This is a genomic window from Streptomyces sp. NPDC079141 (assembly GCF_040686775.1).
In the GTDB taxonomy this organism is placed as follows: domain Bacteria; phylum Actinomycetota; class Actinomycetes; order Streptomycetales; family Streptomycetaceae; genus Streptomyces.
On sequence record NZ_JBFBLP010000010.1, the window covers coordinates 57315 to 170883 of the forward strand.

Here is a 113569-nt window from a genome sequence, read left to right on the forward strand (position 1 = left end):
GCCTCGATGGACTCACGCAGCTCGCGCTTGCTCAGTGGCCGCCGCGTCCCGAGCAGACACAGCGCCAGATTCATGAGCCGCTCGGCCTTGGCAATGGCCATCGATGCCCTTCGCCTTCCTATGGTGCTTACGACCGATGACCGTACCGCCCCGAAGTGGCGCGGCAAAAGCCGAGGGCCCATGCCCGGACAGGCATGGGCCCCAGGTGATCGGGTCCGGTCGTACGACGATCAGACCCCAAGTGATCAGACTCCGAGGAGGTCGACCACGAAGATCAGGGTCTCGCCCGGCTGGATCGCCGGCGTCGGGCTCTGGTTGCCGTAGGCAAGGTGCGCCGGGATGGTCAGCTGGCGGCGGCCGCCGACCTTCATGCCCTGCACGCCCTGGTCCCAGCCCTTGATGACCCGGCCGCCGCCCAGCGGGAAGCGGAACGGCGTACCGCGGTTCCAGCTGGCGTCGAACTCCTCGCCGGTGCTGAAGGCGACACCGACGTAGTGCACGGTGACGGTCTGGCCCGCACGGGCCTCTTCGCCGTCGCCCTCCCAGATGTCCTTGATCTCCAGGTCGGCCGGGGGCTCGCCGTCGGGGAAGTCGATCTCGGGCTTGTCGATGCTCACGTCTCTAGCTCCATGCTCGGTGTCGAAAGGCAACGGACACAGTCTTACATCTCCTACCAGGTCACATCTTCGCCAGGATGTCGACCGAGAAGACCAGCGTGGAGTCCTTCTCGATGCCGCTGCCCTGCGGGGGGTTGTCGCCGTAGCCCAGGTCCGGCGGGATGACGATGAGGACCCGGCTGCCGACCTTCTTGCCGGTCAGACCCTGCGACCAGCCCTTGACGACCTGCTGCAGGGAGAAGGACGCCAGCTGCTTGTTCGCGTACGTGGAGTCGAACTCCTTCCCCCCGTCCCACACCACGCCCTTGTACTGCACCAGCACGCTGTCCTCGGCGCCGACCTTGTCGCCGTCGCCCTCCAGCACGTAGTTCGCCACCAGCTTGGTGGGCGCGTCACTGTCGGGGATCTCGATGGAGGGCGCCTTGCCGTCGGTGTTGGTACCGACCTTGGGCAGGTCCACATTGTCCTGGGCGACCTCGGAGCCCTTCGCGGAGCTCTTGGCGTTGAACGTGCCCTGCACATCCACCACGAACACCAGCGTGTCGGTGCCCTTGATGCCCGCCTGGCTGTTGCCCTGCGTGCCGTACCCCCAGGTCGGCGGCACGGCCATCTGCACCCGGCTGCCGACCTTCTTGCCCGCCAGCGCATAGCGCCAGCCGTCGATGATGCTGCCCTGGGCGAGCTGGATCACCAGCGGCGTCTTACGGTCGTAGGAATTGTCGAAGACCTTCGCCGTCGCCCACACCTGACCCAGATAGTGCGCCTGGATGTAGTCGTTCTCCGCGACGGTCTGGCCGCCGCCCGCGATGACCGTCTTCACCGCAAGGTCCTTCGACGGATCGCCGCTGCCCTTGGCCACGGTCGGCTTCTCACCGAACTTGGTGCCCGCGGTGATCGCCGGCAGCGGACCGTCCACGATCTTCGGCGACGGCGCGGCCGAGGTGCCCGAGGCCGACGGCGACGCGCTGTCGCTGGCCTCGCTGGAGTCGGCATCCTCGTCACCGCATGCGGCGAGCGTGGCCAGTCCTGCGGGTACGGCAATGAGAAGTGAGCGTCGGCGCACAGTGGGGGCCTCGTAATCGGTCGATCTTGCAGATGGCGTGCGCGCAACTCTACGGCGTGAGAAGGGCGCCGTACGGGAAACGTACGGCGCCCGTGTTGCGTTCCGGCGATCGGGCCGAAACACATCGCTCACATACCGGCGATCAGTTTCTCCACCCGGTCGTCCACGGAACGGAACGGGTCCTTGCACAACACAGTGCGCTGTGCCTGGTCGTTGAGCTTGAGATGCACCCAGTCGACGGTGAAGTCCCGGCGCTGCTCCTGGGCCCTGCGGATGAAGTCGCCGCGCAGCCGCGCCCGAGTCGTCTGCGGCGGAACCGACTTGCCCTCGAAGATCTTCAAGTCATTGCAGATCCGCGCTGCTTGACCCTTCCGCTCCAGCAAGTAGTACAGACCACGACGGCGGTGGATGTCGTGATAGGCGAGGTCTATCTGCGCGACCCGCGGATGCGACATGGTCATGTTGTGCTTGGCACGGTAGCGCTCGATGAGCTTGTACTTCATGACCCAGTCGATCTCGGTGCCGATCCGGTCGAGATCCTCCGCCTCGATCGCGTCCAGCGTGCGACCCCACAGCTCCAGCACCTGCTCCACCGTGCCGGTGCGGATCCCGCGCCGCTCGCAGAAGTCCACGGCCTTCTCGTAGTACTCGCGCTGCACCTCCAGCGCCGAGGCCTCCCGGCCGCTGGCCAGACGCACCTTGCGCCGGCCCGTGATGTCATGGCTGACCTCACGGATCGCCCGGATCGGGTTCTCCAGGGTCAGATCACGCATCACCGTGCCCGCCTCGATCATGCGCAGCACCAGATCCGTCGCGCCGACCTTGAGCAGCATCGTCGTCTCGGACATGTTCGAATCGCCCACGATGACATGCAGCCGGCGGTAGCGCTCGGCGTCCGCGTGCGGCTCGTCGCGCGTGTTGATGATGGGCCGGGACCGGGTCGTCGCCGAGGAGACGCCCTCCCAGATGTGCTCGGCCCGCTGACTCACGCAGTACACGGCACCGCGCGGCGTCTGCAGGACCTTGCCCGCGCCGCACAGCAGCTGACGGGTGACAAGGAACGGAATGAGGATGTCCGCGAGCCGGGAGAACTCCCCGTGCCGCGCCACCAGATAGTTCTCGTGGCAGCCGTAGGAGTTGCCCGCCGAGTCGGTGTTGTTCTTGAAGAGGTAGACGTCGCCCGCGATTCCTTCCTCGTGCAGGCGTCGTTCGGCGTCTACCAGGAGTCCTTCCAGAATGCGTTCGCCGGCCTTGTCGTGGGTGACCAGTTCGATCACGTTGTCACATTCGGGTGTCGCGTATTCCGGATGTGACCCCACGTCGAGATAGAGGCGGGCGCCGTTCCGCAGAAAGACATTGCTGCTGCGGCCCCATGACACGACACGGCGGAAGAGGTACCGCGCCACCTCGTCAGGCGACAGGCGGCGCTGTCCCCTGAACGTGCACGTGACGCCGTACTCGTTCTCCAGCCCGAAAATGCGGCGGTCCATGACTGAACATTACGCCCGATCCCCTGCGCTGAAACGGGGTTCGACGGCACGGTTTGGATCATTTTCCGATGAGGCCGCAACGACCGCTCCCCTGGCGGACGCTGCGAGAACCCGCCCCGTGGCCAGCAGGACCAGCAGCGACACGCCCCCCGCAACACCCGGAACGGCGAACCCCCACACGGCCCCGCCCGCCTCGACGACCGGGCCCGTGAGCCCCGTTCCCACCGACGCACCCACGGTGAACGTCGTCACAAGCCAGGAGAACGCCTCGGTGACCGTGCCCCGCGGCGCATGCCGGTCGACGAGCACGAACGCACAGGCGATGACCGGCGCGAGGAACACGCCCGACAGCACCGACAGCAGCACCATCGCCACCGCGCCCGGCATCAGCGTCAGCGGCAGGTAACACACCGCCAGAAGAGCCACCAGCACGGTCAGTCGACGCGCCGGCTCACCCGCCCACTGCCGCGCCCCGTACACCATGCCGCCGATCAGCGCCCCGAGCCCGAGGCCCGCCATCAGCCAGCCGTACACCGCCTCCCCGCCGTGATCGTCCGCGTACGACACCGAGGCCACCGTGATGGAGCCGAGCGCGATCCCCACGAACAGGAACGCGCCCAGCAGCGCGAGCAGCCCCGGCGAGCGCAGCGCGCCCAGCCAGTGGGCCTCGCGCGGCGCCGAACGCCACGCGCGCGAGGGCGGCGACACGACCACGGACAGAGCACCGAGCACACCTATGACGTTCAGGACGAGCAGCGCCGCCTGCGCCGACCACAGCGCCGTGCACAGCGTCACCAGCAGCGGCCCGACCGTGAACATGACCTCCTGCGCCACGGCGTCCATCGCGTACGCAGTGTGCACCTGGTCCTCCCGGTGCAGCACCGAGGACCACAGCGCCCGCAGACCGCCCTCCAGCGGCGGAGCGAAGAGGCCGGACGCCGCCACGGCCGCGTACGCCAGCGGGAGCGCCCCGATGCCCCCGAGGGCGAACACGGCCATCGCGAGCGCCGACAGGACCGCGGAGGGCAGCTGCACACGCGGCTGACCGTGCAGATCCACCAGGCGGCCCAGCACCGGCTGACCGACGGCGTTGGCGACGCCGTACACGGCCGCCAGCGCCCCGGCGAGGCTGTAGGTGCCGCCCTCCGCGCGCACGAACAGCACGATCGCGATCGCCGCGGTGGCGTTCGGCAGCCTGCCCACCAGCGTGCCGACCAGAAGGCGCGTGGCATGCCTCGCCCTGAGGATCTCCAGGTATCCCGCGGCCATGATCCGCCCTCTCCAACGCCGTGACACAGCAAGTTTTACGTATAACGTCCTCCGTCATACGTACCATGTGCGCTGTTCACGAGTCCAGACGAAAGCGCAGGCACACGGTGGCACGAGGCAGCACCCGCCCCACGAGCCGCGACGTCGCCCAGGCCGCAGGCGTCTCCCAGGCCGCCGTCTCCCTCGTCCTCGGCGACAAATGGCGCGGCCGCGTCTCCGAGACCACCGCCGAACGCGTACGACAAGCAGCCCGCGAACTCGGCTACCGGCCCAACCTCGCCGCCCGCAACCTACGCCTCGGCCGCACCCGCACCGTCCTCCTCGTCGTCCCCGCCCTCACCACCGAGTTCTTCGCCGGCGTCTACACCGGCGCCGCCCGCATCGCCGCCACCCACGGCTTCGGCGTCGTCCTCTACCCCTCCCCCGAAGGCATCGGCCCCGCCCGCGACCCCTTCGCCTCCGCCCAGGCCGCCCTCGACGGCGTCATCGCCTCCTCCATGGCCGCAGACGCCCTCACCGCCATCCGCGGCGACCAGCTCCCCCTCGTCATGCTCGACAGCGACCCCACCGGCAGCCTCGGCGCAGCAACCGTCAACCTCGACATCGCCGACGGCGTACGACAGATCACCGAACACCTCCTGGGCCTCGGCCACCGCCGCTTCCTGCACCTGGCAGCCGACGTGCCCTCCTGGACCTTCGAAGTCCGCGCCCACGAACTCCACGCGCGCGTGAACGCCGTCCCCGGCACCACCCTGCGCACCGCACGCGCACCCATCTCCATCGAAGGCGCCCAGCGCGCCGCCGAAACCGCCCTCTCCACGCCGGACCCCCGCCCCACCGCCCTCATCTGCGACGACGACAAACTCGCCGCCGGCGCCTACAAAGCCGCCAGACGCCTGGGCCTGCGCATCCCCGAGGACCTCTCCGTCACCGGCCTCGACGACCTCGCCCTCGCCACCGCCATCGACCCCGAACTGACCACCGTCCGCCTCGACGCCGAGCTCTTCGGAGAACGCGGCATGCAAGCCCTGCTGGCGGTCCTGGAAGGCCGCGAACCCGAAAGGGGCAGCATCCCCGTCCAACTCGTCGTACGCGGCTCCACAGCCCCGCCCAGCACCCCCTGAACGCCCTGCGCCCCGGCCGAGTCATCGGCCGGGGCGCAAAAACGGGGTGAAGGGCAGCTCGCTACTCCTCGTCGGCCCCCTCGGCACTCTCCGCCTCGGTCGCCGCACCATCGCTCTCCAACAGCCGACCCAGCTGCCGGCCGACAATGCGCTTGAACTTCCGCTGCTGCGGACGCGTACGATCCAGCACCGCAACCTCCAGCCGCTCGGCCGGAATCTCCCGCTGCGTACCGTTCGTGTCCCGGGACAACGCCTGCACGGCCAGCTTCAGAGCCTCCGCAAGACTCATACCGTCCTGATGACGCTGATCGAGATAACTACTGATCTGCTCGGCATTACCACCGACCGCAACCGAACCGTGCTCATCCACGATCGACCCGTCGTGCGGCAGCCGATAGATCTGATCACCCTCCGGCGTCTCACCCACCTCGGCAACGACCAGCTCCACCTCGTACGGCTTCTCCGCCGCGGAAGAGAAGATCGTGCCCAGCGTCTGGGCATACACGTTCGCCAGACCACGGGCGGTCACATCATCACGGTCATAGGTGTAACCACGAAGATCCGCATACCGGACACCACCGATCCGCAGATTCTCGTACTCGTTGTACTTACCGGCCGCCGCGAAACCGATCCGGTCATAGATCTCGCTGAACTTGTGCAGCGCGCGGGACGGGTTCTCGCCGACGAAGACAATGCCGTCGGCGTACTGCAGCACAACCAGGCTGCGACCACGGGCAATGCCCTTACGGGCATACTCCGCCCGGTCGGCCATCGCCTGCTGGGGTGAGACATAGAACGGCGTCGACACCGGCTATCCATCCCTTTCTGTGGAAGTCACTCGATCACCTTCACAAGACAGGCAGCGCAGCCGACTACAGCAACGCGGCCCGCGGCCCGTCGGGCTGCTGCAGACGCCGCTCCAGGATCGAACGGGCGATCTCGGAGGACTCCTCATCAGTGAGCCGACGGAAACCGTCATCGGTGATCACAGTGACGATCGGGTAGATCCGGCGGGCGACATCGGGACCACCGGTCGCCGAGTCGTCGTCAGCCGCGTCATACAGAGCCTGAACCACCAACGTCGTGGCCTCGGCCTCACTCAGATCATCACGGAAAAGCTTCTTCATGGCGCCACGCGCGAAGATCGAACCGGAGCCGGTGGCGGCGTACCCCTGCTCCTCCGAACGACCACCGGTCACGTCGTACGAGAAGATCCGACCCTTGTCCCGGTCGACGTCGAACCCCGCGAACAGCGGCACCACGGCCAACCCCTGCATGGCCATGCCCAGATTCGACCGGATCATGGTCGACAGCCGGTTCGCCTTGCCCTCCAGGGACAACTGCGCACCCTCGACCTTCTCGAAGTGCTCCAGCTCCAGCTGGAACAGCTTCACCATCTCCACGGCCAGACCGGCGGTGCCGGCGATACCGACGGCCGAGTACTCGTCCGCCGGGAAGACCTTCTCGATGTCCCGCTGCGCGATGACATTGCCCATGGTGGCCCGGCGGTCACCGGCGAGGACGACACCGCCCGGGAACGTCACCGCCACGATCGTGGTGCCGTGCGGCGCCTCGATCACACCCTGCGTGGGCGGCAGTTGACGCTTGCCCGGCAACAGCTCCGGCTGGTGCTCGGAGAGAAAGTCCATGAAGGAGGAGGACCCAGGCGTCAGGAAGGCAGCTGGTAGACGCCCGGTGCTACGAGTGTTGGCTTCCACGCGATTCCTTCCACGTAAGCAGCAGCCCGCCTTATGACGTCGGGCCGATCCTTGAACTGCCCCAGCGCGGCATTGCAGCTGAAGCACAGTACGCCACGGACCCTACCCGTCTCGTGACAGTGATCCACATGCTCGGGCACAGCCGCCAAACATATGCAGCAGACGCCCCCTTGAGACGCGACCAATTCGTCGCGCTGGGCTTCGGTGATGCCGTACTGGCGCTTCAGGTGATCTTGACGACCCTGGATCGCTCGACACGCCTTGCAACGCGTGGACAGACCGTCTGACGCGGCTGCATTGCGATGCCACTCGCTGTGCGGCTTGACCTCGCCACATGTCCGGCAGAGCTTGTGCCCGACCGGGACCTCCACCTTGTCCCGAACCGGCTTACCGATGGCTTCCCGGCGCCGCCGGTAGTGCGCAGCGCTGTACGCCGCCACGCACTCCCGGCAGTGCACCTGGAGGCCGTCTCGCCGATTCCTGTCCCGCGCGAATGCAGCAACCGTCAGCTCTCGCCGACACTTTCTGCACTCCTTCGCGTTCGGCTCGCCAACCACCTGAACCCCCGCCACTTTCAATCCGAAGGCAAAGCGGCCAGATGACCTTTACTCGCCACCTTTCTGCACGAAGGAGCGAACGAAATCCTCGGCATTTTCCTCAAGTACATCATCGATTTCGTCGAGGACCGAGTCCACGTCATCGCTCAGCTTCTCGTGCCGCTCCTTGAGGTCTTCCGAAGCCTGCGCCTCTGTCGCCTGCTCCTCGACCTCCTCGGTGGAGCGCGTGGCCTTCTGCTGTCCGCCGCCGGTGTCCTTGGTTGCCATAACCCTCACCCCGCTCAGTTCGCCCGACATGGTCGCCAGGTCGACATTCCTGCCGATCGGTGATGATCAGACCCTACAAGCCCGGTCTGACATCGGCCCCGCACTTTCCACAACGTGCGGGGGCCACCTCGATGATTCCCGGACGGCGGGATTTCCACCCTGTCCGGCCCCCTTGTTCGGTGTACCCGGTCAGCCGCCGGACAGGACCCTGACCAGGTCTTCCGCGGTGCGGCAGCGGTCCAGGAGCTCCTTGACGTGATTACGCGTTCCGCGAAGCGGTTCGAGGGTTGGGACGCGCTGGAGGGAGTCCCGTCCCGGCAGGTCGAAGATCACGGAGTCCCAGGAGGCGGCGGCGACGTCGTCGGCGTACTGCTCCAGGCAGCGGCCGCGGAAGTACGCGCGGGTGTCCTCCGGTGGCTTCGTGCAGGCCCGCTCGACCTCGGTCTCGGTCAGGAGGCGCTTGATGCGGCCGCGGGCGGCCAGACGGTTGTACAGGCCCTTTTCGGCGCGTACGTCGGCGTACTGGAGGTCGAGGAGGTGGAGCTTGGCGGCGTCCCAGTCGAGGCCGTCGCGGCGCCGGTAGCCCTCCATGAGTTCGCGTTTGGCGACCCAGTCGAGTTCGCCGGCGAGGCTCATGGGGTCGTTTTCGAGGCGGTTGAGGGTGTCCTCCCAGCGTGCGAGGACGTCCTTGGTCTGTTCGTCGGCGTCGGCGCCGAAGCGTTCCTCGACGTATTTGCGGGAGAGCTCGTAGTACTCCATCTGGAGTTGGACGGCGGTGAGTGTCCGGCCGCTGCGCAGCGTGACCAGGCGCTGGAGGGTCGGGTCGTGGGAGACCTGGTGGAGGGTGCGGACGGGCTGGTCCACGGCCAGGTCGACGGCGATGAAGCCGTCTTCGATCATGGAGAGCACGAGGGCGGTGGTGCCCAGTTTCAGGTATGTCGAGATCTCGGAGAGGTTGGCGTCGCCGATGATCACGTGGAGGCGGCGGTACTTTTCCGCGTCGGCGTGCGGTTCGTCTCGCGTGTTGATGATCGGGCGCTTGAGCGTCGTCTCCAGGCCGACCTCGACTTCGAAGTAGTCGGCGCGCTGGCTGAGCTGGAAGCCGTGTTCGTGGCCGTCCTGGCCGATGCCGACGCGGCCTGCTCCGGCGAAGACCTGGCGGGAGACGAAGAAGGGGGTGAGGTGGCGCACGATGTCCGAGAAGGGGGTTTCCCGCTTCATCAGGTAGTTCTCGTGGGTGCCGTAGGAGGCGCCTTTGTTGTCGGTGTTGTTCTTGTAGAGGTGGATGGGCTGGGCGCCGGGGAGCTGGGCTGCGCGTTCGGCGGCTTCTGCCATGATCCGTTCGCCGGCCTTGTCCCAGAGGACGGCGTCGCGGGGGTTGGTGACCTCGGGGGCGCTGTATTCGGGGTGTGCGTGGTCGACGTAGAGGCGCGCTCCGTTGGTGAGGATGACGTTGGCCAGGCCGATGTCCTCGTCGGTGAGCTGGCTGGCGTCGGCGGCCTCGCGGGCGAGGTCGAAGCCTCGGGCGTCCCGCAGCGGGTTCTCTTCCTCGAAGTCCCAGCGGGCCCGGCGGGCCCGGTGCATCGCCGCCGCGTAGGCGTTGACGATCTGGGACGAGGTGAGCATGGCATTGGCGTTGGGGTGGCCGGGGACGGAGATCCCGTACTCCGTCTCGATGCCCATTACTCGCCGTACGGTCATGCGGCCCTCCTTGCCCGGCGGCGCCCTCGGTCGGGGGCGGCGCTCAAGTACCGCTGGCGCTCCGGTGCGTGTGCGGTGCCCGTCCCCGCACTGCGCGACTCGGCGGTACCGAAGAGCCTAGAACGCCTTTGCGCTGGTGGGGAGATCATTTGCGTCATTGCCTTGCTCCGGTCGTGGCCGGAAAAGCAGTCGGCTGCGGGTACCCGGTGAGGGCACCCGCAGCCGCCCTGGTTTTTACAGGTACTGACCGGTGTTCGCCACTGTGTCGATGGAGCGTCCGGTGTCTGCGCCCTGCTTTCCGGTGATGAGGGTGCGGATGTAGACGATCCGTTCGCCCTTCTTTCCGGAGATGCGGGCCCAGTCGTCGGGGTTGGTGGTGTTGGGCAGGTCTTCGTTCTCCTTGAACTCGTCCACGCATGCCTGGAGGAGGTGGGAGACGCGGAGGCCCTTCTGGTTGTGTTCCAGGAAGTCCTTGATCGCCATTTTCTTGGCGCGTCCGACGATGTTTTCGATCATGGCGCCGGAGTTGAAGTCCTTGAAGTAGAGGACTTCCTTGTCTCCGTTGGCGTAGGTGACTTCCAGGAAGCGGTTTTCCTCGGATTCGGCGTACATCTGTTCCACGGCGGTCTGGATCATGCCCTGGACCGTGGATCCCTTGTCGCCGCCGTGCTCGCCCACGTCTTCGGGGTGGAGGGGGAGGCGTTCGGTGAGGTACTTGCCGAAGATGTCCTTGGCGGCTTCGGCGTCCGGGCGCTCGATCTTGATCTTCACGTCGAGGCGGCCGGGGCGCAGGATGGCCGGGTCGATCATGTCCTCACGGTTGGAGGCGCCGATGACGACCACGTTCTGCAGGCCCTCCACGCCGTCGATCTCGGCGAGCAGCTGCGGGACGATGGTGTTCTCCACGTCCGAGCTGACACCGGAGCCGCGGGTGCGGAACAGGGACTCCATCTCGTCGAAGAAGACGATGACGGGCGTGCCCTCGGATGCCTTCTCACGTGCACGCTGGAAGACGAGGCGGATCTGTCGCTCGGTCTCGCCGACGTACTTGTTGAGGAGCTCGGGGCCCTTGATGTTGAGGAAGAAGCTCTTGCCCTGGGCCTGGCCGGTGACTTCGGCGACCTTTTTGGCCAGCGAGTTGGCGACGGCCTTGGCGATGAGTGTCTTGCCGCATCCGGGGGGCCCGTAGAGCAGGACGCCCTTGGGCGGGCGGAGTTCGTGCTCCTTGAACAGGTCGGGGTAGAGGTAGGGGAGCTCGACGGCGTCGCGGATCATTTCGATCTGGTTGCCCAGGCCGCCGATCTGCTCGTAGCCGATGTCCGGTACTTCTTCGAGGACGAGTTCTTCGACCTCGCTCTTGGGCACGATCTCGTAGACGTAGCCGGAGCGGGGTTCGAGCAGGAGGGCGTCGCCGGGTCGGATGGTGACGTCCAGCAGTGGCTCGGCGAGCCGTACCACCCGTTCCTCGTCGGTGTGCCCGAGCACCAGGGCGCGTTCGCCGTCCTCCAGGATTTCCTTGAGGGTGACGATGTCGCCGACGCGCTCGAATGCCATGGCCTCGACCACGTTGAGCGCTTCGTTGAGCATTACTTCCTGGCCGCGCCGCATGTCGTCGAGTTCGACGCTTGGGCTGACGTTCACGCGGAGTTTGCGTCCTCCGGTGAAGATGTCGGCGGTGCCGTCCTCGTTGGCTTGCAGGAAGACGCCGAAGCCGGCCGGGGGCTGTGCGAGCCGGTCGACCTCTTCCTTGAGGGCCACGATCTGGTCGCGGGCCTCACGGAGTGTGTTGGCGAGTCGTTCGTTCTGGGCGGACACGCCGGCCAGGTTGGTCTGCAGCTCGACGATCCGCTCTTCGAGAATCCTCGTGTGTCGCGGAGAGTCGGCGAGCTTGCGTCGCAGGACGGCGATCTCCTGCTCAAGGTAGGCGATCTGTCCGGCGGGGTCTTCGGACCCTCGTCCCGGGCGGATGCCGCGGTTCATGTCGTCGTCGTGGGCTGCCACGGTCCTCACCTCCTCCAAGGGGAGCTGGACGCTTCCAGACCCTACCTGGGTGGGTATCGATTGAAACCCCTAGATCACAAAGACTGTCAAGGTGTGTCGTCAGCCACACCCCGAGTCCTTCCTCACGCCGAGTGGATACCCACTCAACGCGATTCAGAAGCGGCGTGTTCCAGGCCGGAGTGGTCAAACACCGTCACGATTGGCCGGAGTTGCTGCTGCCGGGAGGGGCGTTGACCGGTCGTGAGGGGGTGTGGGGGCGTTGGCGGGCGGGGTGTGCGGCGGTCGGTTCGGGGGCGGCTGGGCGGCCGTCCGGACCGGTGGGGTCGTGACGCTGGGGTGTCGGTGGCGCACGCTGTGTAATCGACGGTCGGGCCGCTCTGGTGTCCTGGGCGAGTACCCGCCGACCTGGGGTGGAGTGGGGGCGGAGGTAGGGTCGAGGCGTTATCGCTCGGCAGTGGAGACGGCAGGAGACATGAGCGTGCAGCAGGAGGCCGGGGTCGGCGGCGAGGCTCTGGAGGTCTGGATCGATCAGGATCTCTGTACCGGCGACGGCATCTGTGCGCAGTACGCGCCGGAGGTGTTCGAGCTGGACATCGACGGGCTGGCGTATGTGAAGGGTTCGGGCGACGAGCTGCTTCAGGACAAGGGCGCGACGACGCCCGTGCCGCTGCCGTTGCTGACCGATGTGGTGGACTCGGCCAAGGAGTGTCCCGGCGAGTGCATTCATGTGCGCCGGGTCTCGGACCGGGTCGAGGTGTTCGGGCCCGACGCGGAGTGACGGCCCGGATGCGGGGTCCGGTCAGACGCTGTGGGCTCCGGCGGGGGTGGAGCGGACGAACGCGCCGTCCTTCCACTGCCACTTCACGTTGTCGGTGACGTCCGGGCAGCAGCTGGGGACGTCGGCGGACGAGTAGCCGAGGAGGGTGGCGAGGACGGCTCCGTCGCGCAGGTCGAACTTGTCGACGGTGAGGCGGTCCTTGGGGTCGACGAGGGTTGCCACGACGCGGGGGCGTTCGGTGGCGCTCGCGCGCGTGAGGACGTAGACGCCGTCGGGTGGTGTGCCCATGGGGGCGTCGCAGTGGACGACGGCCACTGTTTCGGGCTGTCCGTCGCCGTCGAGGTCTCCGGATGCCTTTTTGACGACCACGGCTTTGACCGGTCCGCATTCCAGGGGGAACTCGGCGTCCGCCGGGTTGGGCGGGGCGAGGGTCGCCTGTGCGGTCTGTGGTTCGGGGCCCGAGCCCTGGGCGGCGGTCGCCGAGTCGGGTTGCAGCAGGGAGGAGAGCGCCACGACGCCGGCGAGGGCGGTGGCGGTCGCGACCCAGTGGATGGGTCGGGTGTTTGTGTGTGCCAGTTCCGGGACGGCGGAGTGCTGCACTAGGAGTGTCTCCCGTGAGGGCTGTGCCGGTGGGGGTGCCAGGCATGGTGCCACACGTCACAGTGCGGGGGAACGGCGGGGTGTGCAGTTCTGGTGCCGAAGTGTGCGCGGTGGTGGCGTGCCGTCAGGGGGAAGGCGCTGTGGCCGAGTTCCCTTGTGTGTGTCGGGAACTCGGCCACTGTGTTCTTGCGTTGAGGGGGGCGGGGAGCCGCGTCAGCGGCCGGTGCCTCCGTCGGCGTTGGGGCCGGCGTAGTCCTCGCCGTAGGCGCCCTTGGCGGGGCGGCGGCGGCGCATGGGGGGCTCGACGCCGTCGGCGAGGCGGCGGGCGGTGAGCAGGAAGCCGGTGTGGCCGATCATGCGGTGGTCCGGGCGGACGGCGAGGCCCTCGATGTGCCAGTTGCGGATCATCGTCTCCCAGGCGGTCGGCTCGTTGAAGCAGCCGATCTCGCGGATGGACTCGACGGTCCGGGCGAGCTGGGTGGTGGTGGCGACGTAGCAGCACAGGATGCCGCCGGGGACGAGCGCCTTGGAGACGGCCTCCAGGCATTCCCAGGGGGCGAGCATGTCGAGGATGACGCGGTCGACGTCGGTGTCGGAGAGGTTGTCCTGGAGGTCGCCTACGGTGAGCTGCCAGGCGGGGTGGGGGCCGCCGAAGTAGCGTTCCACGTTCTGCTGGGCGATCTCGGCGAAGTCCTCGCGGCGCTCGTAGGAGTGCAGCATGCCCTGGTCGCCGATGGCGCGCAGCAGGAAGCTGCTGAGCGAGCCGGAGCCGACGCCGGCTTCGACGACGCGTGCGCCGGGGAAGATGTCGGCGAAGGCGAGGATCTGCCCCGCGTCCTTCGGGTAGACGACGGCTGCCCCTCGGGGCATGGACAGGACGTAGTCGGGGAGCAGGGGGCGCAGCGCGAGGTAGGCGACGTTTCCGGTGGTGCGGACAACGCTGCCCTCGGGAGCGCCGATCAGCTCGTCGTGCGGGAAGGAACCCTTGTGGGTGTGGAAGTTCTTCCCCGCTTCGAGCGTGAACGTGTAGTGGCGGCCCTTGGGGTCGGTCAGCTGAACCTGGTCCCCGACCTTGAAGGGCCCGCGCCTGCGGGCGGCACCGGTCGGTTCGGACATGTGAACAGACTACCGGGGTTTGCGGGGGTCGCCGACCATCAGGAGGGCCGGGCCATTGCCTTCACGAAGGCCCGCTCGACGTCTGCTGCCGACAGGACGCCGTAGATCTCGCCGGTCTCCTCGACGACGAGGTATTCGGTGGCGGGGGTGGCCCTGAGGGCGTCGAGGAGGTCTTCGCCGGCGAGTTCCGCGGAGACGCGCATGCCTTCGGTGAGGTCCTGGGCGAGGCCGCTGACGGCGACCCAGGGGCGGCGGTGTTCGGGGACTCCGACGATGGCGGCCTCGCGGACGAGGGAGAGGGGGGCGCCGTCGGCGTCCACGACGACCAGGGCGCGGGCGCCGGCGGCGTTGGCGCGGCGCAGGGCTTCGGAGAGCGGGGTGTCGGTCTCGACGGGGACGGCGCGGCGGGTGAGGGTGCGGGCGCGCAGTTCGGGCAGGTGTTCGCGCAGTCGGGCCATGCGGAGGCTGTTGCCGGCGCCGGTCCAGATGATCGCGGCGAGGATGGCGGCCAGCAGGGCGTCCATGACGGTGTCCATGCCGACGTTGTCCTCGGCGTTGGAGCCGAGGGCTCCGGACTGGGTGAGCAGGGGGAGGCCGATGAGGACGGAGACGGCGAGGGCGCGGCCGACCCAGGCGGCGGCGATGGTGCCGCTCATGGGCTTGCCGGTGATCTTCCAGACGACGGCGCGGAGCATGCGGCCGCCGTCGAGGGGCAGGCCGGGCAGCAGGTTGAAGGCGGCGACGATGAGGTTGGAGATCATCAGGCCGGCCAGCAGGACGCCGGGGACGGTGCCGGGTTCGACGGTCTGCATGGCGGCGTAGAAGACGCCGGCGAGGACGAGGGAGAGCAGCGGGCCGACGAAGGCGAGCACGAATTCGCGGCCGGGGGTGTCGGACTCCTTCTCGATCTCGGAGACGCCGCCGAAGAACTGGAGCTGGATGCGGCGGACGGGGAGTTTGAAGCGGAGGGCGGCGACGGTGTGGGCGAGTTCGTGGACGAGGACGGAGGCGTAGAAGGCGACCGCGAAGAAGAGGGAGACGAGGTAGCGGGCGGCGCCGAGTTCGGGCAGTACGCGGTCGAGCTGGCCGCCGAACACCCAGGTGATGAGGGCGGCGACGAGGAACCAGCTGGGGGCCACGTAGACGGGTACGCCGAAGGGGCGGCCCATGAGGAGTCCGCCGCGGGTCTCCGGGGGTCGCTGGGGCGGGCGTCCCTTGGCCAGGCCGGAGTGGGCGAGGGTGCGGTCGCCTGCGGTGGGGGCGGGGTGGTCCGCGGCCGGCTTGCGGTCGGTGTCGGGGGCGTCCGGGGTGGTTTTTTCGGGGGTGTGCGGGGCGTCGTCGTTGGTGTCGTCGGCTTGCGGCCGGGGCTCGTGTTCTTCCGGGCCGTCCGTGGTGTCGGCGGCCGCCCCGTCGGTGAACTGCCCCTGGTCCGTGGGCTGTTGCGCGGGGGCGTCGTCGGTCGGTTGGGGGCGGGGCCGGTCCGCGTCGGTGCGCACGGGGTCGGCGGCCGGGGCCGCAGGCCCTGTGTGACGCCGGTCCGATTCCTCGTTGCCGGACCGCGGCTGCCCGCTCGCGCCGCTCTCGTCCACGGTGTCCCCTCGTTCGAAGCGTCTTCCGCGCCTGCCGGGCGGAAGGGTCTCGGGTCGATGGTATGCGTCCGTCGCTATGCGTTCCGCCCCGGCACCCCCTGTGTTCGCCTGCCGTGGGGCCGTTGCGGACCGGTCGGGGGTCACTGTCAGTGGCGGGCCGTAAGGTCTGTGGGCATGGAGACGAGCACGGAGGGCGCGGCGGCGGCCCGCAGCGGTGGTGTCGTGGACGCGGAGCAGGTGGTGGCTGCCGGGGCGGCGGAGCAGGCGGTGCCGGTGGCGGGTGCCGTGGCCGTGGCCGTGGCGCCGGCCTCGCTGTCGCCTTCGCGTGCCGGTGACTTCATGCAGTGCCCGTTGCTGTACCGGTTCCGGGTGATCGACCGGCTGCCCGAGAAGCCGAGCGAGGCGGCGACGCGGGGCACCTTGGTGCATGCGGTGCTGGAGCGGCTGTTCGACGCCCCGGCGGCCGAGCGGACCGCGCCCCGGGCCAGGGCGCTGGTGCCCGGTCAGTGGGAGCGGCTGCGGGAGAGCAGGCCGGAGGTCGTGGAGCTGTTCGCCGACGATCCCGAGGGCGAGCGGCTGGCGCGCTGGCTGGGTGAGGCCGAGCAGCTGGTGGAGCGGTGGTTCACGCTGGAGGATCCGACCCGGCTGGAGCCGGCCGAGCGGGAGCTGTTCGTGGAGGCGGAGCTGGAGTCGGGGCTGCGGCTGCGCGGGATCATCGACCGGGTGGATGTCGCGCCGACGGGTGAGGTGCGGATCGTCGACTACAAGACGGGCAAGGCTCCGCGGCCCGAGTACGCCGAGGGTGCGCTGTTCCAGATGAAGTTCTACGCGCTGGTCGTGTGGCGGCTGAAGCAGGTGGTCCCCCGGCGTCTGCAGCTGGTGTATCTGGGCAGCGGTGACGTGCTCACGTACGACCCGGTCCTGGCCGACCTGGAGCGGGTGGAGCGCAAGCTGCTGGCGCTGTGGGAGGCGATCCGGCTGGCGACGGAGACGGGTGACTGGCGACCGCGGCCGACGAAGCTGTGCGGGTGGTGCGATCACCAGGCGCACTGTCCGGAGTTCGGCGGTACTCCCCCGCCGTATCCGCTGCCGGTGCGGGCGGCCGGGGAGACTGCGGCCGAGGGTGGGGAGGGCGGCCGAGTCGGGTGAGGGCGCGCAGGGCAGAATGGGGCCGGACTAGCGAAGGAGACTTACGTGGCCATCCGCGTCCTACTGGTCGACGACCAGCCGCTGCTGCGTACCGGCTTCCGGATGATCCTGGAGGCGGAGCAGGATCTTGCGGTCGTGGGCGAGGCCGGAGACGGCCTTCAGGCTCTCGACCAGGTGCGGGCGCTGCAGCCCGATGTGGTTCTGATGGACATCCGCATGCCGCGGATGGACGGCGTGGAGGCGACCCGGCAGATCACCGGGCCCGGGCGGGACGGCCCGGCGAAGGTGCTGGTGCTGACGACCTTCGATCTCGACGAGTATGTGGTGGAGGCGCTGAGGGCGGGGGCCAGCGGGTTCCTGCTGAAGGACGCCCCGGCCAACGAGCTGGTGCAGGCGATCCGGGTGGTGGCCGCGGGTGAGGCGATGCTCGCGCCGAGCATCACCCGTCGGCTGCTGGACAAGTACGCGACGCATCTGCCCTCCGGTGACGAGCCGGTCCCGGACACGCTGCACACGCTCACCGAGCGTGAGGTGGAGGTGCTGAAGCTGGTGGCGCGGGGGCTGTCCAACGCGGAGATCGCGGCGGATCTGTTCGTCAGCGAGACGACCGTGAAGACGCATGTGGGGCATGTGCTGACGAAGCTGGGGCTGCGGGACCGGGTGCAGGCCGCGGTGTACGCCTACGAGAGCGGGCTGGTGCGTCCCGGCGCGCAGTAGGCGGCAGCAGTAGCAGCGCGAGGGCGCCCGCTTCCTTGAGGGAAGCGGGCGCCCTTTGCTGTGTGCGGCGGCTCAGCCCTTGCTGAGCTCCCAGAACCGGAACACGGTGGAGGCGTCGAGGCAGTACTCCAGGCCGTAGACGTTGTCGCGGACGACCGCGTACTGCTTGGCCTGCCAGACGGGCAGTACGGGGAGTTCCTTGGCGACGATGTCCTGGAGCTGGGCGTAGTCGTCGTCCGTGGCGGTGCGGTCGCTCTGGGCGGCGGTGCGCGGGATCAGCGTGCCGGTGATGGAGTCGTTGCTGTAGTTGTTGTCCAGCACGTTGCCTTCGCCGAAGAAGGGCGCGGTGAAGTTGTCGGCGTCCGGGTAGTCCGGCACCCAGCCCTTGACGTAGACGCCGTACTTGCCGGCGGCGACGTCCTTCTCGTACTGGTCGAAGGCGACGGACTTGACCTCGGCGGCGAACAGGCCGCTGGCGTTGAGCTGTCCGGCGATGGCCTTGAGTGCCTGGTCGGTGGCGGGGCCGTAGCGCGAGGGCGTGGACCACAGGGTCAGCTCGACCTTGCCGGTGATGCCGTCGGCGTTCAGCGCTGCGGCGGCCTTGGCCTTGGAGGGGCGGGCGCCGTAGGTGTCGAAGAAGGCCGTGTTGTGGCCGCCGATACCGGCCGGGATGATCGAGTACAGGGGGGTGGCGGTGCCCTGGTAGACGTCCTTGATGAGGGCGTCGCGGTCGATCAGGTAGGCCATCGCCTTGCGGACGCCGAGCTGTCCGGCGACCGGGTCGTTCATGTTGAAGACCAGGTGCTGGACCTCGGCGCTGGTGCCCTCGACGATCTCGACGCCGGAGTCGGGGTCGGCCTGCTCGATCTCGGCGATGTCGGCGGCGCTGAGACCGCGGTAGGCGATGTCGATCCTGCCGTCGGTCAGGGCGGTCTTCAGGGCGGCGCGGTCGTCGTGGAAGAACTTCAGGGTGACGCCGTTGTTGACGACCTCGGCGGTGCCCTTGTAGTTCTCGTTGACCGAGAAGACGGCCTCGTCGTCGCTGAACGAGTCCAGCTTGTAGGGGCCGGAGCCGACGGCCTTGCCGTCCTCGCGCAGGCCGTCCGCGTCGTACTGCTTGTGGTCGACGATGGAGCCGGCACCGGAGGCGATCTTGCTGGGGAAGGTGGCGTCCGGGGTGTTGAGCTTGAAGACGACCGTCTTGTCGTCCGGAGTCTCGACCTTGTCGAGCATCGGGAACATGATGGCCGGGCCGGCCTCGTCGTCGATCTTCAGCGTGCGGTCGAAGGAGAACTTGACGTCCTCCGAGGTGAGCGCGTCACCGTTGCTGAACTTCAGGCCGTCCTTCAGCGTGCACTTGTAGACCGTGGTCCGGGTGTCGGTGAAGGCGCATTCCTCGGCGGCGTCCGGCTCGGGCTCGGTGCCGCCCTTGGGGAAGGCGAGGAGTGACTGGAAGACGTTGTTGAACAACAGCCATGAGCCCGGGTCGTAGCCGGAGGCCGGGTCGGTGGCCAGGACGTCGTCGGACATCCCCATGACCACGGAGGAGCCGTTGCTCCCGGATTCGCCGGTCTCGGTGCCGCAGCCGGTCAACAGGCCGGAGGCCAGTCCTGCCACGACGGGCAGGACCGGCCACTGGTAGCGCATGTTCACGTGCAGGTGCCTTGTCTCGGGTTTCGGAAATCGCGGGGCCGCCGTCCCGGGGCCCCGGCACGGGAGACGTCAGCCGCTCACGCCACGGCTGAGCTCCCACAGCTGAAGAGTGGAGGAGGAGTTGAGGGCGTACGCGGTGCCCGTGACGTCGTCGCGGGCGGCGACGTACTGCTTGCCCTGCCACAGCGGCAGCACGGGGACGTCCTCGGCGACGATGTCCTGCATTTCCGTCAGGCTGGTGACGGCGGACTGCCGGTCGGCCTCGCGGCGGGACTCCGGGATGAGGGAGTTGCGGATCTCGCTGTTGGCGTACGGCGAGCCGAGGAAGTTGTCCTTGTCGAGGAAGGGGGCGAGGTAGTTATCGGCGTCGGGGAAGTCCGGGAACCAGCCCATGCCGTAGACCTCGTACTCGCCCTTCTGCTCGGCGGGGCGGAAGACCGACCACTCGGTGCCCTTGATGCTGACGTCGAACAGGCCGCTGTCGTTGAGCTGCCGCTGAAGGATTTCGAACTCCTTCTTGGTGGCGGAGCCGTAGTGGTCGGTCGTGTAGTGCAGCGTCATCTTCACCGGGGTGGTGATGTTCGCCCGCGTCAGCAGCGCCCGGGCCTTGGCGACGCTGGGGTCGCCGTACTTGTTGAAGAAGGCGTTGGAGTGGCCGGTCAGGCTGGCCGGCACCAGCGAGTACAGGGGCTCGGCCTGGGTGCCGTACACCTTGGAGACGAGCTCGCTGCGGTCGACGACCTGGGCCATGGCCTGGCGCACGGCCGTGCTCTCGACGGCCGGGGCGTCGGTGTTGAAGGCCAGGTAGCGGATCTCCAGGCCGGACATCTCGACGAGGTCGACGCTGCCGTCGGTTGCGGTGTCGAGGTCCTGGATCTGCTCCGGCGACATGGTGCGGGTCATCAGGTCGATGTCGCCGTCTTCGAGGGCGGCGCCCATGGCGTCGGCGTCGGCGAAGGAGCGCAGCTCGACCTTGCTGTTGTTGACCTTCAAGGAGCCCTTGTACGAGGGGTTCTTGGTGAAGACGGCCTTGACGAGCTTGCCGCCCTTCTCCTCCGCCTCGAAGGTGTAGGGGCCGGAGCCGTCGACCTGGAAGCCCTCGCGCAGCTTGTCCTTGGCGTAGTCGTCCTGGTCGACGATGCCGGCGACGGGCGTGGACAGCTTGTACGGGAAGGTGGCGTCGGCCGTCTTGAGGTGGAAGATGACCTCGCGGTCGCCCTTGGTCTCGACGGTGTCGACGGTGGACAGCAGGGCGAAGACGCCGCTGTCGGCCTCCAGCTTGAGGGCGCGGTCGATGGAGTACTTCACGTCCTCCGCGGTGACGGCGTCGCCGTCGGCGAAGGTCAGGCCCTCGCGCAGGGTGCAGACGTAGCGCTCGTTGCCGGTGTCGGTGAAGCCGCACTTCTCGGCCGCCTCGGGCACCGGGTCGCCCTCGCCGCGCGGCTGGATCATCAGCGTCTGCACGGTCTGGCGCAGGATGTTCCAGGTGCCGACGTCGTAGGCGAACGCGGGGTCCAGCGGCGCGGGGCCTTCGCTGGAGACGGCGAATGCGTCCGTGGTACCGACGACGATCGCGTCACCTGAGCCGCCGCCGCTGTCCGATCCGCCACAGGCAGCGAGGATCGGGGCGAGCAGACCGAGGACGGCCGGCAGCACCAAAGTCTTGCGGTTCATGCGCGGGTTTCTCCAGCTGTCACGTCCGTGTACCCGGCATGCATGGGTGTTGCGGCGAGCCACGGGGGTAAGGGGGATGTTCTCGCGACGAGATTAGTCCGCGCCCGCAGGACGGTTCGCGGCCACCGGAGTTGAGCCCTCATCACGCAGCGAAACCGGGTGTGGACACTACGAAAAACCGACAGCGGAAGGATTCGTGCAGCGGCGGCCCAATCGGGACACAAGGGCACGTGGACGCCGCTCGAAACGGGGTGAACAGCACACGCCGGAGCGCCTGTCGAGCCCGCGCAAGGTGGGGAACGTCACATCTGCGATCGACTCGGGCACTGCCGGAATTCGGCCATCCGCCGGGGAGTGAATTACTCCCGGCGGTGGAACCGGAATTCGGCGTTATCGCGGTTGCGACGCTGGGTGAACGGCTAGCGCATTTCCGTCATCAGGCCGCGCAGAAATGCCAGGTCGACCTCTTCCAGGGAGCCGACGACCGTGCGCCGGTGGGCCGGGGAGATGGGGGCCACCGAGGGCACCGCCACGACATGGCAGCCCGCCGCCTCGGCCGCCGCGACACCGGTTGCGGTGTCCTCGACGACCGCGCATCTGGCCGGATCCACGCCGAGCCCGGCCGCCGCGAACAGATACGGGTCGGGGTGCGGCTTGGTGCGCGGCACCTCGTCGCCGGCCACCGTCAGCGCGAAGTGCTGCGGGCCCAGCGAGGTCAGGACGCGGTCGATGATGCGCCGGTGCGAGGCGGAGACCAGGGCGGTGGGGATCTCGAACGCGGCCAGCTCGGCCAGCAGCCGGGCGGCGCCCGGCATCAGCGGCAGGGCGCGTCCGATGCGGTCCTCGAAGCCCTCGTTGAGCAGCACCGTGAGTTCGGCGAGGGTGATGTCGGCGCCGGTGGCCTCGATCAGGAACCCCGCGCTGCGGCTCATCGGGCCGCCGACCACGACATGGCGCCAGGAGTCGTCGAGGGCATGTCCGAGACCGGCGAAGATCTCGACCTCGACGTCCCACCAGAAGCCCTCGGTGTCCACGAGGGTTCCGTCCATGTCGAGGAGCACGGCCTGGAGGGCTGAGCCTTCTGCCGTACGGGTTACTGGCGCGGGGACCGTGCTGGTCATCCGGGCGCACCTCCTTGAGGGACGGTCAGGCCGGTTCCCATGAAGGGAACCGGCCTGCGGTGGACCGACAAGTGTACGTCGTGCGGCGATGCAATGCCCTGTTTAACCGATGCCGCCCGGGGCACACGGGAGTCACGGTCGACCTGCGGTCGTACCGCGCCTCAGCGCGCGTTGAAGTACTTCGCCTCCGGGTGGTGGATCACGATCGCGTCCGTGGACTGCTCGGGGTGCAGCTGGAACTCCTCCGAGAGGTGGACGCCGATGCGCTCGGGCTGGAGCAGCTCGGCGATCTTGGCGCGGTCCTCCAGGTCGGGGCAGGCTCCGTAGCCGAGGGAGAAGCGGGCGCCCCGGTACTTCAGGGCGAACATGTCCTCGATGTCGCTCGGGTCCTCACCGGCGAAGCCCAGTTCCGAACGCACGCGCGCGTGCCAGTACTCGGCGAGCGCCTCGGCCAACTGCACGGACAGTCCGTGCAGTTCGAGGTAGTCGCGGTAGGCGTTGGCCTCGAACATGCGGGCCGTCTCCTCGCCGATGCGCGAGCCGACGGTGACGACCTGGAGGCCGACGACGTCCGTCTCGCCCGACTCCTCCGGGCGGAAGAAGTCGGCCAGGCACAGCCGGCGGCCGCGGCGCTGGCGGGGGAAGGTGAAGCGGGTGCGCTCGTTGCCCTGCTCGTCCAGGATGATCAGGTCGTCGTCCTTGGACACGCACGGGAAGTAGCCGTAGACGACCGCCGCTTCCAGCAGGTTCTCGGTCTGCAGACGGTCCAGCAGGCCGCGCAGCCGCGGGCGGCCCTCGGAGTCGACGAGCTGCTCGTAGGTCGGGCCCTCACCGGTGCGGGCCTGCTTCAGACCCCACTGGCCCTTGAACAGCGCGCCCTCGTCCAGCCAGCTGGCGTACTCCTTGAGCTGGATGCCCTTGATGACGCGGGTGCCCCAGAACGGCGGGGTGGGCAGGGGGTTGTCGGTGGCGACGTCGGAGCGGACGTGGCCCTCCTCCGGGCGCTCCTCGACCGCCACGGTCGCGGCCCGCACCCGGCGCTGCCTGAGCTCGGGCAGCGAGGCGCCGGGCACGCCGCGCTTGACGCCGATGAGGGCGTCCATCAGGCGCAGGCCCTCGAACGCGTCGCGGGCGTAGCGGACTTCGCCCTCGTACAGCTCGTGCAGGTCCTGTTCGACGTAGGCCCGGGTCAGGGCGGCGCCGCCGAGGATGACGGGGTAATTCGCCGCCAGGCCGCGCTGGTTGAGCTCCTCCAGGTTCTCCTTCATGATCACCGTGGACTTGACCAGGAGCCCGGACATGCCGATGACGTCGGCCCGGTGCTCCTCGGCGGCGTCCAGGATCGCGGAGACCGGCTGCTTGATGCCGAGGTTGACCACGTTGTAGCCGTTGTTGGACAGGATGATGTCGACGAGGTTCTTGCCGATGTCGTGGACGTCGCCGCGGACGGTGGCCAGCACGATGGTGCCCTTGCCCTCGGCGTCCGACTTCTCCATGTGCGGTTCGAGGTAGGCGACGGCGGTCTTCATGACCTCGGCGGACTGCAGGACGAACGGCAGCTGCATCTGGCCGGAGCCGAAGAGTTCGCCGACGACCTTCATGCCGTCCAGGAGGGTCTCGTTGACGATGTCGAGGGCGGGGCGGTCCTTCAGGGCGTCGTCGAGGTCGGCTTCGAGGCCGTTCTTCTCGCCGTCGATGATGCGGCGCTTGAGGCGCTCCTCCAGCGGCAGGGCGGCCAGTTCCTCGGCCTTGCCCGCCTTGAGCGACTTGGCGGTGGCGCCCTCGAACAGGGCCATCAGCTTCTGCAGCGGGTCGTAGCCCTCGGCGCGGCGGTCGTAGACGAGGTCGAGGGCGGTTTGGACCTCTTCCTCGGTGAAGCGGGCGATCGGCAGGATCTTGGAGGCGTGCACGATCGCCGAGTCCAGGCCCGCCTTGACGCACTCGTCGAGGAAGACGGAGTTGAGCAGGATGCGGGCGGCCGGGTTGAGGCCGAAGGAGATGTTGGACAGACCGAGGGTGGTCTGCACGTCCGGGTGGCGGCGCTTGAGCTCGCGGATCGCCTCGATGGTGGCGATGCCGTCGCCCCGGGACTCCTCCTGGCCGGTGCAGATGGTGAAGGTCAGGGCGTCGATGAGGATGTCGGACTCGTGGATGCCCCAGTTGCCGGTCAGGTCGTCGATGAGCCGTTCGGCGATCTCGACCTTCTTCTCGGGGGTGCGGGCCTGGCCCTCCTCGTCGATGGTCAGCGCGATGAGCGCGGCGCCGTGCTCCTGGGCGAGCTTGGTGACCTTGGCGAAGCGGGACTCGGGGCCGTCGCCGTCCTCGTAGTTGACGGAGTTGATGACCGCGCGGCCGCCGAGCTTCTCCAGGCCGGCCTGGATGACGTCGACCTCGGTGGAGTCCAGGACGATCGGCAGGGTGGAGGCGGTGGCGAAGCGGCCGGCGAGTTCCTCCATGTCGGCGACGCCGTCGCGGCCGACGTAGTCCACGCACAGGTCGAGCATGTGCGCGCCCTCGCGGATCTGCTCGCGGGCCATCTCGACGCAGTCGTCCCAGCGGCCCTCCAGCATGGCCTCGCGGAACTTCTTGGAGCCGTTGGCGTTGGTGCGCTCGCCGATCGCGAGGTAGGAGGTGTCCTGGCGGAACGGGACGGTCTGGTAGAGGGAGGCGGCGCCGGGCTCGGGGCGCGGGTTGCGCTCGCCGGGGGTGAGGGCGCGGGCGCGCTCGACGACCTGGCGCAGATGCTCGGGGGTGGTGCCGCAGCAGCCGCCGATCAGCGACAGGCCGTAGTCGAGGACGAAGTTCTCCTGCGCGTCCGCCAAGCCCTCGGGGCCGAGCGGGAAGTGGGCGCCGTCCTTGGTGAGGATGGGCAGGCCCGCGTTCGGCATGCACAGCAGTGGGATGCGGGAGTGCCGGGTGAGGTAGCGCAGGTGCTCGCTCATCTCGGCGGGGCCGGTGGAGCAGTTCAGGCCGATCATGTCGATGCCGAGCGGCTCCAGGGCGGTGAGCGCGGCGCCGATCTCGGAGCCGAGCAGCATGGTGCCGGTGGTCTCGAAGGCCATGGAGACCAGCAGGGGCACCTCGACGCCGGTGGCCTCCATGGCGCGGCGGGCGCCGAGGACGGAGGCCTTGGTCTGCAGGAGGTCCTGGGTGGTCTCGACGATCAGGGCGTCGGAGCCGCCGGCCAGCAGGCCCTCGGCGTTGGCCTGGTAGCCGTCGCGGATCGTGCCGTAGCCGACGTGGCCGAGGGTGGGCAGCTTGGTGCCGGGGCCGACGGAGCCCAGTACCCAGCGCTGCCGGCCGTCGCGGGCGGCGTACTCGTCGGCCACCTCGCGGGCGATGCGGGCGCCGGCCTCGGACAGCTCGTGCACCCGGTCGGCGATCTCGTACTCCGCCGCGGCCGTGTGGTTGGCTCCGAAGGTGTTGGTCTCGACGCAGTCGACGCCCACCGCGAAGTACGCGTCGTGGACGGAGCGGACGATGTCGGGCCGGGTCAGGTTCAGGATCTCGTTGCAGCCCTCAAGGTTCTCGAAGTCCTCAAGAGTGGGGTCCTGGGCCTGGAGCATGGTGCCCATGGCTCCGTCGGCGACCACCACACGGGTGGCGAGCGCCTCGCGGAGGGCGGACACACGGGTCCGGCTGTCGGCGGAAGGGGTCTGTGGCAACGAGGCCATGAATGGGCTCCCTGAGGTGCGACGGCTGTCGGCTTTGCACCCTTGCGGTCCGTTCCGCGGTGGGCGCACGCCGCCAGCGTAGCCGGGACCGGGACCTGATGTTCAGGGCGTCCACGGGGCGGACGAGGATGACGGGCAGGTCACCCGCGGGATACGAGTGACGCAAGGGATCGCTGCCCACCCTGCGCGGTGGGTCGGTGTGATGCAACGGATCGCCGCCAACCATTGGCGGTTGGTCGGCATCGACCGGTAGTGTTCGACATTGCCGAACAACGGCAGCGACGTCGAGTTCGGCGGTCGATGGGGACGGAGGCAGGACGGCGATGGCACGGAACATCCAGTCGCTCGAACGGGCGGCCGCGATGCTGCGGCTCCTCGCGGGCGGCGAGCGACGGCTCGGCCTGTCGGACATCGCCTCGGCCCTGGGCCTGGCCAAGGGCACCGCGCACGGCATTCTGCGCACCCTCCAGCAGGAGGGCTTCGTCGAGCAGGACGACACCTCGGGCCGCTATCAGCTGGGCGCCGAGCTGCTGCGACTTGGCACCACCTATCTGGACGTGCACGAGCTGCGGGCGCGGGCACTGGTCTGGACGGACGATCTGGCCCGCTCCAGCGGCGAGAGCGTCTATCTGGGTGTCCTGCACCAGCAGGGTGTGCTGATCGTGCACCACGTCTTCCGCCCCGACGACAGCCGGCAGGTCCTGGAGATAGGGGCCATGCAGCCCTTGCACTCCACGGCGCTGGGCAAGGTGCTGTCGGCCTACGACCCGGTCGCGCACAGCGAGGTGATCGAGGCCGACCGCAAGCCGTTCACCGACCGCACGGTGTTCGAGCTGGAGGAGTTCGAGCATCTCCTCGACATCACGCGCGCGCGTGGCTACGCGGCGGACGTGGAGGAGACCTGGGAGGGCGTCGCCTCCCTGGCCGCCCCGATCCACGACCGGCGGCGGATGCCGGTGGGCGCGGTGGGGGTCACGGGCGCCGTGGAACGGCTGTGCCGGGACGGCGAGGTGCGGCCCGAGCTGATCGCGGCGGTGCGGGACTGCGCCCGCGCGGTGTCACGGGATCTGGGCGCCGGCCGGTTCTAGAAAAGGGTGAGAGAAGGCCGGGACGTCGTACGACGTTCCGGCCCTCGGCATACCCTGAGGTGGACATAAGGGACCAGTTCGACAAATCCACCGACCGAAGATCGATAACTCACAGCGATCAATAACGATCGTGCTTTCGATAACAGAACCCTTGACGCACCCGTAACGCCGGAGCAAGACTCCCGTCCATCGGTCGGCATTGTCGAACACCTACCGGCAATACGCGCTAGAGTGTGGCAACGCCAAGGGCCGGCATCGCTCTCACCCCCTGAGGGCGCTCGAACTCCCGGAGGGACCCGGGGTTCGCGCTTCCCTGGACGAAGGACAAAGGAGTCGCGGGTGTCCAGCTCCGACATCTTCATCGGCGAGACCATCGGTACCGCCATACTCATCCTGCTCGGCGGCGGCGTCTGCGCCGCTGTCACCCTGAAGGCCTCCAAGGCCCGCAACGCCGGTTGGCTCGCCATCACCTTCGGGTGGGGTTTTGCCGTACTCACGGCCGTCTACACCTCCGCGCCGCTCTCCGGCGCCCACCTCAACCCGGCCGTGACGCTCGCGCTCGCGATCAAGGACAACGGCATCGAGTGGGGCGACGTCCCCACCTACTTCGCCGGACAGCTGCTCGGCGCCATGATCGGCGCGGCCCTGGTCTGGATCACCTACTACGGCCAGTTCCACGCCCACCTCACCGACAAGGAAATCGTCGGCGGTCCGGGCGCGCAGGCCACCTCGGCCAAGGCCGTGGAGGCCCAGGAGAAGGGTGCGGGCCCGGTCCTCGGCATCTTCTCCACCGGCCCGGAGATCCGGGTCGCCTGGCAGAACGTGGCCACGGAGGTCATCGGCACGATCGTGCTGGTGCTCGCCGTCCTCACGCAGGGCCTGAACGCGGGCGGCGACGGCCTCGGCATCCTCGGCGGGCTCATCACCGCGCTCGTCGTGGTCGGCATCGGTCTGTCCCTCGGCGGCCCGACCGGTTACGCGATCAACCCGGCCCGTGACCTCGGTCCGCGCATCGTGCACGCCCTGCTGCCCCTGCCCAACAAGGGTGGCTCCGACTGGGGCTACGCCTGGGTCCCGGTGGTCGGCCCGCTGCTCGGCGCGGCGATCGCTGCAGGCATCTACAACGTCGCATTTGCTTAAGAAGCGTCGAAGTGCTGCCGGAGCGCTTCCGGCAGCCGCTTGAAAAAGCATCGAACCGCACAGCACGCGCCGTACGTATCGCCTCTTATCCACGGAACTTCAGGAGCACACAGTGACCGACGCCCACACCGCCGGCCCGTTCATCGCAGCCATCGACCAGGGCACCACCTCTTCCCGCTGCATCGTCTTCGACCGCGACGGCCGTATCGTCTCCGTCGACCAGAAGGAGCACGAGCAGATCTTCCCCAAGCCGGGCTGGGTCGAGCACGACGCCACCGAGATCTGGACCAACGTCCAGGAGGTCGTCGCCGGGGCCATCGAGAAGGCCGGCATCACCCGCGACGACATCAAGGCCATCGGTATCACCAACCAGCGCGAGACCACCGTGCTGTGGGACAAGAACACCGGTGAACCCGTCCACAACGCCCTCGTCTGGCAGGACACCCGCACCGACTCGCTCTGCAAGGAGCTCGGCCGCAACGTCGGCCAGGACCGTTTCCGCCGGGAGACGGGCCTGCCGCTCGCGTCCTACTTCTCCGGTCCGAAGGCCCGCTGGCTGCTCGACAACGTCGAGGGCCTGCGGGAGCGCGCCGAGGCGGGCGACATCCTCTTCGGCACCATGGACACCTGGGTCATCTGGAACCTGACCGGCGGCGTCAACGGCGGCAAGCACGTCACCGACGTCACCAACGCCTCCCGCACCATGCTGATGAACCTCCACACCATGGAGTGGGACGACAAGATCGCCGAGTCCATCGGCGTCCCGCTGGCGATCCTCCCGGAGATCCGCTCCTCCGCCGAGGTCTACGGCGAGGTCACCGGCGGCAAGCTGGGCGAGCTGCTCGGCGGCATCCCGGTCGCCTCGGCGCTCGGCGACCAGCAGGCGGCCCTGTTCGGCCAGACCTGCTTCTCCGAGGGCGAGACCAAGTCCACGTACGGCACCGGCACCTTCATGGTGATGAACACCGGTGACAAGATCATCAACTCCTACGCGGGCCTGCTGACCACGGTCGGCTACAAGATCGGCGACCAGCCGACCGTGTACGCGCTGGAGGGCTCGATCGCCGTCACCGGCTCGCTGGTGCAGTGGATGCGCGACCAGATGGGCCTGATCTCCACCGCGGCCGAGATCGAAACGCTCGCGCTCTCGGTCGAGGACAACGGCGGCGCCTACTTCGTGCCGGCCTTCTCCGGCCTGTTCGCCCCGCACTGGCGCTCCGACGCCCGCGGTGTGATCGCCGGCCTGACCCGGTACGTCACCAAGGCGCACCTCGCGCGCGCTGTCCTGGAGGCGACCGCCTGGCAGACCCGGGAGATCGCCGACGCCATGGTCAAGGACTCCGGCGACGAGCTGGTGACACTGAAGGTCGACGGCGGCATGACCTCCAACAACCTGCTGATGCAGACGCTCTCGGACGTCCTGGACGCCCCCGTGGTGCGCCCGATGGTCGCCGAGACCACCTGCCTCGGTGCCGCCTACGCCGCCGGCCTCGCCGTCGGCTTCTGGTCCAGCACGGACGAACTGCGCGCCAACTGGCGCCGGGCTGCCGAGTGGACCCCCCACATGGACGCGGAGACCCGCGACCGCGAGTACAAGAACTGGCTCAAGGCCGTCGACCGGACCATGGGCTGGATCGACGACGAAGACGAGCACTGACGAGAGCCACGGGGAGCTCGACGGCGAGCTCCCCGGCGAGCTCTGCCACACGCTCTGATGAGGAGTAAGAACCCGAAATGACCAGTCAGTCCACCCTGAAGTCCGTGCCTGCCCTGGGGACGCGCCCGGCCTCCGGCTCCAACCCGAGCCGCGCCGAGACCAGGGAGCAGCTCTCCAAGGCGTCGTACGACCTCCTCGTCATCGGCGGCGGCATCCTGGGCATCTCCACCGCCTGGCACGCCGCGCAGTCCGGCCTCAGGGTGGCCCTGGTCGACGCCGGCGACTTCGCCGGTGCCACCTCCTCCGCCTCCTCCAAGCTGCTCCACGGCGGTCTGCGCTACCTGCAGACCGGCGCGGTGAAGCTGGTGGCGGAGAACCACTTCGAGCGCCGTGCGGTCTCCCGCCAGGTGGCCCCCCACCTGGCGAACCCGCTCACCTTCTACCTCCCCGTGTACAAGGGCGGGCCGCACGGCGCGGCGAAGCTCGGAGCGGGTGTCTTCGCCTACTCCGCGCTCTCCGCGTTCGGTGACGGCGTCGGTCACCTCCTGTCCCCCGCGAAGGCGGCGCAGGACGTGCCCGAGCTGCGCACCGAGAACCTCAAGGCCGTGGCCGTCTACGGCGACGACCAGATGAACGACGCGCGCATGGCGCTGATGACGGTCCGCGCGGCCGTCGAGGCGGGCGCGGTCGTCCTCAACCACGCCGAGGTGAGCGGCCTGCGCTTCACCAAGGGCCGGGTGACCGGCGCGGAGCTGCGCGACCGGCTCTCCGGTGACGAGTTCGGCGTGAACGCCCGCCTCGTGCTCAACGCGACCGGTCCGTGGGTGGACCACCTGCGTCGAATGGAGGACCCCGATGCGGCGCCGTCGATCCGGCTGTCGAAGGGCGCGCATCTGGTCCTGAAGCGGACCTCGCCGTGGAAGGCGGCGCTCGCCACCCCGATCGACAAGTACCGCATCACCTTCGCCCTGCCCTGGGAGGACATGCTCCTGCTGGGCACCACGGACGAGGAGTTCGAGGGCGACCCGGCGGATGTCGCGGTCAACGACAAGGACATAGCCCAGATCCTGGACGAGGCCGCCTTCTCCATCCGCGACCAGCAGCTGGACCGGGATCTGATCACCTACGCCTTCGCGGGTCTGCGGGTGCTGCCGGGCGGCCCCGGTGACACGGCCAAGGCCAAGCGCGAGACGGTGGTGACCGAGGGCAAGGGCGGGATGCTGTCCGTCGCGGGCGGCAAGTGGACCACCTTCCGGCACATCGGCCGTACGGTGATGCAGAAGCTGGAGGCGCTGCCGGGCCACCCGCTGGGCGACGACTTCGAGCCGATCTCCTCGCTGCCGAAGAAGCTGCCGCTGCCGGGTGTCGCCAACCCGCGCGCGGTCGCGCACCGGCTGCTCGTCGACCACCCGGCGCCGGGCCCGCGCATGGCGGCGGACACCGCGAAGCACCTGGCGACCCACTACGGGTCCCTGGCCTTCGACATCGCCCGGCTGGCCAACGACAACCCCGAACTCGCCCAGCGCGTCCACCCCGACGCCCCCGAGATCTGGGCGCAGGTCGTCTACGCCCGCGACAACGAGTGGGCCGAGACGGCGGACGACGTGCTGCGCCGCCGTACGACGCTGACGATCCGCGGCCTGGCCACGGACGAGGTCCGCGGGAAGGTTCAGGACCTCCTGGACAAGAAGTAGGTCTGTACGCGAAAGGGGCGGCTCCCTGCCGACGGAGCCGCCCCTTTCGGGTGCCGTGTGGCTCCATAATGTGCTGATACATCGGATGTCTGAGCACACGGGAGGCACCACCATGGCAGTCACCGACGAGGCGATCGAGAAGATCAAGGGGATGATCGTCTCCGGTGCGTTGCGGCCCGGGGACCGGCTGCCGAAGGAGAGCGAGCTCGCCGCGGAGCTGGGGTTGTCGCGGAACTCGCTGCGGGAGGCCGTGCGTGCGCTGTCGCTGATCCGGATCCTGGACGTACGGCAGGGCGACGGCACCTATGTAACCAGCCTCGATCCGCAGCTGCTGCTGGAGGCGATGAGCTTCGTCGTGGACTTCCACCGCGACGACACGGTGCTGGAGTTCCTGGCGGTGCGCCGCATCCTGGAGCCGGCCGCCACCGCGCTGGCGGCCGCCCGGATCAGCGAGCGGCAGCTGGACGCGCTGTCGGACCGGTTGGACGCGCTGGGCGCCGCGCCTTCGGCGGAGGAACTCGTCGCCTGCGATCTGGAGTTCCACCGGGGCATCGTGCAGAGCTCCGGGAACTCGGTGCTGTGCTCCCTGCTCGACGGCCTGTCGGGGCCGACCACCCGGGCCCGGATCTGGCGCGGACTCACCCAGGAGGACGCGGTCGAACGCACGTTGCGCGAGCACCGGGCGATCCTCGCCGCGCTGCGCGACCGGGATGCGGAGGCGGCCCGTTCCTGGGCGACCGTGCACATCGCGAGCGTGGAACAGTGGCTGAGGGCCGCGTTGTGAGCAGCACCGCACGGGGGGTGTTCCGGGGTGGCGATCGGGGCAGTGATCCGTTCACTCCCCCGTGCAAGGGGGCTGCGGGCGCCCCCGTCGCACGCCGTAAGGTTGGTTCGTCAGGCGAGGGCACGTCGGAAGGAGGCGCTGGGTGATCGAGCTGGAGGGAGTTCCCGAGCTGATCGACCCAGTCATGGTGGCCGCGTTCGAGGGCTGGAACGATGCCGGCGACGCCGCCTCCGCCGCGGTCGCACATCTGGACAGGGAGTGGAAGGGCGAGGTGTTCGCGGCGCTGGACGCCGAGGACTACTACGACTTCCAGGTCAACCGGCCCACGGTGTGGATGGACGCGGGTGTGCGGAAGATCACGTGGCCGACGACAAGGTTGTCGGTGGTCCGGGTCGGCGGTGAGAAGCCGCGCGATCTGGTGCTGGTCCGCGGTATCGAACCGTCCATGCGCTGGCGCTCGTTCTGCAACGAGCTGCTCGGTTTTGCACACGAACTCGGCGTGGAGCTGGTGGTCATCCTGGGCGCCCTGCTCGGTGACACCCCGCACACACGTCCGGTGCCGATCAGCGGGACCACGTCGGACGCGGACCTGGCCCGCCGGATGGACCTGGAGGAGACCAAGTACGAGGGCCCCACGGGCATCGTCGGTGTTCTCCAGGAGGCGTGCACGCACGCGGGCGTGCCGGCCGTCAGCCTGTGGGCGGCCGTGCCGCACTACGTCTCGCAGCCGCCCAACCCGAAGGCGACGCTGGCCCTGCTGAACCGTCTTGAGGACCTGATCGACGTGCGCATCCCGCTGGGCGAACTGCCCGAGGACGCGCGCGCCTGGCAGGTCGGCGTGGACCAACTGGCCGCCGAGGACAGCGAGGTCGCCGAGTACGTGCAGACGCTGGAGGAGGCCCGGGACACCGCCGAGCTGCCCGAGGCGTCGGGCGAGGCCATCGCCCGCGAGTTCGAGCGCTATCTGCGGCGCCGGGACGGCGGCAGCCCGTCGCCCGGCGGCCATGCGACGGACGGCGGGGACGGCACCTATCTGCGGGACAACCCCAGCGGTCTGACCCGCCCGCCGAAGCCGCCGAAGCCGGGTCCGGAGGACGAGGATTCGTCGGAGGACTGACCCCGAGTGAGGCAAGGGTGAGGGCGGTGCGCGGGTGCGCACCGCCCTCGGCCGTCACCGGGGCACCGAGACGATGTCGTACGACGTCTGTGGCGTCGGTGTCGTGGTGAACCGCGCGTTGGGCAGGTAGAGCCGGCCCCGGTACGCGGCCACCGTCGTCGGCACGTCGAAGGCCGGGTCGGTGATGCGGCGCCGGAAGACTCCGCTGCGGCCGCCGGCGGCCAGGGCGAAGACGTCGATGGCGTTCTGCCGGTTCTGCACGACGTACAGGGTCCGCCCGATCAGCAGCAGTCCGTCGCCGTTGGTCAGGGGTGCCGCGTCGCCGAGGTCGACGAGTTCGGTGACCCCGGTGCGCGGGTCCACCCGGTGCAGGGCGCCGACCCCGGACTGCACCACGAGCAGCGCCGAGCCGTCCGGGGTGCGGGTGATGCCGTTGGCGTTCACGACCTCGCCGGGCACCTGGCTCCAGGCGCCGCCCAGGGTGATCGTCACGATGTCGTCCGCGTCCGGCAGTTCACCGTGCCAGCCGAGCGGGAGGACGTACAGCGCCGGCCGGTAGGAGTCGGTGAACCAGGCCGCGCGCGGGGTCAGGAACACGTCGTTGGCGAAGGTGGGGGTGGCGGTGCTGAGGACGTACGAGGCGAGGATCTCGCCGCTGCGGGCGTCCACGACGCGGGCGCCCTGGCCGCGTCCGGCGACGAACAGCCGTCCCCGGTCGTCGAGTTTGAGCCCGACCGAGGGTGTGCCGGGGCCGGCCGAGACGATGCCGCCCACCCCGGTGCGCAGATCGGCGCGGTAGATGGAGCCGTCGCCGAGGGAGCCGAGGTAGGCGTACGGTCCGCCGCCGATCGTGATGCCCTCCGGGCGGAAGCCGTTGGGCAGGGCGATCACGGCGGGCCCGGAGGCGGCCTCGGCGGGTGTGCCGACCAGGGCCGCGCCGGCCGCGACCGCGCCTGCGGCGAGCAGTCCGCGGCGGGTCAGGGGATGTGCGAAGGAACCGTGTGTGGGTGCCACGGGAAGTCCTTCCGCGAAGGGGACCGGCAGTTGCCCGGTCCAGCGGTCAACTACCGCTCCACCCCATCACATGCGCTGCGCCGGCCACAGCATCAGTCAGTTGTTCGACAGCGTCTCGACAGCATCTGGCCGGATTGCGTCGTGACATCTGTTTCAGGCCGGATTGCACACGTTGCCCAATTCAACTTGTTTTCAAACCAAGTTGACGAAAACGCTCTGGACGAGCCGCCGCGGGCGTGCTTGGTTGTCCCACGAAGGCGACCACCCGCACGGACCGAAGGGAGCGGTACCCGATGACCGACCAGGTACAGCCGGCGCAGGGCCCGGGGGCGTCCGGGCCGGGGCCCGACGGAGCGGGATTCACCTACCGAGGAGCCGAGCAGGAACTGATCGTCGTCGCCCGTCCCGAGGCCCGGCTGCGCGCGCGGACCGAGGGCGTACGGTCGGCCGCGGGCGCCGATGTGTCGGCCCTCAACATGTTCCTCGACGACGAACAGCTCGCCCTGGAACCGCTGTTCGGCAGCGAGGAACGCCTGCAGCAGTCCGCGCCGGCCGACACGGAGAACGTGCCCGACCTCGCGCTCTTCTACCGGGTGCGCGGCGGGGCGACCCGGGCCGCGGAGCTGCGCTCGCGCATCGCCGCGCTGCCCGGCATCGACACGGCATATGTGAAACCGGGCCCCGTACCGGCCGCCCTCGGGCAACTGGGCCCGCAGGAGAAGCGGTTGAAGGAGGGTGCGCCGGTCACCCCCGACTTCAGCAGCCGCCAGGGATATCTGGGGCCCGGGCCCGAGGGGATCGACGCCCACTGGGCCTGGCAGCGGCCCGGCGGGACCGGTCAGGGCGTGACGGTGATCGACGTGGAGGGCGCCTGGCAGCTGGGCCACGAGGACCTCACCGCCAAGCTGTCCGGCGTCGTCGTCGGCACCCCGGTCAACGACCTCGCCTGGCGCAACCACGGCACCGCCGTCATCGGCGTGATCGGCGGCGACCGCAACGAGTACGGCGTGCACGGCGTCGTGCCGGACGCGGTGACCGCCGCCGCGTCCTTCCAGGGCGTGGGCACCGCGGCCGCGATCCACGCGGCGGCGGAGCGGCTCGGCCCCGGCGACATCGTGCTGGTCGAACTCCACCGCCCGGGGCCCCGGTTCGAGTTCGCCGAACGCGACGACCAGCGCGGCTACGTCGCCCTCGAATGGTGGCCGGACGACTTCGCGGCCGTCCGCAACGCCACCGCCCGGGGTGTGATCGTGGTGGCGGCCGCGGGCAACGGCGGCGAGTCGCTGGACGACGCGGTCTACGAGCGCCGCCCGGACGGATTCCCGGAGTGGTGGCGCAACCCGTTCAACCCGTCCAACCAGTCCTCCGGTGCCGTCATGGTCGGCGCGGGCGCTCCGCCGCCCGGCACGCACGGCCGGGACCACGGACCGGACCGGTCGCGGCTGGCGTTCTCCAACTACGGCTCGCGTGTGGACGCGCAGGGCTGGGGACGCGAGGTCACGACCACCGGCGGCTTCTGGGACAGGCCCGGCGATCTGCAGGGTGGCCCCGAGGAGATCGCCTGGTACACGGACACGTTCTCGGGGACCTCCTCCGCCTCCCCGGTGGTGGTCGGCGCACTGGCCGCGCTGCAGGGCATGCTCAAGGCGGCCGGCCAGAGCGCCATGTCCCCCGAACGTGCCCGCGCGGTACTGCGGGCGACCGGTTCGCCCCAGCAGGACGCGCCGGGCCGGCCGGCTTCGCAGCGGATCGGCAGCCGGCCCGACATCAAGGCAGCGGTGACCCATCTGCTGCCGCACGCGGTCGGCTCGGGCCAGGCCGAGCGTTACTGGGACGAGCTCCTGCCGTACCCGCGTGAACTCCCGCCGAGGCTCCGGCTGTTCGTGGCCGGTGGCTGGCGGAACCTGAACAACCCGTCCCCCGAGATCCGCCAGGCGGTGCACTCCGCCTTCGCGGGCGGACGGCCCGACGTCCGGGTGTGGTTCTCGGACGACGAGATCGTCGGCCTGGTGATCACCGGCTGACGCAAGCCCATGACATCAAGGGAAGGTGGCACCCGCATGAGCACCACCCCGCAGATGAGTCAACTGGGACAGCAGTTCCCGAGCACGTCGCCGTACCAGCAGCAACAGCAGCCGTACGGCCAGCAGGGCTACGGCCAGCAGCAGCCGTTCGGCAGCATGGGCGGCTCGCTGGAGCAGCTCCAGCAGCTCGGCCAGCAGCAGCCGTACCAGCAGCTGCTTCAGCAGATGGGGCAGCAGCCCTACGGGGCGCAGGTCGAGCAGCAGGCGCAGCAGGCCGAGCAGCAGACGCAGCAGCAGCTCCAGCAGGTCGTGCAGGCGGCCGTCCAGCAGGCGCAGCAGCAGGTCCAGGCGCAGCCGCTCGCCGCCGGCCTGGCAAACGGGTACATCGACATCGTGCACCCGCTTCCGGGACAGCCGCGCGCGATCTACCTGCGGATCGCGAACCTGCCCCCGGCGCAGCAGCTGAAGGTCCTCATCAACCCGACGCCGCAGGCCCACGACGAGGTGCAGGAGGCCTTCGCGTTCGGCCACCAGGTGATCGGCATCTGGGACACCAACTCACCGCACATCCTGCGCAGCATCCGGGTCCAGAAGTTCTTCTGAGCCCGACCGTCCGCCGGGTGACCGGCAGTTGAAAGCAGGGGGCGCTTCCTTCCCAGGAAGGAAGCGCCCCTCTCCTTGTCGGCTGTCCTACAGCGCCACGCCGAGCAGGGCGTCCACCGCGCGCGACACGACGCCGGGGGCGCTCTCGTCCGTGCCGCCACGCTCCTGCTGGAGCGCCGCCCAGCGGTCGACCGCGGCGAGCGCGGCCGGGGCGTCCAGGTCGTTCGCAAGGGCGTCGCGGATCTCCTCCACGAGCGCCTCGGCGGACGGGCCGTCGGGGCGGGACACGGCCGCGCGCCACCGGCCGAGACGATCGAGGGCGTCCTGCAGCACCTGGTCGGTCCACTCCCAGTCGGCCCGGTAGTGGTGGGACAGGAGCGCGAGCCGGATGGCGGCCGGGTCGACGCCGTCGTGGCGCAGCGTGGAGACGAAGACCAGGTTGCCCTTGGACTTGGACATCTTCTCGCCGTGCAGGGCGACCATGCCGGCGTGGACGTAGGCCTTGGCCATGGGGAACTCGCCAGTGAGCACCTGGGCGTGCGAGGCGCCCATCTCGTGGTGCGGGAAGGCGAGGTCGGAGCCGCCGCCCTGGACGTCGAAGCCCATGCCGAAGTGGTCGAGGGCGATGGCGACGCACTCGATGTGCCAGCCGGGGCGCCCGCGGCCGAGGGAGCCGCCGTCCCAGCTGGGCTCGCCCTCGCGGGCGGCCATCCACAGCATCGGGTCGAGCGGGTTCTTCTTGCCCGGCCGGTCCGGGTCGCCGCCGCGCTCGGCGGACAGCAGCCGCATCGCGGCGGCGTCGAGGTTCGAGACCGTGCCGAAGTTCGGGTCGGCCTCGACGGAGAAGTAGATGTCGCCGTCGAGCTCGTAGGCGGCGCCCGCGTCCCGCAGCCGCTCGACGAGCGGCACGATGCCGGGTATCGCCTCGACGGCGCCGATGTAGTGCTGCGGGGGCAGCATGCGCAGGGCGGTCATGTCCTCGCGGAAGAGGGCGGTCTCCTTCTCGGCGAGGGCCACCCAGTCGATGCCGTCGCGCTCGGCCCGCTCCAGCAGCGGATCGTCGACGTCGGTGACGTTCTGCACATAGTGGACCTGCCGCTTGGTGTCGAGCCACACGCGCTGCACGAGGTCGAACGCGTTGTAGGTCGCCGCATGTCCCATGTGGGTCGCGTCGTACGGAGTGATGCCGCAGACGTAGAGACGGGCGACAGGACCGGGGGCGACGGTGACGAGGCCGCCGGTCGCGGTGTCGTGGATCCGGAGGTCGCGGCCCTTGCCGGGCAGGGCGGGGACCTCAGAAGCGGGCCAGGCATACATGTCATGAGCGTAACCGGACCGACGTTCCATATACGAACCGGACCGGGCCGGATGGCCGGGAAGGCGCTCTTGCGTGTCACCGGCCCGTGTGCTTGGCGCTACACCGGTGGCCAGGGGATCGCGGGCCACTCCCCGCTCGGCTCGGGATGTCTGCCGGAGGTGAGCAGCGCCTCGACACGCGCGCGTGTGGCGTCGATCTCCGCCGCGGTGATCAGAGCGGCCAGGGTCGTGGTGAGCGTGCCGTCCGGCTCCAGCGCCTCACGCAGGCCCTTGAGCGCCTCGACCGCCTCGCCGGTCAGGGACTCCCCCGCCCAGCCCCACAGCAGGGTGCGCAGCTTGTTCTCGACGTTGAAGGTGACGCCGTGGTCGATGCCGTAGAGGTGCCCTTCGGCGTCCGGCAGCAGGTGGCCGCCCTTGCGGTCGGCGTTGTTGATCACGGCGTCGAGGACGGCGAGGCGTCGCAGCCGGTCGTCGTCGGCGTGCACCAGCAGGGCGGTCCGCCCCTCGCCGACCTCGGCGAGGCCGATCGCCTTCCAGCCGGGTTCGGGCTCCTCGGCTTCCACCAGGGCGAGTAGTTCGGCCTCGGGGACGGCCTCGATCCACAGCTGGACCATCCCCTCGCCGTACGGCCCGTCCCGCAGCACGGTGGGCGGCACGAGCCCCCAGCCGGTCGCCTCGGAGACGGCGTACGCGGCGACCTCGCGCTCGGCGAGGGTGCCGTCGGGGAAGTCCCACAGGGGCCGCTCGCCGGCGACCGGCTTGTAGATGCAGGACGCTTCCCGGCCCTTGTGCGCGACCGTGCAGAACAGAGCGGCGTTGGATGCCTCACGGATGCGTCCGCGCACGGTCAGCTCGCCCTCGGTGAGCAGTTCCGCCGAGGTCATGCTCCGCGGCGGTATCCGTTCTGGCGCGGACATACGTGTCCCTCCGGGTCCAGGGGCAGGCTGCACAGCGGGCACGGCGGCCGCCCGGCGTTGACGACGTCCAGGGCACGCTTGGCGAAGGCCCGGGCCTGCGCGCCGGTGAGCCGGACCCGCAGCATCGGGGGGCCGTTCTCCTCGTCCTGCAGCAACCGTTCCTCGGCCTCGGCGAGGTCCTCCTCGGACTCGGCGTCGAGCTCGACGAGCGCCTGCGCCTCGACGATCATGCGCTGCTCGTCGCCGTCCCAGGCCAGCGCCATGGTGCCGACCCGGAACTCCTCCTCGATCGGGGTGTCGAGGGGGGCGGTGTCGGCGACCTCCGTGGGCGCCATGGCGGGCACGGCCGCGCTGCCGCCGCTACGGCGTACGACCTCGTCCAGCAGTTCGTCCATGCGCTCGGCGAGCGCGGCCACCTGTGTCTTCTCCAGGGCCACGCTGGTCACCCGGGAGCCGGCGGAGGCCTGGAGAAAGAACGTACGGCGTCCGGGCAGTCCGACCGTGCCGGCCACGAAACGCTCCGGCGGGTCGTAGAGGAACACCTGACGGGACACGTCCTGTCTCCATTGGAATCGTGAGAGTGCGGTGCTGGTTCGACCGCTTCACCCTACTGCGCCCGACGATCACGGTGCGCCCGCACCGCCCCCTACCGGGGCGTCGCCGGCCGGAGGTTCCTCGCGCGGCACCAGGGACGCGAAGTCACCGGTGTCGCCGAGGCGGACGAGGAACGGCCTCAGTCGTGTGTAGCGGATCGCGGTGATGGAACACGGTTCCACGGCGATCCTCTGGAAGAGGTCCAGATGAAGTCCGAGTGCGTCCGCGACGAGGGACTTGATGATGTCGCCGTGCGAGCACATCAGGTACACGGCGTCGGCGCCGTGGTCGCGCTCCACGCGCGCGTTCCACTCGCGTACGGCCTCGGCCGCGCGGGTCTGCATCGCCCGCATCGACTCACCGCCGGGGAAGGCCGCGGCCGACGGGTGGGCCTGCACGACCTCCATCAGCGGCTCGTCCCCCAGTTCGGAGAGCTTGCGGCCGGACCAGTCGCCGTAGTCGCACTCCCCGATCCGCTCGTCGGTGTGGGGGGTGAGTTCCGGCCGGGCGTCGAGCAGTGGCCGGAGGGTCTCCAGGCAGCGCTGCAAGGGGCTGCTGACGACCTCGGAGATCGGCAGCCCGGCGAGCCGCCCGGGCAGTTCGGCGGCCTGCGCGGCCCCTCGCTCGTCGAGGGCGATGCCGGGCATCCGTCCGGCGAGCAGGCCCTCGGTGTTGGCGGTGGAACGTCCGTGCCTTACCAGGATCAGCGTGGGCATGCCGCCAAGGGTAGGCGTTCGCCGGGGTGCGCCCGGGACCGGAGGGCGGGAGAATACGCTCCGTGATCGTCGACTGCGCCATCTACCGCGACGGGCTGCGGACCGAGGGGCCCAAGGACTTCTCCGACGCCCTGGCGCAGTGCCGCGTGGGCGGCAACGCCTTTGTCTGGATCGGGCTGTACGAGCCCACGGAGGCCGAGTTCGACCAGGTCACCGAGGAGTTCGGGCTGCACCCGCTGGCCGTCGAGGACGCTCTGAAGGCCCATCAGCGCCCCAAGCTGGAGGTGTACGACGACTCGCTGTTCATGGTCCTCAAGCCGGTCGGCTACGAGCCCAAGAGCGACATCGTCTCCTCCGGCGAGGTCATGGTCTTCATCGGCGACTCGTTCGTGGTGACCGTACGGCACGGCGAGGAGGCGCCCCTGGCTGCCGTACGGCACCGGCTGGAGGACGAGCCCGAGATGCTCCGGCACGGCCCTACGGCGGTGCTGTACTCGATCGCCGACGCGGTCGTCGACCACTACGTGGACGTGGCGGACGAACTGGGCACCGACCTGGAGGAGCTGGAGGCGGAGGTGTTCTCGCCGACCGGCGGCGGCTCGCGGCACGCGGCCTCCCGGATCTACAACTTCAAGCGGCAGGTCCTGGAGTTCCGCCGGGCCACGGGCCCGCTGGCCCAGCCGCTGGCCCGGCTGGCGGGCGGCGGACTGTTCGGCGTCCGGGTGCCCTTCGTGCACGAGAAGGCACAGCCGTTCTTCCGTGACGTCAGCGACCACCTCACGCGCGTGAACGAGTCCGTCGAGAGCCTGGACCGGCTGGTCTCCGACATCCTCTCGGCGCACCTGGCGCAGATGAGCGTCCGGCAGAACGACGACATGCGGAAGATCTCCGCGTGGGCGGCCATGGCCGCGGTCCCCACGATGGTCGCGGGGATCTACGGCATGAACTTCGACCACATGCCGGAACTGCACTGGGTGTGGTCGTATCCGGCGCTGATCCTGGCCATGGCCGCCCTGGAAGTTCTGCTGTTCCGGCTGTTCAAGAGCCGGGGCTGGCTGTAGGCGGCGGTCAGGCGAACTCGGGGGCCGAGGTCGCCGGGCCGCCCAGGGCGTCACGGCGCTCCGGCATCTTCAGCGACACCATCCGCCGCCAGCCCGCGGCGCGCTCCCAGGCGTACACCGCGTGGATGCCCGCCGCGAGCGTCGCCGACTTCGCCCTCGGCCAGCCGAGGATGCGTCCCATGTGGGCCATGACCGCGAGGCTGACGTCCCGGTAGATGCGGATCTCCGCCAGCGCGCACTCCCGCAGGGTCTGCTGGATCGCGCGGCCGTGGCCGGCGTGGGCGAAGCGCAGCAGTTCCTCGTGGCAGTAGGCGAGGTGGTTGTCCTCGTCGTTGGAGATCATTTTGACCGCGCGGCCGAGGTCGGGGTGGTCCGCGAAGTGCTTGCGCAGCAGCTCCATCTCCTCCGAGGCGCGCTGCTCGGTGACCCGGCTGTGGGCGAGGTAGGTGACGATGTCCTGCACCGTCAGCGGCTCCTCACCCTTGAGCTTCTCGTGCGCGAGGCCGATGCCGTGCTTCTCCAGCAGCATCGTGTAGTCGGTCTCGGGCGGGACGGGGACGGGCTCGATGCCGCGCTTCTTCATCAGGGCGTTGAAGATCCGCCCGTGTTTGTCCTCGTCGGCGCCGTGCCGGGTGATCTTGGGGGCGAGTGCGCGCTCGCTCTCGGGGACGAGCGCGGCGATGCGGGCGTTCTCCCAGCCGCCCTGGGACTCCCCGCTCGCGGCGATGGAGCAGAACAGGGCGAAGGACTCGTCGTTGTCGAGGATCTCCTGGAACAGACTCTTGGCCGAAAGCATCGTGAGCACCTCTCTGCGGGACTCCGCGGGGACTCCGCAAAGAACGAGTCAAATGCGGCGAGAGAGGTGCTGCAACAGTTGTGTCGGACAACTCCGCCAAAAGGAGGACCCAAGGAGTCGCCCGGGGGCGTAACCGCGCGGCCTCGCGCGCGTTGTTCTGCGTGACGGCCGTGGCGGGGAAGACCCCCGAGCCCCCACCACGGCCGCAGAAACTTCCCCGCCGTCCGTTACGCCAGTCCGGCCCGCTCCAGGGCCTCGGTGCCGGCGCGGAGCGCGGCGAGGCGCTCGTCGAGCGTGAAGCCCGCGGGGGCGAGGGTCAGGGTCGTGACACCGGCCGCGGCGTAGCTCTTCATCCGGTCCGCGATGCGGTCCACGGAGCCCAGCAGCGTCGTCTTGTCGATCAGGTCGTGCGGAACGGCGGCCGCCGCGCCCTGCTTGTCGCCGGACAGGTACTTGTCCTGGATCTCGGCGGCTTCCTTCTCGTAACCCATGCGCTGGGCGAGCTGGTTGTAGAAGTTCTGCTTGCGGCTGCCCATGCCGCCGACGTACAGCGCGGTGTAGGGGCGGAAGGTGTCGGCGAGGGCCGCCACGTCCTTGTCGTCGCCGAGGGCGAGCGGGAGGGTCGGGCAGACGTCGAAGCCGTCGAGGGTCTTGCCGGCCTTCTCGCGGCCCGCGCGCAGGTACTTGATCGCGGTGTCCTCCAGGTGGTCGGCGGAGGGGAAGATCAGCAGCGCGCCGTCGGCGATCTCGCCGGTCTGTTCGAGGTTCTTCGGGCCGATCGCGGCGATGTACAGCGGGATGTGCTCGCGCGTGGGGTGCACGGTCAGCTTGATGGGCTTGCCCGGGCCGCCCGGGAGGGGCAGCGTCCAGTGCTCGCCGTCGTGGCTCAGGCGCTCGCGGCTCATCGCCTTACGCACGATCTCGACGTATTCGCGGGTACGGGAGAGCGGCTTGTCGAACTTGACGCCGTACCAGCCCTCGGAGACCTGCGGGCCGGAGACGCCGAGGCCGAGGCGGAAGCGGCCGCCGGAGAGGGAGTCGAGGGTGGCGGCCGTCATGGCGGTCATCGCCGGCTGACGGGCCGGGATCTGGAAGATGGCCGAGCCGACATCGATGCGCTCGGTCTGGGCGGCGACCCAGCTGAGCACGGTGGCGGCGTCCGAGCCGTAGGCCTCGGCGGCCCAGCAGACGGCGTAGCCGAGCCGGTCGGCTTCCTGGGCGACGGCGAGGTTGTCCCCGTCCATTCCGGCGCCCCAGTAGCCGAGGTTGATCCCGAGCTGCATGGCCGATCCCCTTACTGGTCAGTAACGTCCCTGTGCGGAGACCATAGCGCGCCCACGACGGCCTGTGCGGAGTGGGAACCGGTTATCCACAGGCACCCACGCGACAGGTTCTGGCCAGTAATCTCGGCGTCCATGGAACAGAGGCATCTCGGCCGGACCGGCCTTCGTGTGTCCCGTATCGGACTCGGCACCCTCACCTGGGGCAGGGACACCGACGAGCACGACGCCGCGGACCTCTTGAAGACGTTCTGGGAAGCCGGGGGCACACTCGTCGACACGGCCGACGTGTACGGCGACGGCGAGGCCGAGTATCTGCTCGGACGGCTCATAGAAGGGCTCGTGCCGCGCCGGGACCTGGTCATCTCGACCAAGGCGGGCAGCGTGCCCGATCCGGACCGCCGGTTCGACGGCTCCCGGGGACATCTGCTGGCCGCCCTGGACGCCTCGCTCGCCCGGCTCGGCACGGACTACGTCGACGTGTGGCACGTGCACGCCTTCGACCCGGACACCCCGATGGAGGAGACCCTCCAGGCGCTCGACCTCGCGGTCAGCAGCGGCCGCGCCCGCTACGCCGGTGTCTCCAACTTCTGCGGCTGGCAGCTCGCCAAGGCGGCGACCTGGCAGCTGGCGGCGCCCGGCACCCGTACCCGGCTGGCGAGCACGCAGCTGGAGTACTCCCTGCTCCAGCGCGGTGTCGAGCGCGAGGTGCTGCCCGCCGCGCTCGACCTCGGCATCGGGCTGCTGCCCTCCTCGCCGCTCGGCCGAGGCGTCCTCACCGGCAAGTACCGCAACGCCACGCCGCCCGACTCCCGCGGCGCCTCCGAGCACCTCGCGCCCTTTGTCGCGCCCTACCTCGACGACACGGCGAGCCGGATCGTGGACGCCGTGCAGACCGCGGCGGACGGGCTCGCCGTGACCCCGCTCCAGGTGGCCCTCGCCTGGGTCCGCGACCGGCCCGGCGTGAGCGCGCCCATCGTCGGCGCGCGCAACGCGCAGCAGCTCACGGCGGCATTGTCAGTGGAGGCCCTTAGTCTTCCTGACGAGATCTGCCGGGCGCTGGACGATGTGTCGGCGCCCGTGCACCGCTATCCCGATCACGACTGGAGCACGCTGTGAGCACGGAGCCCGACCACACGGAGGACACCGAGCCGGAACCGCCGGCCGCTGCCGACGGTGACACCGCGGGGGGCGGGGGCTCGACGGGGGCGTCCACGGGCGAGGACGTCGCCCCGGAGCCTGAGGCGGAAGGCGAGGGCGCGGCACAGGCGGCAGCGCGCGAGGACGACGGCGCAGCGCAGGCGTCCCAGGCCGAGGGCGACGACACCGGCCAGGCCGCCCAAACCAGCGACTCCGGCGGCGCCGAGGCCTCCGAAGGTGGTGGTTCCGCCCAGTTGTCCGAGGCTGCGGCCGAGCTTGCCGCGCAGCGGGTTGAGCGGGAGCGGATCGAGCGGCGGAAGGCCGAGAAGAAGAGTCCGGTGGAGGCCGGGGCCAAGCTCAGTGGGACCGCCGCCGATCTGCTGGCGGCCGTCCGGGCCGTGGAGAGCGGTGCGAAGCCCGCGGCCACCGTCTTCAGCGAGCCCGCCGCGCCCCGGCGGCCCGCGCCGGAGCCGGTGCGCCGGGCGCAGCCCGTGGCGGTGGACGCTCCCGCGGCTCCCGCGCCGGAGGCCGTCGAGGGGGTACGGCGCGTGCTGACCGAGGGCGGTGCCCCGGACGCGCTCGCACCGCAGGTCGCCGCGGCCCTCGGCGAGGGCGCCGACGACCAGTTGCGGGCCGACCCCTGGCAGTTGCTGCGGGTCGGCGGCGTACGGCCCGAGCAGGCCGACGGGTTCGCGCGGGCGCTGCTCGGCGCGGAGTGCGGTCCGCAGGACGAGCGGCGCGGGCGGGCCGTCACCGGCTGGCTGTTGGAGCAGGCCGCGCTCGCCGGGCACACCGCCCTGGAGATGCCGGCGCTCACCGCCGCGCTCACCCAGCGGGGCGTGCCCGATCCGGACGCGGCCGTGCAGAGCGCGATCTCCGAGGGCGAGGCCCTGGTCTTCCAGGACGCCCTGGACGACGCCCCGGCCGCGGCGGACGGGGAGGAGGACGCGGACGAGGAGCGCCCGGTGCGGGTCCTCGTCGGACTTGAGCGGTACGCCCTCGCCGAGGAGAGCCTCGCCGACGGTCTGGGCCGACTGGTCAACTCGGTGCCGAAGCAGGACGGTTCGGCGGAGGAGTGGGAGGCCGCCGCTGCCGCGGCCGACGGTTCCGCCGGTGATCTGATCCGCGCGGTCGCGGGGCACGGGCTGGTCCTGCACACCGGCGGGGCCGCCGCCCTGGCCGAACCGGCGGCACTGCTGCGCGCGGCCCACGGTCTCGGGCTGCGCGCCTGGGCCGCCGCCCACGGTCCGCTGGGCCGGGACCGGTTCGCGGCCCTGGCCGGGGACGGGCCGGGCGCGGCCACCGTGAGCGGGCTCCTGTCCGGTGCCGAGGGCCCCGGGCGGGACACCGACGGCGCGTTGGACCTCGATCTCCTCGTCGTGCTCGACGCACCTCAGCTCGATGTCGAGACGGCCGCGCTGCTCGCGGAGTCGCTGCCGGACGGGGCGCGGCTGGTGCTGGCCGGGGACCCCGGCGTGCTGTGGTCGGCGGGTCCCGGGCGGGTGTTCGCGGATCTGCTGGCGGCGCGGATCTGCCCGCAGATCGCCTCCCGGCTGCCGGACCCCGGTCCGCTGGGCGAGCTGGTCTCCGGGATCGGCGTGGGCGAGCTGACCCAGGTCGAGGCCCCCGGCAAGGAGGTCGTGATCGTGCCGGTGCGGGACGCGGGTGAGGCCGTGCACCGGACGGTGCAGCTCGTCGCGGACTCCGTGCCCAGGGCGATCGGCGTCCCGGCGGAGGAGACCCAGGTGATCACTCCGGGACACGGTGGCGCGGCCGGCACCCGCGCGCTCAACGCGGCGCTGAAGGAACGGCTCAACCCCGGCCCCGGCCGCTTCGGCGGCTTCGACCCGGGCGACCGGATCGCCTACTCCCCCGCGCCGGGACGTACGGTGCCGGGCCGCGTGGTGAAGGCCGACGCCGACGGGCTGCACCTGTCCTGCGCGGGCGACTCCGTCGTCGTACCGAAGGAGCGGGTGGAGCAGAGCGTGCGGCACGGGTGGGCGCTCACCGCGCACCAGGCCGTGGGCGGGCGGTGGCCCGCGGTGGTGGTCGTGCTGCCCGGTGACGCGGCGGCGGCGCTCAGCCGCCCATGGGTCTACACCGCGTTCGGGCGGGCCGAGCGGCATCTGTCGGTGGTGCACGGCGTGGAACAGGCGCTGCCCAGGGCGGTGGCCGAGATCCCGCCGAAGCCCCGCACCACCCGGCTGCCGGCACTGCTCCGCCCACAGGTGCCCGCAACCCCCTGAACCCGCTACGGCACACAGGACGGCGGCGTCACGGAAGGACTCCGTGACGCCGCCGTCCCCGCCTCAGCTCAGCGCCGGCCTTCCGCGTCGAGCGGCTCCAGGTCCTCGTCCTCGTCCAGATCCGCGTCGAGGTCGTCGTCCTCGCCCTCTTCGTCCTCTTCGTCGTCCTCCTCGTCCACGGAGTCCTCCGCGTCGAGGTCGTCGTCGAACACCGCGCTGACGTCGAAGCGGCACACCACCCGCTGCGGGTCGACCTGCTCGAACGGCGTCTCCAGCCATTCGCCGGGATCGGCCGGCTCGTCCGCCGCGGTCACCCACAGCGTGGAGTCGCCCTCCTCAAGACCGAACTCCTTGTGCCGGGAGGCGATCTCGTCCGGCTCGAACTCGCCGAACAGGATGCCCAGCGCCCCGTGGACCGTGCCGGCGGTCTCGCCGTCCGCGCCCTCGTCGTAGTCCGCGGCCTCGACCCGCTGGGCCTGCGCCAGCAGCCGCTGCGGCTCCACCACGGCGTAGTCGCGCCGGATCAGCACGCTCAGCGCGTTCGGCTCCTCGGGTCCGGTGTACGGCGGCAGGGCGTCGTCCGACCCCGGGATCTCGAAGGGCGTGACCTCGTCGTAGCGGTCGTAGAGCAGCTCGTCGTACGCCTCTGCGGCCGTGGCCAGCTGGTTGAACGCCTCGTAGACGGCCGGGTCGTCCTCACCCGACCTGCGTTCGACCGCGGCCAGGTGGCGGTCGAGCGCGGCCTTGATCGCCTCGGCGGCGGCGCGTACCTCGGCAGCGGTGGGCTGCGCAGCATCAGACATAGTGCAGACGCTATCCGTACCGGGCCCCAGCCCGCACAATAGATGCGATGCCGGAATACGAATTTGTCGACGTGTACGTACCGCGCGGGGTCTCCCGCAAGGACGCCACACGCCTGCTGACGGACCATGCCGAGTACGGACACTGGGAATTGGACCGACTGAGCCTGCTGCGCGACGGAAGCCGCAAGGTGCGGCTGCGCCGGAGGATCATCCGCCAGGTGCGCGCCACGTGGTGAGCAGGACGGCCGGATACGGAGCGGGCCCCGCCTGAGGCGGGGCCCGCTCCGTATCGTGTCCGGTTCGCTACGCCGAGGCGCGTGCCTTGCGGTAGAGCACGGCGCCCGCCAACAGCGCGCCCGCACCCACGGGGAGGGCGAGGCCCAGCGGCAGCTCGCTGCCGGTGGCGGCGAGCGCGGCACCGCCCTGGGGCTGGGTGACGGACTGGGCTCCCGGCCGGTCGACGGGCGAGGAGCCGTCCGGGGTCAGGTCGCCCGAGGCGGGTGGGGTGCCCGGGGTTCCCGGACCGCCCGGGGTGGTGCCCGGCGAACCAGGGGTGTCGGAGCGCGGGGGCTCCACGGGATTACCGGGGTTACCAGGGTTATCCGGGTTACCGGGGTTGTCCGGGTTGTCAGGTCCACCCGGATTCTCCGGTCCCCCCGGATTGCCGGGACCACCCGGCTGCTCCCCCGTCCCGGGCGGCGTCTCATGGCTGCCCCCTCCCGGCGGAGTGTGGTTCCCCCCACCTGAACCGCCGCCCGAACCCCCGCCCGAACCCCCGCCCGATCCACCGCCGTTGGAGCAGTCGTTGTCCGTCGTGTAGTTGCCGATCCCGACGACGTTGACGCTGTTGCCGCAGACGTTCACCGGGGCGTGGACCGGCACCTCCACGTGGTTGCCGGATCCGACGCCGGGCGAGTCGGTGGCGTGTCCGCCGGAGTGCGCGCCCCCGGAGCCACCGTGGCCGCCGGAGTCGCCGTACCCCCCGTGCGACCCGTTGCCGCCCCCATGGTTGACGCAGGTGTTGCCGAACGCCGGGTTCAGGATCCCGACGACGTTGACGCTGTTGCCGCAGGCGTTCACCGGCGCATGCACCGGTGCCTGCACCGTGTTGCCCGACAGGACGCCGGGCGAGTTCGAACTGGAGCCGCTCGCACCCGAGTCGGCGTGGGCGGTGCCGCCCGCGGCGGCGATCACGCCGGTCGCCGCCGCCACGGTCATCAGGCCCTTGCGGGTGACCTGTCGCATTGCTGAATTCCCTGCCTTCCCCCTCTAGACCCACGCGAAAAGACCGGTCGGTCCCGGAGCGCATGGCGTGCGCTCCGGGACCGACGGCGTGGACGAAACCTCAGAAAGGCAGCGTCACTTGTTGATGCAGGTGTTGCCGAAGGCGGGGTTCAGCAGCCCGATCACGGAGACCGTGTTGCCGCAGACGTTCACCGGGACGTGCACGGGAACCTGAACGACGTTGCCGGACAGAACACCCGGGGAGTGCACGGCGGCACCCTGAGCACCGGCGTCGGCGACGGCCATGCCCGCACCCGCGAGAACCAGACCACCAGTGGCAGCCGCAGCAGCGACGACCTTCTTGATCATTATTCCTCCTTGTTGGCAATGCGATCCCAAGTAGCGGATCGCATCACCAGTAACGAGGAGGGAGTAATGGAGCTACGAGCTTATGGTCGCATTCACTCTTCTCAGTCAATTCCGCACGGGCGGGCGATTATTGAAGTTTCGTTTCAGTGGGCGAATTCAGGACGCGTCGAGGAACCGGTCGAGCACGCGAACGCCGAACTTCAGGCCCGCCACCGGCACCCGCTCGTCGACCCCGTGGAACATGCCGGCGAAGTCCAGCTCCGGCGGCAGCTGGAGCGGCGCGAAGCCGAAGCAGCGGATGCCGAGGTCGTCGAAGGACTTGGCGTCGGTGCCGCCGGAGAGCATGTAGGGCACGGCACGGGCGATCGGGTCCTCGGCGCTCAGGGCGCTCTGCATGGCGTCGACCAGCTTGCCGTCGAAGTCGGTCTCCAGCGCCTTGTCGCCGTGCACGTCCTCGCGCTTCACGCGCGGGCCGAGGATGCGGTCGAGGTCGGCGAGGAACTCCTCCTCGTAGCCCGGCAGGAAGCGGCCGTCGACGTGCGCGGTGGCCTGGCCGGGGATGACGTTGACCTTGTAGCCGGCGCCGAGCATGGTGGGCGCCGCCGAGTTGCGCAGCGTGGCGCCGACCATCTTGGCGATGCCGCCGAGCTTGGCGAGGGTCTCGTCCATGTTCTCCGGGTCGAGCTCGGTGCCGAGCGCGTCGGAGAGTTCGTCGAGGAAGGACCGTACGGTCTTGGTCACCCGCACCGGCCAGGTGTGCCGTCCGAGCCGGCCGACGGCCTCGCACAGCTCGGTGATGGCGTTGTCGGTGTTGGTCATCGAGCCGTGACCGGCGGTGCCGTCCACGGTGAGCCGCATCCAGTGCATGCCCTTCTGCGCGGTCTCCACCAGGTACAGCCGCAGCTTCTCGTTGACGGTGAAGGAGAACCCGCCGACCTCGCCGATCGCCTCGGTGACGCCCTCGAAGAGGTCAGGGTGCTTGTCGACGAGGTACCGGGCGCCGTAGGTGCCGCCGGCCTCCTCGTCGGCGAGGAACGCGAGCACGATGTCGCGCGGCGGCTTGCGGCCGCTGCGCAGCCGGTCGCGGACGACCGCGAGGGTCATCGCGTCCATGTCCTTCATGTCGACGGCGCCGCGCCCCCACACGCACCCGTCGGCGATCTCGCCGGAGAAGGGGTGGTGGGTCCAGTCGGCGGCGTTGGCCGGTACGACGTCGGTGTGGCCGTGGATGAGGAGCGCGGGCCGAGTGGGGTCCTCGCCCGCGATCCGGGCCACCGTGGAGGCCCTGCCCTGGTGCGACTCGATGATCTGCGGTTCGAGCCCCACCTCGGCGAGCTTCTCGGCCACGTACTCGGCGGCCCTGCGCTCACCAGGACCCGAGTGGTCGCCGTAGTTGCTGGTGTCGATCTGGATCAGCTCGCGGCAGAGGTCCACGACCTCGTCCTCGCCGGTGACGTTCCTGGTCGTGTCCGTCCCGCTCACGCTGGTTCCTCCCGCTGTCACTGCTGGTGGGTCCCCCTCATCCTCCTCCCCCGGCCGGTCCCGGCCCAAGACCGGGACCGGCCGGTCACATGCCGTTCACGCGGGGACCGGGGGGTGATCGACCACCCTCGAAAGCCTGGTAATGTTTTCCATGTCGCCGCGAGGGAAACCGCAACGGAAACCCCCGCACGACAGACACCTTGTCCGGGTGGCGGAATGGCAGACGCGCTAGCTTGAGGTGCTAGTGCCCTTTATCGGGCGTGGGGGTTCAAGTCCCCCCTCGGACACTTGAGATGGCGAGGGCCGCGACCACAAGGTCGCGGCCCTCGCCCGTTGTGTGGGGCATGTCTCCCCGGCCGGAAGATCCGCAGGTCAGCGCCGTCCCAGGGACCCCGAACGGCCGTCCCGGGTGGCGGGACACGGGGGTCGAACCTAGCGTCGTACTAAAATTTCCGGCTTGTTACGGAGCTGGAGCCGGACAACCCCAGGCAGACCTGCGGGCCCGCCAGCTCCCCGGAGGCTTCCGGGATCGAGACGCGAGGACCCGATGGCAGCCATACACGAGAGCAGCGCTCTCGGTCTGCTCGACGAAGAGATCCGCGAGCGGTTCGGTGACACGGCACGTTTCTCCGGAGGTCAGGCGGCCTCCCCACGCACACTCGTCGACATCTTCGACGCCTCCGTGCGCTCGTTTCCGGACGAACTCGCCCTGGACGACGGGGCGGCACAGCTGACCTACCGTGCGCTGGCCGCCGAGGTGGAGCGGCTGCGACGGCGGCTGGCCGGCGCGGGGGTCGGGCTCGGCGACCGGGTGGGGGTGCGGGTGCCGTCCGGCACCAATGACCTCTACGTGGCGATCCTGGCCGTGCTCGCTGCCGGTGCCGCCTACGTCCCCGTCGACGCCGAGGACCCGGACGAGCGGGCCGAGTTGGTGTTCGGGGAGGCGGACGTGCGGGCCGTCGTCGGGGCCGGGCACGAGATCGCCGTATACGGCAGTTCCGACTCCGCCGCCGCCCGCCCCGGTGTCGGGCACGACGCCTGGATCATCTTCACCTCGGGTTCGACCGGGAAGCCCAAGGGCGTCGCCGTCACGCACGAGAGCGCCGCCGCGTTCGTGGACGCCGAGGCCGCGCTGTTCCTCACCGAGGATCCGGTCGGGCCCGGTGACCGGGTCATGGCGGGGCTGTCTGTCGCGTTCGACGCGTCCTGCGAGGAGATGTGGCTGGCCTGGCGGTACGGGGCCTGTCTGGTGCCCGTGCCCCGGTCCCAGGTGCGCAGCGGCGCCGACCTCGGGCCCTGGCTGGTCGAGCAGGAGATCAGCGTCGTCTCCACGGTGCCCACGCTGGCCGCGCTGTGGGAGCCGGAGGCGCTGGCCGACGTACGGCTGCTGATCTTCGGTGGTGAGGCCTGTCCGCCCGAGCTGGCGCAACGCCTGGTGACCGAGGGGCGCGAGGTGTGGAACACCTACGGGCCCACCGAGGCGACCGTCGTGGCCTGTGCGTCGCTGATGTCCGGCGAGGAGCCGATCCGGATCGGGCTGCCGCTGAACGGCTGGGAGCTGGCCGTCGTCGACGAGGCCGGCGAGCCGGTCGCGATGGGTGCCAGCGGACAGCTGGTGATCGGCGGGGTGGGGCTCGCCCGGTACCTCGACGCCGAGAAGGACGCGGAGAAGTACGCGCCCCTCGAATCGCTGGGCTGGGAGCGGGCCTACCGCAGCGGTGACCTGGTGCGGGCCGAGCCGGAGGGGCTGGTCTTCCTCGGGCGGGCCGACGAGCAGATCAAGCTCGGCGGGCGGCGGATCGAGCTGGGTGAGGTGGACGCGGCGCTCCAGGCGCTGCCCGGGGTCGCCGGTGCCGCGGCCGCCGTGCGGACCGCGCGCAGCGGCAACCAGTTGCTCGTCGGGTATGTCGTCACCCAGGACGGCTGGGATCACAAGGTGGCCGTGGAGAAGCTGCGCGCCGAGCTGCCGGCCGCGCTGGTGCCGTTGCTCGCGCCGGTCGAGGACCTGCCGACGCGGACCAGCGGCAAGGTCGACCGCAATGCGCTGCCCTGGCCGCTGGAGAACCTCGAAACCCCCTCGGCCGAGCAGCTGTACGGCACCGAGGCCTGGCTCGCCGAGCAGTGGGCCGAGGTCCTGGGCATCCCGGTCGGCAGCGCGCGTGACGACTTCTTCGCGATCGGCGGCGGCAGCCTGGCCGCCGCCCAGCTGACGACCCGGCTGCGCACCCGCTACCCGAGCGCGGCCGTCCTCGACATCTACCAGCAGCCGACCCTGCGCAAGCTGGCCCGCCGGCTGGAGGAGTCGGCGCAGGACGACGGCGCGCAGCGGACCGTGGCGCCCGTGCCGAGGCGCGCCCAGGCCGTCCAACTCCTCGTCCTCGTGCCGTTGTTCACGCTGCTCGGGCTGCGCTGGATGGTGCCGCTGGCGGCCCTGGGGAACGTTCTGCCCGGGTACGCCTGGCTGCCGACCGCGCCGTGGTGGGCCCTCGCGGCCGGGGCGCTGGTCCTGTTCAGCCCGCCGGGGCGGCTCGCCCTCGCGGCGGGCGGGGCGCGGCTGCTGCTGCGCGGCGTGCGGCCGGGGCGGTACGCCCGGGGCGGCGGCGTGCATCTGCGGCTGTGGACGGCGGAGCGGCTGGCCGAGTTCAGCGGGGCGACCTCGCTGACCGGATCGTGGCTGGAGCGGTACGCGCGGGCGCTGGGCGCCAAGGTCGGTCCGGACGTGGACCTGCACTCGCTGCCGCCGGTCACCGGCATGCTCAAGCTGGGCCGGGGCGCGGCCGTGGAGTCCGAGGTCGATCTGTCGGGGTACTGGCTGGACGGCGACCGGCTGGAGATCGGCGCGGTGAAGGTGGGCGCGCACGCGGTCGTCGGCACGCGCAGCGTGCTCTTCCCGGGCGCCCGGGTCGGCAAGCGGGCCGAGGTGGCGCCGGGTTCGGCGGTCACCGCTCAGATTCCCACCGGTCAGCGCTGGGCGGGCGCGCCCGCGGTCAAGCTCGGCAAGGCCAAGCGCAACTGGCCCAAGGAACGGCCGGGGCGCGGGGCGTACTGGCGGGGCATGTACGGCGTGAGCGGCCTGGCGCTGAGTGCGCTGCCGGTGCTGGCGGGCGGGGCCGCGCTGCTGGTGGCCTACCCGTTCGTCTCCGCCGACGCTCCCCTGCTGGGTGCCGCGCTCGCGGTGGTGCCGGCGACACTCGCCTTCGGGCTGGCGTACGCGCTGCTGATCCTGGCCGGGGTGCGGCTGCTGAGCCTGGGGCTGCGGGAGGGGACGTATCCCACGCACAGCCGGCTGGGCTGGCAGGCGTGGACCGTGACCCAGCTGATGGACCGCTCGCGGGAGACGCTGTTCCCGCTGTACGCCGGGCTGGTCACGCCGGTGTGGCTGCGGCTGCTCGGGATGCGGATCGGGCGGGGTGCGGAGGTGTCGACGGTGCTGGCCCTGCCGAGCCTGACGACGGTCGGTGAGGGCGCGTTCCTGGCCGACGACACGCTGACGGCGCCGTACGAGCTCGGGGGCGGCTGGATGCGGATCGGGCGGGCGGAGATCGGGCGGCGGGCGTTCCTCGGCAACTCGGGGATGACCGCGCCGGGGCGGACGGTGCCGGACGGCGGTCTGGTCGGGGTGCTGTCGGCGACGCCGAAGAAGGCCAAGAAGGGCACCTCGTATCTGGGGCTGCCGCCGGTGAAGCTGCCGCGCAGCGCCAAGGGCGGCGACCAGAGCCGGACGTACGACCCGCCGGCGCGGCTGCTGTGGGCGCGCGGCCTGGTGGAGCTGTGCCGGATCGTGCCGGTGTTCTGCTCGACGGCGCTGGCCGTGCTGACGGTGGCGGCGCTGTGCGCGCTGGGCGGCCGGGCCTGGCTGCTGTGCGGGGTCGTGCTGCTCGCGGCGGGCGGGCTCGCGGGTCTGGTGTCGATCGTCGCCAAGTGGGCGCTGGTGGGGCGGCACCGCAGCGGGGAGCATCCGCTGTGGAGCGGCTTCGTGTGGCGCAACGAGCTGGCGGACACGTTCGTCGAAGTGCTGGCGGTGCCGTGGCTGGCGGGTGCGGTGCCGGGTACGCCGTTGATGACCGCGTGGCTGCGCGGGCTGGGCGCGCGGATCGGCCGGGGTGTGTGGGTGGAGAGCTACTGGCTGCCGGAGACGGATCTGGTGACGCTGGAGGACGGGGCCACCGTGAACCGCGGCTGTGTGCTCCAGACCCACCTCTTCCACGACCGGATCTTGCGGACGGATACTGTGGTCCTCCGTGAGGGCGCGACGCTGGGCCCTGGCGGAATCGTCCTGCCCGGCAGCACGGTCGGGGCCCGCACCACACTGGGCCCCGCGTCTCTGGTGATGGCTGCGGAGTCCGTCCCCGACGACACGCGCTGGCTGGGCAACCCGATCGAGGCATGGCGTCGCTAGGCGCGGTTCGTACGACGTCGGGGGACGATGGACGTCGTACGAGCTCGGCGCGAGGGGCAGACGCAGCAGTGGCAGTTCAGCAGTCCGTGGGTGCGGACCCGTACTTTCCCGACAACGGTGATCCCCGTTACCGGGTGCACCGCTACGAACTCGCGCTGGACTACCGCCCGGGGCCGAACCGGCTGTCGGGGACGGCCCGGATCAACGCCATAGCGGGCCGGGCGCCGCTCGCGGAGTTCCAGCTCAACCTGGCGGACTTCCGGGTGGGGCGGGTCCGGGTGGACGGGCGGCAGCCGCACTACACGCATCGTGGTGGCCGGCTGCGCATCCGGCCGGCGAAGCCGGTGCGGGCCGGGGCCGCGTTCACCGTGGAGGTGCACTGGTCGGGCAATCCGAAGCCGGTGAACAGTCCGTGGGGCGGGCTCGGCTGGGAGGAGCTGGAGGACGGGGCTCTGGTGGCGAGCCAGCCCATCGGGGCGCCTTCGTGGTACCCGTGCAACGACCGGCCCGCCGACAAGGCCACGTACCAGATCTCGATCACCACGCCCTCGGCGTACTCGGCGGTGGCGGGCGGGCGGCTGCTGACGCGGACGACGAGGGCCTCGACGACGACCTGGGTGTACGAGCAGGCGGCGCCGACGTCGAGTTATCTGGTCGGTCTTTCGATCGGCAAGTACCAGACGGTGCTGCTGGGCGATCCGGGGCCGGGCGGGGTGCCGCAGCACGGGCACATCCCGGCGCAGCTACTGCCGCAGTTCTCCCGGGACTTCGCGCGTCAGCCGCAGATGATGGAGCTGTTCCAGGAGCTGTTCGGGCCGTACCCGTTCGACGAGTACGCGGTCGTGGTGACCGAGGAGGAGCTCGATGTGCCCGTCGAGGCACAGGGGTTGTCGCTGTTCGGCGCCAACCATGTGGACGGGGCGCGGGGTTCGGAGCGGCTGGTCGCGCACGAGCTGGCGCACCAGTGGTTCGGGAACAGTGTCTCGATCGCGAACTGGCGGCACATCTGGCTCAACGAGGGGTTCGCGAAGTACGCCGAGTGGCTGTGGTCGGAGCACTCGGGCGGGCGCAGCGCGCAGCAACTCGCCGCTTCCGCACACCGGTTGCTCGCGGGCCTGCCGCAGGATCTGAGGCTGGCCGACCCCGGCCGCAAGCTGATGTTCGACGACCGGCTCTACGAACGCGGCGGGCTGACCGTGCACGCCATACGCTGTGCGATGGGCGACGACGCGTTCTTCCGCATGCTGCGCGGCTGGGCCGGGCTGCACCGGGGCGGGGCGGTGACCACGCAGACGTTCGCGGCGCATGCGGCCCGGTTCGCCGGCGAGCCGCTGGACGAGGTGTTCGAGGAGTGGGTGCACGGCGCGGTGCTGCCGCCGCTGCCGGGGCCCGAGACGCTCGCGGCGGTCTGACGGCCGTCCGGGAGAATGGCCGCATGAGCACGCGTACCTGCCCCTGCGGCCTGCCCGAGTCCTACGACGACTGCTGCGGACGCTTCCACTCCGGCCCCACCGCCGCGCCGACCGCCGAGGCGCTGATGCGGTCCCGCTACAGCGCCTTCGTGAAGGGGGACACCGGGTATCTGCTGCGCACCTGGCATCCGCGGACCCGGCCCGCCCAGCTCGATCTCGACCCCGGGATGCGCTGGACGGGCCTGGAGATCCTCGGTACGACGGACGGCTCGGCGTTCCACTCGACGGGCACCGTGACCTTCCGGGCGTCGTTCCGGGGCGGCTCGCTGCACGAGCGGAGCCGGTTCGAGCGGGTGGACGGGGCGTGGGTCTATGTCGACGGCGAGTTCTTGGACTGAGGCTTCTCCCAGACCGAAACGTGCCGGGTGCTCTCGCTGGTGAACGGCGCCCCCGACCAGTCCTCCCAGCGGTCGCGCAGCCGCATTCCGGCGAGCCGCGCCATCAGGTCCAGCTCGGAGGGCCACACGTACCGGAACGGGATCGTCTCGTGCTCGGCTCGCCCGTCGACGATGGTGACGTAGTTGCTGCTCATCGCCTGGGTGGCGGGGTCGTAGGTGTCGAACGCCCAGCGCGTCGGGCTGATGTGGAACGGTACGGCGCTCTGTCCGGGCGGCAGCCTGCGCAGCTCCGGTACGCCCACCTCGACGACGAAGCAGCCGCCGGGCGCCAGATGGTCGGCGGCGTTGCGGAAGCAGTCGACCTGGGCGTCCTGGGTCGTGAGGTTGTTGATGGTGTTGAACACGAGGTAGGCGACGGCGAATTGACCGTCCACCCGGGTCGTCGCGAAGTCCCCGATGGTCACGCCGATGCCGTCCCCGCCGGGCTTGTCCCGCAGTCGGGCCACCATAGCCCGGGACATGTCGATGCCGTGCACGGGCACTCCACGGGCGGCCAGCGGCAGGGCGATCCGGCCGGTGCCGATGCCGAGTTCGAGCGCGCTGCCGTCACCGGCGAGGCCGGCCAGCACGTCGACGGTCGCGTTCACCGCGTCCGGGCCGAACATCTCCGATTCCGAGTTGTCGTACCCGGCCGCGATCTTCTCTCCGAAGTAGCCGTCTGCGTCAGACATTTGGGGACCGTACCGCTTGCGGGCGCTGCGGCGCGCGCGAATTGTCGGGGCGCTCTCAGGGCGCGAGGATGTCCAGTTCCTGGAGGGCGCCCACGGTGATCTCGCGGGTCAGTTTCTCGGCGCCGACCGCGTCGCGGGCGCGGATGGCCTCGGCGAGCCGGACGTGCAGGGTGACGGCGGCGGGGTCGGGGTCCTCGAACATGACCTCGTGGTGGGTGCGTCCGGCAAGAACCTCGGCCACGACGTCGCCGAGCCGGGCGAACATCTCGTTGCCCGAGGCGTTGAGGATCACCCGGTGGAACGCGACGTCGTGGAAGAGGTACCCCTCCAGCTGGTGGCCGCGGGAGTTGGCCACCATGCCCAGGGCGCACTCGGTGAGCTCCGCGCACTGCGCCGCGGTGGCGTTCCGCGCGGCCAGGCCCGCGGCGACCGGTTCGATGGCCGAGCGCAGGACGGTGAGCGAGCGCAGTTGCTGCGGGCGGTCGGCGCCGGCCAGCCGCCAGCGGATGACCTGGGGGTCGTAGACGTTCCACTCGGACTTGGGGCGGACCGTGACGCCCACGCGGCGGCGGGACTCGACCAAATACATCGATTCGAGGACGCGGACCGCCTCGCGCATCACGGAGCGTGACACATCGAACTGCTGGGCGAGTTCGTCCGTGCGCAGGACGCTGCCCGGCGGGTACTCCCCCGCGGTGATCGCGGGACCAAGGGTTTCCAGTACATGGCCGTGCAGCCCCCGGCCCGTTGTGCTCATGCACACAGCGTACGGGGGACGTCACGGGAACAAAAAGTCAGACTTATTTGTCACAGACTCTTGAATTCGTCGTACCTAATCGGTTTCAGTTGCGTCGACATCACGTGTCGACGAAGACAGCAGACAGCGAGAGCACGATGCAGCAAGCGCAGAACCCCCATGTCGTCGTGGTCATGGGCGTGGCGGGCACCGGCAAGACCACCATCGGTCCCCTGCTCGCCGCCCGGCTCGGCGTCCCGTACGCCGAGGGCGACGACTTCCACCCGCAGGCCAACATCGCCAAGATGTCGGCCGGCACCCCGCTCACCGACGCGGACCGGTGGCCCTGGCTCGACGCCATCGGCATCTGGGCGCACGGCCGGGCGGGACTCGGCGGCGTGGTCAGCTGCTCGGCGCTGAAGCGGTCGTACCGGGACCGGCTGCGGGCCGCCGCACCGGGCGTCGTCTTCGTCCACCTCGCGGGCGACCGCACGCTCATCGAGGACCGGATGTCGCACCGGCAGGGGCACTTCATGCCGACCGCGCTGCTCGACTCCCAGTTCGCCACGCTCCAGCCGCTCCAGCCGGACGAGGCGGGCGTCGTGGTCGACGTCGCCGGCAGCCCCGAGGAGATCACCGAACGGGCGACAGCCGCCCTGCGGGAGTTCTCCGCGCCGACCGCTTAGCCCCCCACGCACTCCCCCATCCCCCCGTACCTGCAAGGGAACATCCCGTGACCAGACTCAATGTCGAGATGCTGGCAGCGGACCCCGTCGAGCCCATCACCTCGGCCGGTCATGCCCAACTGGGCATCGCCGTGCTGGCGGGCATCGCCGTCATCGTCCTGCTGATCACCAAGTTCAAGCTCCACGCCTTCCTGTCGCTGACCATCGGGTCACTGGCGCTGGGCGCGTTCGCCGGAGCACCGCTCGACAAGGCGATCGCCAGCTTCACCACCGGGCTCGGCACCACGGTCGCCGGCGTCGGTGTGCTGATCGCCCTCGGCGCGATCCTCGGCAAGATGCTCGCCGACTCCGGCGGCGCCGACGAGATCGTCGACACGATCCTCGCCAAGGCGGGCGGCCGCTCGATGCCGTGGGCCATGGTGCTGATCGCCTCGGTGATCGGTCTGCCGCTGTTCTTCGAGGTCGGCGTCGTGCTGCTGATCCCGGTCGTGCTGATGGTCGCCAAGCGGGGCAACTACTCGCTGATGCGCATCGGCATCCCGGCGCTCGCCGGTCTGTCCGTCATGCACGGCCTGGTTCCGCCGCACCCCGGCCCGCTGGTCGCGATCGACGCGGTGCAGGCCAACCTGGGCGTCACGCTGGCGCTCGGCGTCCTGGTCGCGATCCCGACGGTGATCATCGCCGGTCCGCTCTTCTCGCGCTTCGCCGCGCGCTGGGTGGACGTCCCGGCCCCCGACAAGATGATCCCGCAGCGCGCCTCCGAGGAACTGGAGAAGCGTCCCGGCTTCGGCGCCACGCTCGCCACCATCCTGCTGCCGGTCGTGCTGATGCTGTCCAAGGCGCTCGTCGACATCATCATCGACGACCCCGAGAACACCACGCAGCGCGTCTTCGACGTCATCGGCTCCCCGCTGATCGCCCTGCTCGCCGCCGTGCTTCTCGGCATCTTCACGCTGCTGCGCCCCGCCGGGTTCGGCAAGGAGCGGGTCTCCGGGCTGGTGGAGAAGGGCCTCGCGCCCATCGCCGGCATCCTCCTCATCGTCGGTGCGGGCGGCGGCTTCAAGCAGACGCTGATCGACTCCGGCGTGGGCCAGATGATCCTGGAGATCTCCGAGGACTGGTCCATCCCCGCGCTGCTGCTGGCCTGGCTGATCGCGGTGGCGATCCGGCTGGCGACTGGCTCGGCGACGGTGGCGACGGTCTCCGCGGCCGGCCTGGTCGCGCCGCTCGCGGCGGGCATGTCGACCACTGAGACGGCCCTGCTGGTCCTCGCCATCGGCGCGGGCTCGCTCTTCTTCAGCCATGTCAACGACGCCGGCTTCTGGCTGGTGAAGGAGTACTTCGGCCTGAACGTCGGCCAGACCCTCAAGACCTGGTCGGTGATGGAGACGATCATCTCGGTGGTCGCCGGTGGCATCGTGCTGCTGTTGTCCTTGGTGATTTAGCGGCCGAACGACACTGCTGGGCCCGCCGCGACCTCGACATCGAGGACGCGGCGGGCCCAAGTGTCTTCCCCGGCAAGGGCCTTGGGCCCATCATGAGGAGACTTCCCATGGGCTGGGCCCGTTCGGGAGCGATGACATCGGGGGTGTCATGGCGATCTCACTCGGGGTACGGATTTCGGGGTTGCTCGTCGCGGGGGCGCTGGCGGTCGGGACGGCGGCGGCGTGTAGTGGGGGTGGCGGGGAGGAACGGTCCGGGGGTTCCGGCGAGTCCACGAGCGTCACCGGTGGGACCTCGGGCGGCACGGCGAGCGGCGGGGCCGAGGACCCGGGCGGGGACATGCCGACGTGGCAGCCGGACGAGGAAGAAGATGGCGGCGGGGGATCGGGCGGGTCGAGCAGCTCCGGTGGATCCGGGGGGTCCGGCGGCTCGGGAGGAAACGTTTCCGGGGGCTCGAACGGGTCGGGCGGAAACGTTTCGGGAGGCAGCAGCCCGGGACGCGTCGACCCACCCAACTGGCTCAAACCGGGACCCCGTTCACCCAACCTCGAACAGTCGCCCGATCCCGAGTCCATCTACGACGATCTCGGCGAGAAGCCCGGCGAGTGCACGGCCTCCCTCAATGCCATTGAGGCCGAGCCGAACAAGGGCGAACCCCAGTGGCAGGTGCTCAGCGGCCTGGCCCACGCCTGTCTCGCCCTTCAGGGCCAGAGCAGCGGTACGTGGGACAAGGCCGCCGAGTACTTCGCGGCCACGGAAGGCCGGCTCGGCACCTGCAAGGGGCTCGCCGCGCACGCCGTACTCGGAGACGTCCTGCGGTTCCACGAGCAACACCCCTCGGCCACCGTGCGGTTGCGCGGCTCGTCCGGGGGTGGTGGAGCCGTCTGTGCCTTCCGGATCACCGAGGTGACCGCAGGCGGTCCCGGGGAGCGGATCACCGTCTCGGTCAGCGGCGCCTACTTCAGCTCCGAGGACCTGGACTCCGCCACGGTCCTCATCGACGGGAAGCGTTCGAGTGGTGGGCTCGACGTTGCCTCCGAGTCGGGCGACGGCTTCGCCTTCACGGCCGAGGTTCCGGAGCTGGACAGTTATCCGAAGACGGTCGACGTCACGATCGACTACGGCTTCAAGACCACCAAGGCGGACGCGGTTACCATCCAGGACCCGAACTCCACGGGCTCCTCCCCCGACATCTCCCCGTCCCCCGTCATCTCCCCCTCCCTGTGACCACCGCACCCCCGGACCCGGAGCCCCCGGACCCGCCACCATCCGACCCCGAACCCGAACCAGACCCCCCGGAACCCCCACCCGCTCCCCAGCCCCGCAACTGGTTCGAGCTCATCGGTACCGCGGGCTCCCTGCTCTCCCTCTTCACCGCTGTCCTCTTCTACTTCGGCTGGGCCAGCACCGACGCCGAGACGCGGGCCCTCGGGTTGCGGGACACGCTGTTCCGGCTGTCCACCGCCGACTATCTGCTGCGGAGTGTGGACGCGCTGTACTTCCCGGTGCTCGCGCTGGCCGCCGCCGCGATGGCCGCCGCCGTGCTGCACCGCAGGGTCGAGAGCGATCCCGCCCGTGCCGAACCGGCGTTACGGATCCTGCGGCACGCCTGGCTGCCCGCGCCCCTGCTCGTGCCGCTCTACTACGTGTCGCCGGGCCCCGTCTTCGACCTGCTCATCCCGCTCGCGGCGATCGTCGGCGTGCTGCTCAGCGCGTACGCGCGGACCCGGCCGGACCCGGCAGCCACCGCGCCCGAACCGCACCGGGCGGCGCGCATCTGGGCCCCGGCGCTCCTCGTCGCCGTCGTCTCCCTGTTCTGGGCGGTGTACGCCTACGCCGTGATCATCGGCGAGGCCCGGGCCGCCGAGACGACCGCCACGGTGACCGACGGGTTTCCGGCGGTGGTCGTCTTCAGCGAACAGGACCTGCTCATCCGCGGGAACGGCAGTTGCGTCGCGGCGGTCGACACGGACGGCAGTCCCTACCGCTTCCGGTACGCCGGGCTGCGGCTGTTCCACGTCTCGGGCGACCGGCTCTATCTCGTACCCCGCTACTGGGCTCCCTGGGACGGCAAGCTGTACGTGCTGCACGAAGGGGACCCCGGGCTGCGGATCGAGTACGTCAGCGGCAGCCGCCGCCGGGCGACGGAGTGCCCATGACTCAGGGGCGCCACAGCGGATGCTCCCGCTCCGCCCACTCCCGGCTCACCGAGCCCGTGCGCATGCCCCGGCGGGCCTCCGGGTCGCCCAGGGCCATGCCGATGTGGCCGGCCAGGACGATCCCGATCGTCAGGGCCAGCCAGTCGTGCACGAAGGTCGCGCTGGTGCGCCACATCAGGGGTGTGAGGTGGGTGAACCACATCATCAGGCCGGTGCCGAGCATGACCAGCGTCGCACCCGCGATCCAGGCCGCGTAGATCTTCTGGCCGGCGTTGAACTTGCCCGCCGGGCGGGACGCGGGGCGGCGGTCGCGCCGTAGCACCGCGCGCAGCCAGCGCCGGTCGTGGGGGCCGAAGCGGTTGAGGAAGCGGAGGTCGGCGCGGAAGGCGCGGGAGGCGAGGCCGGCCAGGAGGGGCGCGGGCAGGGCGAGGCCGGACCACTCGTGGACGCGGACCACCAGCTCGCGGCGGCCGACGAGTTCGGCGAGCTGGGGGACGTAGAGGCAGGCCGCGGTGAGGATGCACATGGCCATCAGGGCGGCTGTCGTGCGGTGGATCCACCGTTCGGCGCGGGTGAAGCGGCGGATCCGTGCCGTGGGCGGCGCCTCAGCTCGTAGGCTCATCGTCGCGTCCGTTCGAGCGGCCCACCCAGGCGTCGACGTCGTAGCCCCGTTTCTCCCAGTAGCCCGGTTCCACGTCCTCGGTGACGGTGATGCCGGAGAGCCACTTGGCGGACTTGTAGAAGTACATGGGGGCCACGTAGAGGCGGACGGGGCCGCCGTGGCTGTGGCCCAGGTCCTTGTCCTGCATGCGCAGGGCGACCAGGACGTCGTCGCGGCGGGCCTGGTCGAGGGTGAGGCTCTCGCTGTAGGTGCCGTCGAAGCAGGTGAAGCGCACCGCCCCGGCCGTGGGGCGCACTCCCGCGGCGTCCAGCAGCCGGGACAGGCGTACCCCCTCGAAGGGAGTGTCGGGGACGCGCCAGCCGGTGACGCACTGCACGTCCCTGACCAGGCGGGTCTGCGGCAGGGCGCGCAGGTCCGCCAGGGTGTAGGTGCGGGGCCTTTGGACCAGGCCGTCGATCGTGAGGCGGTAGTTCCCGGCGTTCTTGTGCGGCACCGAGGAGGCGACCGAGTAGTAGCGGAAGCCGCCGCCGTTGGGCAGGAGGCCCGTCAGGCCGGTGGGGTCCTTGCCGGCCACGCCGCCGAGGAAGGACTCCAGGCCGCGTTGCAGGCTGGGCGCGGCGACCACGCCGAGGGCGCCCAGGCCGAGGGTGCCGAGGAAGACGCGGCGGCCGACGGGGGTTCCGCGGTCCTCGGGCTGTTCGGAGTTCACCTGTCCATTCGAGCACCCGCGACCCGCGGGGGGCCAGGGGCCGCGGGTGCCCGTCAGGGTTCCGTAACCACTTCTCAGTCGGCGGTCCCGGCCGCCTTCTCCAGCTGGAACGCCTCGTTGCCCAGGCCGATGCGGGCGTGGGCCTCGGGGTTGCGGGAGCGCAGGACGAGGCCCTGGAGCAGGCCGACGACCAGGGCGAGGGCGATGATGCCGGGCAGCAGCCAGTTCAGCGCGGAGTCGGGGCCGGAGCCGACGAGGACGTCGAAGTCCTTGACGGTGTAGCCGACGATGACGAGCAGCGCGACGGTGGCGAGCCCGGCGGCGGCCAGCCGCCAGAACTGGGTGCCGACGGCTCCGCGCCGGACGAAGAAGGCGATGACGGAGACCGAGGCGGCGGCCATCAGGAGGGTGACGCCGAGTGCGCCGACGTTGCCCATCCAGGTGAACAGGTGCAGGACGGGTGCGGTCGGGTCGCCGGTGGGCTTGTCGTCGGCGAGCGCGAAGGCGGCCACGGCCACCAGCGCGATCACGGTCTGGAGCAGGGAGCCGGTGCCGGGGGCGCCGCTGGCGCTGTTGGTGCGGCCGAAGGCGGCAGGCAGCAGGCCCTCGCGGCCCATGGCGAAGGCGTAGCGGGCGACGACGTTGTGGAAGCTGAGCATGGCCGCGAACATGCCGGTCACGAACAGCACGTGCAGGACGTCGGTGAAGGTGTCGCCGACGAGGCCCTCGGTGAGGAAGAAGAGCATGCCGGCGCTCTGTTCCTGGGCGGTGCCGACGACGGCGTCGGGGCCGGTGGCGACGGTGAAGGCCCAGCAGCTGATCGTGTAGAAGACCGCGATGCCGCCGATGGCGAGGAACATCACGCGGGGCACGAGGACGTGCGGGCGGCTGGTCTCCTCGGCGTAGACGGGGGCCTGCTCGAAGCCGAGGAAGGCGGCGACGCAGAAGCACAGGGCGGTGCCGATGCCGGCGCCGCTGAGCGTGTCCGGGTTGAAGGCGTGCAGGGAGAGGCCCTCCGGGCCGGGGTCGCCGAGGGCGGCGACGTCGAACACGACGACGAGGGCCACCTCGATGAGCAGCAGGACGCCGAGCACGCGCGCGTTGAGGTCGATCTTCAGCCAGCCGAGGGCGCCGACGAGGAGTACGGCCAGCAGGGCCGGTATCCACCAGGCGAGCTCGATCTCCAGGTAGGTGGCGAACAGGCCGGAGACCTCGAAGCCGAAGATGCCGTAGATGCCGACCTGGAGGGCGTTGTAGGCGACGAGCGCGACCATGGCGGCGCCGGCGCCCGCGGTGCCGCCGAGGCCGCGGGAGATGTAGGCGTAGAAGGCGCCGGCGTTGTGGACGTGCCGGCTCATCTCGGCGTAGCCGACGCTGAACAGGGCCAGGACGAGGCCGAGGATGACGAAGAGGAGCGGCTGCCCGACGATGCCCATCACCCCGAAGGTCGTGGGCATGACACCCGCGACGACCATGAGGGGTGCGGTCGCCGCGAGCACCGACAGCAGGAGGCCGACCGTGCCGAGGCGGTCGGCGCGCAGGGCGCGGTCCTGACCCTTGAACGTGCTGATGCCGCCGCTGTCGACGGTGGTACTGCTCGTTCTCGAACTGCCCGTGGTCATCGCGGGGTGGTCCTTTCGGGGGTGTTCGGGGGGTTCCGGGGGTGGCGCGTGGTGCAGGTGGTGCGGTGGTGCAGGTGGTGCGGTGGTGCGGGTGTCACACCGTGCCGAGCGCGCGGTCGCGGGCGGCACGGAAGGCGGAGTACGGCTCACGGTCGGGGTACGACCAGGGGGCGGGGGTGATGTGCTCGCCGATGCGGTGGAACAGGGCGGCGGCCTCGGCGCCCCGGCCCTCGCAGGTCTTCGCGTGGGCGAGGAAGTTCAGGTCGACCAGGCGGCGCGGGTGTCCCTCGTGCTCCCACTCCAGCCACCAGTCGAACGCCGCCTTCATCACCTGGCGGGCCCGGCGGCCGACCCAGTGGCCGGAGGCGGCCGGGTCGGCGGGCTCGTGTCCGGCGGCGGCCAGGACGCGGTAGCGCTCGGCGTGCGCGATGACCGGCAGGATCGCGAGCGGGGAGTCGGCGGGGGCCCGCTCGGCGGCGGCGGACGCGAAGTCGTAGACCTCGTGCAGCGGGTCCGGGCCGGCGGCGACGCCGTGCTCGGCGAGCCGGGCGACCATCAGATGGTGGGCGTGGTGGTGGTCGGCGTAGCGGCTGCGGATCTCGTCGAAGTGGCCGAGAGCCTCGCGCTCGGTGCCGGTTCCGCGCGTCAGCATGAGCAGGCCGAGCCAGGGGGTGGGGTCGGCCGGGACGGCCTCGGCAGCGGTGTGGCAGGCCTCGCGGGCGCGGTCCGGCTTCTCCTTGCCGCGTAAGGAGCGCTGCACCAGGGCGAGAGCGAGCAGGACGCGGGCGTCGGCGGACTCGGGTTCGGCCAGCAGCCACTCGCGGGCCCAGGGGGCGCTGTGGGGCTCCAGGGCGAGCACGGTGACGCGGTGTCCGCGGCGGTCCCAGTCGTCGGCGGTGTGGGCGAGCAGGGAGCGGGCGTTCTGCCAGCGCCCTTGCGCCAACGCCGCGCGGGCGGCGGCGAGTTCGGCGTCGTCCAGGGCCGGGTCGAGGGTCTGGGCCGCACGTTTGCGGCCGCGGCCGAGGGGTGGCGGGGGTGGTGACACCGCGGGGACTTCCTCACGCGCATTCTTCTGGCTCGCGGCTCGTCGGCTGGTTTCGGTTCGCCATCGAGTGATCACTCACAGCCAACCGGCAGCCAATGGTTCGCGTCAAGCCCCGCCCGGGTGTTACACGCGTCAACTCCTGTTACTGATGGGGAACTTGTGGCGTGTTGGCCGGGTCCGTACGGGGATCCGGCGGGGCCTTGGACCGGACCTGCGGCAGACGATCCGGAGGCGGGTCCGGAGGCCGGATCGACGGCCCTTTGGTCCGTATTTGTGGCGTACGTCATAGCAGGATCGGCGCGGGGCACCCACCATGGCGGGAAGCCCTTTGCCCGATTCCGATTCCTCTCAGGGGCGTGCCAAGCCCCGGGACGCTACAGTCGGCCCCTACGCACATACGCACCCCGTGGCCGAGTGATCGAGGTACGCAGCGTGTCGCTTCAGGTTCTGCTTCTTGCCGTGAGCGCCGCCTGCTGTCTGGGCTTCGGCTTCGTCCTCCAGCAGAACGCGGCCCAGCGGGCGCCCCTCGGCGACTTCCTCTCCCCCCGGCTGCTCCTGGACCTGATGAAGGTGCCGCGCTGGCTCGGCGGCCTGGCCCTGATGGTGGCCGGCATGGCACTGGGCGCCGTGGCGCTCGGCCAGGGTGAGCTGTCCCTGGTGGAACCGCTGCTGGCGACGAACCTCCTCTTCGCCCTCGCCCTGTCCCGCAAGCAGACCAAACAGCCCCTGGGCCGCCAGGGTTGGACGGGGCTCGCGCTGCTCGCGGGCGGGGTGAGCGCGTTCATCGTGGCGGGCGAACCGCGCGGCGGCACCGCCCTCACGGATCCCTTCCGGCAGTGGCTGATCATCGGCGCGATGGTCGGGCTCGCCCTGCTGCTCACGACGTACGCCAAGCGCTCGCGGCTCAGCTCGGGTCCGGTGCTGCTGGCCACCGCGGCGGGCCTGCTCTACGGCGTCCAGGACGCGCTGACCCGGGTGAGCGGGCAGCGCTTCTCCGAGGGCGGCCCGGCCGAGCTGCTCACCGGCTGGCAGCCGTACGCCGTGCTGGCGCTCGGCGTCACGGGCCTGGTGCTGGTGCAGAGCGCGTTCGAGACCGCGTCCCTGCGGATGTCGCTGCCCGCCCTGACCGCGGCCCAGCCGCTGGCCGGGATCCTGTGCGGGGTCGGCTTCCTCGGCGACCGGCTGCGCACCGATCCCGGGGCCCTGGCCTGGGAGACCGGCGGGCTCGCGGCGATCGTCGTGGGCATCGTCCTGCTCGGCCTGCACCCGGCCATGCCGTGCGGCGCGGTGGAACGGGAACCGGCGCGGGATCTCCAGCCGAGCTGACCGCCCGCGGCCGGGTCCTGCTTGGATGGCCCCCATGAGCTCAGCTGACGAAATCCTCGACATCGTCGACGAGAACGACCACGTCATCGGGCAGTTGCCGCGCGGCCAGGTGTACGCGGAGGGCCTGCGCCACCGGTGCGTCTTCATCCAGGCCCGGGACGCCGAGGGCCGCCTCTTCGTCCACCGCCGCACCCCGACCAAGCTGGTCTTCCCCTCTCTCTACGACATGTTCGTCGGCGGTGTCGTCGGCGCGGGCGAGACCTACGACGACGCGGCGCTGCGGGAGGCGGAGGAGGAACTGGGGGTGTCCGGGCTGCCGAAGCCCGAGTTCCTCTTCAAGTTCCTCTACGACAACGGCGCCGGGCAGAGCTGGTGGTCGTCGGTGTACGAGGTGCGCTGCACCCTGCCGGTCAGCCCCCAGGTCGAGGAGGTGGCCTGGCACGACTTCCTGCCGGAGGCCGAGGTGGAGCGACGGCTGACGGAGTGGGAGTGGGTGCCGGACGGGCTGGCGGCGTACGAGCGGCTCCGAACCCGTAACGGGCACAACTGACGAGCAAGAGGAGCGTCAAAGCCTTTCGGCCGGCTCCGGGTAGGGTCCGGGACATGATCGGATTCGTACGGAACGTCCGCCTGTGGTTCGCGCCCGGGGAGATCCGGGAAGAGGGCCGGACGCCCGACTACCGGTTCTCGCTGGCGAACGAGCGCACCTTTCTGGCCTGGCTGCGCACCGCGCTCGCCCTGGTCGGCGGCGGCTTCGCCGTCGACCAGTTCCTGCCGGATCTGCGCTGGGGCTGGCGGGTGGGGCTGGCGCTCGCACTGCTCGGTGCGGGCGTGCTGTGTTCCCTGCGTGCGGTCAATCACTGGGTGCGCTGCGAGCAGGCCATGCGACGTGGCGAGGACCTGCCGGTGTCCCGGTTCCCGGCGGTGCTGAGCGTCGTCGTCGCGGTCGTCGCCCTGGCGATGGTCGTGGTCGTGCTCGTCGGGTGGGAGGGGTGAACCCGGCGGCGGAGCCCGAGCGGGACCCCGGCCTGCAGCCCGAGCGGACCCGGCTCGCCTGGCGCCGTACGACACTGGCGGCCACCGTGGCCGCCGTACTCGCCATGAAGTCCGCGCTGCAGCACGAGATCTCCGCGGCCGGTGTCGTCGTGTCCGCCCTGTGCCTCGTCCTCTGGCTGGGCTTCCTTTCGGTCGCCCAGCGCCGGGTCCTAGCCCTCTCCGCGACGGCACGACCGCAGGCCCTCGCCCCCCGGCACGCCACCGCGGCGGTCCTGTGCACGGTGGCGCTGGCGGTGTGCGGCGCGGCGCTGGTCCTCTAGTCCCTCCGCTCCTCCGCCGCCTCCCAGTCCACCGTCACCACGATCTTGCCGCGCGTCCGGCCCTCCTCGTTCAGCCGGTACGCGTCCGCCGCGCGGTCCAGGGGGAATGTCTCGGACACGTGGACGCTCACCACGCCCTGCTCGGCCAGTTCGGTCAGCCGCAGGAGATCGTCGGCGTCGGGTCGTACGAAGTAGTAGCGGCCGCCGTAGTCGACCACGCCGCCGTCGGCGATGGAGACCAGCCGGCCTTCCGGGGCGAGGAGGTTCGCCGCGGCCTTCAGCGCCTCGCCGCCGACGGTGTCGAACACCGCGTCCACGCCCTCGGGGGCCAGCCCGCGCACCCGCTCGGCGACGCCCTCGCCGTACTCGACCGGCTCGCCGCCGAGGCCCCGGACGAAGGCGTGGTTGTGCTCACTGGCCGTGCCGATGACGCGGGCGCCGAAGTGGCGGGCGAGCTGGACGGCGACGGAGCCGACCCCGCCGGCCGCGGCGTGCACCAGGACGGTCTCGCCGCGCTTGACCCGGAGCACCTCGACGAGCACCTGGTAGGCGGTCAGCCCGACCAGCGGCAGGCCGGCCGCCTCCTCGAAGGACAGGTTGCGCGGCTTGCGGGCGAGGGTGCGCAGGGGGGCGGCGACGTACTCGGCGAAGGTGCCGCGGGAGAGGAAGTCCTCGCGCACGTATCCGATGACCTCGTCGCCGACGGCGAACTCCGAGACGGAGACGCCCGGCTGGACCACCACACCGGAGAGGTCCCAGCCGGGGACCACCGGGAAGACGGCTTCGAGGGCGCCGTCGAGGTAACCCTCGCGGCACTTCCAGTCGACCGGGTTGACGGCCGCCGCCCGCACCTTGACCAGCACCGAGTCGGGGCCGACCTTGGGGTCGCTCACCTCCCCGTAGGCGAGCACATCGGCGCCGCCGTAGCGTGAGTAGCTGATGCCCTTCATGGCTCCGACCCTCCGGGGTACCCGTACGCCACGCAAGCCGAATGACCGGATATGCGCCGTTCGCGTGGCAGCCTGTCCGTCGTCATCACCCGCGCCTTCGAAGGTGAGCACCATGACCACCCTCCACCAGGAACACGCCTCCCACACCCATGTTCACGGACCCGACTGCGGCCACGCCGAGGTGCCGCACGGCGACCACATCGACTACGCGCACAACGGGCATCTGCACCGGGAGCACGGCGGACACTGGGACGAGTGCGAGCCGGGCGGGCACACCGCCCACGAGGGGCATCAGCACCAGCACGGCGAGGCCTGCGGGCACGAGAGCGTGCTGCACGGCGACCACGTCGACTATCTCCACGACGGTCACCGGCACGCCGCCCACGACGGCCACTGGGACGACCACTGAGGCCCTGACCCGGCCGAAAGAAGCGGTCCGACAGCTCCCCGACGCCCTGCGCGGGGAGCTGTCGGCCTATCGTGGCTCCGATCACGTTGGGCTCACCCACTGGACGACATACCGACCGGTCGGCATCATTGGTCGGGTCCCGTTCACCTGCCCGTAGGAGCACCGATGAGCCCCGACCACCCGCCCGGACTCGATCTCGACCGGCTGCGCGTGCTGCTCGACCGCGAGCGGCCCGGCCTGGTGCACGGCCCCCTGACCGGCCGGCTGATCGAGGGTGGACGGTCGAACCTCACCTACGCGCTCTCCGACGGCACCTCGCGCTGGGTCGTACGGCGGCCTCCGCTCGGCCATGTCCTGGCCACCGCGCACGACATGAGGCGCGAGCACCGGGTGATCAGCGCCCTGCACCCGACGAGCGTGCCGGTGCCTGAGCCGATCCTGTTGTGCGAGGACGAGGACGTGCTCGGGGCACCGTTCTACGTCATGGAGTTCGTGGAGGGCACCCCGTACCGCACCGCCGACCAGCTCGTCCCGCTGGGTGCGGAGCGCACGCGCCAGGCGGTGCTCTCGCTGGTGGACACGCTGGTGGACCTGCACGCGGTGGACCCCGCCGAGGTGGGCCTCGCGGACTTCGGCCGCCCCGAGGGTTTCCTCGACCGGCAACTGCGGCGCTGGGGCAAGCAGTTGGACGCCTCCCGCAATCGTGAGCTGGCCGGCATCGACGAACTGCACGCGACGCTCGGGCGCCGGCTGCCGACCTCGCCCGTGCCGACGGTGATCCACGGCGACTACCGGCTGGACAACGTCCTGATCGGCGACGACGACCGGATCAAGGCGATCCTGGACTGGGAGATGTCCACGCTCGGCGATCCGCTCACCGACCTGGGGCTGCTGGTGATGTACAGCCTGCCGCTGGGCATGGCCGACTCCCCCGTCTCCACCACCGCCGAGGCGCCGGGCCACCCCGATCCGGCCGAACTGATCGAGCGGTACGCCGCCCGGTCGGAGCGCGACGTCTCGGCCGTCTCCTGGTACACGGCGTTCGCCTGGTTCAAGCTCGCCGTGATCCTGGAGGGCATCCACTACCGCTACACACTGGGCCAGACGGTCGGGCGCGGCTTCGACCGCATCGGCGATCTGGTCCCGGTCTTCATCGAGCACGGTCTGACCACTCTTCAGGAAGGCTGACGGGCCATGGACTTCGCGTTCGACGCGCGCACCGAGGAACTGCGCGCCAAACTGCTCGCCTTCATGGACGAGTACGTCTACCCGGCCGAGGCGGTGGCGGAGGAGCAGCGGGCCGCGCTGGCGTCCCCCTGGGACACCCCGGCCGTGGTCGAGGAGTTGAAGGCGGAGGCGCGCAGGCAGGGCCTGTGGAACCTCTTCCTGCCGGACTCCGAGTACGGCGCCGGACTGACCAACCTCCAGTACGCCCCGCTCGCCGAGATCACCGGCCGTTCCCCGCACCTGGCGCCCACCGCGCTGAACTGCGCGGCGCCCGACACCGGCAACATGGAGGTGCTGCACCAGTTCGGCGACGAGCGGCAGAAGAAGCAGTGGCTGGAGCCGCTGCTGGCGGGCGAGATCCGCTCGGCGTTCGCCATGACCGAGCCGGAGGTGGCCTCCTCGGACGCCACCAACATCACGACGCACATCGAGCGGGACGGCGACGAGTACGTCGTCACCGGCCGCAAGTGGTACATCTCCGGGGCGATGAACCCGGACTGCAAGATCTTCATCGTGATGGGCAAGACGGACCCGGACGGCGCGGACATCCGCCGGCAGCAGTCCATGGTGCTGGTCCCCCGCGACACCCCTGGCGTCACCGTCAAGCGCGCCATGCAGGTGTTCGGCTACGAGGACCACTCCCACGGCGGTCACGCCGAGGTGATCTTCGACCACGCGCGCGTGCCGGTGTCGAACCTGATCGGCGAGGAGGGCGGCGGCTTCGCCATCGCCCAGGCCCGGCTGGGCCCCGGCCGTATCCACCACTGCATGCGGCTGATCGGCATGGCCGAGCGGGCGATCGAGCTGATGTGCCGGCGGGCCGTTACGCGTACCGCGTTCGGCAAGGCGCTGGCCCAGCAGGGCGTGGTGCACAACTGGATCGCCGACGCGCGCGTGACGGTCGAGCAGCTGCGGCTGCTGGTGCTGAAGACGGCCTGGCTGATGGACACCGTCGGCAACCGTGGCGCCCACACCGAGATCCAGGCCATCAAGATCGCCACGCCCCGCGCGGTCGTCGACATCATCGACCGGGCGATCCAGCTGCACGGTGCGGGCGGCGTCAGCCAGGACTTCCCGCTGGCCGAGCTGTACGCGGGCGCCCGGACGCTGATGATCGCCGACGGTCCCGACGAGGTGCACCAGCGGTCGCTGGCGCGACGGGAACTGAAGAAGTACGTGTGACCGACACGTGTAAGGGGCGGCCGCATGGACGGCCGCCCCTTACACGTCGACTTCAGGGGCGCAGTGCCCGCAGCAGCAGGTCGGCCAGGTGGTCGGCGACCTCCTGGGGGCTGAGCGGGCCGTCCGGGCGGTACCAGGTCGACAGGTGGTGGACCGAGCCGAAGTGGTAGTCGACCACCAGGTCGGCCGGGGTCGCCTTCGAGAAGACGCCCGCGTCCTGGCCCTCCTCGATGAGCGCGCGGAAGCGCTCGTGGTAGCGCCGGCGCTCGGCGCGCACCTGCTTGTTCTTCTCCGGGCTCAGGTGGTGCATCGAGCGGAAGAAGATCGAGGCGTCGTCGAGGTTCTCGATCGTCGTGACGACGACGTCGGCCGCCGCGGCGCGCAGCCGCTTCTCGATCGGCTCGTCGGCGCCCGCGAAGGCGTCCAGGCGCTCCTGCTGCAGGCGCAGCACGCGCGCGTACACCTCGTGCAGAAGGTCGTCCTTGGAGCCGAAGTAGTGGTACAGCGCCCCCTTGGTGACGCCTGCCGCCTCGACGATCTCCTGCACCGAGGTGCGGTCGTAGCCCTGCGCGGCGAAGAGCCGGGTGGCGGCGGCCAGCAGCCGCTGTGGGACGGGGGTGCCGTCTCCGTCCGTCGTCCTGGGCACTGTGCCGCCACCTGCCTTTCGAAGGTTGTCCACTAGCTGTCTTGCGCTGGGGAACGGAGTTCCCGCCGGAGGATCTTCCCACTTGCCGTCTTCGGCAGGTCGGGCAGTATCTCCACCTGGCGCGGGTATTTGTAGGCGGCCAGTCTCTCCTTGCAGTACGCGGCGAGCGCATCCGGGTCCGTGTCGGCCCCCGGGCGGAGGCTGATGTACGCCTTGACGGTCTCCCCGCGGTACCCGTCGGGCACCCCGACGACGGCCGCCTCGCGCACCGCCGGGTGGGTGTACAGCACGTCCTCGACCTCGCGCGGCCACACCTTGAAGCCGGACGCGTTGATCATGTCCTTCTTGCGGTCGACGACGTACAGCCAGCCCTGGGGGTCCATGAAGCCGATGTCGCCGGTGCGCAGTTCACCCCCGGGGAAGGTCTCGGCGGTGGCGTCCGGGCGCCGCCAGTAGCCGGGGACGACCTGCGGTCCGCTGACGACGATCTCGCCCTGCTCGCCGAAGGGCACTTCCGCCCCCTCGTCGTCGACGATCCGCACGACCGTGTCCGGGCCCGGCGCCCCGACCGCGAGCGTCCCGGACGCCGGATCGACGGGGGCCTCAAGGCCGGGCGGCACGGCGGCGCAGGGCGCGGTGCACTCGGTGAGGCCGTAGCCGTTGCGGATGTACGGCCCGAAGCCGGCCCGGAACTTCTCCACCAGGGCGGGCGGCAGCGGAGCCCCGCCGGAGGAGATGATCCGGAAGGAGGCGAAGTGCTCGCGGGTGACGGACGGGTGGGCGGCCAGGGCCATGAAGGCGGTCGAGGGGCCGACCGTGTAGTGCGGCCGGTGCTCGGCGAACGCGTCGAGGACGACACCCGCCTCGAAGCGGTACGCGAGGACGAGCGTGCCCGCGCTGTTCAGACAGGCACCGAACTGGCACACCATGCCGGTGATGTGGAACAGGGGCGCCAGCGCGAAGTACACGGGCGCCTCGGGCAGCGGCAGTCCGGCCCGCTGCCGTTCGGCGTTGTGCATGATGTTGCCGTGCGTATTGGTGGCGCCCTTGGGGGTGCCGCTGGTGCCCGAGGTGTAGCTGATCAGCGCGAGGTCGGACGGTCGCGGGTCGCGTCCCTCGGGGGCCTTGTGGCCGGCGCGGGCCACGGCCGCCAGGTCGTCGGCGTCGGCGGCCTGCGTCAGCCGTTCGAAGGTGAGCACGCGCGCGTCACCGCGGGTCTGGAAATCCAACTCACAGCCTGTGAGCACGATCCGCACGGGCGAGTCGGCCGCCGTCTCGCGCAGATACGACTCCCAGGCCCGGTCGGAGCAGATCAGCGCCGCCGCCTCGGCGTCCCGCAGGACGTGTGCCATCTCGCCGGACTTGTACATGGGGTTGACCGGCACGACGGTCGCGCCCGCCTTCCAGGCGCCGAGCACGGCGAGCACGAAGTGCGGGGAGTTCTGCAGCAGCACGGCCACCCGGTCGCCGCGCTCCAGGCCACGGGCGGCGAGGTGACCGGCGACGGAGTCGCTCAGCTCGTCGATCTCGTCGTAGGTGAGGCGGCCGTCGAAGTAGGCGAGGAAGGTGCGGTCCGGGGTCTCGGCGACGGCCCGGCGCAGGGCGTGCACCAGTGAGTCGGCCGGGTCGATCGGGGCGCGCTGGGCATCGTCGAGCAGAGCGAGCCAGGGCTTGGCCGCGTACCGGGACGCGCTCACCGCGCCGCCTCCCACTTCTGCTGGATGTGGTTCATGGTGCTCAGCCAGCGGTCGGGCTCACCCGCCCTGGCCTGGTAGTACCCGGCGACCTCGGGGTGCGGCAGGATCAGGAAGCGGTCCTCCTCGATGCCCTTGAACAGGGCGTCGGCGACGTCGTCCGGCTCGATCGCGGTCGGCTGGAGCACCAGTTCACCGGCGCTGCCGCTGGCGGTGAGCATGTCGGTGCGCACGCCCTGCGGACAGATCGCGTGGACCTTGACGCCACGGTGCCGGTAGGTCAGCGACAGCCACTCGGCGAAGGCGTACGCGCCGTGCTTGGTGACGCTGTAGGGCGCGGCGCCGATCATGGTGAGCAGCCCGGCGGCGGAGACGGTGGAGACGAACCGCCCGTGCCCGCGCTCCAGCCACCCCGGGATCAGCTCCTGCGCCGCCCGGACGTGGGCCATGACGTTGACGTCCCAGGCGAGCGCCCAGACGTCTTCCCCGGCGGCTTCGGACCCGCCGGAGCCGACGCCGGCGTTGGCGCAGTACACGTCGATGTCCCCGCCGAGGGCGTCACGGGCATCTCCTACGACGGTGGAGGCATCGCCGGGCACCGCGGTCCCGCCGATCTCGGCGGCGACGGCCTCGGCCTTGGCCACATCGAGATCGTTGACGACGACCCGGGCCCCCGCGGAGGCGAACCGCCGGGCCAGTGCGGCCCCGATCCCGCCACCCGCTCCGGTGACCACGACTCCGGCATCCTGCAAGGCTTCCACCATCGGTCTCCTTCGACTTACGGCACACGGCTCCGCGCCAGACTAACCGGTCGGTATGTATCAGAGGAAGGGCAAGGGAAGCGCCGGTAGGGGCGCGGGGAACTGCGCGACAAGCCACAGACGACCGACAGCTTACGAACCTCAGCGACCACCCCTTACCGTGCCCCCATGCGCCTATCCAGACGAACTCTCCTGGCGGCAACCCCGGCCTTGGCGGCGGCCACCACAACCTCCGCGGCCGCATCCGAACAAGGCCGCCGCCTGCGAACCGGCTTCGAACGCCTGGTCGCCGACGGCTACTCCGTACTCGACGGCCAGCGCATCGGAATCGTCACCAACCCGACCGGCATCACCCGCACCGCTCGGCACATCGTCGACGTCATGCACGAAGACGAAAGGGTGGATCTCAGGGCCGTCTTCGGCCCGGAACACGGCTTTCGCGGCACCGCCCAGGCCGGCGGCTCCGAGGGCCGCTACGACGACCCCGCGACCGGCCTCCCGGTCTACGACACGTATCTCAAGAGCGGTCAGCCCCTCGCCGACATCTTCACCGCGTCCGGCGTCGACACGGTCGCCTTCGACATCCAGGACGTCGGCGCCCGCTTCTACACGTACATCTGGACGCTGTACGACTGCATGGAGGCGGCCCGGCTCGCGGGGAAACGGTTCGTCGTGCTCGACCGCCCCAACCCGGTGACCGGCCGCTCCGCCGAAGGCCCCGTGCTGCACAAGGAGTTCGCCACGTTCGTCGGCCGGCAGCCGATCTCGCAGGCGCACGGGATGACGGTCGCGGAGCTGGCCCTGCTGTTCAACGGGGAGTTCCTGACCGAGCCGGTGCCGCTGGAGACGGTGACGATGACGGGCTGGCGGCGCTCGGAGTTCTACGACGCCTCGGGCCTGCCGTGGGTGCCGCCGAGCCCGAACATGCCGACCCCCGACACCGCCCTCGTGTACTCCGGGACGTGCCTCTTCGAGGGGACGAACCTCTCGGAGGGCCGTGGCACCACGCGCCCCTTCGAACTTCTCGGCGCGGAGGGCATCGACCGGCGGTGGGCCGCGGCCGCGAACGAACTGGGGCTGCCCGGCGTGCACTTCAGGGAGGCGTACTTCACGCCCACCTTCTCCAAGTTCCAGGGCAAGACCGTCGGCGGCGTACAGGTCCACGTCCACGACCGCGCGGCCTACGACCCCGTACGCACCGGGATCGCCCTCCTCGTGACCGCCAAGCGGACCTTCGCCGGCTTCACTTGGCGCGCGGACAACTGGATCGACAAGCTCACCGGCTCCACTCAGGTCCGTACGGCGATCGACGCGGGCGCGGACCCCGACGAGGTGGTGGCCGGCTGGCAGGACGAACTCGCGGCGTTCCGGGGGATTCGAAAGGAATACCTCCTCTACAGATGACCCGTACCGTATGGCCAACTCTGCCCCGTGGCGGGACGATGCGACCGCATCGCACCGTCACGGGGGACGAGGAGACCGGTCATGACACGACCCGCAGTGAGCGTGAGTCCCTACTGGGAGCTGACCTTCGACGCGGACGGCGACCCGGAGGCCCGCGGGCGCGACCGGCTGCTCGCCGGGGTCGTCCGGCACGAGGTGCGTGAGCTGCTGGTCTTCGCGCACGGCTGGAACAACGACCGCTCCGGCGCGACCCGGCTCTACGACCGCTTCTTCGCGCCGGTGCCGGAGCTCGCGCCGCGGGCCCGGATCGGGTACGTGGGTGTGGTGTGGCCGTCGATGCGTTTCTCGGACGAGCCGATCCCCGACTTCCCGCGCGCCGCCGCGGCCGACGTACCGCCGCGCCCGGTGCTCGACAAGGACACCCGGCACGCGCTGCTGGAGACGTTCCCCGGGCGGGCCACGGTGATCGAGCAGATCGCCCGGCTGCTGGAGCAGCAGTCGCGCGAGGAGGCCGAGCTGGAGGAGTTCGGGCGGCTGGTGCGGATGCTGGTGGAGCTGGTGCCGCCGGGTCCGCAGGCGCTGTTCGCGGCGGACACGCTGTCGGAGGGCGTGCCGCAGGACGGACCGGCGATGCTGCACGGGCCGGTGGCCGAGGCGTGCGAGGTGTTCGCGCGGGCCCTGGCGCAGCTCGAAGCGCCGGGCGAGGCTCCGGAGGCTTCCTTCGCGCTGCCGAATCCGTGGGACGGGGCGCACGAACTGCTGCGGCAGGCGACCTACTTCGCGATGAAGCGGCGGGCCGGGACGGTGGGCGAGCGCGGGCTCGGGCGGGTGATCGGGCAGCTCGCGGCGCGCTCGCCGGAGGTGCGGGTGCATCTGGTCGGGCACAGCTTCGGCGGGCGGCTGGTGTCGTTCGCGCTGCGCGGTCTGCCCAAGGGGGTGCACACGGTGAAGTCCGTGACGCTGCTCCAAGGGGCCTTCTCGCACTACGCGTTCGCGGCCCGGCTGCCGCACGACACGCGCGCGGGTGGGGTGCTCCAGGGGCAGCACAACCGGATCGACGGCCCCCTGGTGTGCTGCTACTCCCGTCACGACCAGGCGCTGGGCACCATGTATCCGCTGGCCTCCCGGATGGCGGGCCACGACCGGGAGGTCGCGGGGCTGGACCTCGGGCAGGCGCTGGGCGCCAAGTGGGGGGCGATGGGCCACGACGGGGTGCAGGCCGTGCCCGGCACCCGGTCGCTGAAGCTCGCGGACGCGCTGCGCGGCCCGCTCCCGGCGTCCGGGTGCGTGAACGTCGACGCCGCGGCGGTGGTCCGGCGCGGCGGGCCGCCCGCCGGGGCGCACAGCGACATCGTGCACCGGGAGCTGGCCCAGCTGGTGCTGGCGGCGGGCCGCGTCCGCTGACCCGCCGCCGTCACCTCACCGATGTGAGGTGAACTCCACGACCTGCTGGTACGTCGGCCGGTTCTGCCAGCTGATCGTGGGGTGCGTGATACCGCCGAGCGGGCGCTGGACGATGGCGTCGGCGCACCACTGGTTGCCCGCCGCGCACACGTCGTCGCCGGGGTAGACCTGGGCCGCGGTCCGTCCGGCCGCCTCCTTGAGGGTGCTGATCAGGCTGTCCCGGCAGGCGCTCAGGCTGCCGCCGCCGCAGTACTCGTGGGCCAGTGGTCCCTGCACCGGCTCACCGAGCACGGCCCGTAGATCCTTGTCGACATAGCTCCACCAGCCGTACTGGAAGGCGCTGCCGGCGTGGGAACCGGTGGGTCCGTGGGCGGCCGACGGGGACTCGTCGACCGGCAGGTTGTTGGTGAAGGCGGAGTACAGGTCGGCGCCGAGGCCCGGTTCGAACTCGGTCCTCACCAGCAGCGGCCACCACGCGTCCAGGATGCGGATCGCGTCGGCGTGCGCGTACGTCTTCGAGCCCGCCGACGTCTCGGTGCGCCGGGAGCCCGCCGAGACCCAGGCGGACAGCTTGTCGGCCGCCGCCTTGGCCGTGGAGTCCGTCACCGGTGAGCTGTTGACCACCTTCAGCAGGTCCGGCAGGACGTCCTCGGCGCGCAGGTCGGTCAGGCCCGCCTCGGCCATCGCCTTCACCAGGGAGGCCCGGGTCACCCCGCCGGCCGCGACCAGCTTCTTCACCCGGTCGTCGAGGAGGTTGCCGCGGTGCACGGAGCCGTCGCCCCAGGGGGCGGTGGTGTAGTCGGCGGCCTGCTTGTTGTTCCAGGAGACGTAGTAGTCCTGGTCGACCGAGTTGGGGTGCTGCGAGGGCGGTGTGTAGTCGGCGGTGTTGGTCGCCGGGTCGAAGTTCCGCCACTCGTAGGCCGACTGCGCCCACACCGGGAGCTCGGCGTCGACGCCGGTCGCGCGCACCGGGTTGTCGCCGCTGTTGTAGTACGCGGTGTGTTCGGAGTCCACATAGAACCAGTTGAAGGTGTAGTTGATGTGCTGCACCGCTGTCTGGAACGTCGCGGGGCTGTTGAGGTAGTCGGGGTCGTTCAGCATCTGGAAGCCGATGATCGAGTCGGCCTCGTGCATGAAGGACGAGCGCAGGGTGGTGTAGGCGACCTTCTTGCCGTCGACGGTCGCGCGGTGCGAGACGGGCCCGTACTTGGTGCGCCAGACCCGCATCGTGTACGAGCCGGCCGGCGTGCTGTCGGCGGTCGTCGGCGTCCAGGCGTTCTTCTGCTCGACCTTCTCCATCGCCGTGCAGGTGCCGCGGTACAGGTAGTGGTAGTCGTCCTGGCAGAGCTCGACGGCGTAGCTGTCGATGATGTCCTGGCCGGATGTCGTCGCGCTCCACGAGTAGTCCTGGCCGCGGCCGAGTTCGACGTACATGCTCAGGCCCGCGAAGGAGGCGCCGCGGGCGCTGATGCCCGGGCCCTGGATCTCCTGGAGCATCAGGAGCTGGGGTGCGAAGTAGCCGGTCTGCGGGCCGAAGACGGCTACGGGGTGGCCGCTCGCGGTGTGCTCGCCGCTGACCACCAGGGCGTTGGACATGCCGCGCCGGGCCGAGCTCATGGCCGACTTCGCCGCCGCGGTCGAGGTGGCGCCGGCGGCGGAGGTCGCCGCGCTGCCGGTGCGGTCGTACACGAGCTGCTCCGTGGTCACCGAGCCGCCGTCGGGCAGGGCCTCGCCCTGCGGGTCGGCGGGCTTGGTGGCATAGGGGAAGCTCTTGTCGTGGACGGTGACGACGGCCTCGGGGTCGTTGCGCATCCGGAAGGACTCCCAGACCTCGGTGCCCTCGGTCACGCCGTACTTCTCCTGGGCGGCCAGCAGGGAGATGGCGTTGTTCACCTCGCCGCCGCCCCCGGAGCCGAACAGTGCGCCGATGACCGAGGCGAGCGCGACCAGGTCGGTGGGCTTGAAGTGCTCGATGGTGCCGGCATTGGTGACGGAGTCCTTGTGGCCGGTCAGGACGTACTCGCCGGGGAAGTAGCGGCCGCTGTCGGAGGCGTCGATGTAGGCGTTGATGCCGGCGACGTAAGCGTTTACGTCGGCGAGGGCCTGCTGTCCGCGGGCGCCGGCCGAGGCGACGGCGCTGTCGATCTGGGCCTGGAGATCGGCCTCGGTGTAGGGGGCGTGGCGCCAGAACTCCTGCTCCAGGCCCTGGTTGGAGGTCGCGCCGCCGGCGAAGGAGGTCAACTGGCCGCGTCCGACGTGCCGGAAGACGTCCATCAGCCACAGCCGGTCCTCGGCCGCCGCATAGCCGGCGCCGAACTCCGTGCCGTATCTGGTGGTGCCGGTGATGTGCGGCACACCCGTCTTCTTGTCGCGGACGATCGTCACGTCACTGCGGCCGGCGGGCCGGACGGTGGAGGCGACCTGGTCGGCGGGGACCCCGAAGGACGCGTCGTTGAAGAACGCGGTGAGGCCGGCGTTGGTGAGCGTCGGGTAGCCGGTGGCGAGGTTGGCGTAGGGGCCGAGCTGGTCGGACGAGTGGGCGGGACGGGAGCCGAAGGCCTGGTGGAGCAGGATCTGGGCCAGGGTGGCGTTGCCGTTCTCGCCGGGCGGCAGGATGTCGGAACACTGGCTTCCGCAGTGGTCGGTGACGGCCGTCACCTCCGCTTCCGCGGCCTGTGCGGCGGAGGCCGCCTGGGAGAGCGGGGACAGAAGACCGGCTATGAGGACGCATACGGATGCGGCCTTCAGGAACCCGTGGGTTCTGCCGGGAGTTCTCAGTCTGACGAGAGCGGTGTGTGGGATACGCCGTGGCATGGCAGCTCCTACCGACGTGGGATGAGCCGGACGTTACCGCCGGTATCCCCGGGATTGAAGATGAACATGCGTCAGGTTTCGCAGTCACGGGGAGGCCCGGGCGGGCGGCTTATGGGGCTCATCGGAAAACGGATGGAGCCGAATCGCTTGTCGATACGTCTATTCGGCGACGTCCGTACGACGACGCCGAAGTGACCGAAGTACAGGTGCAGGTGTGACGGAGGTGCAGGGCGATGGCCGGTTTTCGGAGTCTGGCGAGACAGGTGCGAGATCCGCGGTGCGATCTGGCGCTGCGGCGCTACTCGCTGCGCAAGTGCCTTGAACGTTTTGCTCCTTACGGGCACAGGGCGACCTGGGACCACTTGTGCTCCCGGGCGGGATTCGGTCCGGAGGACCGCTCCCCCGATCCTGCGCGGCTCGTGGCCGCGTTGGACGAGCTGGAGGAGGCGCGTTCGGTGTGGCTGGCCTATGAGGTCGAGTTCGCCCGGCGCCGGAAGAAGGAGAAGCACGACGGACTGCGCAGGCCGGGGAGTGTCGATGACTGGCACCGGCTGACCTGGGGCGGGTTCGGTGTGGCGTGGTGCGACGACCCGCGGGTCCACCCCCGTGAGCCGCTGGCCGAGGTACTGCGCCGACTGATCTCCGCGTTGGAGCGCGATCCCGGTGCCGACTGCCCCGTGTGCGGCGGGGAGCGGCTGATCTGGAAGTACGACCTGGCCCATGAACCGTCGTCGGGCCCGGTCTGCACGGCGTGCGGAATCGTGGTGCCGCGTCCGGTGCTGACGCCGGAGGCCCTGGCGAGCGCCAGGAGGGAACGGCGGCTGCTCATCTCCGCGTGAGCGCTCGCGCTGGGAAGGCCGTGTTGAATCCGCGGGCCGGTGGGGGCTGGGCGCGCCCACGCGGCGGAGCCGCATGTCGATAGAGCCCCGCGCCCCTGACGGGCGCGTGACGCGCCGGAGTCCACCAGGGCCGCTCTGCACGACGGGGGTGCGCCGGGGATGCCGCACCCCCCACATGACGGTGAGCGGATCATTTGTGACGGCTCAGGCCCGTTGTCAGTGGCGACTGTCACCATCGGGGCATGGTGCAGGTCTGTCTGAACGGGGCCCGAGGGGCCGGCGACGGTGTGATGGTGCCGCTCTCGCCGGAGGCGCTGGCCGAGTCCGCGGCCGAGGCTGTCGCGGCCGGGGCCACGGATGTGCATGTTCACCCCAAAACCCCCTGTGGGCAGGACAGTCTGTCGCCGCGTGTGGTCGGGCCGGCGCTGGAGGCGATACGGGCGCGGGTGTCCGTGCCGGTCGGGGTGACCACGGGTGCCTGGGCGGAGCCGGATCCCGCGGCGCGCACGGAGCGCATCCGGTCCTGGACCGTGCTGCCGGACCACGCCTCGGTCAACTGGCACGAGCCGGGCGCGGAGGAGGTGGCCGCCGCCCTGATCGACCTGGGTGTCGGGGTGGAGGCCGGGATCTGGTCGGGGACGGACGCGGCCGCGCGGTTTGCCGTCTCGCCGCTCGGACCGAAGGTGCTGCGGGTGCTGGCCGAGGTGACGGACACGTCGCCGGACACGGCCGAGGACAGTGCGCGGACGCTGCTGGCCGACCTGGGGTCCGCCTTCGGCCGCCCGATCCTGTTGCACGGCGAGGACGAAGGCGCATGGCCGGTGCTGCGGCTGGCCGGGCGGCTGGGGCTGGCGACGCGGGTGGGCCTGGAGGACACACTGGTTCTGCCGGACGGGGAACGGGCGCGGTCGAACGCGGAGTTGGTGACGGAGGGGCTGGTCCAGTACGGCCGGGCGGCGCCGGGGCGGGACCGTAGCAGGCGGTAATCCGTTCGCTCCACCCCTTTCGCGTACGGACAGTTGGAGGCGATGAGACCGAACTGATCGATGCCTAGCAATCCCAGGAACGAGGACTCCCATGTCGACGCTGCGCGTCACCGCCGAAGTGCTGACCGTCCACGAGCATCCCAACGCCGACGCGCTGGAGCTGGCCCAGGTGGGCCTGTACCGGGCCGTCGTCGCCAAGGGTGCGTACCGCTCCGGCGAGGTGGCCGTGTACATCCCCGAGCAGTCCGTGCTGCCGTTCGCGCTGATCGAGGAGCTGGGGCTGACCGGGCGGCTGGCGGGGAGCAACTCCGACCGGGTCAAGGCGGTACGGCTGCGCGGTGAGCTGTCGCAGGGGATCGTGTGCCGGCCCAAGGCGCTGGCGGACGTCGATCTGGCTCGGGCGGCGGAGGAGGGGACGGACTTCGCGGAGCGGCTCGGTGTCACCAAATGGGTGCCGCCGATACCGCCGACGATGTCGGGCGAGGTGGAGTCCGCGCCGGAACTGCTGCCGTGGGTCGACATCGAGAACATCCAGCGGTACCCGGACATCTTCACGGCGGGCGAGCCGGTGGTGCTGACGGAGAAGCTGCACGGGTCGGCGTGCCTGGTCACGTATGTGGCGGAGGAGGACCGGGTGTACGTGTCCTCCAAGGGGTTCGGTTCGAAGTCCCTGGCGCTGAAGGAGGATCCGCGGAATCTGTACTGGCGGGCGGTGCGGGGGCACGGTGTCGCCGAGGTCGCGGCGCGGCTGGCCGGGCGGCTGGGGGCGCGGCGGGTCGGGATCTTCGGTGAGGTGTACGGGGCCGGGGTGCAGGACCTGACGTACGGGGCCGATGGGCGGCGGGAGACGCTGGGGTACGCCGTGTTCGACGTGTCGGCGGAGATCGACGGGGCGGTGCGGTGGCTGGACGCGGGTGAACTCGTCGGGGAGTCGCTGCCGTTGGTGCCGCGGCTGTACTCGGGGCCGTACGACAGCGACCGGGTGCTGTCGATCGCCACCGGGCGGGAGACCGTGTCCGGGCGTGAGCTGCATCTGCGGGAGGGCGTCGTGATCCGTCCGGCCGCGGAGCGGTACAGCCCCGTGACGGGAGGCCGAGCCATCGCCAAGGCGGTGAGCCCGGCCTACCTGACCCGAAAGGGGGGCACGGAGTTCGAGTGACGACCGGACCGGGGTTGACGGGGTGCCGCCTGCGCCCACCCGTGCCGCCCTTAGGCGGCACGCATGCCCGCAGGATGAGCGGCTTCATCGGCACCGCCTGCCCGGGTGGGCGCCGGCCTGGGCGGCGCTCATGCCCGCGGACTGACGGCACCTTTTCGGCGCCGGTCCGCATCATCCAGCCCGTCCGGCGTTTGAGGACGAGGCCGTTCAGGCCGATCGGGGGTCCAGGGGGCGGAGCCCCCTGGGCGGGGGCGAGTCAGCCGGCTTGGGCCGGGCCCCTGCGTTCCACCAGTAGGCGGGAGCCTGTGAGGCGGTCGCCGAAGACGTCGTCCGGGTTGGAGAGGACGCAGGTGTCGAGGGAGAGGCAGCCGCAGCCGATGCAGTCGGTGAGGTGGTCTCGCAGGCGGTTGAGCTGGGTGATGCGTTCGTCCAGCTCGGCCCGCCACGCCTCCGAAAGACGCGCCCAGTCCTCGTGCGTGGGCGTGCGCTCCTCGGGAAGCTCGGCCAGCGCCGAACGAATCGTGGCCAGCGGAATGCCCACCCGCTGCGCGGCACGGATGAAGGCGACCCGCCGCAGGGTGTCCCGGCCGTAGCGCCGCTGGTTGCCCGCGGTGCGCCGACTGGCGATCAGCCCCTTGGACTCGTAGAAGTGCAGGGCGGAAACGGCGGCCCCGCTGCGCGCGGCGACCTGCCCGACCGTGAGTTCATGGATCTTCTCGGGAATCTGAGGCACCCCTCGGAGCCTACCCACCCCGACAGCCGCCCGGTCCGTTGACAGGGAGCTTCCACCCGAGCATGCTAAGCAGTCGCTTAGAGTTTGGGAGGCCAGGGACATGGCAGAGCCGAGGAGCTTCACTTCCGTCGACGACCTGAAGGCGGCGGTGGGCGAGCAGCTGGGGTACACGGACTGGCTGGAGGTCGACCAGAAGCGGATCGATCTCTTCGCGGACGCCACCGGCGACCACCAGTGGATCCACGTCGACCCGGAGAAGGCCGCCACGGGGCCGTTCGGGACCACCATCGCGCACGGCTATCTCACCCTCTCCCTGCTGCCCCTGTTCGGACCGCAGCTGATCAAGGTCGAGGGCATGAAGATGGGCGTCAACTACGGCACGAACAAGGTCCGTTTCCCGGCCCCGGTCCCCGTCGGCTCACGGCTGCGCGCCACCGCCACTGTGACCGGCGTCGACGACGTACCCGGCGGCATCCAGATGACGGTCGCGTTCACCGTGGAACGCGAGGGCGGCGACAAGCCCGTATGCGTCGCCGAGTCCGTGTCGCGCTACTACCTGTAGGGGACTACTTCGCGCCCACCATCCGCAGCACGAGGTCGGCGTAGAGCGCGCCGACCTCGTCGGGCGTCCGCGAGCCGTTGACGTTGAACCAGCGGGCCACGTCGATGCAGAGGGAGAGCACGGCGAGGGTGGTGCCCTTGACGTCCGGCACGTCGAACTCGCCCGCCGCGACACCGTCCTCGATGATCCCGCGCACCTCGGCGTCCACCTGGCGGCGCAGCGCGAGGATCTCGGCGCGGGCCTCGGGGCCGAGCGAGTCCAGTTCGTACTGGACCACACGGGCGGTCGTACGGCCTCCCGCGTGCCAGCGGACGAAGGAGCTGACGGCGTCGGCGAGCCGCTCGGTCGCGGTGCCCTCGCGGGCGGACGCGGTGCGCAGGATCTCCAGGGCCTTCTCGTGGCCGATCCGGCTGATCCGGTGGAGCAGCTCTTCCTTGGTCTTGTAGTGGATGTAGAGCGCGGCGGGGCTCATCCCCGCCCGGCCCGCGATGTCGCGGGTCGTCGTGGCGTGGTAGCCGCGCTCGGCGAAGGCCTCCACCGCGGCGATCAGCAGCCGCCGCGCCGCGTCGGGCGTGACCTCGCCCCACGCCGCCGTCTCGCCGCCGGCCGTCTCCTCCGCCGTACTCATCGCTCGATCGCCCCTCTCGCTGACAGGGTGACCACCATACCGCCGACGGTGAGCGGGCGCTTAGCGTGCGGGTTCAGAGCTTTTCGAACGGGCTGTAGGCCCGGGCGGCCGTCTCGGCGTCCTGCCGGTCGCGGATCACCTTGGCGAGCGTGAAGGCGGAGGTGACCAGGTACAGGACGGCGATGGCGAGGAAGGCGCGCACCCATGCGTCGGCGTCCAGCCGGTAGATGCCGATGGCGGTGGCCGCCATGGCGACGGCGAAGGAGGCGATGGCCTGGCCGTAGAAGGCGGCCGTGTTCTGCTGCTTGACCGGTGTGTCACTCATGGGGAAAGCATCGGCGGACGTGGCCCGCGCCACATCCGCCCGGCTACTCAGTTCACGTACTCACTTCACCCGCTCAGAACGCCGAGACCCCCGTCAGTGCCCGCCCGATGACCAGCTTCTGGATCTGACTGGTGCCCTCGTAGAGGGTCATCACCCGGGCGTCGCGCAGCAGCTTGCCCGCCGGGTACTCGTCGATGTAGCCGTAGCCGCCGAAGACCTGGAGGGCGTTGTTGGCGGCGCGGACGGCGGCCTCCGAGGCGAAGAGCTTGGCCTTGGAGGACTCGGTGGTGAAGGGCAGCCCGCGGTCGATCAGGTCGGCGACCCGCCAGGTCAGCAGCCGGGCGGCGTCCACGTCGACGGCGATGTCACTGATCAGCTCCTGCACCAGCTGGTGGTGGGCGATGGTCTTCCCGAACTGCTCGCGCTCCCCCGCGTACTTCACCGCCACGTCCAGGGCCGCCTGCGCCAGGCCCACACAGCCCGCCGCCACCGACATCCGCCCCTTGGCGAGGGCCGACATGGCGACCGAGAACCCCTTGCCCTCCTCGCCCAGCAGCGCGGCGGCGGGCACGCGCACGTCCTCCAGGACGAGTTCGGCGGTGGCCTGGCCGCGCAGGCCGAGCTTGCCGTGGATCGTACGGCGGGTCAGGCCGGGGGTGTCGGTGGGGACGAGGAAGGCGGAGACGCCCTTGTGGCCGGGCGCGTCCGTGGACCGGGCGAAGAGCAGGACGACGTCGGCCCAGGTGCCGTTGGTGATGAACATCTTGGTGCCGTTGATGACGTAATCGTCGCCGTCGCGGACCGCGCGGGTGGCGAGGTTGCCCGCGTCGGAGCCGGTGCCCGGCTCGGTGAGGCCGAAGCAGCCGACGTACTCGCCGGAGGTGAGGCCCGGCAGCCAGCGCCGCTTCTGCTCCTCGCTCCCCCAGCCGGCGATGGTCTTGGCGACCAGGCCGAGGGAGACGGAGACGATGCCGCGCACGGCGGAGTCCCCGCGGCCCAGTTCCTCGGTGACCAGGCAGTACGCGAGGTGGTCGCCGCCCGAGCCGCCGTACTCCTCGTCGATGGTCAGACCGAGGAAGCCGACCTCGCCGAGCTTCTTCACGATCGACCGGTCGACGTCCTCGGCCCGGTCCCAGGCGACGACGTGCGGGGCGATCTCGCGGGTCACGAAGTCCCGGGCCAGCTGCCGTACGGCGGTCTGCTCCTCGCTGAGCTCCAGGTTCATGCCGAGTCACCCCACAGAGACGGATCTTGAAAGCCGTACATTTAAATTAGCACTGCTAGTTTCCGATTGCAGCCCTACTATGTGCGCCATGGCCCGACCGCGCAAGCCCCTGCTCAGCACCGACCGGATCGTCGGGACCGCCCGCGCGCTCGTGGACGCGGAGGGCCTCGCGGCCGTCTCCACGCGGCGCCTCGCGGCGGAACTGGGGGTGAGCGGGCCGTCGTTGTACAACCACTTCCGGACCAAGGACGAGATCCTTGAGGCCGTCGCCGACTCGGTGAGCGCGCAGGTCGACCTGTCGATGTTCGAGGACGGACGGGACTGGCGGACGGCGCTGCACGACTGGGCCGTGTCGTATCGGGCCGCGCTGCGCGACCATTCGAACATCGTTCCGGTGCTCGCCCGGGGGCCGGGGCGGCGGCCGGCCGCGCTGCGGCTCGCCGACGCGGTCTACGGCGCGATGGTCGAGGCGGGGTGGCCGGCGGCGCAGGCGACGTCGATCGGGGCGTTGATGCGGTACTTCATCATGGGGTCGGCGCTGGGGTCGTTCGCAGGGGGATTCGTCGATGACGTGAGCGCGTACGACCCTGCGGATTATCCGCACCTCGGGCAGGCGCACCTTCTTGCCGAGCGGCAGGAGAAGATCGATGAGCGGGCGTTCGAGACGGGGTTGGCCGCACTGTTGGACGGGTTGGCTCAGCAGTTCGAGCAGCTGCGCTGAAGGCTTCGTCCTGAATACTTCGGCTGTCGCCGAACCGTCCGGCGCGCATGCTGAACCCATGACCGATCGCGACGTACGCGCACCCCACCTCGCCAAGCTCACCGGGCTTCTCGCCGACGAGACCCGGGCCGCCTGTCTGCTGGCGTTGCTCGACGGGCGGGCCTGGACCGCGGGTGAGCTGGCCCGGCATGTGGGGGTCGCCGCGTCGACGCTCAGTGAGCATCTGGGAAAGCTCGTCGCGGGTGGGCTGCTCGCCGAGGAACGGCAGGGGCGGCACCGGTATGTGCGGCTGGCCGACGCGCGGGCCGCACAGCTGGTGGAGGACCTGGCCGCGTATGTGGCGCCGGGGGCCGTCGCTCGGCCCCGGAACCTGCGGCAGGCCGGTGCCGCCTCCGCGATGGCCCGCGGCCGCACCTGCTACGACCACCTCGCCGGACGGCTCGGCATCGCGGTCACCGACGCGCTGACCGGCCGGGGTCTGCTGCACCAGGAGGCCGGGTTCGCGCTCACGGACGCGGGGCTGGCCTGGTTCGACTCCGCCGGCATCCCGCTGGAGCGCACGGGCCGGCGCCCGCTCGCCCGCGCCTGCCTCGACTGGACCGAGCGGCGCCCGCACCTCGGGGGCGCCGCGGGCGCCGCGCTCTGCCGGCACGCCCTGGACACCGGCTGGTGCGTACGCATCGGCTCCGAGCGGGCGGTGAAGGTGACGGCGACCGGTGAACGTGCGCTGTCCGAACTGCTCGGCATCCGGGCCCGGTCGCTGGGCTGACATCTGGACTGCTCGGCGTGCGGGCCCCGTTACCGCGCTCACACCCGAACCACCCTGCATCCAGGCCCCGCTACCGCACTCACGCCCGAGCTGCTCGACACCCAAGCCCGGTCATGGCGCTGACATCCGAACCACTCGACACCCAAGCCCCGCCACCGCGCCCAAGCCCGAACCACTCGACACCCAAGCCCCGCCACCGCGCCCAAGCCCGAACCACTCGACACCCAAGCCCCGCCACCGCGCGCAAGCCCGAACCACTCGACACCCGGCCCCCGCCACCACACTCACGTCCGAAATCCGCGAGCACTCCCCTCCCTCCCCTCTCTAGCGTCTGGAGCATGATGAACGCACGTCGTACCGATCTGCTCGCTGCCGGGGCCGTTGTGGTCACCCTGGTGCTGTGGGCCTCTGCCTTTGTCTCGATCCGGAGCGCGGGTGCCGAGTACTCGCCGGGTGCGCTGGCGCTGGGGCGGCTGTTGGCCGGGGTGATCGTCCTCGGGAGCATCTGTGCCGTGCGGCGGGAGGGGTGGCCTCCGCGGGCGGCGTGGCGCGGGATCGCGATATCCGGGCTGCTGTGGTTCGGCTTCTACATGGTGGCCCTGAACTGGGGCGAGCAGCAGGTCGACGCGGGCACGGCGGCCCTCGTGGTGAACATCGGGCCGATCCTCGTCGCGCTGCTCGGCGCGCGGCTGCTCGGGGATCCGATGCCGCCACGGCTGCTGGGGGGCATGGCGGTGTCGTTCGCGGGCGCGGTGACGGTGGGTCTTTCGATGTCGGGCGGCGGCGGTTCCTCGCTGCTCGGCGTGGTGCTGTGTCTGCTGGCCGCGGTCGGCTACGCCGGGGGCGTCGTCGCGCAGAAGCCGGCGCTGGCGCGGGCGAGCGCGCTCCAGGTGACGACGTTCGGTTGTCTGGTCGGGGCGGTGGCGTGTCTGCCGTTCGCCGGGCAGCTGGTGCGGGACGCGGCCGAGGCGCCCGTGTCGGCGACGCTCAACATGGTCTATCTGGGGGTCTTTCCGACCGCGCTCGCCTTCACGACGTGGGCTTACGCGCTGGCCCGGACGACCGCGAGCCGCATGGGTGCGACGACGTACGCGGTGCCCGCGCTGGTCGTGCTGATGTCGTGGCTGGTGCTCGGTGAGGTACCGGGGGTACTGACGCTGGCGGGTGGGGTGCTGTGTCTGTTGGGGGTGGCCGTTTCGCGGTCCAGGTCCAGGTCCCGGGCTGCGGCGCCCGCGGCGAGGGCGGTGCCGCAGCCCGAGGAGGCCTCTGAGTCGGCGTGACCGCTCAGAACACCACCAGCGCCCGTCCCCCCTTGCCCGCCAGCATGTTCTCGAACGCCGCCGGGATGCCTTCCAGGCCGATCCGTTCCGTCACCAGCATGCCCAGGTCCAGGCGGCCCTCGCGGACGTGGTCGGCCAGGACGGGGAGGTCCTTGGCGGGGTCGCAGTTGCCGTAGACGCAGCCGGAGAGGGTGCGGCCCCAGTGGAAGATCTCCAGGGCGTTGAAGGTGACCTGCTGGTCCTTGCCGCCGATGCCGACGACCGTCGTGCGGCCGCCGCGGCGGGTGGAGTCCCAGGCCGTGCGGATGGTGGCGGCGCGGCCCACGCACTCGATCGCCACGTCGACGCCCTGCTTGCCGGTGAGGGCGCGGATCCCGCGGGCCGTCTCCTCCGAGGCGACCACGTACTCCGTGGCGCCGGCCGCGCGGGCCAGCTCCTCCTTCGCCGGGGAGACATCGACCGCCACGATCTTCGACGCGCCCGCGATCCGGGCCGCCTGGAGTGCGGCGAGGCCCACTCCCCCGACGCCGTACACCGCGACCGTCTCGCCGGGGCGTACCTGTGCGGAGTGGTGGACGGCGCCGTAGCCGGTGAGGACGGCGCAGCCCAGCAGGGCCGCGTCGGTGAGGGGAACGCCTTCCGGGGCGGGCAGGACGCAGGCGGCCGAGACGACCGTCTCCTCGGCGAACGCGGCGACGTTCAGGCCGGGGTGGAGGTCGGCGCCGTCGGAGGCGCGGCGGGCGTACACGTCCGCGACGCCGTTCAGCGCGTTGGCGCACAGCCAGACCTCGCCGAGCGAGCAGGCGTGGCAACTTCCGCAGGAAGGCGCCCAGTTGAGGACGACCTCGGCGCCCGGCGCGACGTGGGTGACGCCTTCGCCGACGGCCACGACCGTGCCCGCGCCCTCGTGGCCGAGGACGGCCGGGACGGGGACCCGCATGGTGCCGTTGGACAGGGACAGGTCGGAGTGGCAGACCCCGGCGGCGGCGAGCCGGACGCGGACCTGGCCGGGGCCGGGGTCCGGGAGGTCGATCTCGGTGATCTCCAGAGGAGCACCCACGGCGGGGACGACAGCGGCGCGAACCATGTGCGGAGGGCTCCTCTTAGAACTGGAGGGACTTGGTCTGGAGGTACTCGGACAGGCCGTGCGCGCCGAGCTCCCGGCCGACGCCGGACTGCTTGTAACCGCCGAAGGGGGCAAGGGGGTTGAAGCGGCCGCCGTTGATGTCGACCTGCCCGGTCTCCATCCGGCGGGCGAAGGCGACCGCCTCCGACTCGTCGCCGGCCCAGACGGCGCCGGCCAGGCCGTAGACCGTGCCGTTGGCGATGCGGAGGGCGTCGTCCTCGTCCTCGTAGCGGATGATCGACAGGACCGGGCCGAAGATCTCCTCCTGGGCGATGGTCATCTCCGGCCGTACGTCGGCGAAGACCGTCGGGCTGACGAACCAGCCCTGCTCGCGCGGGGATTCGGGGCCGCCGGCGACCAGGCGGGCGCCCTCGGCGATGCCCTTGCGGATGTAACCGCGCACCCGTGCCTGCTGCTTGGCGCTGACCACCGGGCCGATGCGGTCGCCGTACTTGGCGGCGGCCGTGGCGGCGAGCTCGACCGCCTCCTCGTATTGCGCGGTGTGCACCAGCATGCGGGTCCACGCGCTGCACGTCTGGCCGGAGTTGGACATGACGTTGGCGACGCCGACGTTGACGGCCTTGGCGAGGTCGGCGCTCGGCAGGATGACGTTCGCGGACTTGCCGCCCAGTTCGAGGGCGACCTTCTTGACGGCGCCCGCGGCGGTCGCGCCGATCTGCCGGCCGACGGCGGTGGAGCCGGTGAAGGAGACCAGGTCGACGCCCGGGTGCTCGGCGAGGGCCTGTCCGGCGACCGGGCCGAGGCCGGTGACCAGGTTGAAGACGCCCGCCGGGAGCTGGGCCTCGTGCACCGCCTCGGCGAAGAGCTGGGCGGTCAGCGGGGTGTCCTCGGCGGGCTTCAGGACGATGGTGCAGCCGGCCGCGAGCGCGGGGGCGACCTTGGCGACGATCTGGTGGAGGGGGTAGTTCCAGGGGGTGATCGCGCCGACCACGCCGACCGGCTCGTGCAGGACGGTGGAGTTGCCGACCTTCTCCTCGAAGGAGTGGGTCGCCGCGAGTTCGGCGTAGGAGGCGGCGACGGCGATCGGTACGGCGGCGTGGACCGCCTGCGAGAAGGCGAGCGGTGAGCCGAGTTCGGCGGTGACCGTTTCGGCGATCTCGTCCTTGCGGGCGGTGAGGATGTCCCGCAGGGCGGCGAGGCGCTGCGCGCGTTCGGCGGGCGGGGTGGCGGCCCAGCCCGCCAGTGCGCTGCGCGCGGCTCGTACGGCGGTGTCCACGTCCGCGGCGGTCCCTGCGGGGACCTGGGCGATGACCTGCTCGTCGGCCGGGTTCACGACGTCGATCGTGTCCCGGTCGGGGGCGGCGTGCCAGGCGCCGTCGATGTAGAAGCCGTCGTGTGCCTTCACTGCGTTGCCTCCGCGCCGTTTGTACCTGCGGGTTCGTTGTGGTTGCTCGCGCCCACGCGGCGGAGCCGCACATTGATACGGCCCCGCGCCCCTATGGGGCGCAGGCGAACCACCGCAAGTCAAACTAGCGCTGTTAGTTTTAGAAGTCGACCCGCGCCCTGTCGTCCACCCTCCCCACCGACTCCTGGCCGAACTCCTTCTCGTACGCCCGGCGGATTTCCTCGATCTTGCGGTCGCTGGTCGTCGCCTCGGTCACCGGGTACAGCAGGATCAGCTCGTAGGACCGTTCCTTCTCGATCGTGCCGTTCGCGTCGCGCCACTGGCCCCGCCCGGTCTGCACGGTGAAGCCGTTCGGGAAGTCGGGGGTGATCTCCTGGTCGACGAAGTCCATGAACTGCTCGTCGGTGACGGCCGGGCCGCCGTCGGGGCGCTCGGTGCCGAAGAAGAGCTGAGTCTCGATGTACGGTTCGCCGCGGGCCGGGGCGGCGGAGTCGTCGGTGTCGAGGGTGGCGTACGCGGTCGGGGCGGCCACGGCCAGCAGGAGTCCGGCCGTGACGAGGACGGCGCGGCCACGGGTGAGGCTCGGTTTCATGGCAGTGTTCATGCCCCATCCGTAGCGGGCTTCATTCCTCCAGGTCCGGCAGCCGCGCCGGGGCCGGGCAGATCCGTTCGCCGTGCTGGTCGAAGACGAACAGATGGGCGATGTCGACGAGGAGCGGCACCTGCATGCCGTTCCGGAGGTCGATGTCGGGGGTGGTGCGGACGATGAGGTCGCCGGGCAGCCGGCCCTCGGGCGGGGCGGGGTCGAGCCGTTCGGGTTCCGCGTCCGCGGGGTGGTCCAGCACCACCACGGGGCCGGCTCGCAGGGCGCCCGCCCGCTCCCGGAGCCGGTCGAGCACCGTGCCGCCCTCGCGGCGGCGGCGCCGGGGCCGGCGGACCGGGCGGGGGGCCTCCAGGTCGGGCACGAGGGCGGGGCGGGAGCCGGTGTTGAAGTGGACGAGCACCTCGTGCCCCTGGAACTCCACGTGCTCCACCAGGCCGGTCATCGGCACCTCGCCGGGGCGGGCGGCGGCCGGTTTGGCGAGCCGTACGGCCTCCGAGCGCAGGCCCACGATGACCTCGCGGCCCTGCTGGACGCGGAGCAACTGGTGGTCCTGGGAGAGGGGTTCGGGCAGGCGCAGGTACTGCTTGCCGAGGCTGATGGTCATCGCCCCGTCGAGCGGGGCCCGTACGACGCCGCGCAGCAGGTTGATGCGCGGGGTGCCGATGAAGGCGGCGACGAAGACGTTGCGGGGCAGGGCGTAGACCGTGCGGGGCGTGCCGATCTGCTGGAGGACGCCGCCGCGCAGGACGGCCACCCGGTCGCCGAGCGACATGGCCTCGGCCTGGTCGTGCGTGACGTAGACGGTGGTGACGCCCAACTCGCGGGTGAGCTTGGTGATTTCGGCGCGCAGGTGGTTGCGGAGCTTGGCGTCGAGGTTGGACAGCGGCTCGTCCATCAGGAAGGCGGAGGGGTGGCGGGCGATGGCCCGGCCCATGGCGACGCGCTGGCGTTCACCGCCGGAGAGCTGGGCGGGGAAGCGGTCGAGGAGCTCCTCGATGCCCAGCATGCGGGCGGTGGCGTCCACCCGCGGGCCCGGGTCCTCGTCGGGGGACTCGATGCGCAGCGGGAAGCCGATGTTGCCGCGGCTGGTCATGCTCGGGTAGAGGGCGAAGTTCTGGAAGACCATCGCCATGTCCCGGCCGGACGGCGGCAGGTCGTTGGCGTACTCGCCGTCGAGCAGCAGCTCCCCCTCGTCGATCTCCTCAAGCCCGGCGATCATGCGCAGCACCGTCGACTTGCCGCAGCCGGAGGGGCCGAGCAGGACGAGGAACTCGCCGGGCTCGATGTCCAGCGTGAGCCGTTCCACCACACGGTTTCCCTTGGTGTAGCTCTTGCTGACGTCGTGCAGAGAGATGGCGCGTGACATGAGGGGTGCCCCCGGGGGCTCATTCGGGCGCTGGTGCTCCGCGGTTGGAAGCCCCGTGCGGGTCGTACGGGGCCTGTGGGTCACGGAAGTTAACGGAATGTGTGCGGCCGGGGGAAGGGAATGGGCAGGATCGGACGCGGCGGTCCAGCAGGTGAGAAAGCGGACGGCCGGATTCAGCGCCGGGCCGCGGCCGCGGGCGGCTCGTGCGTCTTCACCAGGTGGGCGAAGACGACGACATTTCCGGAGTAGCCGGTCCTGCGGTCGTAGTCGCCGCCGCAGGTGATGAGCCGCAGTTCGGGGCGGCCCCGGGCGCCGTACACCTCGCGGTTGGGGAACTTGTCCTTCTCGTAGGAGCGGACCGCGTCGACGGCGTAGACGGCGGTGCGGCCGTCGGCGCGCGCCACCTCGATCAGGCGGCCGCGCTTGAGTTCGGTGAGGCCGGCGAAGACGGCGGGTCCGGTGTCGGTGTCGAGATGGCCCACGGCGACGGCGGTCCCCTGCTCGCCCGGTGAGGGCCCGCCCTCGTACCAGCCGACCAGGTTCGGGTCGTCGTCCGGGGGTGCGGGCAGCCGGCGTTCGCGGTCGAGGCGGAGGCTCATGACCGGGGCGTCGAGGTCGAGGTAGTCGATCGCGAGGCGGGCGGCGCGGGAGCGCGGGAGGGGGCGGGGCACGGGGGGCGCCGCCGGGGCAGCCTTCGCGGGTGCGCTCGGAGCGGCCTTCGCGGGTGCGGCCGGCGAGGACTTCGGGGCCGGCCGGCGAGGGGGTGCCGGCCGCTCGGGGCGCCGCGGGTGCTGCGGCCCGCGGACGTCGGTGCCCTGCGGGCGCTGCTGCTGTGCGCCGCGCGCGTCGGTGCGCCCCCCGGTCGGGGCCACCGCCGGGGAGCCCGGCCGGGCGGCTTCGGCCGCCCCGCCGGACTCCCCGCCCTGGGCCCACCAGACGCCGCCCGCCACCAGCGAGACGGTCACCGCGACCGTCCTCGCCAGGCGGTAGGCGCGCGTCCGGTACCAGGGCCTGCGGCGACGCCGGTGGCTGTGGCTACGCGCCATGCGGGCGGCGCCGGAGCCGGAACCACATCACTCCGCCGACCGCGGCCACACCCACGGCGGCGGCGCCGGCCACCGGAGCGAAGGCGTCGTCCTTGGCGAGCCCACCGCCGCCGGCGGGCGGACCGCCGTTCGGGCCGCCGGGGCCGCCAGGACCGCCAGGACCGCCGGGCCCGGTGACGCAGTCGACCTTGAACACCTTCTGCTTGCCCGCGCCCATGCCGCCGTCGATCTTCCAGACGAGCTTGTACATCCCGTCGGGCAGCGTGAAGTCCGCGGTGTGGCCGGAGCCGTCCGGGAGCGAGATCGTGCCGTTGAGCGTGGCGCCGTTGGGGACCGTCGGCTGGGTCGCGATGTTCCAGGTGATGTTCTGGCCGTCGTCGAAGTTCGCGGCGTCGATGTAGAACTTGCAGACCTTCGGCTCGTCCCGCGGGTCGCCGTAGGGCGTGCGCTTGACGTTGTCGTACGGCGCCGTGTGGATCTTGACGGTGCCGTTGTCGCCGGGCGCCAGCGGGGCTGCACCCGCCGCGGGCATCCCGATCAGCGGGCTCACTGCGACGGTGAGGGCCGCGAGGGCGGCGACGCGGCGTGGGTGAGACGTGGTGGGCATGCAGAGTCCTCCGAGTCTGACGATTGTCGTACAAATCGCGCTTCGTCTGACTCTTTGTCACATATCCACGGCGAACGGTGAGCGCCCCGCCCTACGACCCGTCAGTCATCGCCCTTCCGGCCCAAGGTCACCCCCGGCCGACGCCGCCGAACGACCTCGCCGGGCTCCTCGGCCGGCTTCGCCGGGGAGCGCAGCGCGACCGCCGAGGAGAGCAGCAGCAGCGCGCCGAGCATCACGAACGGCGCCGCCACGCCCACGACACCGGCGACCAGGCCGGCCGTGGCGGGAGCGGCGACCTGGCCCAGGCGGTTGCCGGTCAGGCGCAGGGCGAGGGCGGTGGAGCGGGCGCCGTCGGGGGCGGCCTGGACGACCGTCGTCATCGACAGCGGCTGGCCCACCCCTAGACAGAAGCCGAGGACGGCGAGCATCAGGGCCAGCGCCCACACCGGCACCGGCAGGGCGATGCCGACGCACAGCACGGCCGCCAGCAGGCAGGTGACGGTCAGCAGCAACGTCCGCCCCAGCAGCCGCAGCAGGGGCGTGAGCACCAGGCGGCAGGCGATGGTGGCTGCCGCACGCAGGCTGAGCAGCAGGCCGATCACGGACGGGGCGATGCCGCGGTGCTCGCCGACCACCGGAAGGTAGGCCGTGAGGATGTCGGTGGCGGACAGCACGGAGAGGCTGAGGAAGATGCCGCCGGGCACCCCCCGGGCGCGCAGAATACGGCGGACGGGGACGCGGTCGCCTTGCCCGGTACGGGACTTGGCCGCCGTGTCGCGGTGTTCTATGCGCCACAGCGAGGTGCACGCGACGGCCGCGCCCGCGCCCGCGACCAGCAGGGCGAGCGCGCTGGTGCGGGCCATGTCCGGGCCGCCGATCAGGGCGCCCGCGGCGATCGGGCCGACGAGCTGGCCGAGCGAGGCGCCGATGGTGAAGTGGCCGAAGTTGCGGTCCTGTTCGTGCGGGGCGGACTGGCGGGCGACCAGCGACTGGGCGCCGATCACGAAGCAGAGGTGGCCGAGACCCATCACCCCGCTCCACAGGGCCATCGTCCCCAGGGAGCCCGCGAGGCCGCTGAGCGCGCAGCCGCCGGATATGAGGACCACTCCGACGGGCAGCAGGGGCGCGCAGCGGCCGTGGTCGGTACGGCGGCCCAGGGGTACGGCGACGAACAGCGGCAGCAGCGCGTACACACCGGCGATGACACCGATCGCCCGCTCGTCCGCGCCCAGCGCGAGGGCCCGGTAGGACACGGCGGGCCGGGCCATCGACACCGCCCCCTGCGCGAAGCTGAAGGCGATGACGAGGCGGAGCAGCCAGCCGCGGTTCCTACCGGGTGCCATGTGCGCGTTCCTCCGTGGAGTGGATCAGATGATTCCGAAGAGCATGCCCGCACCGAGGATGACGAGGCAGGTGAGGGCGGCCCACTTGACCACGAATTTCGTGTGGTCGCCGAACTCGACCTTGGCCATGCCGACCAGGACGTACACGGCCGGGACGAGCGGGCTCGACATGTGCAGCGGCTGGCCGACCAGCGAGGCGCGGGCCATCTCCAGCGGCGAGACGCCGTGCGCGGCACCGGCCTCGGCGAGGACCGGCAGGACGCCGAAGTAGAAGCCGTCGTTGGACATGAAGTAGGTGAGCGGCAGGCTCAGCACGCCGGTGACCAGGGCCATGTGCGGGCCCATGCCCTCGGGGATGACGTCCACCATCCACTTGGCCATGCTGTCGACCATGCCGGTGCCCTGGAGGACGCCGGTGAAGACGGCGGCGGCGAAGACCATGCCGGAGACGTTGAGGACGTTGTCGGCGTGGGCGGCGAGCCGGGCCTTCTGGTCGGGGATGTGCGGGAAGTTGACGGTGAGGGCGAGCGCGGCGCCGAGCAGGAACAGCACCGGGATCGGCAGCCACTCCATGATCATGGCGGTCAGCAGCGAGACCGTGAGCAGCGCGTTGAACCAGTACAGCTTGGGGCGCAGGGTGGCCCGGTTCGGGTCGAGGCCCTGGAAGTCGTCGTCGTCCTTGTCCGCGTCGGTGCCGGAGCCGGCGCCGCCGGAGGTCGTGCGGGCCGTGCCGTTGCCGGAGCCGCCGGCGCCCACGAGGACCGTCTCGGTCTCCTTCTCCTCGACCAGCACCTCGTCCAGCGTCAGCGTGCCGAGCCGCTTGCGCTCGCGCAGACCGAGCACGTACGACAGGCCGATCACGAAGACCAGGCCCACGGCGAGGGCCGGGATCATCGGGACGAAGATGTCGCTGGCGTCGAGCTTGAGCGCGGTGGCGGCGCGGGCGGTCGGGCCGCCCCACGGGAGGGTGTTCATGACGCCGTTCGCCATGGCGGCGACACCGGTGAGGATGACCAGGCTCATCTTCAGGCGCTTGTACAGCGGGTACAGCGCGGAGACCGTGATCATGAAGGTGGTCGAGCCGTCGCCGTCCAGGGAGACGATCGCGGCGAGCAGCGCGGTGCCGAGGACGATCCGCAACGGGTCGGCCTTCGCGAACTTCAGGATCCCGCGCACGATCGGGTCGAAGAGGCCGACGTCGATCATCACACCGAAGTAGACGATCGCGAACATGAGCATCGCCGCGGTGGGGGCGAGGCTGGTGACGCCTTCGATGACGTAGTCACCGAGATGGGCGCCCTTTCCGACGAACACGCAGAACAGTGCTGGGATCAGCACGAGCGCCGCGATCGGCGACATCTTCTTCATCATGATCAGGACCAGGAAGGTCGCGATCATGGCGAAGCCGAGGATGGTCAGCATGAGTGGATACCTAACGTTCGCCCTTGAACATCCCACCAGGGCCGGCGGTGCGACGACGTTAGGTCTGTTTAAGCGGCCTTAACAAGACGTTGACGTGCGAGCAATAAGCGCAAAACTGCTGGTCACAGCTTTGCGCTGCTCACAGGGCCGCCGCGGTGGCCAGTTCTACCGGTACGCCGTTGAGGACCGCGTTGCCCGACAGCGGGTCGAGCAGACTGCCGTCGAGGAGCTGGTTGACGTTGACTCCGGGGTCCTTCGCGGCGTGGCCGAGGCGGGTGCCGGCCCGGTCGTGGCCCCAGCCGTGCGGCAGGCTCACCACGCCCGGGCGCACGGTGTCGGTGACCTCCGCGGGGGCGACTACCTCTCCCCCGGCGCCCTTCACCCGCACGGGAGCCCCGTCCGTGACCCCGAGACGTGCGGCGTCCTCGGGGTGGATGTGCAGGGTGCAGCGGTTGGTGCCGCCGGTGAGGGCGGGGACGTTGTGCATCCAGCTGTTGTTGGAGCGCAGATGGCGGCGGCCGACGAGGACGAGTCCGTCGGCCTTGCGGCGCACGGCCTCCCGCAGCCTGGGCAGGTCGTCCGCGATCGGCCGCGGCAGCAGTTCGACCTTGCCGCTCCTGGTCTTCAGCGGCTGGGGCAGCCGGGAGCCGAGGGGGCCGAGGTCGATGCCGTGGGGATGCGCGAGCAGCCGGGTGAGGCTCAGCCCGTCCGGTCGTACGCCGAAGCCGTCGCCGTAGGGACCGAGGCGCAGCATCATGTCGAGCCGCCGCTCGGGGCCGGTCTCGCCGGTGAGCAGGCCGGCGAGTTCGCCGGGGTCGCGGCCGTGCACGGGTGAGTGGGCTTCCTTGACGGCCTTGCCGAGGGTCTGGCCGACGACGAGGTCGTCGACCGCGGACGGGTCGGCGCCGTGCATTCCGGTCGCCGCGAGGACCAGCCGGGCGAGGATCTCCGTCTCGGCCATGCGGCCGGGCTCCAGGGGCACGGCGGGCCGGGTGTAGCGGACCTGGTTGCGGACGGCGAGGGTGTTGAAGGCGAAGTCGTGGTGGGGGCTCTGCGAGGGCGGGGGCGGCGGCAGGACGACGTGGGCGTGACGGGAGGTCTCGTTGAGGTAGGGGTCGACGCTGACCATGAAGTCGAGCGAGCCGAGGGCCTTGTCGAGCCGGTCGCCGTCGGGGGCGGACAGGACGGGGTTGGCGGCGACGACGATCAGCGCCCGGACGGGTTCGCCGTCTTCGGTGGCGGTGTCGATCTCCTCGGCGAGCGAGGACAGCGGCAACTCGCCCTTGGCTTCGGGGTGTTTGCTCACCCGGGAGTGCCAGCGGGCGAGCTGGAAGCCGTGGCCGGGCCCGGCGGGGCGGGGTGTCCTGTCGGTGGCCGCCTGCGGGAAGAGGGCGCCGCCGGGGCGGTCGAGGTTACCGGTGAGGATGTTGAGAACGTCCACGAGCCAGCTGGCCAGGGTGCCGTGCGGGACCGTACAGCTGCCGATGCGGGCGTACACGGCGGCGGTGGGGGCGGCGGCGAGTTCGCGGGCGAGGGCGCGGATCGTGCCGGCGTCGATGTCACAGGCGTCGGCGACGGCCTCGGGGGTGAAGTCTTCGAGGGCGCCCCGGAGTTCGTCGATGCCCTGGAGGTGCGGGGTCAACTCCCCCGTGGCCACGAGACCTTCCTCGAACAGGACGTATGCCATCGCGGCCAGCAGCAGCGCGTCGGCGCCGGGGCGGATCGCGAGGTGGCGGTCGGCGAGCCTGGCGGTGCGGGTGCGGCGGGGGTCGATGACGGTGAGGGTGCCGCCGCGGGCCTTGAGCGCCTTGAGCTTGCCGGGGAAGTCGGGGGCGGTGCACAGACTCCCGTTGGATTCCAGGGGGTTGGCGCCGATGAGGAGGAGATGGTCGGTGAGGTCGAGGTCGGGTACGGGGATGGCGTTGGCATCGCCGTACAGGAGCCCGCTGGAAACGTGCTTGGGCATCTGGTCGACCGTGGACGCGGTGAAGATGCTGCGGGTGCCGAGACCGGCGAGCAGGACCGGCGGATAGAGGGCGCCGGCCATGGTGTGGACGTTGGGGTTGCCGAGGACGACGCCGACGGCGTTCGGACCGTGCCGCTCGACCACCGGCCGGATCCCGGCGGCGACCGCGTCGAAGGCCTCCTCCCAGGTGGCCTCGCGCAGCTCGCCGTCCTTGCGCACGAGCGGGGTGCGCAGCCGGTCGGGGTCGCCGTCGACGGCCCCGAAGGAGGCCCCCTTGGGGCAGATGAACCCCTGACTGAAGACGTCGTCCCGGTCACCGCGGGCACCGGTGACACGGGTGCCCTCAATGGTGAGGGTCAGCCCGCAGGTGGCCTCGCACAGGGGGCAGATTCGCAGGGCGGTGCGGGACACGGGTCCTCCCGGGGGCGGCGACGTCGGTGGCGCACGGACAGGGTGAGCATACCGACCGGTATGCATGCTGGGGAGGGGGTGCCGGGGGTGAGGTCGGAAATTCGCGCGGGGTTCAGTCGAATTCAGTCGAAGAGGATGAGGCCGTTGGCCGTGCCGACGACCAGTTCCCCGGAGGGGGCCGCGGCGAGGGCCGTGCAGCGGGAGGGCAGCTCGATGTAGCGGCGCACCCTGCCGTCCCGGATGCCGATCACGGCGAGGGTGCTCCCGTCCGACACGGCGTAGGAATCACCGTCGGGCAGCAGGGCGGCGAACCGCACCCAGTGCCACCACTCGTGTTCGTACGTGGTGGCGGGCCAGGCGGCCGTGGAACGTTGCGGCCTCCGCAGCCGGTTCGCGGCCCGCCGCAGCGGGGCGGGGCCCGGGTCGGGGCCGAAGCGGCGCTCCAGGGCGGCCCACGGAACGATCCTGGTGCGGTCGGCGCCGATCACCATGAGTTCGTCCCCCGTCTTCCCGGGAAGGACGTACACCTCGACCAGGTCGGTCTCCGGCAGCCGCGCCCAGCGGTCTGTCTCCGTGTCCAGGATGCGCACCTCCGTGAACTCGATCTCCACGAGGATCAGCAGCCGGCCGGCGCAGCGGACCGCGCGGAGGTCGCCCAGGGAGGCGATCTCCCCCAGGGCGGTGCACGGCTGGTCCAGCAGCGGGCCGTCGTCGACGTCGTGGACGGCGACCTTGCTCTGCCGGTACCAGCGAGGGGTGGCGGAGTCGCTGCCTCCCCACGACGTGAGTGCCAGCAGTGACTGTGCCTCCCGGTCGCCGGACACCACGGACAGCCGCTCCCGGCCCCTGACGAACACCGGTGGCAGGTCCACGTGTCCTCCCGCCGCAGCCACGGCGTCACCCGGGCCGAAGTCCCAGTACTCCAGCAGCCCCTCCCAGCTGCGTGCGAACAGCAGCTGGCGCCGCGCGCCGTCCTCCGACCGGCGGACCACGGTGGCCAGTTCGTCCACACCGCTGTCGCACACGGGCCGCAACCGGTGGACCAGCCTGCCGCTGCCGCCGTCCCGCACCTCGACCGACCCGTCCGAGCTGCCTGCCGCGACCGCCAGGCGCCCGTCGAGGGGAACCACGGCGACGGCGGGCACGGGACGCACCTCGTCGAGCACCCGCTCCACCCGCCAGCCGGTCCCGTCGGCGGCGAGCCGCCACACATGGCCGGTCTCGTCACCGCACAACAGCCCTTCGTCCGTTGCCCCGAACGAGATGACCGGCTGCGGCATGCGCCGCTCCCAGCCGTCGCCGTACGACACCAGGCGGTGGTCGCCGCCGGAACCGACGAGCCGCGAGCCGACCCAGGCCAGCGCGCACACCCGGAGGCGATGTGCCGTCCGGGCCGGCCCCAGGGGTCTGCACGTGGGCAGGGTCCATTCCCGCACAGTGCCGTCGAAGCCTCCGACGCCCAGCCTCCCCGAGCCGTCGGGGGCGAGGGCGAGGGCGGTCGTCCACACCGGCTCGTCGGGCCGCGGGCCCAGCGCGAACATCCGGCCGGCGCCCACGTCCCAGCAGGCCAGCCGACCCGACCCCGTGCCGACGACGACCACGTCCCGGCCGCGCACCCGGCCGGTGGTCAGCGCGGTGACGACGTCCGGCACGGTGAACTCCTGCTCCGCGACCGGCAGTCCGTCCCTGAGCAGCAGGACGCTCACGCGTCCGCCGTACTCGCCGGTGACGACGAGGTCCCGGCCGTCAGCCGTACGCCCGGTCGTGGCGCAGCCCATCAGCGGGAACGTCCAGACGCCCTGGTACAGCACGCGCCGTCGCCACAGCTCAAGACGCCGGGCCGGGTCCCAGCAGCGGATCATGTTGTCCAGGCCGACGCTGACCAGGGCGGGCACGCCGGACGGGCCACGGATCTCGCCCAGCGCGAGAACGGCTCTCGCGTGGGCCGTGAGCTGGGTGGAGTCGGCCGCGTGCTCGGTGGGCCAGAGCCGGACCATGCCGTCGGAGCCGCCCGCACAGACCGTCCCGCCCGTCACGCAGAGCGCGGTGGCCTCATGGGCCAGGACCTGTCCACCGATGCGTACTCCGGTGACGAGGTCGTACAGCTGGAGTCCGTGCTGGTAGCCCTGGACCGACACGCACACGTGCGGGCCGAGATCGAAGGTCTCCAGTCTGACCGAGGAACCCTCGTCCACCCGCAGCGGCAGACCGATCGGGCGGCCGCTGTCGAGGTCGAAGCGGTGCAGTTGCCCGTCCCAGGTCACCGCGGCGACGATCCACTGCCGGCCCACCCGGTGTACCACCAGCGATGCGACGGGGAGTCGAGCGGTCAGGACGGTCCGCACGGGTTCGCCGCTGGTGAGGGAGGTGACCCGGACCGTGTTGTCGTCACCGGCCGTGACCAGGAGGCGTCCCTGCGGGTGGCCGGTGATCAGGGCGATGCGGGTCACGCCCAGGGTGTGGCCCGTGCGTGCCTCGGCGAGCACGTCGCCCGACTCGACGGAGACCACGCGGACGATCCCGTCGTCGTATCCCAGCAGCAGTGACCTGGCGGGCAGGGCACCGGGGGCCGCGCAGAACGTGATGGCGGTGCTCGACCCGGCCGGAGTGATCGTCCGCAGATGCTCGGCGAGCATCTGGTCCGTCCTGGCCTCCCATTGCTCCTCGGTCCAGGAGCTCACCGAGCGCCGTTGCCGGCGGCCGAGGGACGGGTAGGCCAGTGCTCCGCCGAGGCGGTAGACGGACACGCGGCCGGGGAACCGCAGCGCCGCGAACGCCGGTTCACCCGCCGCGTCGGCGAGCACCGCCACCTGCTCCGCGTACCGCAGCGGTCGCCGCCCCGCCTCCCTGTCGTACCCGGTGTCGGACGGCAGCAGCCAGGTGCGACGCCGGTGGTCCCAGACGTGGAGCAGGCGGGCCCAGTCCTTGCCGTTCTGCGGCCCGGTGTCGAACACGAAGGGCATGCTGGTTCCCACGGCCGCGGCCGCGCAGCCGCGCATTTGGGGAACCGCGGTGAGCGTGTCGCTGTCCAGGCTCAAGCCGCCCGACTCGTGCGCGATCAGGCGCCGGACACCGGAGTTCAGGCCGTACGCGGACACCTCGTCGTCGGACGAGATCTGAAAGTACTCGGCCGATGCGCCGGGGACCACGAGGCCCCGCCGCGGGCTTCCCAGCAGCCCCGGATAACTCCGCGCCCCCTCGTGCGGATTCCACGCGGCCCACCGCGCCCGCCACGGCAGCTCCTCCTCCCCCGCGTCGCACGAGTCGGCCAGGGCCTGGGCCCGGCGGCACACGGCCGCCAGCCGCAGCCGGGCCCGCAGTTCGGGGTCGGACCGCCCGGCTCCGTTGTACGAGCGCAGGACCTCCTCCAGGTCACGCAGGGCCTGTCCGGCCCGGAACCCGTCGGCCGTCCGCAACCGGGGCAGGGCCGCCAGGAGTTGGCCGGGGTCGCAGGAGAGCACGAACCCGGCGTCCTGCACCAGCGGGTCGAGTACACCGCCCTCCCCGGCGTGCAGCGCCAAGTAACGCCGGACGTAGGGGTGTTCGCCGCCCCACAACACCTCCGTCACCGCCCGCTGGACCCGCTCCGGATCCCGCCCCTCCCGCAAGTACTCGATCAGCGCCCGGTGATACACCCGGTACACCGACCCCCCGTCCTCCACGCTCTCCACCACGTACGAGCCCGCCGCCTGCCGCAGCCACACGATGTCCTCGTCGCCGTACGGGCGGCCGGTGATCGCCGAGGCCAGGCGGGGCCAGACGCCCGCCCAGGGCAGGCCGGCGCCCTGGGCGTAGGCGAGCGGGAGGAGGAGGTCGCGGGCGCGGGAGGCCTCCGGCCCCAGCCGCTGGGTGAGGTCCCTTTCCATCGCCTCACCGGGCAGCCGCGGGAGTTCGTCGCGCCACCGCCGGTCGCAGGGGTCGGGCGGGCGCGGTTCCCGGGCGATCGTGAGGGCGGTGATGCGGGCCACCAGGAACGAGCGGCCCGCCGCCTCCGCGACCGCCTCGGCGATCGCATCCAGCAGCTCGGGCGAGGCGGAGCCCTGCGCGGACAGCAGCTTGCGGGCGTAAGCACGGACGGCGTCCGGATCGCCGTACCGCTCGGAGTCGAGGTCGATGCGTGGGGCGGTGGCGGGGAGCCGGTGCGCGATGTGGGGGCGGGCGCCGACCAACAGCCGTAGGGGCAGGCGGCGTTCGGGGTCGGTGAGCGGGGTGAGGAGTTCGTCGACGACCTCGTGCGGGGCGAGTGCCTCGTCGAGGGAGTCGATGAGGACGACGAGGGGGCTCGTACGGGTCTGGAGGTGGGCCGTCAGCGCGCCCAGTGACTCCGCGGCACAGCCTGCCGCCGCGGACAGGGCGTCGAGGAGCTGCCGGGTGGAGAGATGACTGGCGTTGATCCGTTCGTCTACGGCGCCGGAGGAAGGCAGTTCGGCGGGCAGCCCGGCGCGCGGCATGGACGCCGTACGGGACTGGTCGGTGAGGACCGCCACCAGCCCGAGCAGGGACGACTTTCCGGAGCCGGGGTCGCCCGTCACCACGCACAGCCGGTCCTCCCCCCTCCCCGGGGCGAGCCACCCCGTGACGTCCCCGATCGCCACATGCCGCCCGGTGAAGTTCCAGACGTCCTCCGTCGGTACGTCCGTCCCGCGCGCCCGCGGCAGGAAGAAGCCCCGCATGTCCTGCTCGCGGGCGCCGCGTTCGCGCGCCCCGAGGGTGACGATGCGGTCGATCTCCTCCAGCCGGAGTCCGTCCGCGTCGGGGATGTGGCGCGGGTTGGGCAGGAAGGCCGGGATGTCGCCGGTGGCGTGGGTCAGGGACCACACCGGGCGTTGCGCGCGCGGGACTTCGGGGTCGCTGCGGATGGCCGCCATGACGTGTTCGAGGCTGATGTGGGCGGGTGCGTGGCCCGCGGTGGCCTGGCGGCGTACGGCGCGGTCGAAGGCGGCGGACAGGGCGCCGGTGTAGGTCTCCTCCTTGCGGCGGGAGGAGGAGATCAGGACCAGGCCGGTGCTGCCGTGCTCGGTGACCGGCTCGCGGAAGCGGCGGGCCTCCAGCGCCGCGCGCAGGGCGGTGTCGGCGCCCTCCTCGGCGTAGCAGGCGTCGATCAGTACCAGGAGCCGCTCGATGGCGGTGTCCTCCCACAGCTGGGCGACCAGGTCGTCGGTGGGCAGGGCGGTGCGGCGCAGGTCGCGGGCGTCGCTGTCGTGCAGCAACAGGTAGTGGCGGCCGCTGTGTTCGGCCGTGATGCCATGGGTGGCCAGGTAGAGAACGACGTAGTCGTCCGGTCGGCGGTCGGGGGCCTTGGCGAACTCCCCCAAGGCGTCCAGAAGTTGGTTCCGCGTCGGGTCGAGGCCCGGTCGGGCGCCTCTGACGTACCCCAGCTCCCCCAGGAACAGCTCCTCCATCCGCCGTACGTCGTCGGCGAGTTCGGGGCGTTCCGCCTCGGGGTGTGCCTTTACGTCCGTGACGGCGGCGGCGATGAGGAACCGCCGGGCGGGCGCCTCAGCCGAGTCCGCAGCCATCGGTCACCGCCCGGCCCGCCTGCTGGGTGTCGAGATAGCGGGTCGCGTCGTGGGCCCGGCTGCCGTTGTGGACGAGATGACACTCGACGCGGTCGCCGAAGAGCGGGCGCAGGTCCTTCACCAGGGCGACGACATCGCCCTCGTCCGCGATGTTCGTCCATGCGTCGACCCCGCCGGGCCAGGCTCCGGGTTTGGGCAGCCGGTCGTAGACGAGGTTGCGGATGCCGAGCGGCGAGCCGAGCGTCAGCAGGGCGCGCACCGGCCAGTCGGGGTGCGCGCACAGCGCCTCGTAGGCGACGACGCTGCCGAGGGAGTGCCCCACGACGACTTGGGTGCGGTCGGTCACGGCGGCGGCGACGCGCTGCTGCACGGCGTCGCGTACGGCGGGGTCGCACAGGTAGGCGCGGACCTGTTTGAGGTCGAGGACCAGTCCGCGCAGGGCGACGCCGGCGAAGAACCGGGAGCGGCTGAGGGCGTTCAGGGCGCGCTGGACGGTCTGCGGGGTGCGGGCCAGGGTGCGGGCGTCGGGCGGCAGGACGGCCTCGTCGGTGCGGGCGGCCTCCGTCCACAGCGACAGCAGGAGGTCGGTCTCAAAGCCCTCGTCGACGTCGGAGGCGTCGAGAGGCGGGTCCTGGACGGCGAGGGTGCGGCCGGGCGGGCGGAACAGGTCGCCGTAGAAGACGCAACTCATGTCCTGCGCGGGAAGTTGCAGGGAAGCCCCGGCGCGGAGCAGGCCGTCGGTGAGCGCGGGATGCCAGGCGGTGTGCAACTGCCGTTCGCCGGCGTACTGCCGGCCGATTCCGTGGATGCAGACGACCCGAGCCATGGCGTCCCCCCATGCGCGCCCCAAGGGTCTGATCACCTTAGCAACGGGCGGGCCTGCGGGCGCCGTTCAGTCCAGGACCCGCGCGAGATACGCCCGCAGCAGCTCCCGCGCCTCCTCGATGATCCGTTCGTCGCCCTCGGGGGAGACCCGGAAGGCGAGGTGGACCAGGGTGTCGGCGGTCTCCACGGCGACGAGGAAGACACGGCGCAGATCCTCGTCGGCGGTGCGGCCGAGGTAGCCGGCCAGGAGGCCGGTGAGGCGGTCGGCGACGCGGTGGTTGGGTTCGGCGCGGCGGTCACCGACCGGGATCTGGTTGCCGAAGTCGACGAGGGAGAAGCCGGGGGCGGTCCGCTTCATCACCAGGTACTCGTCGAGTACGGCGTCCATCGCCGTGCGCCAGTCTCCGGCGCCGGTGTCCTCCAGGCGCTCGGTGACGCGCTCGGCGTAGCTCTCCAGGTTGCGCTGGGCGAGGGCGTCGGCCATCTGGCGCTTGTTGCCGAAGAAGCGGTACACGGAGCCGATGGGGACGCCGGCGCGCTGGGCGACGGCGCGGGTGCTCAGGTCCTCGTAGCCGACCTCGTCGAGGAGTTCGGCGCAGGCGTCGAGGATCCTGGTGAGCCGTTCGGCACTGCGCCGTTGCACGGGTGCACGGCGGAGCGAGTTCGTGTGGGGCACGGGCTTCATGATGCCTTTCCGGCCTGGTCCGGTGAACCTTGCCCCCTGGTACGGACTCCGGTGGCCCCTGCACTCATCGCGGGCGTGCTCTCCGTGGACGTGGGCCCGGCCCCCGACGCCGTGATGTCGGCCGTGCTCTCCACCGGCTCGCCGTCCACGGCCCATACGGTGCCGTCGTCGGCGTACAGGCGGGCGGTGACGTGGTGCGTGCCGCGCGGGACGAGTTCGGCCGGCAGGCGGTACTCGGGGGTGCGCAGCCGGGTGATCAGGCGGCCGTTCAGATAGAGGTGGGCAAGGCCCTGGCCGGCGACGGCCTCGCTCTTCGCTCCCGGGGGCGAGAAGCGGAAGTTGCGCACGGTCAGGGTCACGTCCCAGCTGTCGTCGGCCTCGGGCTGCACCTCGATGCCGATCTCGGGGGCGCCCTCGTCGTCCACCTCGCGGTAGGCGCGGCCGTCCTCGTCGGTGTCTTCGAGCAGCTCGCCCACCGGCGAGAGCGACTCGCCGTTGTTCTGTTCCTGAGTGCCACTGGTGCCGCAGCCCACGGATCCGGTCAGCAGCAGGACACAGACCGCGAGCGCGGCGAGCAGGGCCCGCGTCCACGACATGCCCGGGAGCGTAGAACACCGGTCCGACAACTCGAATCCCCCTGGAGTCTGGTTCTGGTCGTCCGCAGTGAGGAGACCCGCGGTACGACCCGCGCCCCCTTGCGCCCACCGAACCACAATCCTACGGTGATGCATAGGATTCCAATGGCTAGGGAGCGATCATGAGCGATGGGGGCACCTCCCGCGCGAGCGTGTTCGAGCGTGGGGGACTGCGGAAGACCGCCGAGACACTGACGTATCTCTCCGGTTTCGGCAACGAGCACAGCTCCGAGGCGGTGCCCGGAGCCCTGCCCGAGGGCCGCAATTCGCCCCAGCGCGCGCCCCTCGGCCTGTACGCGGAGCAGCTGAGCGGCTCGGCCTTCACCGAGCCCCGGGCGCACAACCGCCGCTCCTGGCTGTACCGGATCCGCCCGTCGGCCGCCCACCCGGCGTTCGTCCGCACGGAGAACGGCGCGATCCGCACGGCGCCCTTCGCCGAGACGGTGCCCGACCCGAACCGGCTGCGCTGGAACCCGCTGCCCGCACCCCCCGCGGGCACGGACTTCCTCGCCGGCCTGTGGACACTGGGCGGCAACGGCGACGCCGCCCAGCGCAGCGGCATGGCCGTGCACCTCTACCACGCCGACTCCGCCATGGAGCGCGTCTTCAGCGACGCGGACGGCGAGCTGCTGATCGTCCCCGAGCACGGCGGGCTGCTGCTGCGCACGGAGTTCGGGCTGTTGCGGGCCGAGCCGGGCGAGGTGGCGCTGATCCCGCGCGGGGTGCGCTTCCGGGTCGAACTGCTGGACGCGACGGCCCGCGGCTACGTCTGCGAGAACTACGGCGCCCCCTTCCAGCTCCCCGACCTCGGCCCGATCGGCGCCAACGGCCTGGCGAACGCCCGCGACTTCAGGGCCCCGGTCGCCGCCTACGAGGACATCGAGGGACCGGTGGAGGTGGTGAACAAGTACTGCGGCAACCTCTGGACGGCGACCTACGACCACTCCCCGCTGGACGTCGTCGCCTGGCACGGAAACCATGTGCCGTACGTGTACGACCTGCGCCGTTTCAACGTCATCGGGACGATCTCGTACGACCATCCCGACCCGTCGATCTTCACGGTGCTGACGTCCCCGTCGGACACCCCGGGTCTGGCCGGGGTCGACTTCGTCGTCTTCGCGCCGCGCTGGCTGGTGGGCGAGGACACCTTCCGGCCGCCGTACTTCCACCGGAACGTGATGAGCGAGTACATGGGCCTCATCGAGGGTGCCTACGACGCCAAGGCGGAGGGCTTCGTGCCGGGCGGCGGCTCGCTGCACAACATGATGTCGGCGCACGGGCCGGACCGGGAGACGTTCGACAAGGCGTCGGCGGCCGAGCTGAAGCCGCAGCGGCTGGACGACGGCCTCGCGTTCATGTTCGAGACGCGCTGGCCGGTGACGCTGACCCCGCACGCGGCGGGGGCCGAACACCTCCAGCCGCGGTACGACGATGTGTGGCGGGGACTGGAGCGGCACTTCCGACCGTTGCACTGAACGAAGCCGACCTGTACGGATAGCCCGTGACCTCCTTCGCCCCGGACTCGATCGTCCTGAACCGCAAACTGCCGCTCTGGTACCAGGTGTCGCAGTCGCTGCGCGCCTCGATACTGGGCCGCCGGCCGCAGGATCCGCTGCGGCTGCCGACCGAGGAGCAGCTGGCCGGGCACTACGGCGTGAGCGTGCTGACCATGCGGCAGGCGCTGAAGGAGCTGGAGGACGAGGGGCTGATCACCCGCCACCGCCGGCGGGGCACGTTCATCGAGCCGCATGTGCAGCGGGGCGCGCCGGTGCGGCTGCTCGGCTCGGTGGACGCGATCGTGGCCCAGCAGTCGGGCATGGTGACGGAGCTCCTCGACCACGGCAAGGCGCCGGTGCCGCCCGAACTGGCCGAGTACTTCCCCGGCCTCGGGGAGGTGGCGACGTACCACCGGCTGCGCAGCGACGAGAAGACGGGCGAGCCGACGAACCACGCCCACAACTGGGTCCGCCCCGAGGTCGCCGCGCACGTCGATGCCGAGGACCTGGAGCGCTGGCCGATGACGAAGGTGCTGCGGGACGTCGTCGGGGCGGACATCAGTCGCATCACGGACACGGTGTCGGCGCGGCTGGCCGATCCGGAGACGGCTCGGCTGCTTCAGGTGCCGTTGCTGAGCCCGATCCTGCACTACACGGGGGTTACTTATGACACGGACGGGCGGGTTTTGGATGTCGCCGTCATCCATTATCGGGGGGACCGTTTCTCGTTCACTGTGACGCTGGATGCGTCGTCCTGAGGGTGCGGGCTGTGGGGGCTGGTCGCGCAGTTCCCCGCGCCCCTTTGGGGCGCTACCCCGAACCGGCGTCATCAGCACGACGTACCATGCCGAGCGTGACGCACGACGACGCTCCGCTCCTCGCGGACCTCATGCCGTGGTCCGTCGCACCGCTTCGGCTGGGCCGGGGGTGGCCGACGGGCCCCGACGCCGCCTGTCTGAAGGCCCGCTGGGACGCCTTCGTGAAGGCCGAGGGGCCGGACCGGGAGGCGCTGCTGGAGCCGACCCGCTCGCGCACCCTGCACTCGGCGGTGGCCCAACTGCCGGGCCGCTCCGGCGGTACGGAGAAGCTGGTCCGTGCCTCGGGCCCGTGCCCGGAGCCCGTACGCGTGCTGCACGCACCCTTCGACGAGCAGTGGCTGATCCCCGACCACCGTCTGATCGACACGGCCCGGCCGGAGTTGTGGCGGGTGGCGGACGAACACCAGGTGTTCCTGGTCGAGATGCCCGGCCAGGTGCTCGCCACCTCACTCCTCCCCCTGCTGCGCCCGGGCCGCGTCCGCCCGCTGTACCGCCGCCCCGACGGCACGGAACCCAACCTGGCACCCGGCCTGCTGGACCATCTGGCGTCCCGTCTCGGTGTGCCCGTCACCCCCGTCGACGTACTGGCCTGGACACTGTCGGCCACCCGCCCCGACCTGACCGTCCCGCTCACCGGGGACCCCGAACTCTGGGCGCACGGCGTCGAGTCGGGCCACCGCGCGCTCTGGCTCATGCGCCGCAACGGCGAGCGCCCCAAACTCCCCGGCGGCCGCCGCCCCTACGTCCGCGCCCCGCTCCCCGGCCGCCCGCTGACCCTCCACTACGACCGCGAGGAGGAGACCCTGCACCTCGACGACGGCCGCATCTCCCCGGTCCCGCCCGAGGCCTGGGACTACGAGGCGGGCGGCGTCCGGGTCCTGGAGGAGTGGTTCGCGGCCCGCACGACGGAGTCGGCCGAACCGGGCACGCTGGCAGCGATCCGCCCGCCGACCTGGCCGCAGGCGTGGACCTCGGAACTACTGGAACTGATCACGGTCCTGGCCCTGTTGGCGACGCAGCAGGAGGAACCGACGGTGACGGATCCGGTCACGGCGGGTGAGCTGGGCA

99 protein-coding genes and 1 tRNA gene (2 of these 100 only partly in view) are annotated in these 113569 nt (G+C 71.0%); 43 read left to right on the plus strand and 57 right to left on the minus strand.

The genetic code is table 11. The annotated features are described in order from the left end of the window. From AB0Q90_RS25630 to AB0Q90_RS25650, 5 genes are all read right to left on the minus strand, one after another. A protein-coding gene (locus AB0Q90_RS25630) for a WYL domain-containing protein (RefSeq protein WP_363160834.1) crosses the window boundary here: on the minus strand, positions 1 to 101 show its start. 853 nt of this gene lie to the left of the window's left edge; only the first 101 of its 954 coding nucleotides appear in the window; it begins with the start codon at positions 99 to 101; the stop codon falls past the left edge of the window. Positions 102 to 245: 144 nt separating this feature from the next. Beyond that, positions 246 to 617: an FKBP-type peptidyl-prolyl cis-trans isomerase gene (locus tag AB0Q90_RS25635; RefSeq protein WP_363160835.1), complete on the minus strand. Its 372-nt coding sequence runs from the start codon at positions 615 to 617 to the stop codon at positions 246 to 248. Positions 618 to 678: 61 nt separating this feature from the next. Beyond that, positions 679 to 1680, minus strand: a complete 1002-nt coding sequence (locus AB0Q90_RS25640; protein ID WP_363160836.1) for an FKBP-type peptidyl-prolyl cis-trans isomerase — start codon at positions 1678 to 1680, stop codon at positions 679 to 681. A 128-nt stretch (positions 1681 to 1808) separates the two neighbouring features. After that, positions 1809 to 3170, minus strand: coding sequence for a Pup--protein ligase (pafA, locus tag AB0Q90_RS25645; protein WP_363160837.1), 1362 nt, complete (start codon positions 3168 to 3170; stop codon positions 1809 to 1811). 9 nt (positions 3171 to 3179) lie between these two features. Further along, on the minus strand, positions 3180 to 4439 hold the full coding sequence (locus AB0Q90_RS25650) for an MFS transporter (RefSeq protein ID WP_363160838.1): 1260 nt from the start codon (positions 4437 to 4439) through the stop codon (positions 3180 to 3182). Positions 4440 to 4546: 107 nt separating this feature from the next. On the opposite strand from AB0Q90_RS25650, the gene AB0Q90_RS25655 reads away from it, so the two are divergent. Beyond that, entirely contained in the window at positions 4547 to 5563 is a 1017-nt protein-coding gene (locus AB0Q90_RS25655) for a LacI family DNA-binding transcriptional regulator (RefSeq protein WP_363160839.1), read from the plus strand. Between the two features lie 61 nt (positions 5564 to 5624). Here the strand turns inward: AB0Q90_RS25655 and prcA are convergent, their stop codons facing one another. From prcA to arc, 6 genes are all read right to left on the minus strand, one after another. Next, complete coding sequence (gene prcA, locus AB0Q90_RS25660; RefSeq protein WP_363160840.1) at positions 5625 to 6371, minus strand: proteasome subunit alpha; 747 nt, start codon at positions 6369 to 6371, stop codon at positions 5625 to 5627. Between the two features lie 64 nt (positions 6372 to 6435). Beyond that, complete coding sequence (prcB, locus tag AB0Q90_RS25665; protein ID WP_363160841.1) at positions 6436 to 7281, minus strand: proteasome subunit beta; 846 nt, start codon at positions 7279 to 7281, stop codon at positions 6436 to 6438. Then, positions 7233 to 7838 (minus strand): endonuclease VII domain-containing protein, encoded by a 606-nt coding sequence (locus AB0Q90_RS25670; protein ID WP_363160842.1) that lies wholly within the window; start codon positions 7836 to 7838, stop codon positions 7233 to 7235. Before AB0Q90_RS25670 ends, prcB begins: the two co-directional genes overlap by 49 nt. A gap of 48 nt (positions 7839 to 7886) precedes the next feature. Next, a complete protein-coding gene (locus AB0Q90_RS25675; protein ID WP_285511523.1) occupies positions 7887 to 8105 on the minus strand; it encodes a ubiquitin-like protein Pup in 219 nt (72 codons plus the stop codon). Between the two features lie 189 nt (positions 8106 to 8294). Further along, positions 8295 to 9806 carry a depupylase/deamidase Dop gene (gene dop, locus AB0Q90_RS25680; RefSeq protein WP_363160843.1) on the minus strand — a complete coding sequence of 504 codons (1512 nt, stop codon included), beginning with the start codon at positions 9804 to 9806 and terminating at the stop codon, positions 8295 to 8297. 234 nt (positions 9807 to 10040) lie between these two features. Continuing rightward, the gene (gene arc / locus AB0Q90_RS25685) at positions 10041 to 11807 is read right to left on the minus strand and encodes a proteasome ATPase (RefSeq protein ID WP_363160844.1); all 1767 of its coding nucleotides are present in this window, start codon (positions 11805 to 11807) and stop codon (positions 10041 to 10043) included. A 472-nt stretch (positions 11808 to 12279) separates the two neighbouring features. Here arc and AB0Q90_RS25690 point away from each other — a divergent pair, with 472 nt between their 5' ends. After that, positions 12280 to 12585, plus strand: coding sequence for a ferredoxin (locus tag AB0Q90_RS25690; protein WP_363160845.1), 306 nt, complete (start codon positions 12280 to 12282; stop codon positions 12583 to 12585). A gap of 21 nt (positions 12586 to 12606) precedes the next feature. On the opposite strand, the gene AB0Q90_RS25695 is transcribed toward AB0Q90_RS25690, so the two are convergent. The 3 genes from AB0Q90_RS25695 to AB0Q90_RS25705 all read right to left on the minus strand — a co-directional run bounded on the left by AB0Q90_RS25695 (position 12607) and on the right by AB0Q90_RS25705 (position 15890). Beyond that, the gene (locus tag AB0Q90_RS25695) at positions 12607 to 13185 is read right to left on the minus strand and encodes a hypothetical protein (RefSeq protein WP_363160846.1); all 579 of its coding nucleotides are present in this window, start codon (positions 13183 to 13185) and stop codon (positions 12607 to 12609) included. Positions 13186 to 13398: 213 nt separating this feature from the next. Then, a complete protein-coding gene (locus AB0Q90_RS25700; RefSeq protein WP_031162116.1) occupies positions 13399 to 14301 on the minus strand; it encodes a tRNA (adenine-N1)-methyltransferase in 903 nt (300 codons plus the stop codon). A 38-nt stretch (positions 14302 to 14339) separates the two neighbouring features. After that, a complete protein-coding gene (locus tag AB0Q90_RS25705; RefSeq protein ID WP_363160847.1) occupies positions 14340 to 15890 on the minus strand; it encodes a site-2 protease family protein in 1551 nt (516 codons plus the stop codon). Between the two features lie 174 nt (positions 15891 to 16064). On the opposite strand from AB0Q90_RS25705, the gene AB0Q90_RS25710 reads away from it, so the two are divergent. Both AB0Q90_RS25710 and AB0Q90_RS25715 read left to right on the plus strand, forming a co-directional pair. Further along, positions 16065 to 17039, plus strand: coding sequence for a RecB family exonuclease (locus tag AB0Q90_RS25710; RefSeq protein ID WP_363160848.1), 975 nt, complete (start codon positions 16065 to 16067; stop codon positions 17037 to 17039). A gap of 45 nt (positions 17040 to 17084) precedes the next feature. Then, positions 17085 to 17756: a response regulator transcription factor gene (locus AB0Q90_RS25715; RefSeq protein WP_058926326.1), complete on the plus strand. Its 672-nt coding sequence runs from the start codon at positions 17085 to 17087 to the stop codon at positions 17754 to 17756. Positions 17757 to 17828: 72 nt separating this feature from the next. Here the strand turns inward: AB0Q90_RS25715 and AB0Q90_RS25720 are convergent, their stop codons facing one another. The 4 genes from AB0Q90_RS25720 to metH all read right to left on the minus strand — a co-directional run bounded on the left by AB0Q90_RS25720 (position 17829) and on the right by metH (position 25878). Then, a complete protein-coding gene (locus AB0Q90_RS25720) occupies positions 17829 to 19409 on the minus strand; it encodes an ABC transporter substrate-binding protein (RefSeq protein ID WP_363160849.1) in 1581 nt (526 codons plus the stop codon). Positions 19410 to 19478: 69 nt separating this feature from the next. Further along, on the minus strand, positions 19479 to 21083 hold the full coding sequence (locus AB0Q90_RS25725) for an ABC transporter substrate-binding protein (protein WP_363160850.1): 1605 nt from the start codon (positions 21081 to 21083) through the stop codon (positions 19479 to 19481). 419 nt (positions 21084 to 21502) lie between these two features. Then, positions 21503 to 22204, minus strand: a complete 702-nt coding sequence (locus tag AB0Q90_RS25730; RefSeq protein WP_363160851.1) for an HAD family phosphatase — start codon at positions 22202 to 22204, stop codon at positions 21503 to 21505. A 161-nt stretch (positions 22205 to 22365) separates the two neighbouring features. After that, a complete protein-coding gene (gene metH / locus AB0Q90_RS25735) occupies positions 22366 to 25878 on the minus strand; it encodes a methionine synthase (RefSeq protein ID WP_363160852.1) in 3513 nt (1170 codons plus the stop codon). Between the two features lie 323 nt (positions 25879 to 26201). Here metH and AB0Q90_RS25740 point away from each other — a divergent pair, with 323 nt between their 5' ends. From AB0Q90_RS25740 to AB0Q90_RS25765, 6 genes are all read left to right on the plus strand, one after another. Then, a complete protein-coding gene (locus tag AB0Q90_RS25740; RefSeq protein ID WP_363160853.1) occupies positions 26202 to 26966 on the plus strand; it encodes an IclR family transcriptional regulator in 765 nt (254 codons plus the stop codon). Positions 26967 to 27305: 339 nt separating this feature from the next. Continuing rightward, complete coding sequence (locus AB0Q90_RS25745; protein ID WP_363160854.1) at positions 27306 to 28106, plus strand: MIP/aquaporin family protein; 801 nt, start codon at positions 27306 to 27308, stop codon at positions 28104 to 28106. A 112-nt stretch (positions 28107 to 28218) separates the two neighbouring features. After that, a complete protein-coding gene (gene glpK, locus AB0Q90_RS25750; protein ID WP_363160855.1) occupies positions 28219 to 29763 on the plus strand; it encodes a glycerol kinase GlpK in 1545 nt (514 codons plus the stop codon). A gap of 77 nt (positions 29764 to 29840) precedes the next feature. After that, entirely contained in the window at positions 29841 to 31457 is a 1617-nt protein-coding gene (locus tag AB0Q90_RS25755) for a glycerol-3-phosphate dehydrogenase/oxidase (RefSeq protein ID WP_363160856.1), read from the plus strand. A gap of 112 nt (positions 31458 to 31569) precedes the next feature. Next, on the plus strand, positions 31570 to 32241 hold the full coding sequence (locus tag AB0Q90_RS25760; RefSeq protein WP_363160857.1) for a FadR/GntR family transcriptional regulator: 672 nt from the start codon (positions 31570 to 31572) through the stop codon (positions 32239 to 32241). 142 nt (positions 32242 to 32383) lie between these two features. Next, positions 32384 to 33358, plus strand: a complete 975-nt coding sequence (locus AB0Q90_RS25765) for a PAC2 family protein (RefSeq protein WP_363160858.1) — start codon at positions 32384 to 32386, stop codon at positions 33356 to 33358. A 54-nt stretch (positions 33359 to 33412) separates the two neighbouring features. Here AB0Q90_RS25765 and AB0Q90_RS25770 read toward each other — a convergent pair whose 3' ends face one another. Next, positions 33413 to 34372 carry a superoxide dismutase gene (locus AB0Q90_RS25770; protein ID WP_363160859.1) on the minus strand — a complete coding sequence of 320 codons (960 nt, stop codon included), beginning with the start codon at positions 34370 to 34372 and terminating at the stop codon, positions 33413 to 33415. A gap of 293 nt (positions 34373 to 34665) precedes the next feature. Between AB0Q90_RS25770 and AB0Q90_RS25775 the strand changes: the two genes are divergently transcribed. Both AB0Q90_RS25775 and AB0Q90_RS25780 read left to right on the plus strand, forming a co-directional pair. Next, on the plus strand, positions 34666 to 36396 hold the full coding sequence (locus tag AB0Q90_RS25775; RefSeq protein ID WP_363160860.1) for a S8 family peptidase: 1731 nt from the start codon (positions 34666 to 34668) through the stop codon (positions 36394 to 36396). 36 nt (positions 36397 to 36432) lie between these two features. Further along, the gene (locus AB0Q90_RS25780; RefSeq protein ID WP_363160861.1) at positions 36433 to 36999 is read left to right on the plus strand and encodes a hypothetical protein; all 567 of its coding nucleotides are present in this window, start codon (positions 36433 to 36435) and stop codon (positions 36997 to 36999) included. 87 nt (positions 37000 to 37086) lie between these two features. On the opposite strand, the gene mshC is transcribed toward AB0Q90_RS25780, so the two are convergent. The 4 genes from mshC to AB0Q90_RS25800 all read right to left on the minus strand — a co-directional run bounded on the left by mshC (position 37087) and on the right by AB0Q90_RS25800 (position 40543). After that, complete coding sequence (gene mshC / locus AB0Q90_RS25785) at positions 37087 to 38316, minus strand: cysteine--1-D-myo-inosityl 2-amino-2-deoxy-alpha-D-glucopyranoside ligase (RefSeq protein ID WP_363160862.1); 1230 nt, start codon at positions 38314 to 38316, stop codon at positions 37087 to 37089. 98 nt (positions 38317 to 38414) lie between these two features. Beyond that, positions 38415 to 39200: an SCO1664 family protein gene (locus tag AB0Q90_RS25790; RefSeq protein WP_363160863.1), complete on the minus strand. Its 786-nt coding sequence runs from the start codon at positions 39198 to 39200 to the stop codon at positions 38415 to 38417. Then, complete coding sequence (locus tag AB0Q90_RS25795) at positions 39197 to 39787, minus strand: DUF3090 domain-containing protein (RefSeq protein WP_363160864.1); 591 nt, start codon at positions 39785 to 39787, stop codon at positions 39197 to 39199. Before AB0Q90_RS25795 ends, AB0Q90_RS25790 begins: the two co-directional genes overlap by 4 nt. A 69-nt stretch (positions 39788 to 39856) precedes the next feature. Continuing rightward, positions 39857 to 40543, minus strand: coding sequence for a histidine phosphatase family protein (locus tag AB0Q90_RS25800; RefSeq protein ID WP_363160865.1), 687 nt, complete (start codon positions 40541 to 40543; stop codon positions 39857 to 39859). A gap of 62 nt (positions 40544 to 40605) precedes the next feature. On the opposite strand from AB0Q90_RS25800, the gene corA reads away from it, so the two are divergent. Then, the gene (gene corA, locus AB0Q90_RS25805) at positions 40606 to 41604 is read left to right on the plus strand and encodes a magnesium/cobalt transporter CorA (RefSeq protein ID WP_363160867.1); all 999 of its coding nucleotides are present in this window, start codon (positions 40606 to 40608) and stop codon (positions 41602 to 41604) included. 7 nt (positions 41605 to 41611) lie between these two features. Here corA and AB0Q90_RS25810 read toward each other — a convergent pair whose 3' ends face one another. Next, a complete protein-coding gene (locus AB0Q90_RS25810; protein ID WP_363160868.1) occupies positions 41612 to 42400 on the minus strand; it encodes a ferritin-like domain-containing protein in 789 nt (262 codons plus the stop codon). Positions 42401 to 42627: 227 nt separating this feature from the next. Next, positions 42628 to 43683, minus strand: a complete 1056-nt coding sequence (locus AB0Q90_RS25815) for an LLM class F420-dependent oxidoreductase (protein ID WP_363160869.1) — start codon at positions 43681 to 43683, stop codon at positions 42628 to 42630. Between the two features lie 132 nt (positions 43684 to 43815). Here AB0Q90_RS25815 and AB0Q90_RS25820 point away from each other — a divergent pair, with 132 nt between their 5' ends. Then, positions 43816 to 44799, plus strand: coding sequence for an aldo/keto reductase (locus AB0Q90_RS25820; protein ID WP_363160870.1), 984 nt, complete (start codon positions 43816 to 43818; stop codon positions 44797 to 44799). Then, entirely contained in the window at positions 44796 to 47066 is a 2271-nt protein-coding gene (locus AB0Q90_RS25825) for a helix-hairpin-helix domain-containing protein (protein ID WP_363160871.1), read from the plus strand. The genes AB0Q90_RS25820 and AB0Q90_RS25825 overlap by 4 nt, the downstream gene beginning before the upstream one ends. A 68-nt stretch (positions 47067 to 47134) precedes the next feature. On the opposite strand, the gene AB0Q90_RS25830 is transcribed toward AB0Q90_RS25825, so the two are convergent. Continuing rightward, the gene (locus AB0Q90_RS25830) at positions 47135 to 47869 is read right to left on the minus strand and encodes a hypothetical protein (RefSeq protein WP_363160872.1); all 735 of its coding nucleotides are present in this window, start codon (positions 47867 to 47869) and stop codon (positions 47135 to 47137) included. A gap of 47 nt (positions 47870 to 47916) precedes the next feature. On the opposite strand from AB0Q90_RS25830, the gene AB0Q90_RS25835 reads away from it, so the two are divergent. Continuing rightward, positions 47917 to 48105, plus strand: a complete 189-nt coding sequence (locus tag AB0Q90_RS25835; RefSeq protein WP_030053310.1) for a DUF5703 family protein — start codon at positions 47917 to 47919, stop codon at positions 48103 to 48105. A 67-nt stretch (positions 48106 to 48172) separates the two neighbouring features. On the opposite strand, the gene AB0Q90_RS25840 is transcribed toward AB0Q90_RS25835, so the two are convergent. The 3 genes from AB0Q90_RS25840 to AB0Q90_RS25850 form a co-directional block, all read right to left on the minus strand. Beyond that, positions 48173 to 49114 carry a chaplin gene (locus AB0Q90_RS25840; protein WP_363160873.1) on the minus strand — a complete coding sequence of 314 codons (942 nt, stop codon included), beginning with the start codon at positions 49112 to 49114 and terminating at the stop codon, positions 48173 to 48175. 114 nt (positions 49115 to 49228) lie between these two features. Next, a complete protein-coding gene (chpH, locus tag AB0Q90_RS25845) occupies positions 49229 to 49462 on the minus strand; it encodes a chaplin ChpH (RefSeq protein ID WP_363160874.1) in 234 nt (77 codons plus the stop codon). 156 nt (positions 49463 to 49618) lie between these two features. Then, positions 49619 to 50944, minus strand: a complete 1326-nt coding sequence (locus AB0Q90_RS25850) for a M20/M25/M40 family metallo-hydrolase (protein ID WP_363160875.1) — start codon at positions 50942 to 50944, stop codon at positions 49619 to 49621. A gap of 202 nt (positions 50945 to 51146) precedes the next feature. Here AB0Q90_RS25850 and AB0Q90_RS25855 point away from each other — a divergent pair. The 4 genes from AB0Q90_RS25855 (at position 51147) to AB0Q90_RS25870 (ending at position 57153) form a co-directional block, all read left to right on the plus strand. Then, positions 51147 to 51231 (plus strand) — tRNA-Leu (locus AB0Q90_RS25855). 260 nt (positions 51232 to 51491) lie between these two features. Continuing rightward, on the plus strand, positions 51492 to 55343 hold the full coding sequence (locus AB0Q90_RS25860; protein ID WP_363160876.1) for a Pls/PosA family non-ribosomal peptide synthetase: 3852 nt from the start codon (positions 51492 to 51494) through the stop codon (positions 55341 to 55343). A gap of 68 nt (positions 55344 to 55411) precedes the next feature. Next, complete coding sequence (locus AB0Q90_RS25865) at positions 55412 to 56755, plus strand: M1 family metallopeptidase (RefSeq protein ID WP_363160877.1); 1344 nt, start codon at positions 55412 to 55414, stop codon at positions 56753 to 56755. Between the two features lie 23 nt (positions 56756 to 56778). Beyond that, positions 56779 to 57153, plus strand: coding sequence for a YchJ family protein (locus tag AB0Q90_RS25870; RefSeq protein ID WP_363160878.1), 375 nt, complete (start codon positions 56779 to 56781; stop codon positions 57151 to 57153). On the opposite strand, the gene AB0Q90_RS25875 is transcribed toward AB0Q90_RS25870, so the two are convergent. Both AB0Q90_RS25875 and AB0Q90_RS25880 read right to left on the minus strand, forming a co-directional pair. Next, the gene (locus AB0Q90_RS25875) at positions 57126 to 57884 is read right to left on the minus strand and encodes a class I SAM-dependent methyltransferase (protein ID WP_363160879.1); all 759 of its coding nucleotides are present in this window, start codon (positions 57882 to 57884) and stop codon (positions 57126 to 57128) included. The two genes, AB0Q90_RS25870 and AB0Q90_RS25875, sit on opposite strands and share 28 nt — an antisense overlap. A gap of 55 nt (positions 57885 to 57939) precedes the next feature. Beyond that, complete coding sequence (locus AB0Q90_RS25880; protein WP_363160880.1) at positions 57940 to 58641, minus strand: FadR/GntR family transcriptional regulator; 702 nt, start codon at positions 58639 to 58641, stop codon at positions 57940 to 57942. A 137-nt stretch (positions 58642 to 58778) separates the two neighbouring features. Between AB0Q90_RS25880 and AB0Q90_RS25885 the strand changes: the two genes are divergently transcribed. From AB0Q90_RS25885 to AB0Q90_RS25900, 4 genes are all read left to right on the plus strand, one after another. Beyond that, positions 58779 to 59306: a gluconokinase gene (locus tag AB0Q90_RS25885; RefSeq protein ID WP_363160881.1), complete on the plus strand. Its 528-nt coding sequence runs from the start codon at positions 58779 to 58781 to the stop codon at positions 59304 to 59306. A 47-nt stretch (positions 59307 to 59353) separates the two neighbouring features. Then, on the plus strand, positions 59354 to 60751 hold the full coding sequence (locus AB0Q90_RS25890; protein WP_363160882.1) for a gluconate:H+ symporter: 1398 nt from the start codon (positions 59354 to 59356) through the stop codon (positions 60749 to 60751). Between the two features lie 337 nt (positions 60752 to 61088). Next, positions 61089 to 61976 (plus strand): hypothetical protein, encoded by an 888-nt coding sequence (locus AB0Q90_RS25895; RefSeq protein WP_363160883.1) that lies wholly within the window; start codon positions 61089 to 61091, stop codon positions 61974 to 61976. Next, the gene (locus AB0Q90_RS25900) at positions 61973 to 62908 is read left to right on the plus strand and encodes a hypothetical protein (protein WP_363160884.1); all 936 of its coding nucleotides are present in this window, start codon (positions 61973 to 61975) and stop codon (positions 62906 to 62908) included. The genes AB0Q90_RS25895 and AB0Q90_RS25900 overlap by 4 nt, the downstream gene beginning before the upstream one ends. 1 nt (position 62909) lies before the next feature. Here AB0Q90_RS25900 and AB0Q90_RS25905 read toward each other — a convergent pair whose 3' ends face one another. The 4 genes from AB0Q90_RS25905 to AB0Q90_RS25920 form a co-directional block, all read right to left on the minus strand. Then, positions 62910 to 63530 carry a cytochrome b/b6 domain-containing protein gene (locus AB0Q90_RS25905; RefSeq protein ID WP_363160885.1) on the minus strand — a complete coding sequence of 207 codons (621 nt, stop codon included), beginning with the start codon at positions 63528 to 63530 and terminating at the stop codon, positions 62910 to 62912. Next, positions 63514 to 64239 (minus strand): molybdopterin-dependent oxidoreductase, encoded by a 726-nt coding sequence (locus tag AB0Q90_RS25910; protein WP_363160886.1) that lies wholly within the window; start codon positions 64237 to 64239, stop codon positions 63514 to 63516. The genes AB0Q90_RS25905 and AB0Q90_RS25910 overlap by 17 nt, the downstream gene beginning before the upstream one ends. A 74-nt stretch (positions 64240 to 64313) precedes the next feature. Next, entirely contained in the window at positions 64314 to 65861 is a 1548-nt protein-coding gene (locus tag AB0Q90_RS25915; RefSeq protein WP_363160887.1) for an APC family permease, read from the minus strand. A 94-nt stretch (positions 65862 to 65955) separates the two neighbouring features. Continuing rightward, on the minus strand, positions 65956 to 66906 hold the full coding sequence (locus tag AB0Q90_RS25920; protein ID WP_363160888.1) for a hypothetical protein: 951 nt from the start codon (positions 66904 to 66906) through the stop codon (positions 65956 to 65958). A 432-nt stretch (positions 66907 to 67338) separates the two neighbouring features. On the opposite strand from AB0Q90_RS25920, the gene AB0Q90_RS25925 reads away from it, so the two are divergent. The 4 genes from AB0Q90_RS25925 to AB0Q90_RS25940 are packed head-to-tail and all read left to right on the plus strand — an operon-like array spanning position 67339 to position 69548. Further along, complete coding sequence (locus tag AB0Q90_RS25925) at positions 67339 to 68232, plus strand: DMT family transporter (protein ID WP_363160889.1); 894 nt, start codon at positions 67339 to 67341, stop codon at positions 68230 to 68232. A 34-nt stretch (positions 68233 to 68266) separates the two neighbouring features. After that, complete coding sequence (locus AB0Q90_RS25930; protein ID WP_363160890.1) at positions 68267 to 68782, plus strand: NUDIX domain-containing protein; 516 nt, start codon at positions 68267 to 68269, stop codon at positions 68780 to 68782. A 53-nt stretch (positions 68783 to 68835) separates the two neighbouring features. Further along, on the plus strand, positions 68836 to 69228 hold the full coding sequence (locus AB0Q90_RS25935; protein ID WP_363160891.1) for a DUF202 domain-containing protein: 393 nt from the start codon (positions 68836 to 68838) through the stop codon (positions 69226 to 69228). Further along, positions 69225 to 69548, plus strand: coding sequence for a DUF202 domain-containing protein (locus AB0Q90_RS25940; protein ID WP_363160892.1), 324 nt, complete (start codon positions 69225 to 69227; stop codon positions 69546 to 69548). The genes AB0Q90_RS25935 and AB0Q90_RS25940 overlap by 4 nt, the downstream gene beginning before the upstream one ends. Here AB0Q90_RS25940 and AB0Q90_RS25945 read toward each other — a convergent pair. Beyond that, a complete protein-coding gene (locus tag AB0Q90_RS25945; RefSeq protein WP_363160893.1) occupies positions 69545 to 70498 on the minus strand; it encodes an NADP-dependent oxidoreductase in 954 nt (317 codons plus the stop codon). The two genes, AB0Q90_RS25940 and AB0Q90_RS25945, sit on opposite strands and share 4 nt — an antisense overlap. Before the next feature lie 112 nt (positions 70499 to 70610). Between AB0Q90_RS25945 and AB0Q90_RS25950 the strand changes: the two genes are divergently transcribed. The 3 genes from AB0Q90_RS25950 to AB0Q90_RS25960 all read left to right on the plus strand — a co-directional run bounded on the left by AB0Q90_RS25950 (position 70611) and on the right by AB0Q90_RS25960 (position 73316). Beyond that, complete coding sequence (locus AB0Q90_RS25950; RefSeq protein WP_363160894.1) at positions 70611 to 70907, plus strand: hypothetical protein; 297 nt, start codon at positions 70611 to 70613, stop codon at positions 70905 to 70907. Between the two features lie 165 nt (positions 70908 to 71072). Beyond that, the gene (locus AB0Q90_RS25955) at positions 71073 to 72095 is read left to right on the plus strand and encodes a phosphotransferase family protein (RefSeq protein ID WP_363160895.1); all 1023 of its coding nucleotides are present in this window, start codon (positions 71073 to 71075) and stop codon (positions 72093 to 72095) included. A gap of 6 nt (positions 72096 to 72101) precedes the next feature. After that, a complete protein-coding gene (locus AB0Q90_RS25960) occupies positions 72102 to 73316 on the plus strand; it encodes an acyl-CoA dehydrogenase (RefSeq protein WP_363160896.1) in 1215 nt (404 codons plus the stop codon). A 52-nt stretch (positions 73317 to 73368) separates the two neighbouring features. On the opposite strand, the gene AB0Q90_RS25965 is transcribed toward AB0Q90_RS25960, so the two are convergent. From AB0Q90_RS25965 to AB0Q90_RS25975, 3 genes are read right to left on the minus strand one after another with little or no spacing between them, the layout of a single operon-like run. Continuing rightward, positions 73369 to 73962 carry a TetR/AcrR family transcriptional regulator gene (locus AB0Q90_RS25965; protein ID WP_363160897.1) on the minus strand — a complete coding sequence of 198 codons (594 nt, stop codon included), beginning with the start codon at positions 73960 to 73962 and terminating at the stop codon, positions 73369 to 73371. A gap of 32 nt (positions 73963 to 73994) precedes the next feature. Then, positions 73995 to 75659, minus strand: coding sequence for an AMP-binding protein (locus tag AB0Q90_RS25970; RefSeq protein ID WP_363160898.1), 1665 nt, complete (start codon positions 75657 to 75659; stop codon positions 73995 to 73997). Further along, positions 75656 to 76420: an SDR family oxidoreductase gene (locus AB0Q90_RS25975; RefSeq protein ID WP_363160899.1), complete on the minus strand. Its 765-nt coding sequence runs from the start codon at positions 76418 to 76420 to the stop codon at positions 75656 to 75658. The genes AB0Q90_RS25970 and AB0Q90_RS25975 overlap by 4 nt, the downstream gene beginning before the upstream one ends. 165 nt (positions 76421 to 76585) lie before the next feature. On the opposite strand from AB0Q90_RS25975, the gene AB0Q90_RS25980 reads away from it, so the two are divergent. Together AB0Q90_RS25980 and AB0Q90_RS25985 are read left to right on the plus strand one after the other, a co-directional pair. Beyond that, complete coding sequence (locus AB0Q90_RS25980; RefSeq protein WP_363160900.1) at positions 76586 to 77821, plus strand: DUF1343 domain-containing protein; 1236 nt, start codon at positions 76586 to 76588, stop codon at positions 77819 to 77821. 81 nt (positions 77822 to 77902) lie between these two features. Next, positions 77903 to 79225, plus strand: a complete 1323-nt coding sequence (locus AB0Q90_RS25985; RefSeq protein WP_363160901.1) for a serine-threonine protein kinase — start codon at positions 77903 to 77905, stop codon at positions 79223 to 79225. 15 nt (positions 79226 to 79240) lie between these two features. Here the strand turns inward: AB0Q90_RS25985 and AB0Q90_RS25990 are convergent, their stop codons facing one another. Then, positions 79241 to 82039: a penicillin acylase family protein gene (locus tag AB0Q90_RS25990; RefSeq protein WP_363160902.1), complete on the minus strand. Its 2799-nt coding sequence runs from the start codon at positions 82037 to 82039 to the stop codon at positions 79241 to 79243. Between the two features lie 233 nt (positions 82040 to 82272). Here AB0Q90_RS25990 and AB0Q90_RS25995 point away from each other — a divergent pair, with 233 nt between their 5' ends. The 3 genes from AB0Q90_RS25995 to AB0Q90_RS26005 all read left to right on the plus strand — a co-directional run bounded on the left by AB0Q90_RS25995 (position 82273) and on the right by AB0Q90_RS26005 (position 85023). Beyond that, positions 82273 to 82878 (plus strand): hypothetical protein, encoded by a 606-nt coding sequence (locus AB0Q90_RS25995; RefSeq protein WP_363160903.1) that lies wholly within the window; start codon positions 82273 to 82275, stop codon positions 82876 to 82878. Positions 82879 to 83120: 242 nt separating this feature from the next. After that, a complete protein-coding gene (locus AB0Q90_RS26000; protein WP_363160904.1) occupies positions 83121 to 83864 on the plus strand; it encodes a 3-keto-5-aminohexanoate cleavage protein in 744 nt (247 codons plus the stop codon). A gap of 91 nt (positions 83865 to 83955) precedes the next feature. After that, a complete protein-coding gene (locus AB0Q90_RS26005; RefSeq protein ID WP_363160905.1) occupies positions 83956 to 85023 on the plus strand; it encodes an RNA ligase (ATP) in 1068 nt (355 codons plus the stop codon). A gap of 256 nt (positions 85024 to 85279) precedes the next feature. On the opposite strand, the gene soxR is transcribed toward AB0Q90_RS26005, so the two are convergent. Continuing rightward, a complete protein-coding gene (gene soxR, locus AB0Q90_RS26010) occupies positions 85280 to 85756 on the minus strand; it encodes a redox-sensitive transcriptional activator SoxR (RefSeq protein WP_363160906.1) in 477 nt (158 codons plus the stop codon). Between the two features lie 100 nt (positions 85757 to 85856). Between soxR and AB0Q90_RS26015 the strand changes: the two genes are divergently transcribed. Continuing rightward, the gene (locus AB0Q90_RS26015) at positions 85857 to 86318 is read left to right on the plus strand and encodes a MaoC family dehydratase (protein ID WP_363160907.1); all 462 of its coding nucleotides are present in this window, start codon (positions 85857 to 85859) and stop codon (positions 86316 to 86318) included. 4 nt (positions 86319 to 86322) lie between these two features. Here the strand turns inward: AB0Q90_RS26015 and AB0Q90_RS26020 are convergent, their stop codons facing one another. From AB0Q90_RS26020 to AB0Q90_RS26030, 3 genes are all read right to left on the minus strand, one after another. Further along, positions 86323 to 86946: a TetR/AcrR family transcriptional regulator gene (locus AB0Q90_RS26020; RefSeq protein ID WP_363160908.1), complete on the minus strand. Its 624-nt coding sequence runs from the start codon at positions 86944 to 86946 to the stop codon at positions 86323 to 86325. Positions 86947 to 87019: 73 nt separating this feature from the next. Further along, a complete protein-coding gene (locus AB0Q90_RS26025; protein WP_363160909.1) occupies positions 87020 to 87271 on the minus strand; it encodes a YiaA/YiaB family inner membrane protein in 252 nt (83 codons plus the stop codon). Positions 87272 to 87344: 73 nt separating this feature from the next. Continuing rightward, positions 87345 to 88496, minus strand: coding sequence for an acyl-CoA dehydrogenase family protein (locus AB0Q90_RS26030; protein ID WP_363160910.1), 1152 nt, complete (start codon positions 88494 to 88496; stop codon positions 87345 to 87347). A gap of 88 nt (positions 88497 to 88584) precedes the next feature. On the opposite strand from AB0Q90_RS26030, the gene AB0Q90_RS26035 reads away from it, so the two are divergent. The 3 genes from AB0Q90_RS26035 to AB0Q90_RS26045 all read left to right on the plus strand — a co-directional run bounded on the left by AB0Q90_RS26035 (position 88585) and on the right by AB0Q90_RS26045 (position 91266). Next, positions 88585 to 89217 (plus strand): TetR/AcrR family transcriptional regulator, encoded by a 633-nt coding sequence (locus tag AB0Q90_RS26035; protein WP_363160911.1) that lies wholly within the window; start codon positions 88585 to 88587, stop codon positions 89215 to 89217. A gap of 58 nt (positions 89218 to 89275) precedes the next feature. Next, a complete protein-coding gene (locus AB0Q90_RS26040) occupies positions 89276 to 89986 on the plus strand; it encodes a winged helix-turn-helix domain-containing protein (RefSeq protein ID WP_363160912.1) in 711 nt (236 codons plus the stop codon). A gap of 341 nt (positions 89987 to 90327) precedes the next feature. Further along, positions 90328 to 91266 carry a DMT family transporter gene (locus tag AB0Q90_RS26045; protein ID WP_363160926.1) on the plus strand — a complete coding sequence of 313 codons (939 nt, stop codon included), beginning with the start codon at positions 90328 to 90330 and terminating at the stop codon, positions 91264 to 91266. 4 nt (positions 91267 to 91270) lie between these two features. Here AB0Q90_RS26045 and AB0Q90_RS26050 read toward each other — a convergent pair whose 3' ends face one another. The 13 genes from AB0Q90_RS26050 to AB0Q90_RS26110 form a co-directional block, all read right to left on the minus strand. Then, positions 91271 to 92353 carry a Zn-dependent alcohol dehydrogenase gene (locus tag AB0Q90_RS26050; protein ID WP_363160913.1) on the minus strand — a complete coding sequence of 361 codons (1083 nt, stop codon included), beginning with the start codon at positions 92351 to 92353 and terminating at the stop codon, positions 91271 to 91273. 16 nt (positions 92354 to 92369) lie between these two features. Further along, entirely contained in the window at positions 92370 to 93758 is a 1389-nt protein-coding gene (locus tag AB0Q90_RS26055) for an aldehyde dehydrogenase family protein (RefSeq protein ID WP_363160914.1), read from the minus strand. Between the two features lie 139 nt (positions 93759 to 93897). Next, positions 93898 to 94362, minus strand: coding sequence for a DUF3574 domain-containing protein (locus tag AB0Q90_RS26060; protein WP_363160915.1), 465 nt, complete (start codon positions 94360 to 94362; stop codon positions 93898 to 93900). A 19-nt stretch (positions 94363 to 94381) separates the two neighbouring features. Then, complete coding sequence (locus AB0Q90_RS26065; RefSeq protein ID WP_363160916.1) at positions 94382 to 95728, minus strand: ABC transporter ATP-binding protein; 1347 nt, start codon at positions 95726 to 95728, stop codon at positions 94382 to 94384. A gap of 173 nt (positions 95729 to 95901) precedes the next feature. Next, positions 95902 to 96774 carry a class F sortase gene (locus tag AB0Q90_RS26070; RefSeq protein WP_365733693.1) on the minus strand — a complete coding sequence of 291 codons (873 nt, stop codon included), beginning with the start codon at positions 96772 to 96774 and terminating at the stop codon, positions 95902 to 95904. Then, positions 96764 to 97381 carry a hypothetical protein gene (locus tag AB0Q90_RS26075; protein WP_363164280.1) on the minus strand — a complete coding sequence of 206 codons (618 nt, stop codon included), beginning with the start codon at positions 97379 to 97381 and terminating at the stop codon, positions 96764 to 96766. Before AB0Q90_RS26075 ends, AB0Q90_RS26070 begins: the two co-directional genes overlap by 11 nt. A 101-nt stretch (positions 97382 to 97482) precedes the next feature. Then, complete coding sequence (locus AB0Q90_RS26080; RefSeq protein WP_363164281.1) at positions 97483 to 98724, minus strand: MFS transporter; 1242 nt, start codon at positions 98722 to 98724, stop codon at positions 97483 to 97485. A 24-nt stretch (positions 98725 to 98748) separates the two neighbouring features. Next, entirely contained in the window at positions 98749 to 100146 is a 1398-nt protein-coding gene (locus tag AB0Q90_RS26085) for a citrate:proton symporter (protein WP_363164282.1), read from the minus strand. Between the two features lie 139 nt (positions 100147 to 100285). Next, positions 100286 to 102523, minus strand: a complete 2238-nt coding sequence (locus tag AB0Q90_RS26090; protein ID WP_363164283.1) for a molybdopterin oxidoreductase family protein — start codon at positions 102521 to 102523, stop codon at positions 100286 to 100288. Between the two features lie 122 nt (positions 102524 to 102645). Next, positions 102646 to 108042, minus strand: a complete 5397-nt coding sequence (locus AB0Q90_RS26095) for a caspase family protein (RefSeq protein ID WP_363164284.1) — start codon at positions 108040 to 108042, stop codon at positions 102646 to 102648. Beyond that, positions 108023 to 108868, minus strand: a complete 846-nt coding sequence (locus tag AB0Q90_RS26100) for a hypothetical protein (RefSeq protein WP_363164285.1) — start codon at positions 108866 to 108868, stop codon at positions 108023 to 108025. Before AB0Q90_RS26100 ends, AB0Q90_RS26095 begins: the two co-directional genes overlap by 20 nt. 66 nt (positions 108869 to 108934) lie before the next feature. Further along, entirely contained in the window at positions 108935 to 109552 is a 618-nt protein-coding gene (locus AB0Q90_RS26105; RefSeq protein WP_363164286.1) for a TetR/AcrR family transcriptional regulator, read from the minus strand. Continuing rightward, positions 109549 to 110148, minus strand: a complete 600-nt coding sequence (locus tag AB0Q90_RS26110) for a hypothetical protein (protein WP_363164287.1) — start codon at positions 110146 to 110148, stop codon at positions 109549 to 109551. Before AB0Q90_RS26110 ends, AB0Q90_RS26105 begins: the two co-directional genes overlap by 4 nt. Positions 110149 to 110309: 161 nt before the next feature. Between AB0Q90_RS26110 and hmgA the strand changes: the two genes are divergently transcribed. From hmgA to AB0Q90_RS26125, 3 genes are all read left to right on the plus strand, one after another. Beyond that, positions 110310 to 111662 carry a homogentisate 1,2-dioxygenase gene (hmgA, locus tag AB0Q90_RS26115; RefSeq protein WP_363164288.1) on the plus strand — a complete coding sequence of 451 codons (1353 nt, stop codon included), beginning with the start codon at positions 110310 to 110312 and terminating at the stop codon, positions 111660 to 111662. Between the two features lie 26 nt (positions 111663 to 111688). Further along, complete coding sequence (locus tag AB0Q90_RS26120) at positions 111689 to 112441, plus strand: GntR family transcriptional regulator (protein ID WP_363164289.1); 753 nt, start codon at positions 111689 to 111691, stop codon at positions 112439 to 112441. Between the two features lie 86 nt (positions 112442 to 112527). Continuing rightward, a protein-coding gene (locus AB0Q90_RS26125; protein WP_363164290.1) for a type ISP restriction/modification enzyme crosses the window boundary here: on the plus strand, positions 112528 to 113569 show its 5' portion. It continues 98 nt past the right edge of the window; the window shows 1042 of its 1140 coding nt (coding positions 1-1042); it begins with the start codon at positions 112528 to 112530; the stop codon falls past the right edge of the window.

What these genes read in the sequence shown, in the direction of transcription:
- AB0Q90_RS25960 (WP_363160896.1), top strand. Translation starts at nt 72,102, where the DNA reads ATGGACTTCGCGTTCGACGCGCGCACCGAGGAACTGCGCGCCAAACTG.
- AB0Q90_RS26095 (WP_363164284.1), bottom strand. Translation starts at nt 108,042, where the DNA reads ATGGCTGCGGACTCGGCTGAGGCGCCCGCCCGGCGGTTCCTCATCGCC.
- AB0Q90_RS26005 (WP_363160905.1), top strand. Translation starts at nt 83,956, where the DNA reads ATGTCGACGCTGCGCGTCACCGCCGAAGTGCTGACCGTCCACGAGCAT.
- AB0Q90_RS26080 (WP_363164281.1), bottom strand. Translation starts at nt 98,724, where the DNA reads ATGGCACCCGGTAGGAACCGCGGCTGGCTGCTCCGCCTCGTCATCGCC.
- AB0Q90_RS26070 (WP_365733693.1), bottom strand. Translation starts at nt 96,774, where the DNA reads ATGGCGCGTAGCCACAGCCACCGGCGTCGCCGCAGGCCCTGGTACCGG.
- AB0Q90_RS25760 (WP_363160857.1), top strand. Translation starts at nt 31,570, where the DNA reads ATGGCAGTCACCGACGAGGCGATCGAGAAGATCAAGGGGATGATCGTC.
- AB0Q90_RS25995 (WP_363160903.1), top strand. Translation starts at nt 82,273, where the DNA reads ATGGCCGGTTTTCGGAGTCTGGCGAGACAGGTGCGAGATCCGCGGTGC.
- hmgA (WP_363164288.1), top strand. Translation starts at nt 110,310, where the DNA reads ATGAGCGATGGGGGCACCTCCCGCGCGAGCGTGTTCGAGCGTGGGGGA.
- AB0Q90_RS25915 (WP_363160887.1), bottom strand. Translation starts at nt 65,861, where the DNA reads ATGACCACGGGCAGTTCGAGAACGAGCAGTACCACCGTCGACAGCGGC.
- AB0Q90_RS26100 (WP_363164285.1), bottom strand. Translation starts at nt 108,868, where the DNA reads ATGGCTCGGGTCGTCTGCATCCACGGAATCGGCCGGCAGTACGCCGGC.
- AB0Q90_RS25860 (WP_363160876.1), top strand. Translation starts at nt 51,492, where the DNA reads ATGGCAGCCATACACGAGAGCAGCGCTCTCGGTCTGCTCGACGAAGAG.
- AB0Q90_RS26050 (WP_363160913.1), bottom strand. Translation starts at nt 92,353, where the DNA reads ATGGTTCGCGCCGCTGTCGTCCCCGCCGTGGGTGCTCCTCTGGAGATC.
- AB0Q90_RS25690 (WP_363160845.1), top strand. Translation starts at nt 12,280, where the DNA reads ATGAGCGTGCAGCAGGAGGCCGGGGTCGGCGGCGAGGCTCTGGAGGTC.
- AB0Q90_RS25880 (WP_363160880.1), bottom strand. Translation starts at nt 58,641, where the DNA reads ATGAGCACAACGGGCCGGGGGCTGCACGGCCATGTACTGGAAACCCTT.
- AB0Q90_RS26035 (WP_363160911.1), top strand. Translation starts at nt 88,585, where the DNA reads ATGGCCCGACCGCGCAAGCCCCTGCTCAGCACCGACCGGATCGTCGGG.
- AB0Q90_RS25815 (WP_363160869.1), bottom strand. Translation starts at nt 43,683, where the DNA reads ATGCAGCTCGGGATCAACCTCGGCTACTGGGGCGCCGGAATGGACGGG.
- dop (WP_363160843.1), bottom strand. Translation starts at nt 9,806, where the DNA reads ATGACCGTACGGCGAGTAATGGGCATCGAGACGGAGTACGGGATCTCC.
- pafA (WP_363160837.1), bottom strand. Translation starts at nt 3,170, where the DNA reads ATGGACCGCCGCATTTTCGGGCTGGAGAACGAGTACGGCGTCACGTGC.
- AB0Q90_RS26025 (WP_363160909.1), bottom strand. Translation starts at nt 87,271, where the DNA reads ATGAGTGACACACCGGTCAAGCAGCAGAACACGGCCGCCTTCTACGGC.
- AB0Q90_RS25975 (WP_363160899.1), bottom strand. Translation starts at nt 76,420, where the DNA reads ATGGTGGAAGCCTTGCAGGATGCCGGAGTCGTGGTCACCGGAGCGGGT.
- AB0Q90_RS25950 (WP_363160894.1), top strand. Translation starts at nt 70,611, where the DNA reads ATGACCACCCTCCACCAGGAACACGCCTCCCACACCCATGTTCACGGA.
- AB0Q90_RS25740 (WP_363160853.1), top strand. Translation starts at nt 26,202, where the DNA reads ATGGCACGGAACATCCAGTCGCTCGAACGGGCGGCCGCGATGCTGCGG.
- AB0Q90_RS25830 (WP_363160872.1), bottom strand. Translation starts at nt 47,869, where the DNA reads ATGTCTGATGCTGCGCAGCCCACCGCTGCCGAGGTACGCGCCGCCGCC.
- AB0Q90_RS26030 (WP_363160910.1), bottom strand. Translation starts at nt 88,496, where the DNA reads ATGAACCTGGAGCTCAGCGAGGAGCAGACCGCCGTACGGCAGCTGGCC.
- AB0Q90_RS25700 (WP_031162116.1), bottom strand. Translation starts at nt 14,301, where the DNA reads ATGTCCGAACCGACCGGTGCCGCCCGCAGGCGCGGGCCCTTCAAGGTC.
- AB0Q90_RS25930 (WP_363160890.1), top strand. Translation starts at nt 68,267, where the DNA reads ATGAGCTCAGCTGACGAAATCCTCGACATCGTCGACGAGAACGACCAC.
- AB0Q90_RS25955 (WP_363160895.1), top strand. Translation starts at nt 71,073, where the DNA reads ATGAGCCCCGACCACCCGCCCGGACTCGATCTCGACCGGCTGCGCGTG.
- AB0Q90_RS26085 (WP_363164282.1), bottom strand. Translation starts at nt 100,146, where the DNA reads ATGCTGACCATCCTCGGCTTCGCCATGATCGCGACCTTCCTGGTCCTG.
- AB0Q90_RS25725 (WP_363160850.1), bottom strand. Translation starts at nt 21,083, where the DNA reads ATGAACCGCAAGACTTTGGTGCTGCCGGCCGTCCTCGGTCTGCTCGCC.
- AB0Q90_RS25985 (WP_363160901.1), top strand. Translation starts at nt 77,903, where the DNA reads ATGACACGACCCGCAGTGAGCGTGAGTCCCTACTGGGAGCTGACCTTC.
- AB0Q90_RS26045 (WP_363160926.1), top strand. Translation starts at nt 90,328, where the DNA reads ATGAACGCACGTCGTACCGATCTGCTCGCTGCCGGGGCCGTTGTGGTC.
- AB0Q90_RS26105 (WP_363164286.1), bottom strand. Translation starts at nt 109,552, where the DNA reads ATGAAGCCCGTGCCCCACACGAACTCGCTCCGCCGTGCACCCGTGCAA.
- AB0Q90_RS26075 (WP_363164280.1), bottom strand. Translation starts at nt 97,381, where the DNA reads ATGCCCACCACGTCTCACCCACGCCGCGTCGCCGCCCTCGCGGCCCTC.
- AB0Q90_RS25870 (WP_363160878.1), top strand. Translation starts at nt 56,779, where the DNA reads ATGAGCACGCGTACCTGCCCCTGCGGCCTGCCCGAGTCCTACGACGAC.
- AB0Q90_RS25775 (WP_363160860.1), top strand. Translation starts at nt 34,666, where the DNA reads ATGACCGACCAGGTACAGCCGGCGCAGGGCCCGGGGGCGTCCGGGCCG.
- metH (WP_363160852.1), bottom strand. Translation starts at nt 25,878, where the DNA reads ATGGCCTCGTTGCCACAGACCCCTTCCGCCGACAGCCGGACCCGTGTG.
- AB0Q90_RS25730 (WP_363160851.1), bottom strand. Translation starts at nt 22,204, where the DNA reads ATGACCAGCACGGTCCCCGCGCCAGTAACCCGTACGGCAGAAGGCTCA.
- AB0Q90_RS26040 (WP_363160912.1), top strand. Translation starts at nt 89,276, where the DNA reads ATGACCGATCGCGACGTACGCGCACCCCACCTCGCCAAGCTCACCGGG.
- AB0Q90_RS25990 (WP_363160902.1), bottom strand. Translation starts at nt 82,039, where the DNA reads ATGCCACGGCGTATCCCACACACCGCTCTCGTCAGACTGAGAACTCCC.
- chpH (WP_363160874.1), bottom strand. Translation starts at nt 49,462, where the DNA reads ATGATCAAGAAGGTCGTCGCTGCTGCGGCTGCCACTGGTGGTCTGGTT.
- AB0Q90_RS25895 (WP_363160883.1), top strand. Translation starts at nt 61,089, where the DNA reads ATGCCGACGTGGCAGCCGGACGAGGAAGAAGATGGCGGCGGGGGATCG.
- AB0Q90_RS26015 (WP_363160907.1), top strand. Translation starts at nt 85,857, where the DNA reads ATGGCAGAGCCGAGGAGCTTCACTTCCGTCGACGACCTGAAGGCGGCG.
- AB0Q90_RS25945 (WP_363160893.1), bottom strand. Translation starts at nt 70,498, where the DNA reads ATGAAGGGCATCAGCTACTCACGCTACGGCGGCGCCGATGTGCTCGCC.
- AB0Q90_RS25840 (WP_363160873.1), bottom strand. Translation starts at nt 49,114, where the DNA reads ATGCGACAGGTCACCCGCAAGGGCCTGATGACCGTGGCGGCGGCGACC.
- AB0Q90_RS26020 (WP_363160908.1), bottom strand. Translation starts at nt 86,946, where the DNA reads ATGAGTACGGCGGAGGAGACGGCCGGCGGCGAGACGGCGGCGTGGGGC.
- AB0Q90_RS25885 (WP_363160881.1), top strand. Translation starts at nt 58,779, where the DNA reads ATGCAGCAAGCGCAGAACCCCCATGTCGTCGTGGTCATGGGCGTGGCG.
- AB0Q90_RS25820 (WP_363160870.1), top strand. Translation starts at nt 43,816, where the DNA reads ATGGAACAGAGGCATCTCGGCCGGACCGGCCTTCGTGTGTCCCGTATC.
- AB0Q90_RS25650 (WP_363160838.1), bottom strand. Translation starts at nt 4,439, where the DNA reads ATGGCCGCGGGATACCTGGAGATCCTCAGGGCGAGGCATGCCACGCGC.
- AB0Q90_RS25875 (WP_363160879.1), bottom strand. Translation starts at nt 57,884, where the DNA reads ATGTCTGACGCAGACGGCTACTTCGGAGAGAAGATCGCGGCCGGGTAC.
- AB0Q90_RS25790 (WP_363160863.1), bottom strand. Translation starts at nt 39,200, where the DNA reads ATGACCTCGGCGGAACTGCTCACCGAGGGCGAGCTGACCGTGCGCGGA.
- AB0Q90_RS25935 (WP_363160891.1), top strand. Translation starts at nt 68,836, where the DNA reads ATGATCGGATTCGTACGGAACGTCCGCCTGTGGTTCGCGCCCGGGGAG.
- AB0Q90_RS25905 (WP_363160885.1), bottom strand. Translation starts at nt 63,530, where the DNA reads ATGAGCCTACGAGCTGAGGCGCCGCCCACGGCACGGATCCGCCGCTTC.
- AB0Q90_RS25780 (WP_363160861.1), top strand. Translation starts at nt 36,433, where the DNA reads ATGAGCACCACCCCGCAGATGAGTCAACTGGGACAGCAGTTCCCGAGC.
- AB0Q90_RS26110 (WP_363164287.1), bottom strand. Translation starts at nt 110,148, where the DNA reads ATGTCGTGGACGCGGGCCCTGCTCGCCGCGCTCGCGGTCTGTGTCCTG.
- AB0Q90_RS26060 (WP_363160915.1), bottom strand. Translation starts at nt 94,362, where the DNA reads ATGAACACTGCCATGAAACCGAGCCTCACCCGTGGCCGCGCCGTCCTC.
- AB0Q90_RS25980 (WP_363160900.1), top strand. Translation starts at nt 76,586, where the DNA reads ATGCGCCTATCCAGACGAACTCTCCTGGCGGCAACCCCGGCCTTGGCG.
- AB0Q90_RS25810 (WP_363160868.1), bottom strand. Translation starts at nt 42,400, where the DNA reads ATGCTTTCGGCCAAGAGTCTGTTCCAGGAGATCCTCGACAACGACGAG.
- AB0Q90_RS25835 (WP_030053310.1), top strand. Translation starts at nt 47,917, where the DNA reads ATGCCGGAATACGAATTTGTCGACGTGTACGTACCGCGCGGGGTCTCC.
- mshC (WP_363160862.1), bottom strand. Translation starts at nt 38,316, where the DNA reads ATGTATGCCTGGCCCGCTTCTGAGGTCCCCGCCCTGCCCGGCAAGGGC.
- AB0Q90_RS26065 (WP_363160916.1), bottom strand. Translation starts at nt 95,728, where the DNA reads ATGTCACGCGCCATCTCTCTGCACGACGTCAGCAAGAGCTACACCAAG.
- AB0Q90_RS25755 (WP_363160856.1), top strand. Translation starts at nt 29,841, where the DNA reads ATGACCAGTCAGTCCACCCTGAAGTCCGTGCCTGCCCTGGGGACGCGC.
- AB0Q90_RS25675 (WP_285511523.1), bottom strand. Translation starts at nt 8,105, where the DNA reads ATGGCAACCAAGGACACCGGCGGCGGACAGCAGAAGGCCACGCGCTCC.
- AB0Q90_RS25710 (WP_363160848.1), top strand. Translation starts at nt 16,065, where the DNA reads ATGGAGACGAGCACGGAGGGCGCGGCGGCGGCCCGCAGCGGTGGTGTC.
- AB0Q90_RS26000 (WP_363160904.1), top strand. Translation starts at nt 83,121, where the DNA reads ATGGTGCAGGTCTGTCTGAACGGGGCCCGAGGGGCCGGCGACGGTGTG.
- AB0Q90_RS25800 (WP_363160865.1), bottom strand. Translation starts at nt 40,543, where the DNA reads ATGCCCACGCTGATCCTGGTAAGGCACGGACGTTCCACCGCCAACACC.